Origin of the sequence: Bacillus sp. LB7 (genome assembly GCF_030449715.1) — a bacterium.
In the GTDB taxonomy this organism is placed as follows: Bacteria; Bacillota; Bacilli; order Bacillales; family Bacillaceae; genus Bacillus; species Bacillus paralicheniformis.
Map to the genome: position 1 here is coordinate 1 of NZ_JASGCA010000005.1, position 115,343 is coordinate 115,343.

The 115,343-nt window shown below is 47.7% G+C and carries 108 protein-coding genes and 3 pseudogenes (1 of these 111 running past the window's edge); 35 read left to right on the top strand and 76 right to left on the bottom strand.

Annotated features, from left to right (window positions below; translation table 11 throughout):
- Window positions 1-240 precede the first annotated feature (240 nt).
- Complete coding sequence (locus tag QMZ64_RS08360; protein WP_243943902.1) at window positions 241-1,125, bottom strand: nucleotidyltransferase-like protein; 885 nt, start codon at window positions 1,123-1,125, stop codon at window positions 241-243.
- 218 nt (window positions 1,126-1,343) lie between these two features.
- On the opposite strand from QMZ64_RS08360, the gene QMZ64_RS08365 reads away from it, so the two are divergent.
- Window positions 1,344-1,691, top strand: coding sequence for a YgzB family protein (locus QMZ64_RS08365; RefSeq protein WP_020450640.1), 348 nt, complete (start codon window positions 1,344-1,346; stop codon window positions 1,689-1,691).
- Between the two features lie 48 nt (window positions 1,692-1,739).
- On the opposite strand, the gene perR is transcribed toward QMZ64_RS08365, so the two are convergent.
- Both perR and bcp read right to left on the bottom strand, forming a co-directional pair.
- The gene (perR, locus tag QMZ64_RS08370) at window positions 1,740-2,177 is read right to left on the bottom strand and encodes a peroxide-responsive transcriptional repressor PerR (RefSeq protein ID WP_003179961.1); all 438 of its coding nucleotides are present in this window, start codon (window positions 2,175-2,177) and stop codon (window positions 1,740-1,742) included.
- A gap of 211 nt (window positions 2,178-2,388) precedes the next feature.
- Entirely contained in the window at window positions 2,389-2,862 is a 474-nt protein-coding gene (gene bcp / locus QMZ64_RS08375; RefSeq protein ID WP_023855987.1) for a thioredoxin-dependent thiol peroxidase, read from the bottom strand.
- A gap of 155 nt (window positions 2,863-3,017) precedes the next feature.
- On the opposite strand from bcp, the gene QMZ64_RS08380 reads away from it, so the two are divergent.
- Window positions 3,018-4,316 (top strand): glutamate-1-semialdehyde 2,1-aminomutase, encoded by a 1,299-nt coding sequence (locus QMZ64_RS08380; RefSeq protein ID WP_265627527.1) that lies wholly within the window; start codon window positions 3,018-3,020, stop codon window positions 4,314-4,316.
- A gap of 252 nt (window positions 4,317-4,568) precedes the next feature.
- A complete protein-coding gene (locus QMZ64_RS08385) occupies window positions 4,569-5,639 on the top strand; it encodes an FUSC family protein (protein WP_020450637.1) in 1,071 nt (356 codons plus the stop codon).
- 31 nt (window positions 5,640-5,670) lie between these two features.
- Here the strand turns inward: QMZ64_RS08385 and QMZ64_RS08390 are convergent, their stop codons facing one another.
- The 10 genes and pseudogenes from QMZ64_RS08390 to fabL all read right to left on the bottom strand — a co-directional run bounded on the left by QMZ64_RS08390 (window position 5,671) and on the right by fabL (window position 15,166).
- Complete coding sequence (locus QMZ64_RS08390) at window positions 5,671-6,561, bottom strand: ABC transporter permease (protein ID WP_195259089.1); 891 nt, start codon at window positions 6,559-6,561, stop codon at window positions 5,671-5,673.
- 12 nt (window positions 6,562-6,573) lie between these two features.
- Window positions 6,574-7,575, bottom strand: a complete 1,002-nt coding sequence (locus QMZ64_RS08395; RefSeq protein ID WP_065644627.1) for an ABC transporter permease — start codon at window positions 7,573-7,575, stop codon at window positions 6,574-6,576.
- A gap of 13 nt (window positions 7,576-7,588) precedes the next feature.
- Window positions 7,589-9,187, bottom strand: a complete 1,599-nt coding sequence (locus tag QMZ64_RS08400; protein ID WP_265627528.1) for an ABC transporter substrate-binding protein — start codon at window positions 9,185-9,187, stop codon at window positions 7,589-7,591.
- Window positions 9,184-10,140: an ABC transporter ATP-binding protein gene (locus tag QMZ64_RS08405; RefSeq protein ID WP_265627529.1), complete on the bottom strand. Its 957-nt coding sequence runs from the start codon at window positions 10,138-10,140 to the stop codon at window positions 9,184-9,186. The genes QMZ64_RS08400 and QMZ64_RS08405 overlap by 4 nt, the downstream gene beginning before the upstream one ends.
- Window positions 10,137-11,117, bottom strand: a complete 981-nt coding sequence (locus tag QMZ64_RS08410) for an ABC transporter ATP-binding protein (protein WP_243943911.1) — start codon at window positions 11,115-11,117, stop codon at window positions 10,137-10,139. Before QMZ64_RS08410 ends, QMZ64_RS08405 begins: the two co-directional genes overlap by 4 nt.
- 129 nt (window positions 11,118-11,246) lie before the next feature.
- A complete protein-coding gene (locus QMZ64_RS08415) occupies window positions 11,247-12,989 on the bottom strand; it encodes an ABC transporter ATP-binding protein (RefSeq protein ID WP_265627530.1) in 1,743 nt (580 codons plus the stop codon).
- 76 nt (window positions 12,990-13,065) lie between these two features.
- Window positions 13,066-13,596, bottom strand: a complete 531-nt coding sequence (ntdP, locus tag QMZ64_RS08420; RefSeq protein ID WP_003179942.1) for a nucleoside tri-diphosphate phosphatase — start codon at window positions 13,594-13,596, stop codon at window positions 13,066-13,068.
- A 164-nt stretch (window positions 13,597-13,760) separates the two neighbouring features.
- Window positions 13,761-14,006: a YgaB family protein gene (locus QMZ64_RS08425; RefSeq protein ID WP_003179940.1), complete on the bottom strand. Its 246-nt coding sequence runs from the start codon at window positions 14,004-14,006 to the stop codon at window positions 13,761-13,763.
- A gap of 174 nt (window positions 14,007-14,180) precedes the next feature.
- A pseudogene (locus QMZ64_RS08430) lies at window positions 14,181-14,330 on the bottom strand (gamma-type small acid-soluble spore protein); the annotation flags it as partial.
- An 83-nt stretch (window positions 14,331-14,413) separates the two neighbouring features.
- Window positions 14,414-15,166: an enoyl-[acyl-carrier-protein] reductase FabL gene (gene fabL, locus QMZ64_RS08435; RefSeq protein WP_020450629.1), complete on the bottom strand. Its 753-nt coding sequence runs from the start codon at window positions 15,164-15,166 to the stop codon at window positions 14,414-14,416.
- An 83-nt stretch (window positions 15,167-15,249) separates the two neighbouring features.
- On the opposite strand from fabL, the gene QMZ64_RS08440 reads away from it, so the two are divergent.
- Window positions 15,250-15,474 (top strand): hypothetical protein, encoded by a 225-nt coding sequence (locus QMZ64_RS08440; protein ID WP_020450628.1) that lies wholly within the window; start codon window positions 15,250-15,252, stop codon window positions 15,472-15,474.
- A 25-nt stretch (window positions 15,475-15,499) separates the two neighbouring features.
- On the opposite strand, the gene mutY is transcribed toward QMZ64_RS08440, so the two are convergent.
- Window positions 15,500-16,585, bottom strand: coding sequence for an A/G-specific adenine glycosylase (gene mutY / locus QMZ64_RS08445; protein ID WP_243943919.1), 1,086 nt, complete (start codon window positions 16,583-16,585; stop codon window positions 15,500-15,502).
- Between the two features lie 207 nt (window positions 16,586-16,792).
- Between mutY and QMZ64_RS08450 the strand changes: the two genes are divergently transcribed.
- Window positions 16,793-17,776, top strand: a complete 984-nt coding sequence (locus tag QMZ64_RS08450; RefSeq protein WP_265627531.1) for a metal-dependent hydrolase — start codon at window positions 16,793-16,795, stop codon at window positions 17,774-17,776.
- Between the two features lie 203 nt (window positions 17,777-17,979).
- Here QMZ64_RS08450 and QMZ64_RS08455 read toward each other — a convergent pair whose 3' ends face one another.
- From QMZ64_RS08455 to QMZ64_RS08470, 4 genes are all read right to left on the bottom strand, one after another.
- Complete coding sequence (locus tag QMZ64_RS08455) at window positions 17,980-20,565, bottom strand: YfhO family protein (RefSeq protein WP_265627532.1); 2,586 nt, start codon at window positions 20,563-20,565, stop codon at window positions 17,980-17,982.
- Window positions 20,562-20,963: a GtrA family protein gene (locus tag QMZ64_RS08460; protein ID WP_065644619.1), complete on the bottom strand. Its 402-nt coding sequence runs from the start codon at window positions 20,961-20,963 to the stop codon at window positions 20,562-20,564. The genes QMZ64_RS08455 and QMZ64_RS08460 overlap by 4 nt, the downstream gene beginning before the upstream one ends.
- Window positions 20,938-21,891: a glycosyltransferase family 2 protein gene (locus QMZ64_RS08465; RefSeq protein WP_103750479.1), complete on the bottom strand. Its 954-nt coding sequence runs from the start codon at window positions 21,889-21,891 to the stop codon at window positions 20,938-20,940. The genes QMZ64_RS08460 and QMZ64_RS08465 overlap by 26 nt, the downstream gene beginning before the upstream one ends.
- A 763-nt stretch (window positions 21,892-22,654) precedes the next feature.
- On the bottom strand, window positions 22,655-22,924 hold the full coding sequence (locus QMZ64_RS08470) for a YfhJ family protein (RefSeq protein ID WP_265627533.1): 270 nt from the start codon (window positions 22,922-22,924) through the stop codon (window positions 22,655-22,657).
- Window positions 22,925-23,054: 130 nt separating this feature from the next.
- On the opposite strand from QMZ64_RS08470, the gene QMZ64_RS08475 reads away from it, so the two are divergent.
- Both QMZ64_RS08475 and QMZ64_RS08480 read left to right on the top strand, forming a co-directional pair.
- The gene (locus tag QMZ64_RS08475) at window positions 23,055-23,204 is read left to right on the top strand and encodes a small, acid-soluble spore protein K (RefSeq protein ID WP_003179924.1); all 150 of its coding nucleotides are present in this window, start codon (window positions 23,055-23,057) and stop codon (window positions 23,202-23,204) included.
- A gap of 26 nt (window positions 23,205-23,230) precedes the next feature.
- Entirely contained in the window at window positions 23,231-23,401 is a 171-nt protein-coding gene (locus tag QMZ64_RS08480) for a YpzG family protein (RefSeq protein WP_003179922.1), read from the top strand.
- 29 nt (window positions 23,402-23,430) lie between these two features.
- Here the strand turns inward: QMZ64_RS08480 and QMZ64_RS08485 are convergent, their stop codons facing one another.
- Together QMZ64_RS08485 and recX are read right to left on the bottom strand one after the other, a co-directional pair.
- A complete protein-coding gene (locus QMZ64_RS08485) occupies window positions 23,431-23,745 on the bottom strand; it encodes a YfhH family protein (RefSeq protein WP_003179919.1) in 315 nt (104 codons plus the stop codon).
- A gap of 4 nt (window positions 23,746-23,749) precedes the next feature.
- Window positions 23,750-24,541: a recombination regulator RecX gene (gene recX, locus QMZ64_RS08490; protein ID WP_243943925.1), complete on the bottom strand. Its 792-nt coding sequence runs from the start codon at window positions 24,539-24,541 to the stop codon at window positions 23,750-23,752.
- A 68-nt stretch (window positions 24,542-24,609) separates the two neighbouring features.
- On the opposite strand from recX, the gene QMZ64_RS08495 reads away from it, so the two are divergent.
- From QMZ64_RS08495 to QMZ64_RS08510, 4 genes are all read left to right on the top strand, one after another.
- Window positions 24,610-25,509 (top strand): TIGR01777 family oxidoreductase, encoded by a 900-nt coding sequence (locus tag QMZ64_RS08495; RefSeq protein WP_265627534.1) that lies wholly within the window; start codon window positions 24,610-24,612, stop codon window positions 25,507-25,509.
- 267 nt (window positions 25,510-25,776) lie between these two features.
- Window positions 25,777-26,307: a GNAT family N-acetyltransferase gene (locus QMZ64_RS08500; RefSeq protein ID WP_165426369.1), complete on the top strand. Its 531-nt coding sequence runs from the start codon at window positions 25,777-25,779 to the stop codon at window positions 26,305-26,307.
- 67 nt (window positions 26,308-26,374) lie between these two features.
- Window positions 26,375-26,488 (top strand): YfhE family protein, encoded by a 114-nt coding sequence (locus QMZ64_RS08505; protein WP_023856002.1) that lies wholly within the window; start codon window positions 26,375-26,377, stop codon window positions 26,486-26,488.
- 68 nt (window positions 26,489-26,556) lie between these two features.
- Window positions 26,557-26,751 carry a YfhD family protein gene (locus QMZ64_RS08510; RefSeq protein WP_020450618.1) on the top strand — a complete coding sequence of 65 codons (195 nt, stop codon included), beginning with the start codon at window positions 26,557-26,559 and terminating at the stop codon, window positions 26,749-26,751.
- 33 nt (window positions 26,752-26,784) lie between these two features.
- Here the strand turns inward: QMZ64_RS08510 and QMZ64_RS08515 are convergent, their stop codons facing one another.
- The 8 genes from QMZ64_RS08515 to QMZ64_RS08550 form a co-directional block, all read right to left on the bottom strand.
- A complete protein-coding gene (locus QMZ64_RS08515; protein ID WP_065644615.1) occupies window positions 26,785-27,363 on the bottom strand; it encodes a nitroreductase family protein in 579 nt (192 codons plus the stop codon).
- Window positions 27,364-27,464: 101 nt separating this feature from the next.
- Window positions 27,465-28,361, bottom strand: coding sequence for a PhzF family phenazine biosynthesis isomerase (locus QMZ64_RS08520; RefSeq protein ID WP_265627535.1), 897 nt, complete (start codon window positions 28,359-28,361; stop codon window positions 27,465-27,467).
- Between the two features lie 111 nt (window positions 28,362-28,472).
- Window positions 28,473-31,025 (bottom strand): bifunctional lysylphosphatidylglycerol flippase/synthetase MprF, encoded by a 2,553-nt coding sequence (mprF, locus tag QMZ64_RS08525; protein WP_301441234.1) that lies wholly within the window; start codon window positions 31,023-31,025, stop codon window positions 28,473-28,475.
- Between the two features lie 380 nt (window positions 31,026-31,405).
- Entirely contained in the window at window positions 31,406-31,936 is a 531-nt protein-coding gene (locus tag QMZ64_RS08530) for a YfiT family bacillithiol transferase (RefSeq protein ID WP_301441235.1), read from the bottom strand.
- 14 nt (window positions 31,937-31,950) lie between these two features.
- The gene (locus tag QMZ64_RS08535) at window positions 31,951-32,562 is read right to left on the bottom strand and encodes an NUDIX hydrolase (RefSeq protein WP_065644613.1); all 612 of its coding nucleotides are present in this window, start codon (window positions 32,560-32,562) and stop codon (window positions 31,951-31,953) included.
- Entirely contained in the window at window positions 32,559-33,152 is a 594-nt protein-coding gene (locus QMZ64_RS08540) for an NAD(P)H-dependent oxidoreductase (RefSeq protein ID WP_301441236.1), read from the bottom strand. The genes QMZ64_RS08535 and QMZ64_RS08540 overlap by 4 nt, the downstream gene beginning before the upstream one ends.
- Window positions 33,153-33,481: 329 nt before the next feature.
- On the bottom strand, window positions 33,482-34,342 hold the full coding sequence (locus tag QMZ64_RS08545) for a VOC family protein (protein ID WP_075755169.1): 861 nt from the start codon (window positions 34,340-34,342) through the stop codon (window positions 33,482-33,484).
- Window positions 34,314-34,757: a DoxX family protein gene (locus QMZ64_RS08550; protein WP_265627539.1), complete on the bottom strand. Its 444-nt coding sequence runs from the start codon at window positions 34,755-34,757 to the stop codon at window positions 34,314-34,316. Before QMZ64_RS08550 ends, QMZ64_RS08545 begins: the two co-directional genes overlap by 29 nt.
- A gap of 230 nt (window positions 34,758-34,987) precedes the next feature.
- Between QMZ64_RS08550 and QMZ64_RS08555 the strand changes: the two genes are divergently transcribed.
- From QMZ64_RS08555 to QMZ64_RS08565, 3 genes are all read left to right on the top strand, one after another.
- On the top strand, window positions 34,988-35,326 hold the full coding sequence (locus QMZ64_RS08555) for a winged helix-turn-helix transcriptional regulator (protein ID WP_145652948.1): 339 nt from the start codon (window positions 34,988-34,990) through the stop codon (window positions 35,324-35,326).
- A gap of 152 nt (window positions 35,327-35,478) precedes the next feature.
- Window positions 35,479-36,456 carry a glycosyltransferase family protein gene (locus QMZ64_RS08560; RefSeq protein ID WP_301441237.1) on the top strand — a complete coding sequence of 326 codons (978 nt, stop codon included), beginning with the start codon at window positions 35,479-35,481 and terminating at the stop codon, window positions 36,454-36,456.
- A 106-nt stretch (window positions 36,457-36,562) separates the two neighbouring features.
- The gene (locus tag QMZ64_RS08565) at window positions 36,563-37,141 is read left to right on the top strand and encodes a class I SAM-dependent methyltransferase (protein ID WP_026580631.1); all 579 of its coding nucleotides are present in this window, start codon (window positions 36,563-36,565) and stop codon (window positions 37,139-37,141) included.
- Window positions 37,142-37,290: 149 nt separating this feature from the next.
- Here QMZ64_RS08565 and QMZ64_RS08570 read toward each other — a convergent pair whose 3' ends face one another.
- From QMZ64_RS08570 to glvA, 3 genes are all read right to left on the bottom strand, one after another.
- Complete coding sequence (locus QMZ64_RS08570; protein ID WP_265627541.1) at window positions 37,291-38,883, bottom strand: alpha-glucoside-specific PTS transporter subunit IIBC; 1,593 nt, start codon at window positions 38,881-38,883, stop codon at window positions 37,291-37,293.
- 15 nt (window positions 38,884-38,898) lie between these two features.
- Window positions 38,899-39,669: a MurR/RpiR family transcriptional regulator gene (locus tag QMZ64_RS08575; RefSeq protein ID WP_265627542.1), complete on the bottom strand. Its 771-nt coding sequence runs from the start codon at window positions 39,667-39,669 to the stop codon at window positions 38,899-38,901.
- A gap of 107 nt (window positions 39,670-39,776) precedes the next feature.
- Complete coding sequence (gene glvA, locus QMZ64_RS08580; protein WP_265627543.1) at window positions 39,777-41,126, bottom strand: maltose-6'-phosphate glucosidase; 1,350 nt, start codon at window positions 41,124-41,126, stop codon at window positions 39,777-39,779.
- A gap of 182 nt (window positions 41,127-41,308) precedes the next feature.
- Here glvA and QMZ64_RS08585 point away from each other — a divergent pair.
- Window positions 41,309-41,637 (top strand): annotated as a pseudogene (locus QMZ64_RS08585) (YnfA family protein).
- Here the strand turns inward: QMZ64_RS08585 and QMZ64_RS08590 are convergent.
- From QMZ64_RS08590 to QMZ64_RS08610, 5 genes are all read right to left on the bottom strand, one after another.
- Window positions 41,634-43,469: a sigma-54-dependent Fis family transcriptional regulator gene (locus tag QMZ64_RS08590; protein ID WP_301441238.1), complete on the bottom strand. Its 1,836-nt coding sequence runs from the start codon at window positions 43,467-43,469 to the stop codon at window positions 41,634-41,636. The pseudogene QMZ64_RS08585 and the gene QMZ64_RS08590 overlap by 4 nt on opposite strands.
- 101 nt (window positions 43,470-43,570) lie before the next feature.
- Window positions 43,571-44,947 carry a dihydrolipoyl dehydrogenase gene (gene lpdA, locus QMZ64_RS08595; protein ID WP_301441239.1) on the bottom strand — a complete coding sequence of 459 codons (1,377 nt, stop codon included), beginning with the start codon at window positions 44,945-44,947 and terminating at the stop codon, window positions 43,571-43,573.
- A gap of 18 nt (window positions 44,948-44,965) precedes the next feature.
- The gene (locus QMZ64_RS08600) at window positions 44,966-46,126 is read right to left on the bottom strand and encodes a dihydrolipoamide acetyltransferase family protein (RefSeq protein ID WP_301441283.1); all 1,161 of its coding nucleotides are present in this window, start codon (window positions 46,124-46,126) and stop codon (window positions 44,966-44,968) included.
- On the bottom strand, window positions 46,116-47,150 hold the full coding sequence (locus QMZ64_RS08605) for an alpha-ketoacid dehydrogenase subunit beta (RefSeq protein WP_265627547.1): 1,035 nt from the start codon (window positions 47,148-47,150) through the stop codon (window positions 46,116-46,118). The genes QMZ64_RS08600 and QMZ64_RS08605 overlap by 11 nt, the downstream gene beginning before the upstream one ends.
- A 21-nt stretch (window positions 47,151-47,171) precedes the next feature.
- Window positions 47,172-48,146 (bottom strand): thiamine pyrophosphate-dependent dehydrogenase E1 component subunit alpha, encoded by a 975-nt coding sequence (locus QMZ64_RS08610; protein WP_301441240.1) that lies wholly within the window; start codon window positions 48,144-48,146, stop codon window positions 47,172-47,174.
- 211 nt (window positions 48,147-48,357) lie between these two features.
- On the opposite strand from QMZ64_RS08610, the gene QMZ64_RS08615 reads away from it, so the two are divergent.
- From QMZ64_RS08615 to QMZ64_RS08635, 5 genes are all read left to right on the top strand, one after another.
- Window positions 48,358-48,909, top strand: a complete 552-nt coding sequence (locus QMZ64_RS08615) for a DJ-1 family glyoxalase III (RefSeq protein ID WP_265627548.1) — start codon at window positions 48,358-48,360, stop codon at window positions 48,907-48,909.
- A gap of 270 nt (window positions 48,910-49,179) precedes the next feature.
- On the top strand, window positions 49,180-49,554 hold the full coding sequence (locus QMZ64_RS08620) for a Na-translocating system protein MpsC family protein (RefSeq protein ID WP_016886253.1): 375 nt from the start codon (window positions 49,180-49,182) through the stop codon (window positions 49,552-49,554).
- A gap of 173 nt (window positions 49,555-49,727) precedes the next feature.
- Window positions 49,728-51,260 (top strand): NADH dehydrogenase subunit 5, encoded by a 1,533-nt coding sequence (locus QMZ64_RS08625; RefSeq protein ID WP_265627549.1) that lies wholly within the window; start codon window positions 49,728-49,730, stop codon window positions 51,258-51,260.
- On the top strand, window positions 51,257-53,878 hold the full coding sequence (locus QMZ64_RS08630) for a DUF2309 domain-containing protein (protein ID WP_301441241.1): 2,622 nt from the start codon (window positions 51,257-51,259) through the stop codon (window positions 53,876-53,878). The genes QMZ64_RS08625 and QMZ64_RS08630 overlap by 4 nt, the downstream gene beginning before the upstream one ends.
- Window positions 53,879-53,889: 11 nt before the next feature.
- Window positions 53,890-54,396, top strand: coding sequence for a carbonic anhydrase (locus tag QMZ64_RS08635; RefSeq protein ID WP_243943960.1), 507 nt, complete (start codon window positions 53,890-53,892; stop codon window positions 54,394-54,396).
- Between the two features lie 32 nt (window positions 54,397-54,428).
- Here QMZ64_RS08635 and QMZ64_RS08640 read toward each other — a convergent pair whose 3' ends face one another.
- The 21 genes from QMZ64_RS08640 to QMZ64_RS08740 all read right to left on the bottom strand — a co-directional run bounded on the left by QMZ64_RS08640 (window position 54,429) and on the right by QMZ64_RS08740 (window position 75,365).
- Entirely contained in the window at window positions 54,429-55,271 is an 843-nt protein-coding gene (locus QMZ64_RS08640; protein WP_065644602.1) for a PRD domain-containing protein, read from the bottom strand.
- A 42-nt stretch (window positions 55,272-55,313) separates the two neighbouring features.
- Window positions 55,314-56,690, bottom strand: a complete 1,377-nt coding sequence (locus QMZ64_RS08645) for a sucrose-specific PTS transporter subunit IIBC (RefSeq protein ID WP_301441242.1) — start codon at window positions 56,688-56,690, stop codon at window positions 55,314-55,316.
- A gap of 317 nt (window positions 56,691-57,007) precedes the next feature.
- Window positions 57,008-57,748 (bottom strand): YfjL-like protein, encoded by a 741-nt coding sequence (locus QMZ64_RS08650; protein ID WP_265627552.1) that lies wholly within the window; start codon window positions 57,746-57,748, stop codon window positions 57,008-57,010.
- The gene (locus QMZ64_RS08655; protein WP_243943964.1) at window positions 57,741-58,946 is read right to left on the bottom strand and encodes an MFS transporter; all 1,206 of its coding nucleotides are present in this window, start codon (window positions 58,944-58,946) and stop codon (window positions 57,741-57,743) included. The genes QMZ64_RS08650 and QMZ64_RS08655 overlap by 8 nt, the downstream gene beginning before the upstream one ends.
- 103 nt (window positions 58,947-59,049) lie before the next feature.
- The gene (locus tag QMZ64_RS08660; protein WP_301441243.1) at window positions 59,050-59,373 is read right to left on the bottom strand and encodes a YckD family protein; all 324 of its coding nucleotides are present in this window, start codon (window positions 59,371-59,373) and stop codon (window positions 59,050-59,052) included.
- Between the two features lie 365 nt (window positions 59,374-59,738).
- On the bottom strand, window positions 59,739-60,377 hold the full coding sequence (locus QMZ64_RS08665; protein WP_243943449.1) for a GDSL-type esterase/lipase family protein: 639 nt from the start codon (window positions 60,375-60,377) through the stop codon (window positions 59,739-59,741).
- A gap of 88 nt (window positions 60,378-60,465) precedes the next feature.
- On the bottom strand, window positions 60,466-61,215 hold the full coding sequence (locus QMZ64_RS08670; protein ID WP_265624820.1) for an IclR family transcriptional regulator: 750 nt from the start codon (window positions 61,213-61,215) through the stop codon (window positions 60,466-60,468).
- A gap of 31 nt (window positions 61,216-61,246) precedes the next feature.
- Window positions 61,247-62,260: a 5-oxoprolinase subunit C family protein gene (locus tag QMZ64_RS08675; RefSeq protein WP_301441244.1), complete on the bottom strand. Its 1,014-nt coding sequence runs from the start codon at window positions 62,258-62,260 to the stop codon at window positions 61,247-61,249.
- Entirely contained in the window at window positions 62,257-62,967 is a 711-nt protein-coding gene (pxpB, locus tag QMZ64_RS08680; protein WP_265627859.1) for a 5-oxoprolinase subunit PxpB, read from the bottom strand. Before pxpB ends, QMZ64_RS08675 begins: the two co-directional genes overlap by 4 nt.
- Before the next feature lie 101 nt (window positions 62,968-63,068).
- Entirely contained in the window at window positions 63,069-63,869 is an 801-nt protein-coding gene (locus QMZ64_RS08685) for a putative hydro-lyase (protein ID WP_301441245.1), read from the bottom strand.
- Window positions 63,866-65,077 carry an NRAMP family divalent metal transporter gene (locus QMZ64_RS08690; protein WP_265624821.1) on the bottom strand — a complete coding sequence of 404 codons (1,212 nt, stop codon included), beginning with the start codon at window positions 65,075-65,077 and terminating at the stop codon, window positions 63,866-63,868. The genes QMZ64_RS08685 and QMZ64_RS08690 overlap by 4 nt, the downstream gene beginning before the upstream one ends.
- Window positions 65,078-65,101: 24 nt before the next feature.
- The gene (gene pxpA / locus QMZ64_RS08695; protein WP_265624822.1) at window positions 65,102-65,863 is read right to left on the bottom strand and encodes a 5-oxoprolinase subunit PxpA; all 762 of its coding nucleotides are present in this window, start codon (window positions 65,861-65,863) and stop codon (window positions 65,102-65,104) included.
- Window positions 65,864-66,151: 288 nt separating this feature from the next.
- Entirely contained in the window at window positions 66,152-66,907 is a 756-nt protein-coding gene (locus tag QMZ64_RS08700) for a Cof-type HAD-IIB family hydrolase (protein WP_020450202.1), read from the bottom strand.
- Window positions 66,908-66,980: 73 nt separating this feature from the next.
- On the bottom strand, window positions 66,981-67,934 hold the full coding sequence (locus QMZ64_RS08705; RefSeq protein WP_265624823.1) for a transketolase family protein: 954 nt from the start codon (window positions 67,932-67,934) through the stop codon (window positions 66,981-66,983).
- The gene (locus tag QMZ64_RS08710) at window positions 67,931-68,773 is read right to left on the bottom strand and encodes a transketolase (RefSeq protein ID WP_265624824.1); all 843 of its coding nucleotides are present in this window, start codon (window positions 68,771-68,773) and stop codon (window positions 67,931-67,933) included. The genes QMZ64_RS08705 and QMZ64_RS08710 overlap by 4 nt, the downstream gene beginning before the upstream one ends.
- A gap of 14 nt (window positions 68,774-68,787) precedes the next feature.
- The gene (locus QMZ64_RS08715) at window positions 68,788-70,161 is read right to left on the bottom strand and encodes a PTS ascorbate transporter subunit IIC (RefSeq protein WP_145608015.1); all 1,374 of its coding nucleotides are present in this window, start codon (window positions 70,159-70,161) and stop codon (window positions 68,788-68,790) included.
- A gap of 23 nt (window positions 70,162-70,184) precedes the next feature.
- Window positions 70,185-70,466 carry a PTS sugar transporter subunit IIB gene (locus tag QMZ64_RS08720; RefSeq protein ID WP_265624825.1) on the bottom strand — a complete coding sequence of 94 codons (282 nt, stop codon included), beginning with the start codon at window positions 70,464-70,466 and terminating at the stop codon, window positions 70,185-70,187.
- Window positions 70,467-70,482: 16 nt separating this feature from the next.
- Window positions 70,483-72,534: a BglG family transcription antiterminator gene (locus tag QMZ64_RS08725; RefSeq protein ID WP_265624826.1), complete on the bottom strand. Its 2,052-nt coding sequence runs from the start codon at window positions 72,532-72,534 to the stop codon at window positions 70,483-70,485.
- Window positions 72,535-72,704: 170 nt separating this feature from the next.
- Entirely contained in the window at window positions 72,705-73,169 is a 465-nt protein-coding gene (gene tsaA / locus QMZ64_RS08730) for a tRNA (N6-threonylcarbamoyladenosine(37)-N6)-methyltransferase TrmO (RefSeq protein ID WP_243943464.1), read from the bottom strand.
- Window positions 73,170-73,184: 15 nt separating this feature from the next.
- Window positions 73,185-73,580 (bottom strand): 3-hydroxyacyl-ACP dehydratase FabZ family protein, encoded by a 396-nt coding sequence (locus tag QMZ64_RS08735; protein WP_145652356.1) that lies wholly within the window; start codon window positions 73,578-73,580, stop codon window positions 73,185-73,187.
- Between the two features lie 144 nt (window positions 73,581-73,724).
- Window positions 73,725-75,365, bottom strand: a complete 1,641-nt coding sequence (locus QMZ64_RS08740) for an SLC13 family permease (protein ID WP_243943466.1) — start codon at window positions 75,363-75,365, stop codon at window positions 73,725-73,727.
- 227 nt (window positions 75,366-75,592) lie between these two features.
- Between QMZ64_RS08740 and QMZ64_RS08745 the strand changes: the two genes are divergently transcribed.
- The gene (locus QMZ64_RS08745) at window positions 75,593-76,273 is read left to right on the top strand and encodes a GntR family transcriptional regulator (protein WP_265624827.1); all 681 of its coding nucleotides are present in this window, start codon (window positions 75,593-75,595) and stop codon (window positions 76,271-76,273) included.
- A 25-nt stretch (window positions 76,274-76,298) separates the two neighbouring features.
- Here QMZ64_RS08745 and cobA read toward each other — a convergent pair whose 3' ends face one another.
- The 5 genes from cobA to nirB (QMZ64_RS08770) form a co-directional block, all read right to left on the bottom strand.
- Window positions 76,299-77,759: a uroporphyrinogen-III C-methyltransferase gene (cobA, locus tag QMZ64_RS08750; protein WP_265624828.1), complete on the bottom strand. Its 1,461-nt coding sequence runs from the start codon at window positions 77,757-77,759 to the stop codon at window positions 76,299-76,301.
- Window positions 77,760-77,882: 123 nt separating this feature from the next.
- On the bottom strand, window positions 77,883-78,203 hold the full coding sequence (gene nirD, locus QMZ64_RS08755) for a nitrite reductase small subunit NirD (protein ID WP_059231878.1): 321 nt from the start codon (window positions 78,201-78,203) through the stop codon (window positions 77,883-77,885).
- A 30-nt stretch (window positions 78,204-78,233) separates the two neighbouring features.
- The gene (gene nirB, locus QMZ64_RS08760) at window positions 78,234-80,654 is read right to left on the bottom strand and encodes a nitrite reductase large subunit NirB (protein ID WP_265624829.1); all 2,421 of its coding nucleotides are present in this window, start codon (window positions 80,652-80,654) and stop codon (window positions 78,234-78,236) included.
- 143 nt (window positions 80,655-80,797) lie between these two features.
- The gene (gene nasC, locus QMZ64_RS08765; protein ID WP_301441247.1) at window positions 80,798-82,927 is read right to left on the bottom strand and encodes an assimilatory nitrate reductase catalytic subunit NasC; all 2,130 of its coding nucleotides are present in this window, start codon (window positions 82,925-82,927) and stop codon (window positions 80,798-80,800) included.
- Window positions 82,928-82,933: 6 nt separating this feature from the next.
- Window positions 82,934-85,222, bottom strand: a complete 2,289-nt coding sequence (gene nirB / locus QMZ64_RS08770; protein ID WP_301441248.1) for a nitrite reductase large subunit NirB — start codon at window positions 85,220-85,222, stop codon at window positions 82,934-82,936.
- A 261-nt stretch (window positions 85,223-85,483) separates the two neighbouring features.
- Between nirB (QMZ64_RS08770) and QMZ64_RS08775 the strand changes: the two genes are divergently transcribed.
- The 3 genes from QMZ64_RS08775 to QMZ64_RS08785 are packed head-to-tail and all read left to right on the top strand — an operon-like array spanning window position 85,484 to window position 88,366.
- Window positions 85,484-86,056, top strand: coding sequence for a DeoR family transcriptional regulator (locus QMZ64_RS08775; RefSeq protein WP_265624832.1), 573 nt, complete (start codon window positions 85,484-85,486; stop codon window positions 86,054-86,056).
- A gap of 19 nt (window positions 86,057-86,075) precedes the next feature.
- On the top strand, window positions 86,076-87,719 hold the full coding sequence (locus QMZ64_RS08780; RefSeq protein ID WP_301441249.1) for a copper resistance protein CopC: 1,644 nt from the start codon (window positions 86,076-86,078) through the stop codon (window positions 87,717-87,719).
- A 2-nt stretch (window positions 87,720-87,721) separates the two neighbouring features.
- Window positions 87,722-88,366 (top strand): YcnI family copper-binding membrane protein, encoded by a 645-nt coding sequence (locus QMZ64_RS08785; RefSeq protein ID WP_265624834.1) that lies wholly within the window; start codon window positions 87,722-87,724, stop codon window positions 88,364-88,366.
- 47 nt (window positions 88,367-88,413) lie between these two features.
- Here QMZ64_RS08785 and QMZ64_RS08790 read toward each other — a convergent pair whose 3' ends face one another.
- Window positions 88,414-88,905 carry a putative periplasmic lipoprotein gene (locus QMZ64_RS08790; RefSeq protein WP_265624835.1) on the bottom strand — a complete coding sequence of 164 codons (492 nt, stop codon included), beginning with the start codon at window positions 88,903-88,905 and terminating at the stop codon, window positions 88,414-88,416.
- Between the two features lie 162 nt (window positions 88,906-89,067).
- On the opposite strand from QMZ64_RS08790, the gene QMZ64_RS08795 reads away from it, so the two are divergent.
- The gene (locus tag QMZ64_RS08795; protein ID WP_301441250.1) at window positions 89,068-89,952 is read left to right on the top strand and encodes an EamA family transporter; all 885 of its coding nucleotides are present in this window, start codon (window positions 89,068-89,070) and stop codon (window positions 89,950-89,952) included.
- A 41-nt stretch (window positions 89,953-89,993) separates the two neighbouring features.
- Here QMZ64_RS08795 and gabD read toward each other — a convergent pair whose 3' ends face one another.
- From gabD to gabT, 3 genes are read right to left on the bottom strand one after another with little or no spacing between them, the layout of a single operon-like run.
- Entirely contained in the window at window positions 89,994-91,391 is a 1,398-nt protein-coding gene (gene gabD / locus QMZ64_RS08800; protein ID WP_301441251.1) for a succinate-semialdehyde dehydrogenase, read from the bottom strand.
- Complete coding sequence (locus QMZ64_RS08805) at window positions 91,366-92,757, bottom strand: APC family permease (RefSeq protein ID WP_020450182.1); 1,392 nt, start codon at window positions 92,755-92,757, stop codon at window positions 91,366-91,368. Before QMZ64_RS08805 ends, gabD begins: the two co-directional genes overlap by 26 nt.
- 33 nt (window positions 92,758-92,790) lie before the next feature.
- Window positions 92,791-94,104 (bottom strand): 4-aminobutyrate--2-oxoglutarate transaminase, encoded by a 1,314-nt coding sequence (gene gabT / locus QMZ64_RS08810; RefSeq protein ID WP_301441252.1) that lies wholly within the window; start codon window positions 94,102-94,104, stop codon window positions 92,791-92,793.
- Between the two features lie 102 nt (window positions 94,105-94,206).
- On the opposite strand from gabT, the gene gabR reads away from it, so the two are divergent.
- Entirely contained in the window at window positions 94,207-95,637 is a 1,431-nt protein-coding gene (gabR, locus tag QMZ64_RS08815) for a MocR-like transcriptional regulator GabR (RefSeq protein ID WP_301441253.1), read from the top strand.
- A 64-nt stretch (window positions 95,638-95,701) separates the two neighbouring features.
- Here gabR and QMZ64_RS08820 read toward each other — a convergent pair whose 3' ends face one another.
- Window positions 95,702-95,998 carry an ArsR/SmtB family transcription factor gene (locus tag QMZ64_RS08820; RefSeq protein ID WP_243943492.1) on the bottom strand — a complete coding sequence of 99 codons (297 nt, stop codon included), beginning with the start codon at window positions 95,996-95,998 and terminating at the stop codon, window positions 95,702-95,704.
- A 177-nt stretch (window positions 95,999-96,175) separates the two neighbouring features.
- On the opposite strand from QMZ64_RS08820, the gene QMZ64_RS08825 reads away from it, so the two are divergent.
- The 5 genes and pseudogenes from QMZ64_RS08825 (at window position 96,176) to QMZ64_RS08855 (ending at window position 100,568) form a co-directional block, all read left to right on the top strand.
- Complete coding sequence (locus QMZ64_RS08825; RefSeq protein WP_243943494.1) at window positions 96,176-96,463, top strand: putative quinol monooxygenase; 288 nt, start codon at window positions 96,176-96,178, stop codon at window positions 96,461-96,463.
- 18 nt (window positions 96,464-96,481) lie between these two features.
- Entirely contained in the window at window positions 96,482-97,219 is a 738-nt protein-coding gene (nfsA, locus tag QMZ64_RS08830) for an oxygen-insensitive NADPH nitroreductase (protein ID WP_301441254.1), read from the top strand.
- Window positions 97,220-97,328: 109 nt separating this feature from the next.
- Window positions 97,329-98,153, top strand: a pseudogene (locus tag QMZ64_RS23175) (isocitrate lyase/PEP mutase family protein).
- Window positions 98,154-98,247: 94 nt separating this feature from the next.
- Window positions 98,248-99,135 carry a TetR/AcrR family transcriptional regulator gene (locus QMZ64_RS08850; RefSeq protein ID WP_301441256.1) on the top strand — a complete coding sequence of 296 codons (888 nt, stop codon included), beginning with the start codon at window positions 98,248-98,250 and terminating at the stop codon, window positions 99,133-99,135.
- Between the two features lie 11 nt (window positions 99,136-99,146).
- The gene (locus QMZ64_RS08855) at window positions 99,147-100,568 is read left to right on the top strand and encodes an MDR family MFS transporter (protein WP_265624840.1); all 1,422 of its coding nucleotides are present in this window, start codon (window positions 99,147-99,149) and stop codon (window positions 100,566-100,568) included.
- Between the two features lie 170 nt (window positions 100,569-100,738).
- Here the strand turns inward: QMZ64_RS08855 and QMZ64_RS08860 are convergent, their stop codons facing one another.
- Genes QMZ64_RS08860 through QMZ64_RS08875 form a run of 4 tightly spaced genes read right to left on the bottom strand, consistent with a single transcriptional unit; the run spans window position 100,739 to window position 104,346 of the window.
- Window positions 100,739-101,686 (bottom strand): siderophore ABC transporter substrate-binding protein, encoded by a 948-nt coding sequence (locus tag QMZ64_RS08860; RefSeq protein ID WP_265624841.1) that lies wholly within the window; start codon window positions 101,684-101,686, stop codon window positions 100,739-100,741.
- A gap of 14 nt (window positions 101,687-101,700) precedes the next feature.
- Window positions 101,701-102,459 carry an iron ABC transporter ATP-binding protein gene (locus QMZ64_RS08865; protein WP_243943503.1) on the bottom strand — a complete coding sequence of 253 codons (759 nt, stop codon included), beginning with the start codon at window positions 102,457-102,459 and terminating at the stop codon, window positions 101,701-101,703.
- Window positions 102,459-103,403, bottom strand: coding sequence for an iron chelate uptake ABC transporter family permease subunit (locus tag QMZ64_RS08870; protein WP_265624842.1), 945 nt, complete (start codon window positions 103,401-103,403; stop codon window positions 102,459-102,461). The genes QMZ64_RS08865 and QMZ64_RS08870 overlap by 1 nt, the downstream gene beginning before the upstream one ends.
- The gene (locus QMZ64_RS08875) at window positions 103,393-104,346 is read right to left on the bottom strand and encodes an ABC transporter permease (protein ID WP_265624843.1); all 954 of its coding nucleotides are present in this window, start codon (window positions 104,344-104,346) and stop codon (window positions 103,393-103,395) included. Before QMZ64_RS08875 ends, QMZ64_RS08870 begins: the two co-directional genes overlap by 11 nt.
- Before the next feature lie 277 nt (window positions 104,347-104,623).
- Between QMZ64_RS08875 and QMZ64_RS08880 the strand changes: the two genes are divergently transcribed.
- Together QMZ64_RS08880 and QMZ64_RS08885 are read left to right on the top strand one after the other, a co-directional pair.
- Window positions 104,624-105,985: an aspartate kinase gene (locus QMZ64_RS08880; protein WP_265624844.1), complete on the top strand. Its 1,362-nt coding sequence runs from the start codon at window positions 104,624-104,626 to the stop codon at window positions 105,983-105,985.
- Window positions 105,986-106,120: 135 nt separating this feature from the next.
- The gene (locus QMZ64_RS08885) at window positions 106,121-107,839 is read left to right on the top strand and encodes a methyl-accepting chemotaxis protein (protein ID WP_265624845.1); all 1,719 of its coding nucleotides are present in this window, start codon (window positions 106,121-106,123) and stop codon (window positions 107,837-107,839) included.
- 32 nt (window positions 107,840-107,871) lie between these two features.
- On the opposite strand, the gene QMZ64_RS08890 is transcribed toward QMZ64_RS08885, so the two are convergent.
- Both QMZ64_RS08890 and QMZ64_RS08895 read right to left on the bottom strand, forming a co-directional pair.
- The gene (locus QMZ64_RS08890) at window positions 107,872-109,299 is read right to left on the bottom strand and encodes a sensor histidine kinase (RefSeq protein ID WP_265624846.1); all 1,428 of its coding nucleotides are present in this window, start codon (window positions 109,297-109,299) and stop codon (window positions 107,872-107,874) included.
- Entirely contained in the window at window positions 109,289-109,975 is a 687-nt protein-coding gene (locus QMZ64_RS08895) for a response regulator transcription factor (protein ID WP_243943514.1), read from the bottom strand. Before QMZ64_RS08895 ends, QMZ64_RS08890 begins: the two co-directional genes overlap by 11 nt.
- Before the next feature lie 217 nt (window positions 109,976-110,192).
- Here QMZ64_RS08895 and QMZ64_RS08900 point away from each other — a divergent pair, with 217 nt between their 5' ends.
- Entirely contained in the window at window positions 110,193-111,632 is a 1,440-nt protein-coding gene (locus QMZ64_RS08900) for an ABC transporter permease (protein WP_301441257.1), read from the top strand.
- A 15-nt stretch (window positions 111,633-111,647) separates the two neighbouring features.
- Window positions 111,648-112,331 carry an ABC transporter ATP-binding protein gene (locus QMZ64_RS08905; protein WP_243943518.1) on the top strand — a complete coding sequence of 228 codons (684 nt, stop codon included), beginning with the start codon at window positions 111,648-111,650 and terminating at the stop codon, window positions 112,329-112,331.
- Between the two features lie 32 nt (window positions 112,332-112,363).
- Here the strand turns inward: QMZ64_RS08905 and QMZ64_RS08910 are convergent, their stop codons facing one another.
- The 3 genes in view from QMZ64_RS08910 to QMZ64_RS08920 are tightly spaced (at most 55 nt apart) and all read right to left on the bottom strand, a layout consistent with a single transcriptional unit that may run on beyond the window.
- Window positions 112,364-113,092, bottom strand: coding sequence for a MerR family transcriptional regulator (locus tag QMZ64_RS08910; RefSeq protein ID WP_165426038.1), 729 nt, complete (start codon window positions 113,090-113,092; stop codon window positions 112,364-112,366).
- Window positions 113,093-113,147: 55 nt separating this feature from the next.
- The gene (locus QMZ64_RS08915; RefSeq protein WP_301441258.1) at window positions 113,148-114,254 is read right to left on the bottom strand and encodes a GerAB/ArcD/ProY family transporter; all 1,107 of its coding nucleotides are present in this window, start codon (window positions 114,252-114,254) and stop codon (window positions 113,148-113,150) included.
- A gap of 24 nt (window positions 114,255-114,278) precedes the next feature.
- A protein-coding gene (locus QMZ64_RS08920) for a Ger(x)C family spore germination protein (RefSeq protein ID WP_301441259.1) crosses the window boundary here: on the bottom strand, window positions 114,279-115,343 show its 3' portion. It continues 159 nt past the right edge of the window; the window shows 1,065 of its 1,224 coding nt (coding positions 160-1,224); its start codon lies off the right edge, out of view; the stop codon is at window positions 114,279-114,281.

Below are 115,343 nucleotides of genomic sequence, written 5' to 3' on the forward strand. Positions count from 1 at the left end.
CATGACCTGCATCGTGCAGGCCCCTGACTACGCACATTCGCATGTGCGATTTATTTAATGAATTAACAGGTACGTTTGTCTTGTTTAGTTTTCAAAGATCATTTCCGCTCCTGTCCGAAGGGACTTTATTATTATAACATTTTCAACAAGGTGTGTCAAATGTTTTTTTGTTTTTTCGTCGCTGCTGCTTTCAGTTCAAAAACCGTTCCGCTAACAGCGACGCTTAATAATATATCACCGTTATGAATTAGTGTCAACACTTTTTTTAATAAAATATCCTCGATGGAAAATCTTTTGGCCTTTTGTCTCCATCGGCTTGACTCCGACTAAGTCCTTTTCAGCCAAGAACTCCAGTATGACTCCCAGGTCTGCCGTGAAATACTTGAGATCCGGATGCTTGAGAAGATCGGCAAATTGCCAAACCGCTTTTTCATCCATGACATTGAGAATATGTGCGGCCCCGATTTCGGCCTTTGAATGAATGAGAAAATCGCTTGCGAGGAATAATAACTCCAGCCGTTTTTGCAAGCTTTCATTGCTCTCAATTAATTCCTTATACAATTTATAAACCTGAGGCTCCATGTGGCGGACTTGGTTCCATACCGTAACTTCAGGGTGAAAACCTTTATCGATCACTTCGATTCTGGCCAAATGATGGAGGGCGTGTACGATAGAATTGTAGGCGTCCAAAAATTGACCATCTTCAAAAAACGATTTTCCTTCTATATATCTTCTGATTAATTTTCCGTATTCAAGTCCGATTTTTAGTTTTCTTTCTGAAAACGGAAACGTATTGAGCTGCTCAATCAGCTTGGCGATAAATTCGTTTCGGTCGAAAAGCACCTTTCCATTGAGGACCCAGTCTATGATTCTTCTATTTGTTCCGAGCAAAATCCATTCCTGAAGCTGTTCAACAGAAATAATATGAAGAGAAGCCGTTTTTCCGTCGAACTCATAATGCTTCACGAATACAGGGTCTTCAGCCTTATTAACGATAATCAACAATGCCGCATCAAAATTATCTGTTGCAGATGAGGTTTGATTTCTCCTCTCAATCAACATGACAGCGAGTGTGTCAGGGCGGCTTGCTCTTTCTTGGTAAATCGGACGGAGAAGATTTTCCATCACCATTCCTCCAATACGATGTAAATGCGTTGCTCTAAATGCTTCTCTCTTGTTTCTACCTATTTCTACGAGCCAATAAAAACTCCTTTATTTTGAAAACACATTGAATTATTATAATCAATTTCCCCAAAACTCTCTATAGAAATTTTCCAATTGATTCGTTTTAATTAAAGAATAACACATCTTCGATATGCTATATTAGAGACAGGGGGATGGATATGGCAAAATACTCTAGCAAAATCAACAAAATCAGAACGTTTGCGTTAAGCCTTGTATTTATAGGCTTCATTATTATGTATGTCGGGATCTTTTTTAGGTCCTCGATCCTCTTGATGTCGGTGTTTATGATCTTGGGGGTATTGTCTATCTTGTTGAGCACAGCGGTTTATTTTTGGATCGGCATGCTTTCAACGAAAGCGGTTCAAGTCGTCTGTCCAAACTGTGAAAAACCGACCAAGATTTTAGGCCGGGTCGATATGTGCATGCATTGCAGGGAGCCTCTGACACTGGATAAAAACCTCGAAGGAAAAGAGTTTAACGAATCGTATAATCGAAAGTCTCAGTAAATGCTGCAACAAAAATAAGCTGACCGTTAAAAAAGCGGCCAGCTCTTTTTAATGGCTTTCTTTTTTGTCGCATTCCTGACATAAACCGTATATCTCCAGTCTATGGTGACTGACTTTGAATCCTGTCACATGTGAAGCCAGCTGCTCCACTTCGTCGAGGCCGGGATAATGAAAGTCGACGATTTTCCCGCAGCGTTCGCAAATTGCGTGATAATGCTCGGATGTCACGAAGTCAAACCGGCTGGATGAATCTCCGTACGTTAATTCCTTAACGAGCCCTGATTCCTTAAAAACCCGCAAATTGTTGTAAACCGTTGCTACGCTCATGTTTGGAAATTTCCCTTCCAGAGCTTTATATATATCATCTGCAGTTGGATGAGACATAGAATTCACGAGAAATTCCAGAATGGCATGACGTTGAGGAGTAATTCGAACCCCGGTTTCCTTCAACGCTTCCAACGCTTCTTTCAGGTTATGTTCAGCCATCGTCATGCACCTCTCTTCTAAAAAAAATTCTTACATTATAACGTTTATAATTAGTGTAACTCCTGATCAGAATCTTTGTCAATTCCAATCCCTGCGAAAAAGCTCTTTTTAAGGCGAAAAAGGCCGATATGATCAGCATGTCCGGTCAGACAGACGAATATGAGCGTAAAAAGAGACCAAACTTAAATACAGTCCGGCCTCCCCCAGAGCTTTACGCTTCGGCGATTTCTTTTACTGCTTGAAGCGCTTCTGCGACATGGTCTTTTACCTTTACTTTCCGCCACTCTTTCACAAGGCGGCCTTCTTTATCAATCAGGAATGTCGACCGTTCGACACCCATGTATTCCTTGCCGAAATTCTTCTTCAGCTTCCATACGTCAAAGCTTTCAGCGAGCTTGTGTTCATCATCGACGAGCAGCAGAAACGGCAGATCGTGTTTCTGCTTGAATTTTTCATGTCTTGTCTGGTCGTCAGGGCTGACTCCGATGATGACGGCATCAAGTTCAGCAAAGCTTTCATGTCGGTCTCTGAAATCGCACGCTTCCGTTGTGCATCCCGGCGTCATATCTTTCGGGTAAAAATAGAGCACGACATACTTTCCTTCAAAATCCGACAGCTTTACTTTTTCTCCGTGATCACCCAGCAGTTCAATATCAGGCACCTTTTGTCCAATTTCAACAGTCATTGTTTTGCCTCCTGTTATGTTTAATCGCTTGCTTTCCCCCATTATAAAAAACAGCGCCCGCTTGTTCAAATGTTCGGCGGCTTCTTTTTTGCGCTCTGTCCGCCTCGTGTTACAATATAGAAATAGATAAAAGGTGCAGAAATGAGGAGGATATTATGCAGCATACTCAATCTGAAAAGCTTCATGAAAAAGCTCTTCAACATATAGTCGGAGGCGTCAACAGCCCCTCTAGGTCTTATAAAGCGGTCGGCGGAGGTTCTCCCGTCGCGATGGAGAGGGGAAGCGGCGCTTATTTTTGGGATGTGGACGGCAACAAATACATAGACTATCTTGCCGCCTACGGACCGATTATTACGGGTCACGCTCACCCGCATATCACAAAAGCGATTCAAACAGCTGCTGAGAACGGGGTGCTTTACGGCACGCCGACAAAGCATGAAGTGACATTTGCCAAGATGCTTAAAGAAGCGATTCCTGCCTTGGATAAAGTAAGATTCGTCAATTCGGGAACGGAAGCTGTGATGACGACGATTCGCGTCGCCCGGGCCTATACAGGCAGGACGAAAATCATCAAGTTCGCCGGCTGCTATCACGGCCATTCCGATCTTGTGCTGGTGGCGGCCGGTTCAGGTCCGTCAACGCTCGGCACGCCTGATTCAGCGGGGGTTCCAAAAAGCATCGCAAACGAGGTGATTACCGTTCCTTTCAATGATATCGACAGCTATAAGGAAGCGCTCGATAAATGGGGGAACGATATTGCGGCAGTTCTCGTTGAACCGATTGTCGGAAACTTCGGGATCGTCGAACCGAAGAGCGGATTCCTCGAACAGGTCAATGAACTGACGCATAACGCAGGGGCGCTCGTCATCTATGATGAAGTTATCACCGCTTTCCGCTTTATGTACGGCGGCGCCCAGGATCTGCTTGGCGTCAAACCTGATTTGACGGCGCTTGGCAAAATCATCGGCGGCGGCCTGCCAATCGGCGCATACGGAGGCAAAAAAGAGATTATGGAACAAGTCGCACCGCTTGGACCTGCTTATCAAGCGGGCACGATGGCGGGGAATCCGGCTTCGATCCTCTCAGGTATCGCCTGCCTTGAAGTGCTGAAAGAAAAAGGCACATACGAAAAACTTGACCGCCTCGGCGCTATGCTTGAAGAAGGTATCCTGGGACATGCCGAGACTCATGGCATCAATATCACTGTCAATCGTCTAAAAGGCGCGCTCACCGTATACTTCACGAACGAAAAAGTCGAAAACTATGAGCAAGCTGAAAATACGGACGGAGAAATGTTCGCTGCCTTTTTCAAACTGATGCTTGAGCGCGGTGTTAATCTTGCGCCTTCAAAATATGAAGCATGGTTTATCACCACCGCGCACACGGAAGAGGACATTAAAGCGACGCTTAAAGCCGTGGATGACTCATTTAAACAATTGAAACAACACATGTAAAAAGAGAGCGGGTCCGCTCTCTTTTTTATCAAATGCGGAGCACTTTGTGAACGCGGTGAACAGGCACTTTTCACCAGCTTGTTTTTCTTTTTTGTCAATGATTTGTTTTTTCTTAAAAATGGGTTGAATATTTCGGAAGATCGCTGTATATTACTTTATTGTTTGGCAAATTAACAGAGAGGGAATGTTCAATACAATTCATTTTCTGTAAAGAACGAATTTTATTATAGAAAGGGATGCAAGTACAGCCTAATGAAACTTGGTGCCCGTATTTTCAAAACAGGCATTGCCATTACGCTTGCGCTTTACCTCGCGTCTTGGCTCGGCCTTCCGACTCCTGTCTTCGCGGGAATCGCGGCTATCTTCGCGATACAGCCTTCGATCTATCGTTCATTTTTGACGATTGTCGATCAAGTGCAGGCGAACATAATCGGAGCTGCCACAGCCATTATTTTTGGACTTATTTTTGAACCCAGTCCGATCATCATCGGATTGACGGCGGTAATCGTCATTACGATCAACCTGAAGCTGAAGATCGAGAATACAATTTCGATCGCTCTCGTCACCGTTATTGCCATATTGGAGAGCTCCGGCGACAACTTTTTATGGTTTGCCTTGGTGAGAACCGGAACGGTTATATTGGGCGTATTGTCTGCGTTCCTGGTCAACCTGATTTTTCTGCCGCCTAAATATGAAACGAAGCTCGTCAGCCATGTTGTTGAAAATACAGATGAAGTCATTAAATGGATCAGATTGTTGACGCGGAAGACAACGGAACACTCCATGCTGAAAGAAGACATTGAAAAGCTGAAAGAAAAAATGATGAAGGTCGATCACCTTTACTTGCTTTACAAAGAAGAAAGAAGCTATTTAAAACGTTCCACATATGTAAAACAGCGAAAGCTCGTGCTGTTCAGACAGGCGATCATTGCATCGAACCGAGCGCTTGATGCTCTGAAAAAACTGCACCGGCTTGAAAACGAGTTTTGTCATATGCCTGAAGAATTTCAAGAAACGCTGGTCGAAGAGCTTGATTATCTTCTCCATTGGCACGAGCGAATTTTAATGAGATTCGTCGGCAGGATTAAAACGCAGGATCACGTCGACCTTCACGAAGAAGGAGACGTGTACAAACAGCATTTGACCGAATCATTCCTGAAAAACCAGGACAAATTGAAAGAAGAACTGTTGGACTACAATATGCTGACCATTATGGCGAGCACCGTAGAATACCGAGAACAGCTTGAGCATTTGGAAACCTTGCTCACAAGCTTTCAGACGTACCACAAAAAAGACAGCGAGCTTGAAGTTGAGGAAGAGTAAACCGGTTAACGAATACGTTAACCGGTTTTTTTTATTTTCCTTCCTTCATTTTCGGATCAAGGGTGTCGCGCAGGCCGTCTCCCATCAGATTAAAGCCGAGCACGGTCAGCATGATCGCAAATCCCGGAAAAAATAATGTCCACGGGGCCTGCGCCAAATAAGGCCTGGCATCCGCAAGCATTTTTCCCCACTCGGGGTTCGGCGCCTGCGCCCCCAACCCTAAAAATCCGAGCGCCGCCGCTTCTATAATCGCCGTTCCAATATTCAGTGTCGCTTGAACGATAACCGGGGCCATGCTGTTGGGAAGAATGTGTTTAAACATCATCCTTATATTGGACATCCCGACAGCACGCGCTGATAAGACATATTCCTCCTGCCTGATGCTGAGCACTTTTGAACGAACGAGCCTGCCAAACGTCGGAACGTTGATGATGGCGATGGCAATCAGGGCATTTTCAAGGGAAGGCCCGAGAATCGCCACAATGGCGATCGCCAGCAGAATGCTGGGAAACGCGAGCATGATATCAAACAACCGAGAAATCAACGCATCAGCCCATCTGCCGTAAAAGCCGGCGATCAGCCCTAACAGCGTCCCCGCCAAGGCTGATGCCAGACAGGAGAAAAAGCCGACCCATAAAGACAGCCTCGCGCCGTACAGCACCCTTGAAAAAATATCCCTGCCAAAATCGTCCGTGCCAAAAAGGTGTTCAGCAGACGGAGCGGCGAGCCTGTCTGACAGTGACTGGTCGTTTATTCCGTAGGGTGCGATGAGCGGCGCGAAGATGGCCAGCAGGATAAACAGCGCGACTAAAATCGTGCCGGCGGCAGCCAGTTTATGCTCAAAGAACCGCCGAATATGTTCCGCCAAAGGCGAACGCACCTTCACGTCCTCCCTCTGCTGTTCATTTTGAAGCACAACCACATTTCCCGCCTCCTAATATTTAATTCTCGGATCGATGACGGCGTACAGCAGATCAACAATGAAGTTAATCATGACGAAGATGAAGGCGATCACGAGAATGCCCGATTGGATAACCGGGTAGTCGCGGTAGCTGATCGCATCATAAATGTACCGGCCGATGCCGGGCCAGGCAAAAATCGTCTCCGTTAAAATCGCGCCGCCCAGTAAAAGTCCGGTTTGCAGGCCGATGACGGTCAGCACCGGAATGAATGCATTTTTTAAACCGTGCTTATAGATAACGAAAAACATATGCACGCCTTTTGCTTTTGCCGTGCGGATATAATCGGACTGCAGCACCTCTATCATGCTGGCCCTCGTAATTCTCGCAATGATCGCGGCGGGAATGGTCGCAAGAGCGGTTCCCGGCAAAATTAAATGGCGGATGGTTTCTGCAAACTGATCAAACCTTCCGTGCAAAAGGGTGTCCAGTGTATGAATGTAGGTAAAGGCTTCGACCGGATTTCTGACATTCTCCCTTCCCGTTGTCGGCAGCCAGCCGAGCTCGATCGAAAAGAACCACTGGCCCATCAGACCGAGCCAAAAAATCGGCATCGACACGCCGATTAAAGCAACCAGCATCGCAATATAGTCGAATACCGAATTCTTAAACCACGCGCTGATGATTCCGGCATTCACGCCGACAAACACCGCGATCAGCATCGCGAAAAAAGCAAGCTCGAGAGTGGCGAACAAATACGGCTTTATTTCTTGCGTAATCGCCGCTCCCGTGCGGATTGATGTCCCGAGATCCCCTTTCAGCAAATCCCCGATATATCTGGCGTATTGCACATACCACGGCTGATCAAGGCCGAGCTGGACGGTCAGCTGCTGCACCGCTTCCTTTGTCGCCCTCTGACCGAGAATAACCTGGGCGGGGTTGCCGGGAATAAAGCGGATGATCGAAAAAACGACCAGTGTCATGCCGATGAGAACGGGGATCAGCATAGCCGTCCGTTTAAAACAGTAAGCAAGCAATGGCTGTCACCACCTATTTAAACTCTACGCCGGACAATACTTCACTCCCTGTCGGATGCGGAGCATATCCTTCGATATCTTTTGAACCGGCCAAAATCGGCGTGGAATGGACAAGCGGAACCCAAGGCGATTCTTCATGGAGGAGCTCCTGCGCATCTTGATACAGTTTATTTCTCTTCTTTTGGTCAGGATCTGACTGCGCTTCGATTAAGATGTCATGAAGCTCGTCATTGCTGAAGTACGTATAGTTGTTACCGCCGATATTATCTTTATCAAGCAGCGTATAAATGAAGTTGTCCGGATCTCCATTGTCTCCGGTCCAGCCCATCAAAAACGCATCGGCTTCCCCTTTACTCACTTTATCCAAATACGTCGCCCAGTCGTAAGTGACGATTTCCGCTTTGACGCCGATTTTTTCGAAGCTTGATTGAATCACTTCGGCTATTTTCATACCGTCCGGCATATACGGCCGCGGGACAGGCATTGCCCAAAGCTTCATTTTAAACCCGTCCGGGAATCCGGCTTCTTTTAACAGTTCTTTTGCCTTTTTTAAATCATACGGATATTCCTTTATCTGATCGTTGTACCCTTCAAGCGAAGGAGGGAGCGGGTTTTTGGCAGATTCGGCGAGGCCTCCGTAGAAGGAATCGATAATCGCCTGTTTATCAACAGAATGGTTCAGCGCCTGGCGGACCAGCTTATTGTCAAAAGGCTTTCTTGTCGTCGTCATTCCGAGATACCCGACGTTCATTGAAGGCCTTTCAAATATTTTCAGATTGGCGTCTGCTTTGATGCTTTCGATATCAGACGGATTGACGCCGTCCATTAGGTCGATTTCGCCCGTCTTCAATGCATTTAAGCGGGCTGAGTTTTCAGGAATGGCTCTGAAAATGATCTTCTGCAATTTCGGCTTGCTTTGATCCCAATAGTCTTCATTTTTTTCAAGGACGATCCGGTCGTTCGGCTTCCATTCGACAAATTTGTAAGGGCCCGTGCCGACGGGGTGCTCCCTGAATTTTTCACCGTATTTTTCGATCGCGGCAGGACTTGCAATCCCGAATGAAGTCATGGCAAGGTTCTTTAAAAACGGCGCTTGCGGGCGTTTTAAAATGAACTGAATCTTATGGTCGCCGAGCACTTTTATATCTTTGATGACATGCCCATCATCTTTCTTATAGCCTCCGAACATGCCGTAGTAAGGAAATTTTTCTTCATCCCCGTTCATCCACCGCTCAAAATTGTATTTGACGGCTTCTGCATTAAAATCCGTTCCGTCATGGAATTTCACGCCTTGCCTCAGCTCCAGTGTGTAGGTCAAACCGTCATCTGAAGCGTCCCATTTCACCGCGAGGCCTTCCTTCAGCGTAGTGTCTTGTTCTCCGTAATTCAGCAAGGTTTCAAACATATTGATCGTCACTTTAAATGCTTCGCCTTCTGTCGTTGTGATCGGATCAAGCGATGTTGAATCACCGCCTCTGCCGATGATCAGCGTATCTTTTCCGCCGTTCGTCCCTCCGTCGTTTTTTCCGCTTTCGTTACCGGAGCATCCCATTAAAAAAGCGGAAATAGACAGAATCATTCCCAAACAGATCAGCCAGCTTTTCTTTTTCATCTTACAGCCTCCTTATTGGTAAAATGACATGCGGCATAATGCCCGTCCGCAGTCTCTTCAAGCGGCGGCTCCGCTTCCAGACAAACCGCTGCCCGCTTCATGCATCTGCTGTAAAAAGGGCAGCCCTTTTCACTCATGCGGGGCGCGGCAATATCCGGTGCCGTATGAACCGCTTCGCCTTTGCCGATGACCGGTACTGCCGCTAACAGCGTTTCTGTATACGGGTGTTTCGGTTCTCTAAATAACGATTCGGCGTCCGCCATCTCGACGATCTTTCCGAAATACATCACGGCCACCCTGTCGCTGATATAGCGAACGACTGCGAGATCGTGAGAAATAAACAGAAACGTTAAATTAAATGCCTCCTGCAGATCATTCAGCAGATTTAAGATCTGCGCCTGAACGGATACATCAAGCGCGGAAACAGGTTCATCGGCAATGATCAGTTTTGGCTTTGTGATCAGCGCTTTTGCAATGCCGATCCTTTGCCTCTGACCGCCGCTGAATTGGTGTGCGTAGCGGTCGCCGTATGAAGCATCAAGGCCGACAATTTCAAGCATCGAGCACACGACTTCTCTCCTTTCCGCCTTCGTTCCGAGTTGATGAACGATCAGCGGTTCTTCCAAAATATCCTTTATTTTCATGCGCGGATTTAACGAAGCGTACGGATCTTGAAAAATCATTTGTATATGCCTTCTCATGTTGCGAAGATCTTTTGCATTAAGGCCTGTCATCTCTTGCCCGAGAAATGTCACCTTTCCCGCAGTCGGCTCTGTCAGCCGCAATATCGATTTTCCCAAGGTTGATTTTCCGCAGCCTGATTCACCGACGATCCCTAAGATTTCGCCTTTTTTAACTGACAGAGTAACATCATCGACCGCTTTCACGATTTTCTTACGGGACACGCGGTAATACGTTTTCAGCTCTTGGACGCTCAGCAGTTCGTGATTCATGTGAAAGCACCTTCCTCTTCGTAGAGAAAGCAGCTTACGGCATGATCATCCGCCAGCCTATTCAATCCGGGCGCCTCTTCAATGCAGCGTTCGTGTTTATGGGGGCATCGCGGCGCAAACATACAGCCTTTTTTAATCGATCCCGGCTTCGGCACCTGCCCCTCAATCGAAGACAGCCGCTCAGATTTGCCTGTGAATGCCGGAATAGAGGCGAACAAGCCTTTTGTATAAGGGTGTTTCGGGCTGTCAAAAACAGCGGTGACACCGCCCTCTTCAACGATCCGGCCGGCATACATGATCATTACGCGTTCACATGTATTGTGAACGACGCCAAGGTCGTGGGTAATGAGGAGAATGGCTGTGTTAAATTCGGCATTGAGCTTTTTCAGCAGGGACAAAATCTGGGCCTGGATGGTGACGTCGAGAGCTGTTGTCGGTTCATCGGCGATCAGCAGCTTCGGTTCGCAAATTAATGCCATTGCGATCATGACCCGCTGCCTCATGCCTCCCGACAGTTCGTGGGGATACTGCTTTATCAGCTGGTCCGCCCTCGGCAGGCCGACGGTATCCAGCATTTGAACGGCTTTTCTTCTTGCTTCTTTTTTATGAATATTGGTATGGCTGGAGAGTGCCTCTGTTAGCTGAGCGCCAATTGTGAAAAGGGGGTTGAGGGAGGTCATCGGCTCTTGAAAAACCATTGCGATGTCATTGCCGCGCATCTGTCTCCATTCTTTCTCAGACTGCATGAGAAGATCTTTGTTTTGAAACTTGATCCGGCCCGTTGTCCGGGTGTTTGCGTTCAGCCCCATTAAAGCCAAAGAGGTGACGCTCTTGCCGCAGCCGGACTCTCCGACGACTCCCATGATTTCTCCGGGATGGAGATCGAAAGAAACGCCTTGCACAATCGGGGTTTCAGACTTTTTCTGGTGAAACGAAATCGATAAATCCGATACTTCAAGCAATTTTTCTTTTGTCACTTATACACCTCCGGAGCTTGTATTTTTTAAATTGTATTGAGACGAGATAGGAAATATGTACGAAATTTGCAGGGAAAGAAAAAGCCTGACATCCGTCGGCTTCAAACGAAAGTCAGGCTTTTTGCGGTTTTAGTTTAATTTTTGAATGGTGAATAAATGCTTATAGTGGCCGTCGCGGCTCATTAATTCGTCATGTGTGCCGGCTTCCGCGACACGTCCGTTTTCGATGACGACGATTTTGTCAGCGTGGGTGATCGTCGACAATCTGTGGGCAACGATAAAGGTCGTCCGGTCTTTCGCGAGCTTTTCCATCGCTTCCTGGATATAGTGCTCGCTTTCAAGGTCAAGCGCTGACGTCGCTTCATCCAAAATTAAGAGAGGCGGGTTCTTGAGGAACACCCTGGCGATTGATATCCGCTGTTTTTGGCCTCCGGACAGTTTGACGCCCCTTTCTCCGACCTTTGTATCATAGCCTTGCGGCAGTTCCATAATAAAATCATGGGCATTTGCGGCTTTTGCCGCTTCAATGATGTCTTCCATCGAAGCTTCAGGATTTCCGATCGATATGTTTTCACGTACCGATTCGCTGAATAAAAATGTATCCTGAAGCACCATGCCGATTTGGTTTCTAAGGCTCTGCGCCTGATAATCGCGCACATCGATGCCGTCGATCTCCAGGCTTCCGGCTGAGACATCGTAGAATCTCGGAATGAGGCTGACGAGCGTCGATTTGCCGCCTCCGCTCATTCCGACGAGCGCGACCGTTTCGCCCCGTTCGGCTTTCAAAGAAAGATTCTGCAAAATCATTTCTTCCGATTTTTCGTATTGGAAGGAAACGTTTTTAAATTCAACAATTCCTTTTAACCGCTCAGCTTTTACAGCATTGGGTTTGTCTTTTAATTCATAAGGTTCATCAATAAATTCAAACAGCCTGTCCATCGATGCGATCGACTGCGTCAATGTTGTCGATGAATTGATCAGGCGGCGCAGCGGGTTGTAAAGGCGTTCGATATATCCGAAAAACGCCACCATCGTTCCTACAGTAAGGGACCCGTGAATCACATGGTAACCCGCAACCGTAATGATGATCAGCGGAGCGAGGTCTGTAACCGTATTGACGACAGCAAACGTTTTGGCATTCCAGGCCGTATGGCGGATTGCTTTGCCGAGAAAATTCCCGTTCTCGTGATCAAATTGCTTCTGTTCATAATCCTCGATCGCAAAACTCCTGATGACAGGCATCCCCTGCACCCTTTCATGAAGGTGGCCCTGCACTTCGGCCAGCGCCTGGGAACGTTCTCTCGTCAGCTTTCTAAGCTTGCCATAGAAGAATTTCACAGACAGTCCGTAAAGCGGAAACAGCACGATCGAAATAAGCGTCAGCTTCACGTCCATCGTCAGCATGATAGCGATGGCGATAAAAATCGTCATCACGTCAAGCCATACATTCATCAACCCGATAATGACAAATTCTTTCGTCTGCTCGACATCGTTGATGACCCTTGAAATGATTTCTCCTGCGCGGGTGTTCGCATAATACCTGAGGCTCAGCTTTTGAATGTGTGCAAACAGCTTGTCCCTGATATCATACAGCACCTTGCTTGCCGTCCACTGTGCGAAATACTGCCGATAGTATTCGACAGGCGGCCGAAGCACCAAAAAAATGGCGAACATAACCGCCATTACCATGAATAATGTGGATGTTTTTTCTTCAGCGGTCCCGCTCCCCTGGATGATGTCGTCCACGACGTATTTCAGCAGAAGCGGGATGACCAGCGGAATAGAAAATTTAATAATACCGATTAAAACCGTCAAAACGATTTTCCATTTATACGGCTTCACAAATTCCATGTACCTTCTGATTACCCCCACACGTCTTCCCCCCTCTATATCTTGATGTGTGAGTACACCGCAAAAAACCTGTTGGCCTCAACAGGTTTTTTTAGGATTATTTTGTATAATGCAAATACCGTTCATACCAAATATCAATAAATTCAGATGCAAACGGGCCTTTTCTTTGGTGTATCCAATGCAGCAACGTATTTAAGTGGTACCTTAAAATGCCGTCGATTTCCTTCGGATAATTCATCGCCTTTTTATGATCTGCGTACTCATCTTCATCAAGAATATGATACGTCATATCCGGGAAGACTTTCACGTCTAAATCATAGTCGATGTATTTGATGGCTTCATCGTCCAAAGCAAACGGCGAGCTGATGTTGCAATAGTAATAAATCCCGTCTTCGCGAAGCATGCCGATGACGTTAAACCACTGCTTTGCATGGAAATAACAAATTGCGGGCTCTCGCGTCACCCATGTCCGGCCGTCAGATTCCGTGACCATTGTCCGATCATTGGCGCCGATGATGCACAATTCCGTTGCTTTTAAAATCGTTGTTTCATTCCAAATCCGATGAATCTGTCCATTGTGCTTATAGCTATGAATTTGAATGGTTTCTCCTTCCTTGGGAAAGCCCATGTTTTTCTCCCCTACTTTCTTTGCAAAAGCCTTACAAGTCAGTGTGTCACATCGCCTGTCCGACAGTTCTTTTATTTATTATAACGTTTGAAAATAAAAAATGAAAATAAAACAGCCACTCCCGAACAGGAATGGCTCTTTTCTAAAAAATGATAAAGAGAGGCTCATGCTTCGATTCTTTGATAAGCCTGAATCACCTGCTCCGTCTGCTTTTGGAATAAATCCTGAATTTGAGCAAGATCTTTCCGCTTCTGGGATATATCTTCGCGGATCGATAAAAGCTGGGCTTTCTTTTCAAGGGCAGCCAGTTCTTTTTCAATTTTCTGGCATCTTTCAATCTCCGCTTGCAGATACAGCAGCTTGTCCATAATCTCCATCTGCCCCTGAACCAAGTTTTCAAATTCCGGCATTCGGGATCCTCCATTCTATGCTCTACTCCATTTATTGCCTAACTAACATTTCTCTATACATGCCGGATGTCCTTTGACTGATTCTGGCTAAGATTCGGATGTTTTGTCGGATCAAAAAACGAAAAGAAAAAAGCACCTCATCCGATGGTGAAGTGCTTTTTCCTGTTTCAGTGATTAGCTGTTTTGCTGTTTTTTTTGCTCAGCTTGTTGGTTATTTTGTCTTACTTGCTGCGCGTCAGTTTCGCTGGCAAATTCAGTGCCGAACTGACCACCTTGTGCAGAAGCTTGGTTTTGTTGTCTTACTTTTTGTGCGTTTGTTTTGGATTGTTGGTTAGCCATTGTATATCACCTCCACGACCATTAGATTGTGCAGGAGGATGATATCCTATTCATTGAACGCGAAAAATTTATACGAGCAGTGAACGGCCGCCGTCAATAATGATCGTCTGTCCGCGGATCATGTCCGCTTTCCCTGACGTTAAAAACTCCACCGCATCGACCATGTCGCTAATCTCAACCATGCGGCCGGCAGGCGTATTTTGCCGGGCATCTTCCAGCAGTTCTTCGCGGTTCGGAAAATGCTTCAGGGCGTCTGTATCGATCGCGCCTCCCGAAACCGCATTGACGATGATGTTTTTCGCCGCAAGCTCAACAGCGAGATATCTTGTCAATGATTCAAGCGCAGCTTTTGAAACGCCGACTGTCGTATAGTTTTCCAAATAACGGATCGAACCGAGCGAACTGATGCTGACAATGTGGCCGCCTCCCGTTTTCTCCATCAGCTTCGCCGCTTCCTGCGCGCAGAATAGCAGAGCTTTCGCATTGATGTTCATCGTCCAGTCCCAATGGCTTTCCTCAAGCTCCATGACGGGGCGCAATACGCCTGATGCAGCGTTGTTGACGAACACGTCCAGTCTGCCGAAGGCTTCCTCGATTTGCTGAAACATATCTTTTATTTTCGCCGGCTGCCCGACATTCGCCTTGACGACCAATGCTTTGACACCGAGTTTTTCGATTTCTTCAGCCGTCTCAAGGGCCGCTTTTTTGCTTCTCGCATAGTTGATGACGATATTGTAGCCGTTTTCGGCAAGCCTCAAAGCGGCTGCTTTGCCGACGCCGCGGCTGCTTCCTGTAATAAGGGCACATTTTCTTTGTTCCATCTGTCATTCATCTCCTAGTATAGTGATTGAAAATCTGATAAAAAATAGCTCATAACACGATCAAAAAAGGAGGCATTCGCCTTATGTACGTAGGACGCGATATGAGCGAGCTCGACCACACGCCGAAAAACGAGTGGAAAGATGCGGAGCTTCTCTATTTTCACCGCGCCTTCCAGCAAATCATGCCATTCCTCAATGAAGAAGGGCATGCCGAGTACCTGGAGGTTGTGAAAGAAATCCAAGCAAGAGGCGGACTGCGCCGCCAGGAAGCCGATTATACACACGGCACCACCATCCAGTACGACTAACGGGCAGCATGCACAGTCAAGCTGCCTATTTCATATACATATTCCATATTTTCTGATGCGAAACCGGGAAGGCATATTCAGCGAGCTCTTCTTTCGTGACCTTTTTAAAGTATGAATCATCCGGTTGATCGAGCGTTTTCCCGAAAAAGACAGAAATGTTCCAGACAAGGTGTGTAAACACGTGTTCTACGATTCCTTCAAGCGGACCGATTTCGGCTTCTATTCCGGCTGCTTCTTTCAAAAAAGCCGCAAGCTGCTCGCGCTCGTGCTTCAGCCCTTTCTGCGTTTCTGTGTTCGGGAATTCCCAAAGGTTTGCCAAAAGGCCTGATGCCGGTCTTTTATGGATATAGATGTATCCTTCTTCATCAGTCAGGACAACGGCTGCAAGAGTTTTTACCGAGGGTTTTTTCTTTTTGCTTTTAACCGGAAGCTCTTTTTCACAGCCTTCTGCAAAAGCGGAACAGTGCTCTCGGACGGGACAGAGAAGGCAGGACGGCGATTTCGGCGTACAGATGACAGCGCCAAGCTCCATCAGCCCCTGGTTAAATTCGGACGGTTTTTCTTCGGAAATAAACGCTTCGACAATTTTTTCAAACAGGGTTTTGGTTTTAGGCTTTGCGATATCATCCCATACGGAAAGAATCCGTGACATCACCCGCATGACATTTCCGTCCACCGCGGGGACCGGCTGATTGTAGGCGATGCTCAGCACCGCGCCTCTTGTATAAGGGCCGACACCTTTTAAGCTTCCGAATTCCTCTTTTGAAGGAGGAACCATTCCTCCGTATCGTTCGTGAACTTCCCTGACAGCGCTCTGCAAGTTCCGAACTCTTGAATAGTATCCCAGTCCTTCCCAAGCTTTAAGCACTTTTTCTTCGTCGGCTTCAGCGAGCGCTTCAACGGTCGGGAACTTTTCGATAAAGTTGTTGAAGTAAGGAATCACCGTGTCCACTCTCGTCTGCTGAAGCATCACTTCTGACACCCATACTTTATAAGGGTCGCTGTCTGAGCGCCATGGCAGATCCCGTTTTTCTTGCTCATACCAAGAAATTAAATCTTCTTGAAATTGTTTGATGTTTTTTTGCTCTAATTTCTTTTGCAGATCCATCATGAAACTTCTCCTTGCCTGTGCACGTCACATTTGCATACCGATCTTTTGTTACTTCGGCTTTTTGTTGTAAACTATATGCATATACGATAACATGTTACATTAAAAGTGAAGAAAGCAAAAGCGTTAAATATTTCAGGCAAGGTCCATCGTTCGTTCTGTTTTTGGAAAATAAAAATGATTTTCTAGCACCATTAGGGGAGGTCACCAATGGATACTGGCACACATGTTGTCATGGGCGTTGCACTCGGAGGCATTGCGACGCTTGATCCAGTTGTCGGAATGGACCCATCAATGGCTCAAGCCGTGATGATTGCGACAATCGCCGGATCTCAGGCTCCGGATATCGATACCGTTTTGAAATTGAAAAATAACGCTGTTTATATTAGGCACCACAGGGGATTCACCCATTCCATCCCCGCTGTTCTCGCCTGGTCGCTGATGATTCCGGGCATTCTCATGCTCTTTTATCCAGAAGCCAATCTGCTTCACCTGTGGCTTTGGACCTTTGCCGCGGTCGCGCTTCATGTGTTCGTGGATATTTTTAATGCATACGGAACACAGGCGATCAGACCTTTTTCAAGGAAATGGGTAGCACTCGGCTTGATTAATACATTTGATCCGTTTATTTTCGTCAGCCATCTCATAGCCATCGCCTTTTGGCTGGCAGGCGCGCATCAGGGCTATACATTTTTGGCTCTTTACATCGTCTTGACCGGTTATTATGTGCTGAGGTATTTCATGCAGAGGAACATCAAGCATGAGCTCCGTGAAAAAATCGAAGATATTGAAGAAATCATTATTTCGCCGACGATGAAATTCAGGCAGTGGCGAATCGCCGTCAAAGCAAAATCGGCTTTTTACGTCGGACGAAGCATGGACGGAAACGTCGTCATCGTCGACACCTTCAACAGGGTGCCTGTGCCGGATACGGACGTGATGAAAGCGGCGAAACAGGATAAGAACATTTCGGCGTTTCTTTCGTTCTCACCGGTTTACAAATGGGAGATCGATACGTATAAAGATCACTACGAAGTCCGCTTTATCGATCTGCGATACCGCAGCAAAGGACACTACCCTTTCGTGGCGATCGCGCACATCGACAGGGACACGCTCGAATTAATCACCTCCTATACGGGATGGATTTTCAGCGAGAAAAAACTTCAGAAAAAATTAAAGCTTGGCTCTGTTTAAGAGCCAAGCTTTTAAATTGTTGACAAAATCTTAAAACGGTTTTCAGTTTTAAGATTTTGTCATCCTTTCAGCGTGATTGAAAACCCTTGCAGTCTAGGAAGGCCGAGCATCGGAGCGGAGCGAATGTTGGAATTCGTGAGCACCGACGCGCAGGCCTGACAACGAATGCGAGGGTTTCTCGACACGCTGAAGCTTGGCTCTGTTTAAGAGCCAAGCTTTTTTCTCCTTCTGCCGTACCAGATTCCGATGATGAGGCTGATGACTGTAACGGCCAAGGCAGCTTTGAAGTACGGCGGGTAATAAACGAGCCGGATGTCGTTTTTCCCTTTTTCAATTGAAAATCCGATAAACGCGTAATTTGCCTTATGGACGGTTTGCGGTTTTCCGTTTACAGTGACTTCCCAGCCTTTTTCGTACGGAACCGGCAGGACCATGTAGCGGTCTCCATTTTGATTGTCAAAGCTGATGGACACTTGATTGTTCCGCCAGTCCAAGTCGGCGGACGGCGCTTTTTGGGCGGCCGCTTTTCTCAGCAATTGATAGTCTTCCTGGTGCAGGCTCAAATGGTCCAATTGATATTTCCCTTTTGGCAGCCTGATTGATATTTTATCTGTTTTCGGCACCCTGATTGTTAAATCGTAAACACCTGTTTTGTAAATCGACTCGTTCGACTTTCTTGATGTTACATAATCGTTGACCCGCAAGTTAAAGAATTGGTCTTTTGCAAGGCTTTTCAAATAAAATCCGACATAGTAGTCGCCTTCTTTCGGAAGCCCGCCTTCAGGAATGAGATCGATGCCGCCGTTTTCGGCGGTGACGTCGAGGACGCCGTTATGATAGCTTGCCCCTTCGGTTTTCAGCTTCGTCTGCTTCATCAAATCAGAAACGTCCGGCGGCTGCACTTTTCCTTCATCGCCATTCTCAAGCACGATTCCTTCAAGCATTGCATGCTCGCGCGCCAAAACAGGCGCATCTGCTAAATCTTTTTCCGTAAACGCCGTTCGCGCGGTCCGGATAAACGGCATGGTGTATTTGTTTTTATAGACCGCGTAGTGCTCTGATTCATCCGTTTTGATAAACCCGTACGGAACATTGGCGGCATTCTCTTTTTCCGTCATGTAATACTTGCCGTACAGCAGGCTGTACAAGTTGGCCCGGTCGCCCATCGATGCGTAGCGGCTGACGCTTTCCCTTCCCATATCAATTTGCAGGTCTTCCCAATAAAACAGAAGAAGATCGCGATTGAGAATGCTTGAGTAGGCGCTGAAGCCGTTAAAATCCTGCATCAGCGGAGTATTGTTGCGCACGCCGTTCATCCAGTCGATTCTTGTATACGGGTCACCGTCATCGTCTTTTCGAATGTTGTTCAAGAGGCGGCGCTGTTCTTCGCCATTGTACTCATTGCTGGTCAAATAGCTTTTTGTGACGTTTTTAATGCCGCTGGACTCAGACAGAACATATTTTTGATACGTGTTCGCCACGAGAACGGACGATAATAAAATGCAGGCGTGCAAAAAAAGCTGCGATTTCTTATATTGAAACCCCGCCGCCGTAAAGATGGCGATTGTCAGGAACAGAAGCACAATCATGCTCCAATTTTGCATCAGTGATAAATCCACGTCTTTCCGCCAAATGACCGCGATATAAACCAGAAGGGCGAGCAGGATGGACCATATCATCTCTTTCCGCCTGATGTTTTTCAGTTCGGTCATTCCTGCGGCCGCCGCTCCCCCGATCGTAAAAGCGAGCAGATATTCAAAGCGGTTCTGCGGAGCGGAGAAACCGTTGAACGCGCTTGCCGCAAGCGGGCTGTAATGCAGAAGCACAAGCAGCACACTGATTGAGGCAAACAGCCTGAACGTTTTATTTTTATAGAACGAAAACGCGAACAAGAACAGCATAAAGACAGCCGGCAGCAAAACAATGCGGCTGGAAAACAGAATGTTGTCCGTCAGATCGTATACAGCGACAGCCTGTTCATACGGCGGCCGTAAATTGTTTAAAAATCCGTAAACCGCAGGCACAAAGGAAACCGCGCTGATTCCGAAAGAAATCAAGCATGAAGCGGCGAACATCCTGAATTGTTTCCACCTCGGCGCTTCCTTTTCCGGGTCAAGCCGGATCAGCCAGCGGAAGATGATGTAGATCGCAATGAAAATCAAGTTGATATAAGCAAAATAAAAGTTATTGATCAGCGTTAAAGAACAAGCCGTAATAAACAGTCCTGTCCGCTTTTCCCTGATGACTTTCTCGGCTCCGGCAACAAGCAGCGGCAGCCACAGCATGGCGTCACTGAAAAATTCCCAGAACACCGTGTGCCTGAAATAGATGACCGACGTGCCGTACAAGACCGCACCCGTAAAAGCGGCAAGTTTGTTTTTCACCATACCGTTTAACGCATATGCTCCCGCTAAAATGATCAGGCTGAGCTTGATGACACTGATGAATACGGAGGCCTGGGCCCAAAACAAAGGGTCCGCATCCCCGGCCAAATGCAAAAGCTGCATCAGAAAAACGGCCGCGGATGAAGCGATGAAGACAAAAGAAGTCGTGAAATAATAGCCAAGCTGGCTGTAGATCCCGCCTCCGAGACCGAAAGAATACGAATAAAAAAAGTTCCCTTGTTTGTATTGTTCAAAAAGAAACGACTTAAAAATGATCATTTGTGCAAGTCCGTCGCCGTTCCCCGTCATATAGCGGTCATGCGCCCATTCATACAGAAAAAAAGAATGGGCGGCCAAGGAAACTGCAACGCTTGCGATCACAAATAAAAAAACTGTTTTCTTCATACTCTTCCCCTGTCTTTTTTCAAAATCTTCCCTGTCACTAAAAATGTCAGAGGAACGGTTAAAAACATGGAGACAAGCGGAGCTGCCTCACTGTTCATCTTGAAAAAATTCACAAACGTGTAGACGAACAAAGAAGATACCGTCAAATTAAACAGCTGTGTCAGCGGAAATTGCAAAAACTTTGCCAGCGTCGGCTTGATTTTAAATGTAAAGTAGCAATTCAAGAAAAAAGAAATCACAAGACTGACGAAAAAAGCAGCAATATGTGAAACCATATAATTCAACTGAAGCAAAACATGCAGCAGCAAATACACCGCATAGTAATTCAAAGTATTCACTGCGCCGACGACGGCAAAGCGAATAAATTCAGGATTAACGATTTTCATGAGTTTCTCCATGAGCGATGTTTGCCTCCTGTATTAAGTAATGAGGCCGCTTTTTCGTCTCATAATAAATGCGCCCGATGTATTCGCCGATGATTCCGAGGCTGAGAAGCTGGATGCCGCCGAGAAACAGGACGGCGGAAATAATCGTAAAATAGCCGGGAACGATCACACCGTATTTTAAGATTCTGATGAATGTCGCCGCGATATAAATAAGCGATAGAAAAAGGATAAAAATACCGGCGTAAAAACAAATTCTCAGCGGTCTGTTGTTGAACGACACAACCCCGTCGATACCATAGTTCAGCAAGTGGCGGAACGACCACTTGGATTTTCCGTTTTTCCTTTCGACGTTCTCGTAATAAACAATCTTTTGGTCAAAACCGATCCAGCAAAACAGCCCTTTTGAGAACCTGTTGCCTTCGCTCAGCTTCAACATCGCATTGACGGCTTTTCTGCTTAAAAGACGAAAATCGCCAACGCCGTCCCTTAAATCGACTTCCACCGCATTATTGATAAAGCGGTAATAAAGGGACGACAAGTAGGAGCGCACAGGGTTGTCTCCCTTTCTGTTGCGCTGGGCGACCACTTGATCATAGCCTTCCTCATATCCTTTAATAAAATCGTGCAGGAGGTATGTCGGGTGCTGCAAATCCGCATCCATCACCACAACGGCATCGCCGCGGGCATGCTGAAAACCGGCAAGGATGGCTGCCTCCTTGCCGAAATTCCGTGAAAACGAAATATATTTCACACGCTCGCTTTTTTCGGCTAGTTTTTTAATTTCCTCCAATGTTTGATCAGTGCTTCCATCATTTATGTAATAAATTTCATAATCATAATCAATGGATTGAAATTCGTTCCTTAACGATTCATAAATCAATTTAATATTGCTTGCTTCATTGTATGAAGGAATAATGATTGAAACGAATCCTCTCTTCACTTAAAGGCACCTCTTTTGGACATAATAAAATTGCATCCGGCATCCGTTTGGCAGGATACTTACATCTAGCCGCTTCCCACACAACAAAAGGAAAACTGTGGGCATGCTGTACTATTTTCTACAAGATTATTTTGTCATTATATCAGACATCTATGAACAAGTGGTAAAAAAATGATATTCCTTTAGCATCAAACACGATAGCCTAATGGGTTTCCCATTTTATGACATTTTTCGTGCGGATCATATTTTTCCAAATTCAACCCATTGCTCTTCACCAAAAGCCAATGAAGCCGCAGGGAAAACCTCGTAAGGACCGATTGTTAAACCGGAGGGTCCACAGCCCGCCGCCGCAATCAAATCCGTTCACTTAATATGTCCTTTTCCACCGGGCGGAAACCGGCTCTGTCTTCTCCGACTGATCCATGATGGAAAAACGGGCGTTGCAGAAAGAGCTTTTTGCATGACTTCAGGCCAAGCCTCCCGCGGTTATTCTGCAGGTGGACCGTGAGTCCGTTCCTCTTCGGCTCCTCTCGACAACCCGGGAATCGGCGAATGACACAATGTAACGGTCATGGATCAGGCAAGCTTTAACACCCGGCGGCACCAGTCTTCGCTTCAACGGACAGACGGCCCCCGCTGGCCTCGCCTTCCTTCACTCCCTTCATACGCCATTCGGGCTCCTTTTGATATGCGGCGCTAACACCGGCAATCCGAAACCAATGACAATCGCTTGCACGCCAATCATTCTTTTCGAAAGAAATGCTTAATGAAGCAGCCGGCGGTCTCCGGAGAACAGATCCTTGTAAGAAGGCTTATCATTTTGAAATAAATGCAACTTGCTGCCATAGTGCTCAATCCACTCTTTGACGACACGCTCTGTCAGCTCTTTTCCTCTGTACGGGTGGCCGGCCTTTGCAAATGTCGCCTCGAAATCCCCCCACAGCAGTTCAACCCATGTTCTGGCTTGTGCGTAACTCAGCATATGATTTTTTTCAAGAAGCGCATTTGTCAGCTTTTCAAAGTACTCTTCCACTTGGCTTTTCCCCCTTTCCCTAAGGAAAAAACTTTCTTTTTGAAAACGTCGTCCTTTTCATATACTAACCTTACGTCTTCCGAACCGAAGACGCAAACATTATGGACTTGATTGGAGGAGCCTAAAAGAGATGCGAAATAAATCAAGAGGCTTTCCGAACATGAACAACAATAAATTTGAAGGCGAGCCCCGGGCCAAAGATGATTTTGCTTCAAAGCGCCCTGACGGAAGCACAAATACTCATCCGCAAGAAAGAATGAGGGCTTCCGGCAAACGCTAAACTTTTCTGGGATGGAGTGATTTCTTTTGTGTGCAAATCGCAAACCGTATACAAACGATTTTAACCAGATGAAAACGCAAAACTATCCGCAGCCATGGGCAAACACAAAGCATGCGCGCGCGCAGGTAAACGGAGAAACGCAGCAGACCCAGGACCTCATCATTCTCCAGCGCAACACGCGCATCCGGACAAGATAACATTTGCGAAAAGGGTTTAAGCTTTTGGCTTAGCCCTTTTCTTTTAATAAAGAAATCGGCAGAGCCTCTTCATGATCAGGTGACGAAAGACGGTATCCCCAGGCGAAGACGCCGTTTAAATAGCGGATATGAAAATCATCGCCCCCATCTTCGATTTCGTATACGTTGCCGGCTTTAAAATCTGCCGGATCAAGAAGGTAAGCTTTCGCCATCGCGATTTTTCGTTCGTGAACGGCCAGTTCATTCACAATCCCCATTTGTTCCGCTTTTCTTGCCTTTTCGGTCAGACCCGCGATTTCCTGGTGCAGTTCGTGTGCAGTCATTTCACTGTATCTTTTCTCCATATTCTCATCCCTTTTCATCTAAAAATTGATCAATCATGTCGATTGAAAAGCCTTTTCTGAACAGATGCTGTTTGACCTTCATTTTCGTTTCGTACGATCCGTCATAACCGCACCTCTTCATCGCTTTTTCCCCTTGCTTCTCAAGCGCTTCCCTTTCAGCGCTGTCGTTGTTTTCGTAATCCGTTTCCTGAAGCGCGGCCGAGATGACATCGAAGGAGAATCCCTTTCTGACAAGGTGCTGTTCGATGGCCTGTTTCGTCTCTTTGGAGGACAGCTTTTTTTCTTTTTTGAGCACTTTTTCCGCATGCTTGAGCGCGGCCTCGACCTGGTCGGAAAACGAAAACGAACTGAGCGCTTCCTGAATCAGTTCATCATCGATCCCTTTCAGTTTAAGCTCTCTGAATAAGACATCGGGGCCTTTGCCGCTCGTTTTTCTGTGGGTGCTGACATATGCAGCTGCAAATTCACGGTCGTCCAAATATTTATAACCTTTAAGCATATGCAGGATTTCTGTGATCGCAGAATCTGCGACCCCTTTTTTCTTGAGATGGTCTTTGACTTCCTTTGTCGAGCGCATCCGGTATGACAAATAATCGAGCGCCTTTTTGAACCCTTTTTTTACGTCGTCTCCGTACTGAATCTCAATGATATCAAGCTCATCAAGTTCTTTGCCTTTTCGCAGGTCAAACTTGACGAGCACGTCCAGATCGACGCTGAACGCATACTTTTCATCCAGAAAAATATTGACCCGCTCTTCATTGTTTTTCTGGGCAGAAATCTTTGTAATATATGGCATAAATAACTCCCTTCTTTTGTTTTCTTCTTTTACAATAAGGTTAATGATCATGAAAGGGAGGAATCATGATGAAGATTGCGATTGCCGGCGGGACAGGTTTTATCGGCAGGCATTTGACAAACGCCTTAACCGCCCGGGGACATCACGTCTATATTTTAACAAGAAAACCGGCGGAAACCGAACAAAAAAACACTTCTTACGTTCTCTGGCAAAAAAACGGCGCCCGCCCTGAAACAGAGCTGACCGATATCGATGTTTGGATCAATTTAGCTGGAAAATCGCTTTTCGGCCGTTGGAATGAAAAAACGAAGGCGGAGATCGCGGCAAGCCGCCTCTGCTCCGTGCAGGAGTCGGCCCGCATCATACAAAGTCTTCGGAAGAAGCCGAACACCCTCATTCAGGCGAGCGCAGTCGGCATTTACGGAACGAGTCTTGAACAGACATTCACAGAGGAATCCCCCGTCTCAGCTGAAGATTTTTTAAGCCGAACGACAGCTTCGTGGGAGAAGGCAGCCGAACCAATCGAAGCGCTGGGCATCCGCACCGTCTGGATGCGTTTTGGCATGGTGCTTGGAAAAGACGGAGGGGCTCTCCCAAAAATGGCGCTCCCTTATCAATTGTTTGCAGGAGGACGCATCGGCTCAGGACGGCAATGGGTTCCGTGGATTCATATCGAAGACGCCGTCGGCATGATTTTATCAGCGATTGAGCAGCCGCGGCTGTCCGGCCCTGTCAATGTTACGGCACCGAATCCCGTTCAGATGGAAACATTCGGACAAACCGTCGCAAAAGTAGAAAAGCGCCCTCACTGGCTCCCGGTTCCCGAATTTGTAATAAAAGGCGTCCTCGGAGAAATGAGCATGCTCGTGCTGAAAGGGCAGCGAGTCCTCCCGAAAAAAGCGCTTCAGAACGGCTATCGTTTCATATATCCCGAACTGGAAGATGCCCTGCAACACCTTTTGACATAAAAGGCGTTTTCCAGCGAAAGCCTTGTAGCTTTTCCTTTCCCAGCTGCGTAAAATGTAAGTATCTTTTTAGCAGCATACACGTACAGGGAAGGCAAATGGTGCGCCACCAGGTCTCTGGTTTTAGTGGGTTCGATTCCCACCCCGAATTTTTTAATGGATGTGCAAGATACGCGGACAACGGTTTCCGCAAATTAAAAAATTCCGAGGGTGGATTCACGCGTCCCGTTCTTGCTGGAAAAGCCGCCCTCAAACTAAGGAGGGGCTGCCATGCTGAAGAAACGGGAACTGACCGACTGCTATGCACTTTTTGAGCTGATGATTCATCCGGATGTCTTCCCTTTTGTCAGAAATAAAGCGGAGACGATTGAAGAGTATATGTTTCATGTCAAAAACATGATCGAAGAGGAAGAACAGGGAAAGCTGATATCGCGAACGATACTTGATGAATGGGAAAACCCGGTCGGCTGCATCAGCTTGTATGAAATCGAAGATCAAAAAGGCTTCCTTGGCACATGGCTCGGCAAACCTTATCATGGAAAAGGCTTGAATCAACGGGCGAAAGACGCGTTTTTTTGCGAACTTTTTTATGAAAAGCAAATCGAAGCCGTTTTTATGAAAATCAGAAAAACAAATATGCGCTCCCTCAAAGCGGCGGAAAAGCTCCCATATGCCGTCAAGGCTGATCTTGACTGGGCCGGCAGCGATACATTTCACCTGTATGAAATTCCGAAAGATATGTACACGCTGTACAGCATGAGAACATTCGAAGAGGAAAACCGCCGGTTAAAAGAAGCTTAAAACTTGTATAAATGCCGTTGAAACGGACAGCCTGTGAATAACTGAGGTTTTGAGGAGGCTTGAAAAGATGGCTGACAAGAAAAAACGGGAGCATTTTAAATCCTCTCTGAACAAGACGCAGGAAGTCAGATATTCGCGCGAATTTAAAAGGGCTGAGCGCGCCGCAAGGGAAAAATCGTAATGCATAGCGGGAGCCTGATCAGCGAACAATAAAGCTTGACCGGCCGATTATTGATGAGGAGTGATCATATGGGCAGAAATGCAATCCACAAAAACCGTGACAAAAACAAGCAAAAGCTCCCTCAAGTTCCTGATCAGTATAAAAGAGAAGCTGACGGAGTGTACGAAGAATATTCTGCAGAACTCGCCGATCAGGATGACCGCGAAGCACAAGCCCGCATGCAGGCAGCTGATAAGCGCGCGGAAAAGCGGCAGTCAAAATAATAATCGAGGCCCGGGATTCCCGGGCCTCATTCTTTAAGTTAATTCAGTAAAAAGCTGTGCGGCCGGGGTCCTGTGCTTCGCTTCAGGAATTTCCGCAGGATATCCGAGCTGCAAGAGAGCCGCTACCCGCTCATCGCGCTCCAGTCCCATTAACCTGTGCAATGTTTCATGAGAGAGAACTTCCCCGCTTTTCCATACCATGCCGATGCCTTTTTCCCAAGCGAGAAGCTGAAGATTCTGGATCAAACAGCTGACGGCTGCAAAGTCATCCCGTCTGACCCGTTCATTTTCGTCTTCTTTCATAATTACGAAGAGAAAAGCCGGAACGCTGAGAATATGCTCTCTGAACTTATTGATTTGTTCTTCCTGCATATTCGGCTTGAGCTCTTTAAACGCCGCTTTTAAATTGTCGGCATGCTTCTTTTTCCCGCTTTCCGTCCCGATATAAATGAACCGCCACGGTTCTGTCAGCTTGTGGTTCGGCGCATAAACGGCATCTTCCAAAAGTTCCAGCACCACTTCTTTCGGCACCGGATCCTGTTTAAACTTTCGAATCGTTCTTCTATTTCTGACGCAATCGCGAATACTTTGAATTTCCAGCGTGTCTTTCATGTGGCCGCCCCCTTAAATGAAAATGATTATCATTGTTGATTATAATGTTTACCGCTGGCGTTTGCAATGATCATCACTCGTTAAAAAAGGCGGTGTCTGTTTTACACCTCAAAGCTCTGCTTTTCAGCAAATACAGCGGTTCCTGTCATACGCACTTTCATGATGCCGTTTTGTTCCGCAACTTCGATTTTCACTTTTCCGTCTTTCCCGATTTCCTGGCCCTGTTCGATCAGAAAATCAGTCCGGCTCTCTTCACAGAATTCCTTTCCGTACGTTTTCATATAAGCGCCCATCACTCCTGATGCCGTTCCTGTGACAGGATCTTCACTCGTTCCGGAATAAGGCGATGAAAAATGCCTGCCGTGAAGCTGGCAATCCCGATGGATCGTCTCCAGGCAAAACGGGTGGACAGACGCCCGCGGCATCTCGGTTAAAATGTTGGGGAATTCAGCTTGAACGGGCTTCATCCTGCGGATTGCGGCCAAATCTCTCACCGGCACAAGCAATGTCCATATCCCTGTGCTGCCGTAAACAACGGGCAATGCTTCATGAAAGTCCGCTTCGCTGATCCCCAGCACTTCCGCCAGTTGGCTTCTGCTTCCTGTGAAAGACTGAAAACACGGAGGCGCCTGCTCCAACGTCACAAAAAACCGCTGATTGCCGTCAGAGGCGGTATACACGGAAAGAACGCCCGCTTTTGTTTCGACCTTCAGCTGCGCCCCGGCTTCGATCGCGCCTTTTTCCAGAAGCGCATAAAGAGAAGCAACAGTCGCATGTCCGCATAGATTCATTTCATGGCCCGGCGTAAAGTAGCGGATCCTTATGTCGGCCGACTCGCTCGGCAGCAGGAAAGACGTTTCGTTATAGCCTGCCTGTTCAGCGATCTTCTGCATTTCGCGATCGGTCAATCCGTCTGCTTCAAGCACGATGCCCGCCGGGTTTCCCTGACCCGCTGTCTTTGAAAATGCGTCATATCTTAATACTTCAATTTGCTTCATTGTGATCCCCCATTTGTCGATTCGATCCTTCCCTTCCAATCATTTGCAGTATACCGCCTTTCAGTACTCCTTACAATGGCAATCTAAAAAAGACCGTTTTAAAAAACGGCCTCACTTCGTTCTCCTTCCGATCAGCCTCGTCACAAGAATCATCGTCACCGGGAGAGATCGATTTTTCCGATAGGCTAAATATTTTCCCCGCCAAACCGGTTTATATTTTTCTTTAAAAGACCGCAGTCCGCTGAAACTGTACATGTAGCTGACATTGTTGAAAATCACGGCGGCTAATCGCTCCGTCCAGAACGACTGAAACGATGTCCCTACATTCGATAAAGGGGCCATTCCCATATTGAAGGCCGTGTAGCCCTGTTCTTTTCCCCATTGAAATAAATAGATGAACAGCGCATCCATGATTCCTTTCGGCGCTTTCTTCGAATAGCGCATCAGATCGATGGATATTTCCCCTTCGCGGTACATCGGCATGATATTCATAAACGCAACGATCTCGTCTTCTTCGCTTTTTAAAACGGCAATCGGCGCTTTCTGCAAATAACCTTCATGAAAAAACCCGAGTGAAAAGCCTTTTTCTTTTTTTCGGCCGAGCCATTCATCAGATACCTGCCTCAACTCGTTGAGGAATTCTGCCGAAAACGGAGGCTGTTCGACATGAAATGTATATCCTTCCCGTTCAAAACGGTTGTGAATCGCCCTTAATCCGGCCCGCTTTTTTCCGCTGATTGTAAAGGTGTCAAGGTCGACAATCGCCTCTTCTCCAAGCTTAAAAAAACGGTATCCGAAATCATGATAGAGCCCCATGTCTTCTCGTTCGATCTGATAGAAAATGACAAGATACCCTTTTTGGTCAGCCGTATGAAGAAATTCTTTGATTACGAGCGGAAACGAGCCTTCCAGGCCGGACGGGTCGCCAAGCACAACGAGACGCTGGCCGACTTTGGCGAATTGAATCAGCGCATTCCCGTCGCTTGAATAAAAAAACCGCTTGTCACCTAAAAAGCCCAAATGGCTCAAAGCGTTTCCGCCTTTTTCTTTTAAGAATGCCTCCAGTTTCTCCGAGTCAGGAGCTTCACCGACCTCTTTCGTTTTCCTGTTAAACGTCCAGATGAAAACAACGAAATACAGGGGAACGAAAAATAACGCAAAAAACGTCGCGAAATCGACATGGCGTTCACTGTGAATGAAATAATCTTTTACAAGGATATGGCCGAGCGCCTCCCAAATGTTTGAAGCGATAATATTGTAATTCAGCAAAGTAAAGAGAAAGATAAAAGCTCCCCATGCGATTTGCCCGAATGTGTAGACAGCCCGCTCCCTTGTAAACTGCCCCCTCAACAGGACAAACAGGGCAAACACCACAGGAATCATGAAGACCGCGCTAATATTAAAACCTTTAAAAAGCGTGAACAGAAAGGCAAGCGCTAAAGCGGTCAGCGTCATATAATAAGATCTCTTTGTCCTCCGATAAAGTTCCAGCGGCAAGATCAGCAAAATCAAGCCGAAACTGAGGGACAAGCCGTTAAAAAACACGAGCATGTACTTCGGAATATTCGGTATCAATGTAATTCTGTCAATCGGCAGCGCCACAGATGCGATCACAATCGCTCCGCTGCAAAACGCGATGACTGAAAGCGAACCGTTCAGCAGTCTGAATAACAGCGCTCTGTGTAAAATCAACAGAATATTGGTCGTTTCTATTGCCGGGGCAATAATCGGCTTTTCTTCGAGCTTCTTCATCGTATTCCCAGTCAAATCGGCTGCTGCAAAAATAAGGCCGAACACAAAAGGGATAAACGAATAAGCGATCCTGTAAAGCACAATCGCCGTCAGAGTGATTTCCTGATCAACCCCAAGCTTGCTCATCCCCACCAAAAAAAGCAGGTCGAACGAACCGAATCCGCCGGGAACGAGACTGATCATTCCGGCTACAGATGCAATTGTAAAAACGCCGAGAACGGTTTTCGCGTCTAATTCGACACCCATCGTTACAAGGGAATAATACATGACCGCTGCAGCGGCAAACCACTCGATCACAGATGCACCCAAATAAGACAAGAAGACCGAAAGCCGCATGCCTTTTTCGGCTCCTGCGCTTCTCTTCTTTTTGATCATTAAAATGACGGCCGCACCGGGAGCGATTATCGCCGTACCGGTAACAGCCAGCAGCACCCACGTTTTTTCTGTAAACAGATCCCCGGCAGGCAGAATCCCGGCAAGGACGAGAAGGCTGAGGACAGACAGTCCGAGAAGAATCGAAGACGCAAGCCAAGCAATCCCCCTGATCAGCTTCTTCACATCATCAACATGCTCTTTGTAAAGGATCGTTCTCAATCCTGCACCGGACAATCCGCCGAATCCGAGAACATTGTTAAGCGAGTTGGCGATCCAGGACACCTTGATCGTCTTCCATTTCGAAACCTTCATTCCGAGGGAGCGAACCAGAACAAAATCGTATAATGTCATCGCCAAAATGGCGGCAAGTCCGAGAAAAACAAGGATAAACAGGTCAATCCGATTAATTTGATCGATAATCAAAAATGTTGCTTTAAAAGACAGTCCGGCCAGTTCTTTTTTCGCTTGAAAAAAGACAAACAAAAGAACAGCCGCCGGAATTACAATCCTTAAAATCGCCAGCGCATTTTTTTTCATAAAAACCACTTCTCTCTAATCACAGGATAAATCCATCACATTTTGATAACTCATATATCTTACCTTAATTTACCGGCTAGAAAAAGCAAAAACCAACGATTCTGCTGTTATGTTAGTGTTAACCATCCCCTCTGAAAACAAACGGTAAACAAAAAACGCGCAAAGGCGCGTTTTTTTCAGATTGTTGACAAAATCGCAAAACAGCTATTTGTTTTGGGATTTTGTCATCCCTTCAGCGTAGTTGAAAACCCTTGCAGTCTAGGAAGGCCGAGCATCGGAGCGCAGCGAATGTTGGAATTCGTGAGCACCGACGCGCAGGCCTGACAACGAATGCGAGGGTTTGGCGACACGCTGAAAAAACGCGCAGCGGCGCGTTTTTTTCAGTTCCAACCCATTCTTTTTCGAAGCTCTGTAATATGGGCAATATGATGATGTGAGTGCCACACATAGAGAGCGAGCGCTTGATACAGCTTCATTTTCTCTCCTGTGTCCGGATAAACGTACGCTTTTTCAAAATCCTCCTCTGTTAAAGATTCAAAAAAAGCGGTCCAGCGCAGATGCAGCGTGTTCAAAAGCGCGAGCGACAAATCCGGATCGATCGTTCTGGCATCGGTAAGTCCAGCCCAATTCTGTTCGTCAAACGTGCGGATCAAAGGCGACTCCTCTGTCATCGCCAATTTGCTTCGAATATAGCCGTTCATATGGCTGTCGGCGAGATGGTGAACGACTTGCCGGACAGTCCAGCCTCCGGTTCGGTACGGCGTATCAAGCTGTTCTTCATTTAGTCCCGCCACCGCGCTTCTCAGGAGATGCGGCGCTTGCTTCAGATCCCCGATCCATTTCTCCCGTTCCCTTTCGTCCGCTTCAAGCGGTTTGGAAAAGGCGCCGATCGGATATTTCGACTGATCCATTGTCTGTTCCTCCCTTAGTCGCAATACACTTCCTCATGCTTTCCAAAAAGGTATTCGATCTGTTCATACGTATTCCTTGCTTCCGATAATTCAGGCAGATTCTCCAATGGGAAAAACCCAAGGTTTTGCGTTTCCATCCCCGCTTCCGCCTTGCCTCCGACAATCTGACAGGCGATAAACAGCTTATAGATGTGGAAGGCGGAAGGAGGGTGGTTGTGGCGCATTTTATCCATGACCGCCAAAAGTTTGTGCGCCTTGACTTTCAAACCTGTCTCTTCAAGCGTTTCTTTAACCGCGATTTCTTTCGGCGTAAAGCCGATGTCTGCCCATCCGCCTGGCAGCGCCCATTTACCGTCTGCTTTTTCCTGGACAAGAAGGAGCTTATGATCTTTAAAAATCACGGCTCTTACATCGACTTTAGGCGTTTGATAGCCCGATTCTCCGGCAAAAAGCTCTTTCACTTTTGAGAAATCGGCTTCCGCATAATCGGCGATGATTTCGCAGCTCAGCTCGCGAAGCCGCTCAAAACGTTCACGATCAAAGTCATCTTTTGTATAGGCCAGCCCCGCCTGGGCGATGGCTTGAATTTCCTTTGCCCAATCCAGCCATTTCAGATCCTTTGTCATTCGCTGATCCCCCGATCTGCAGGAGCTATAGACCGGTAGACACGGTCAAGCCATTGCGTTCGTTTTTCTTCAGAGCTGTCTTTTACACCGGCAAACAGCAGGCGCTTTACCCGCCGTACGCCGCAAAACTTCAACATCACATCTTTAACCGTCACCCAGTCGGCATCGCGCCGCCAAAACCGCAAATACCACGACGGAGCGTCAGCCGTGTAGTAAACCGTTGCCGTGCGCGCCTTCAGCAGGCCTTTTGGCAGCTTTCCTTGATATGTATAAGCTTCTCCGGCGGCAAAAACGCGGTCAATAAATCCTTTCATGATCGCCGGCATCCCGCCCCACCAAAGCGGATAAATGAAAATCAGATGGTCGGCGTTTTTGACAATTCTTCGATATTCGGCGGTTTCCGGGTCGCGCTTCATATCAGAACGCCTTTTCTTTTCATCAAATAAAAGAACGGGATCAAACCGGTCTTTGTACAAATCGATGACATCATAAGAATGCTTACCGTCCTCAAGCGCCTTTATGACTTGATTTAAAATGGCCCCGTTGAAACTGTTTGGATTTGGGTGTGCATATATAACGGCAGTCTGCATATCGCTTCCTCCTTTTCGTCCTTTGATGGAATTATATTGTTTATTTTGCAGAATTTAAAGAAAATGAACTTGGAGCACATATGATAGAAAAACCCTTTCCTTTTGTAAAAAAACGGAGACAGGCGGATGTTTCGCCTTGCCAGTCAGGCTTTTTGCCATCGCCTTCACCCCTGTTTCGTTTCCAATTTTTCGAATTCATGTTAGCACAGCTGCCGCCACTGAATCTTTGTTATTGATGTCTGTTTATTCTCATTCTTTGCTATTGTTGTCCTTTGATTGAATAGCATAAAAAAAAGGCGAAACTAAAGTTTCACCTTAGTTTCGCCTTTTCAAGCAGTCAACCTTATATCAATGCCTGAAGCCGGATCTTGAACAAACCATGCGTTTTCTTGATGCTCAACGGCATAACCTGAGCTTTTCAGTTTTTTTACGATTCGGTCCAGTTCCGCCTGACTCGGGAGAAGAACCGTGTAATACGCCATGCCTGCCGCATCACGTGGAGCAAATGGCGCATGTTGTCCGGCCCAGATGTTTAAACCGATATGATGATGGTAGCCTCCGGCAGAGACGAAAAGCGCTGACATGTGCTGATAATCTCCTGTGATATCAAATCCCAGCACAGCGTGGTAAAATTCTTTCGCCTGCTTCAAATCTCTGACGTGAAAATGGACGTGTCCGATTTTTGTTTCAGGGGGAAGACCTTGCCATTCGTGGCCATCGGCTTCTTCAAGAAGACCTTGGACATCAACCGGTTCCGTGCCCATCACGTAGTTCCCCTGTTCATCACGCTTCCATCCCTCGCGCGGGCGGTCCCGGTAGATTTCAATTCCGTTTTGATCAGGATCTGACAAGTAAAGCGCCTCGCTGACAAGGTGATCTCCCTGGCCGAGTTCAATACCGGAGCGGAGCAAATGCTTCACAGCCATGCCGAGCTGCTTTCGATTTGGAAGCAAAATGGCAAAATGATAAAGGCCTGCTGCCGATCTTTCAGGCAGCACAACAGCATTTGGAATCTCTTCAATGATCAGAAGCGGATTTTTCCCGTCAACTGTGAACTCCGCCGTTTTGCCGTCCCGTTTTAATACTTGAAAACCGATCACATCCCTGTAAAAAGAAACCGATCTTTCAAGACGGCTCACCTTCAGCTTGACATATCCGAGCTCAGTGCCCGGGTGAATTTGCTGCGTCATCTGTTTTTCCTTCTTTCCTTGATTTCAGGATCATTTCCCCAAGGGACAGCATGCTGCTTCCACTCAAGGCCAAGTATAAAGACATGGCAAGAAGCGTTACATCAAATTCATAGCCTGTGCCTCCATCCGTTCCCATGAAACCGGCGGAGAGCTTAACAGTGAAAATGGCCCCCAGCATGACAATCGCAAATAAAAGGCCAATCACACGCGTACCGAGCCCGAGAATCATTAAAGCCCCTCCGGCCAATTCGATAATCGCTACGATATAGGCGAGAAAGCCCGGAATTCCGACACTGCTGAAAAATCCTACAGTATTTTCAATCCCGCCTTGAAATTTTGAAAGCCCGTGAAGCAAAAATGTAAGACCGGTAACCAAACGTAAAATAAATGCACCTAATTCGTATTTGTTGTTCATTATTTTCTCCTCTTGTTTATTTTTTATTTAAGAGACCAATGACGTACGCCAACTTTACCCATCTATCAACATATCATCCGCATCAGAAGTCTGCAGTGTCCTCCTTTTTTCGTTCGTTACTTACTTTGTGTAAGTTAGTATATATAAATAACGAACTTACGTCAAGACATTTTATGAGCTTTGCTCATTCATTGATATACCGTTATAATAGACCTAGAGAGGTGAGGAATATGAGCCTATCATCTTTATGTCCGAAATTCGAAAAAGGAATGAAAATGATAAGTCAGCGCTGGAACGGATTTATCATTCACCAGCTTCTTAACGGCCCGCAGCGGTTTTGCCATATAGAATCTTCCCTTCCCATCAGCGGAAGGCTGTTATCCGAAAGATTAAAAGAACTCGAACACGAGGGCATCATCCACCGGCACGTGTATCCGGAAACTCCGGTGCGGATCGAATACTCCCTGACTGAAAAAGGACAGGCGCTCGAATCGGTCCTTAAAGGAATGGAAAAATGGTCGCAGGAATGGATCGATCTGGACGACGCCAATGAACGGGAAAATCATTAAAAAGGCGTGCATCTCAGGTGCATCGCCTTTTTGTTTTGCCGTTTTATTCCGCATATTTTTCAGTTCCCCGCCTTTTTAATGCTTGCCTGAACATCAATTTTTAATCCTCATATATTAAATAGGGAAAGATTACATCCTGAGAGGAGAAAGAAATGCGGAGATGCTTGAAAATATTAGTTCTGATTAAAACGTTTTGGAAGACCATGCCCAAACATGAAGTAAAGTATAAAATGATGAAATCGATGGAGGAGTTTGCCGAAGTCATGTACTGGCATACAGACGGCTATCTTCCGGATATATTGGACAAAATCCAATTTCGCCCTGATTTCATTTTCCACTACGACATTGCCTACGGCTTCTCACTATCCCCAAACATAAGGGGGCTCAAGGATACAAACATCCCCACCGGCGCGTTTGTGATCGATTCTCATTTTAATAAACATATCAGAAGCAGCTATTTCGAAGAAAACAAAATTGATTTAATTTTTTCAGTGACAAAAGAGCATTTTTTAAATGAATATCCCCAGTACGAAGAAAAATTCAGATGGGTCCCGTGGGCAGTTGATCCAGAAATATTCAAGGACTGGAAGTTGAAAAAAACGATAGACTATTTGCTCATGGGGCTCGTGCATGAAGGAAACAAAAGATACCCTCCAAAAGGAAAGTACCATTTTAGGGAAGCTGTACTGCAGACCATGAAGCATGAAGAAGGGTTTGTTCACCACCCCCATCCCGGCAATGTCATAACTGATGAAGAAGAAATCAAGCAGGCTTTTTTGAATGAAAAGTATGCCCAGGAACTGAACAGGGCCAAGATATTTTTCACGTGCGGAAGCACCCTTCGCTACCCGTTGTTAAAATTTTTTGAAGCTCCTGCCTGCAGAACGCTGTTGCTGGCGGAACCAAATCAAGATATTTACGATCTTGGTTTTAAAGATGGCACCCATTTCATTGCTTGTGAAGTTGAAGACTTTTATGACAAAGCAAAATACTATCTTCAAAACGAAAAAGAAAGGCAGCGTATCACAGACAACGGCTACCGTCTCGTTCATTCGCGGCATACCTATCGTGCGCGCGCACAAGAAATAGCAGACGCGATAATAGATTTTTTAGAGCAGCGGAAACGGTGATGAATGGATCCATTTTTCTTATCCGGCGGGATTGTTCCCGCACGCATTTTCTTTCCGGACATATATTTCTATTACTGATGATTTAAAAGATCTCGAGGTGAAAAATATGGGAACGGAAATGCCCGCTGAGTTTTATGATCAATTTATTGACCGACATCTGATTCCGCTTGAAAAAAGCCCTTGGAAAAAGGTGTATGAGGAAGCTGCACGTCTATTGCCGGAGTCCAAAGATGAAACAATTGTTGATATTGGCTGCGGCACAGGGAGATTCGCAAAGCTTTTATATGACAAAGGATACAGAAAATATTTAGGCATCGATTTTTCCAAAGGAATGCTTGAAGAAGCCAAAAGATATAATCCCTCGTTTACTTTCATCGAAGGGAATGTATATGACGAGGCGATCGTCCGGATGCTGCAAAAATACAATGTTTTTGTTTTGCTGGAAGTGTTAGAGCATATCGAGAAAGACAAAGCGTTTTTATCAAGTCTTCCTCAAGGGAGCGATATGGTGATTTCTGTGCCTAACTATGATTCACGCGCCCATGTCCGCCACTTTAAACATATTGACGAAGTCATCGAAAGATACGACGGCATATTGGATTTTCAGGGCAGCGAAAAAGTCGTCATTAAAACATCTGAACAGCTGAAGAATGAAATTTACGTGCTGAACTGCAAAAAAAGATAATAAACGGGAATTGGCATGCAGCGAGCTAATGCGGATAACCTGTGAAGCGTTAGCTTGTCTCTGCATCAAAAGAGCATCCCCCAATCGTACATGCAAGTCTCCGCAACTTGCATTTGTCGTTTCAGGAGATGCTATTTTCCCCGGCACAATTATGATTGATCCAGCAGCTTCTCAACCCTTTCACGAACTTGCGGAACAGAAAGACCGATGATAATTTGCAAGGCTTTTCCGTTTCTGACGACACCGTGAACGCCAAAGGACTTAAACGTACTGTCCGGCTCCACTTTCGATTCGTCATACACGCTGACTCTCAGTCTTGTCGCACAATTCGTCACTTCAGCTATGTTTTCTTTTCCGCCGAGCGCTTTGATGCAAAGAACCGCCTGATCGGTTTCATCCATTTCTTGCGCCGCAGAAACCTCTTTTTCGGACTCTTTTTTCGCCTTGTAATCTTTTTTCGAATAAAATTTGGTCTCCTGCTGCTGGTCTTTTTCACGCCCCGGTGTGGCAATATCCAATTTTACAATCAAGAACCTGAATACGAAGAAGTAAATGGCGGTGAAAGACAAGCCGATCAAAATTTGAAAAACATAAGTGCTGCCATGCTGATGAAACAGAGGGATCCAGTTGAGCGTTAAAATCTCGATTAAACCGCCGCCCATATTTCCGACCACTCCTGCAGCATACATCAAGGTTGCCATCGTCGCGGCCAAGAGACTGTGTACGAAAAACAGCAGCGGCGAAATGAACAAAAACGTAAATTCGATCGGTTCCGTGATCCCCGCAATCACCGCTGTCAGCGTGATCGGAATCAGCAGACCGGCAACGATTTTCTTCTTTTCTTTTTTGGCTGTTACATAGATTGCGAGCGCGATCCCCAGAATTCCGAAAATTTTAGAGTTTCCGTGGAGCGCGAATCCGCCTTGAGGAAAGAGCTCTTTCAACGGCTCAGAGCTTGCCGAAAACTCGCTGAGATGCTGCGCCCAATAGGTGACAATTCCGCCTTCAACTACGGCCGGACCGAAAACAAATGGCGTGTAGATGAAGTGATGCAGGCCTGTAGGGATCAAAATTCTTTCCAAAAATGTGTAAACCCATACACCGAAGGCTCCTGAGGCGACAAGGAAGCTTTGCAGCGACGCAATGCCGCCCTGCACCATCGGCCAAATCCACGCGGTCGCAAGCGCTACCGGAAGCATGATCGCGAATGAAATGATAACGACGAATGAAGAGCCTTGAAATATTCCTAAAAAATCGGGCAGCTTCTTATCAAAGTAGCGGTTGTGGATATACACGACAATCGATGAAATCAGAATCGCCCCGATAATGTTCGTATCAAGGGTTTTGATGCCGGCGATTTCCGCAAGCCCGCTTGTTCCTCCGGCTTCCTGTGTCATATCAACACCGAAAACATCTCCCCATACAGTCAAAATGGCGCTGACAAAATAATTGAAGGTCAGATAGGTAGTAAGCGCTTCCAAACATGCCCGCGCCTGCGCTTTTTTCGCCAGTGCGATCGGAATTCCGACCGCAAACAATAGCGGCATTTGCCTGAAGACAGTCCAGCCGCCTTCCTCAAGGATATACCAGAATTGATACCAAAAGGTGTCCTGACGGGCGAGCGATCCCATCAGCTGCTCATTTTTAAATAATGTGCTGAGGCCCACGACGATCCCGGCAAAGGCAAATAGCAAAACCGGCACAAACATAGCGCTTCCGAATCGCTGTACTTTTTGCATCAATGCGAATCCCCCCTGTTATTCCTGATTTTTCTTTTCTTCAGCATAGTCGACATAGCTGCGAAACAGCGCTTCCCCAACGAGAAAAAAGGGCGCAAAAGCAGTCAGCTCCGTTTTTGGATAAACCGTCACCGTCTGGCTCGGCGCATAGAGATTGTAAGGAGTGAGCTGGGCGAGCAGATTATTTTTCAAATTCGTCAAAGAGATAAAAGGAATGCCTTTTGCCGACAGAGACTGTGCCTGCGGAATCAGCGACGGGGTTTCTCCTGACAGCGAAATGATGATGATCAGATCGGCCGGGCTAAAATCAGGAAACATGATGTCGAAATCGATTTGATCTTTGATCACCGTCAAATAACGGTGCTGAGAAACAAACATTCGCTGCAGTTCATAAGCGCACGTCGTCTGAGCCGTACCTGAACCATAGACAAAAATGCGGTCTGCTTCATCAATGAGCTGACACATCTTGCGCAAATCCGTATTTTTCAAATACTTCATGCTTGCTTCCATATCCCTCATGAGGCTTTCAAAGGAACGGCAATCTTCCCGCTCTTCTTCCCGTTTCTCAGCCTCCCATTTCAGAAACACCCTGAACTCGCTGTACCCGCTGAAATCCAATTTTTGAGAAAGTCTTAAAATCGATGTGCGGGACACGTTGCATTTCTTTGCTAATTCGTTGATGCCCAGCTTGTAGCAAGTGTCTTGATGGTTCAAAATATATTTCAAAACATGAAAGTCATTTTCGTTCAATTTTTTATAATGCTTGTTCATTAATTCTTCCAACTGCATCGTTTTCACCCCATTTATTCTCTGTCTCTATTATATAAAATACGAGAATAAATGGGAGATATGCCTGGGCTGGCCGGTATGGCTCAGGAGCCCAGGCGCTTTCATTCTTAAAGCGACGGCTGAAGATGTTCCGCGGAGAGCTCCGGCCAATATGCTTTGTTCGCTTCAATCAGATCATCGAGAATCAGTTTGGCTGTTCTTGCATTCGGCACGGTCCGCGACAAAATCAGTGCCTGCCAAAGCTTTTGATACGATTTTTCAATCCAGGCTTCAACGACAAGCTTTTCAACAGACACCTGCTGTTCCATCAGCCCTTTTTGGAACTGCGGTATCTTGCCGATTGTGATCGGCTCCGGTCCGTTTTTGCCGACAATGCAAGGCACCTCAACCATCGCCGATGAATCGAAGTTGTGGATCGCTCCGTTATTTTCAACAATTAAAAGCATCCGTTCACCGGTATTAAAAGCAAGGGCGCGCGCAAGGTCGACAATATATGAAGCATGGTCATCAATTTTGATTTTGCTGCCGGCGCTGGATTGGGCTTTTGCGATTTTTTCACACTCGCCGAAAATGAATTTTTCCCGCCCTTCCATTACTTCGTTCGCCCGCGTGAATTCAGGGTTTGATTTTTTCACCATGTCATCGGGATAAAAATAATATTGCAAATACGTATTTGGAAGCGTCTCAGGATCGAGTTCATATACTTCCCGCGCTTTTTTGAACGTGTCGTTCCAGCTGGCCTCAGCCTTTTCATGTTCATGTTCAGGAATATAGCCGAACTTCCCGACGTGCTCCTTGATCGCCTGCATCAGATCATTGCCGTTTTTATCACAAATTGACGTCCACCAGCCAAAATGATTAAGACCGTAATAACGGACGACCATCTCTTTCCGTGATGACAGCCCGAGAATTTGTGCCATCCTGTCTTCGATACCGATCGGCATATCGCAAATGTTCAGCACTTTTGATGTCGGCCGCAGCCTTCTCGTCGCTTCGGCAACGATTGCAGCCGGGTTTGAATAGTTCAGCATCCACGCATCAGGTGAATAAGTTTCCATATAATCAATGAGCTCAAGGACGCCGCCAATCGACCTCATTCCGTACGCAATCCCTCCGGGTCCGCACGTCTCCTGGCCGACGACTCCGTATTTCAGAGGGATCTTTTCATCGAGCTCGCGCATTGCATATTTGCCGACTCTGATATGAGCCATGACAAAATCAACATCGGAAAACGCCTCTTCCGGATCGGTTGTCGCTAAAAATTGAATGTGTGGAGCCCTTTCTCGAACCAACACTTCACAGGCGCCGGCTATCTTGTCTTGCCGCTCCCCATCATTGTCATACAATTTCAGCTGTCGGATCGGGAAATCATCCAAATTGTCCAAGAGCATCAATACAATCCCCGGGGTAAATGTGCTTCCTCCGCCTGCAATGACAATCGAATACGTTTTATCCATTTTTAAAGCCCCCTTATAAGCGTTTACAATTTACTTATATCATGCTGAAGGAGCGGTTCCAACTGGTTCGGCAAAGACAGTTCCTATACTCGCGTTCTGTTTATTTTCCCGAAAAACGGGAACTTTCCCGGCCGTTTCATGTCGTGTAGAATAAAGGCAATTAACTGAATTGGAGTGTGTTGTTGATGCTGATCGCAATCGGTTTATTTTTGCTGGCGGGCTTGGCTGAAATCGGCGGGGCTATCTCGTATGGCTGTGGCTGAGGGAAGCCAAACCGCTGTGGTACGGGATAGCCTGAGGGCTGACTTTAATCATTTACGGCGTAATCCCGGCTTTTCAGGCGTTTCCATCGTTCGGGCGCGTCTATGCCGCATACGGGGGCGTATTTATTATTCTGGCTGTGCTTTGGGGTTGGCTGGTGGACAAAAAAACCCCCGACCTCTATGATTGGGCCGGGGCTGTGATCTGTTTAGCCGGAGTCAGCGTCATGCTTTGGGCGCCGAGAGGTTAAAGGTTATACTTTCGAAGCCGCTTGTAAAATGTGCTTCTTGGAATTCCGGCCACCTTGGCCGCTTCGGACACATTTCCTTTCGTTTTTTGCAAAGCTTCCATCATCGTTTGTTTTTGAACACGTTCTCTGAATGTGAGCCGGTCTTCTTCAGAAGGTGCGCCGCTTTTCCAATGGAGTCCGTCCAGCACCGCGCTGTATTGGGACGGATCGATCAGCCCGCCGTCCGGAAATAAAACCCTGAGCCTTTCAAACGTATTAAAGAGCTCACGGATGTTACCAGGCCAGTGATATTCTTGAAGCCGCTTGAAAAAAACCGGCGGAAACTCGGCCTTCCATCCGTGTTGCTGTTGATAGTGGCGGAACAAATCAGGTATGTCCTCTTTGCGCTCTCTGAGCGGAGGTATTTTTACCGGATAAACATGAAGGCGGTAATACAGATCTTCACGTATCATTCCTTTTTGGAGAAGATCTTTCAGATCACGGTGTGTTGCTGTGATGATTCTGATGTCGAGGGGAACTTCACGGGTTCCGCCGATCGGAGTGACCTTCCGCTCTTCGATGATCCTTAAAAGCGCCACTTGCATCTGATAAGGGATCTCACCGATTTCATCGAGAAAAATCGTACCGCGGTGAGCCTGTTCAAACTTCCCTTTTGAACCGCGGCGCTTTGCTCCTGTAAATGCGCCTTCGGCATATCCGAACAATTCGCTCTCCATCAAGCTTTCAGGAATGGCGCCGCAGTTGACGGCGATAAAAGGCCCGTTTCTCCGGGCGCTTGCCTGATGAATGGCCCGTGCGGCAAGTTCCTTTCCGGAGCCCGTCTCCCCCCATATGTATACATTCGCATCCGTCTGAGCCGCAAGCCTCATGTCGTTAAGCGCCTGCTGAAACGCCCGGCTTGTTCCTGTTTCTCCCGGATAGATGAAACGGGATACGAGTGATGGAGCTGTTTTTTTGCGGGACACTTCAGCCAGTGCCATCGACTTTCCGAGGGGCCTCCTGTCTTTGGCGGAGAAAATCGGCTGCTTGTGCACGCCCGTAAACCCGCGCTCATACAGATCATTGACATCCATTCTCCTCCAGTCGGAAAAACGTTCCCGCACCGGTCTGCTCGCAGCTACGATTTTGTCTTTTTCATTGCAGACGATAAACGGCTGATCCGAATCGATTTTTTCAAGGCAATGGCTGATGAGCTCGGCTTCGTTTTTTTTCGTGTGTACGCTGACCTCGCGCTCGATGGCGTGTGCGGCAGTAGCAGCCATCCCAAGCATAAAGGGATGCCTTCTATCCGTGAGACAGGAAATATCGATCAAACCCATAACAGTGCCGTCTTCATCGCGAATCGGTGCAGCAGAACAACTCCAATGATGGGATGCCACCGAAAAATGCTCGGTCCCGTGAATGGTGACAGCTTCGCCGATTTCAAGTGCGGTTCCGATGGCGTTCGTGCCGACTTCTGTTTCCGTCCAGCGCACCCCCTCAACAAAATTGATTTTTTTCGCCTCTTCAAGCGTCCTCAGGCATCCGGCCAAGCTCAATACGTACCCGTCGGCATCGATCAGGAGCGCCATCATTTCCGACTCTTTTAATTCACGGCTGATATTGTGTAAATAAGGCAGGGCGATATCGAGGAATAACGAGTGTTTCTTTTTTTGAGCGTTGAATAAATCCTTTTTTAAAATTGACTGTCCTTTATCTAAATACGGATTTACATTTCGGCTTTTGCAGCGGTACCATGATTCCATGACTCTTTTGTTCAAGCGGGCCTGGTCAAGGAGCCCCTCCTGAACAAAGCGTTTCCACGTATTTAAATAGCAGGGCGTCGGATTCATTCCATCCTCTCCTAATGCTTTTTCCTCATTATATTATAAAAGCGCTTTCAATATCGATAAAAAAACTCCGCACTTACCTGCTGTGCGAAGTTTTCCATTATTCAGCAGTGAACCGCCTGACCTGTGGCTTGCAGCAAAGCTTCGTGAATCGTTTCCGAAAGAGTCGGATGAGCCGCGATGAAGTGCTCCATTGTGTCTGCCGTCAGCTCAGCGTGCATCATCACGGCTGCCTGGCCGATCAGTTCGGTTGCTCCCGGACCTACGATCGAAACCCCGACAATTTCCTGATACTCCGGCTCTATTATGATCTTGACCTTACCGGCAGCCTCATTTAAAATAAGCGCTTTTCCGTTTGAAGAAAACGGAAATTCACCGATACGAACATCCCCGTAGCGCTCCCTCGCCTTTTTTTCATTTAAGCCGACGCTTGCGATCTCAGGCGAGGTATAGATGCAGCGCGGAATGATTTCACTGTTGACCTGCATGTCTTTGCCTGAAGCATGGGATGCGGCGACGATTCCTTCGTGAAAAGCGGCATGCGCCAGCTGGATCCCGCCTGTGATATCCCCGCACGCATAAATATGCGGAATGTTTGTCTGCATATGCTGGTTGACTTGAATCCCTTTCCTGTCATATTGGACTCCGATATGCTCAAGCATCAGATCAGCCGTTCTCGGTTTTCGGCCGACGGCGACCAGACATCGATCCGCTTGAATATTAAAGCTGTCATCGCCATTTTTCAGAAAGACGCGCTGCCGGGCAGGATCAAGACGCTCCACTTGTACAGATGTGAAAACACGAACGCCGGACTCTTCGAGTCTTGTGTGGAGAAAAGCGGCAATATTCGGATCTTCTTCAGGCAAAATCTGTTCCGCTTGCTCGGCTATAATTACGTTCGCCCCCAGCCTGCTGTAAATACTTGCAAATTCACAACCGATGATTCCTCCGCCGATAATAAAAATCGTTTCAGGGATGGACGGCAATGACATGGCATCTCCGCTGTGGATGATCCAGTTCCCGTCAAAAGACGCAAAAGGCAGTGCGGCAGGTTCCGCTCCTGCCGCTATAATCACATGCCCGGCATTGATGACCTCCTGTTTTCCGTCCTTTTCAACAAGTATGTCGTGTTCCGACAAGAACGATGCTTTTCCTTGCAGCACCTTGATTTTATTTTTATTCATCAAATATTTAATACCCCCGGCAAGCCGCTGAATGATCTCTCTTTTACGGCTTTGGACGGCCTCCCACTGAACCGTCGGGCTTTCGCCTGACAGCCCGATGCCGAATGCGCCTGCGGACTTTACTTTCTCGAACATAGCGGCGCTCTCAAGAAGCGCTTTTGTCGGTATGCACCCTTCATTTAAACATGTCCCTCCAAGGGGGCCATCTTCAATCAGGATGACTTCTCTGCTATTCTTGGCGGCTGTAATCGCGGCCACGTAACCCGCAGGTCCCCCTCCTATAATCGCGAGTGTCACAGTCTATCCACCTTCTCTCTATAAAAGAATCGATGCAGGATCTTCCAAATATTTTTTTACATCTGAAAGGAATGCTGCAGCAGGCGCACCATCAAGCGCGCGGTGATCAAAAGTCAGACTGAGCGGCAGAATGGCGCCCTTTGTCAGTTCTCCGTCTTGATAGACGGGGGCCGAATACATTTGGCCGATTCCGAGTATCCCGGTTTCCGGCGGATTTAAGATCGGCGTAAAGTGCTCGACACCATATGCGCCGAGATTTGTAATCGTAAATGTCGATCCTTCTATTTCGTCGTGCAGAAGCCGGCCTTCCCGCGCTTTTTTGGCGTACCATTTGATTTTTTTGGCCAGATCGATCAGCGGGAGCCGCTCGGCATGGCGGATTACGGGAACGGCCAGGCCTTCGTCCAAAGCGGCCGCCATTCCTAAATGAACATGCTCAAAGGTCGCAAGCCTTCCGTCTTGATAAACGCTGTTCATGGCCGGATGATCCAAAAGCGAAAAAACAGCTGCCCTTGCGGCAAAATCAGTGATCGTCAGCTTTGTATCATACCTGGATTGGGCTGTTTCATTAAGCTGTTTTTGCAGGGCTGTTAATTTCGTGATGTCCGCCTTCATCGTAATCGTCAGCTGGGCGCTGTTTTGCAGGCTTTCCGTCATTCTTGCGGCAATCGTTTTCCTCATCGGGCTTGCCGGGGGACGATCTTCCGCCTGATCCGCCTGCTTGTTCGGCCTGTCGGGAAGCGCCTGCAGCACATCCGCTTTCGTAATTCTCCCCCCGGGCCCTGTGCCTTTCAGCGTTTTGACGTCTATATTTGCGCTTTCCGCGATTTTGCGTGCAGCCGGAGAAATTTTAATCCGTTCTTTCGGGGGATCCGGCTGTTTTGTTTGACTTTCCGGCGTTTGTTCGTTTTCATTCCCGATCTGGCAGATGACCGTTCCCGGCGGCACTCCCTCTCCTTCGGACACTTTGATGTCCAACACGGTTCCGTTTGCCGGAGATTCGATTTCCATTTCGATTTTTTCGGAATTGATGCTGGCAATGCTTTCTCCTTTTTCAACGGCTTCACCGACTTTTTTATTCCAGACGGAAACCGTACCTTCTTTCATCGACATTCCCAATTTCGGCATGACAACCTCGACAGCCATGTTCTCCTCTCCTTTCCAATCTTTACACTGTATGTGCTGAGGTTTCTCCTAGCATCTCAAGCACGGTGTTCACCACTTTTTCCGGTGTCGGCAAATACAGGTCTTCAAGAGGCGGTGAAAATGGCACCGGCGTATGTGGAGCCGTCACCTTTTTAACCGGTGCGTCAAGCGAATCAAATCCTTTATCTGCCGCCAATGATGCGATATCCGCGGCGATACTGCATCTCGGATTGGCTTCATCAACGATCACAAGCCTGTTTGTTTTTTCTACAGATGAAAGGACAGCCTCTTCATCAAGCGGCGAAAGACTCCTCGGATCAAGGACTTCGGCTTCAATTCCCCGCGCTGAGAGCTGTTCCGCCGCTTGAAGCGCCGTATGAACCTGTTTGCCGACTGCGACAATCGTTACATCAGCGCCTTTCCGCTTGATATCGGCTTTTCCGATCGGCAGCGTGTAATATTCTTCCGGCACATCGCCTGTCATGTTGTACAGCGTTTTGTCTTCAAAAAAGATAACCGGGTCCTGATCCTCAATCGCAGCAAGCAATAAGCCTTTCGCATCGTACGGGGTCGACGGCACAATCACTTTCAGGCCGGGAATGCTTGTAAATAGGGCATACAAGCTTTGCGAATGCTGGGCGGCTGCCCTAAAGCCGGCGCCGTGGGTCGTCCGGATCGTAATCGGAACTTCCGCTTTGCCGCCAAACATGTAGCGGAACTTCGCTCCCTGGTTCAGCACCTGGTCCAAACATGTTCCGATAAAATCGTTAAACATCAATTCCGCGATCGGCCTTAAACCTGTTGAAGCCGCCGCCATGGCTGCGCCGATGTACCCCGCTTCACTGATCGGCGTATCAAGGACGCGCTCCCGTCCAAATTCCTGAACAATCCCTTTCGTGACGCCGAGCACACCGCCCCATGCTTCATCATCCTGCAGATGATCGACATTCGCTCCTCCTGCGACATCTTCCCCCATTAAAATGACGTGATCGTCCTTTCTCATCGCAAGTTTGATCGCTTCATTCAATGCGGCTGACATGCTGATTTCCCTCGTCATGTTTCCTTCCCCCTTCATGAATTAATAGGATACATATACATCTGTCAGCAGTTCGTTTTCTTCCGGATAAGCGCTTTTTTCGCTGAATGCAACCGCTTCCTTGACCGCTTCTTCAACTTCTTTTTCAATCCGCGACTGCTCTTCTTCACTCATCAGCCCTTTTGCCAGCAATTCGCTTTTGAACGCGGCAATGGCATCTTTTTCTTCCTGATGCACCGCCTTTTCTTCATTTGTTTTGTAGCGCTGGGCATCTCCTTCAAAATGACCGTAGTTCCGGTATGTCATACACTCAATGAGCGTCGGTCCTTCTCCGTTTTTGGCACGCTCTATCGCCCGGCCCGCAGCCTGGAAAACCGCGGCCGCATCTTTTCCATCCACGCGAATGCCAGGAATCCCATAGGCGGCCGCACGATCTGCGATCGATTCGCAGCTTGACGCATAGGAAAACGGCGTCGCTTCGCCATACCCGTTGTTTTCGGCGACAAATATGACAGGCAGCTTCCAAATGGCGGCAAGATTGATCCCTTCGTGAAACGTCCCTTGGTTGTTGGCGCCGTCACCAAAAAAGCAAACGCTTACATTTTTAGTCTTTTTATACTTTGCAGTGAGGGCAGCTCCGCAGGCCAAGGGAAATCCCCCGCCGACGATTCCATTTGCGCCTAGCATCCCTTTGTCAAAGTCTGCGATATGCATTGATCCGCCTTTTCCTTTGCAAAGTCCTGCAGATTTTCCGTATATCTCGGCCATCATCCCTTTCAAGTCGCACCCTTTTGCAATGCAGTGCCCATGGCCGCGGTGTGTGCTCGTGATGGTGTCTTCATCATTCAGATGAGCGCAGACGCCCGCAGCAACCGCTTCTTCTCCGGCGTAAAGATGGACAAAACCCGGCAGTATTCCTTTAGCAAACAGCTGATGAACCCGATCTTCGAAATGGCGGATTTCCAGCATTTTTTGATACATCCACACCGCCTTTTCCTTTGTCAGTGCCTCTTCCATATGAAAAAACCTCCTGTCTTTTTTTACTCACACGTTATGATGCAAAAATCGTGCCAACTCTCCGACGCAAACATGAAGCTCTTTTCAAGCGGACATCCTTCCAAAATAAGAGACAAAACGAGACAGGTGTCTCAATTTGTCTACTTCATCAGTTGCGGAAATGTCTTTGCCGCAGTTAGAATGAACGGTAGAGACGAAGGAGGTTATTCTCATGAAGAAAGCGTATGTTTTTTTAATCGGCGGATTTGAAGAAATCGAAGCGATAGCAACGATTGATATTTTACGGAGGGCTGAAGTCGAGACCGTCACCGTCTCGCTTGATCCATCCCGCAGCGTGAAAGGCGGGCATGACATTGTCGTCGAGGCAGACGTCATGTTTGAGGATGCTGATTTTCAAAAAGCGGATATGCTGATTCTTCCGGGCGGAAATGTAGGCAGCAAAAAAATGCTGGAACACCAAGCTTTGCACAAGACGCTGACAGAAGCGGCGGATGCAGGAAAATATGTCGCCGCCATCTGCGCCGCAACGATGACGCTCGGAAAAACGGGGCTTGTCAGCGGAAAAAAAGCGACCTGCTATCCCGGAGTTGAAGAATATTTGACAGGAGCGGAGGTCACTGCAAATGAAAATGTCGTCGTGGATGGAAACATCATTACGTCCAGAGGCCCGGCGACCACGATTCCATTTGCCCTCAAGCTTGCCGAATTGCTGAACGGCAAAGAAAAAGCCGATGCAGTTGCCAAGGGAATGCTAGTCTGCTAAGACGGCATTCCTCTTTTTTATCCAATAAAAGAACGGTATTGACATCATAAATCTTAAAAGATATGATATTTAAAAAGTAATTCCGTAAAATCAATAATTGTAATCTCATGCAAAAGAGCTTTAGCATTCGGCTATAATCCCATTATGGTCGCGTGAAAAAGCAACCTTACCATGCATGACATTAACATTTTGATAGGACGGTATATTTCATTTTCCCTACCTGCCGTGTATAAGGAAAAGAAATATACCGTTTTTCAGGAGGATATAACATTGAAAAAACAGAAAGTGACGAAGGGGTCTTTGGAGGCGGAGATCAGCAAAACCTTAACCCAATGGGAAAAAGACTATTTGGGCCGCGGGTCCGTGTCTGTTAAAACAGATATTCTCAGAAACATGGTCATCATTTCCCTGAACGGTATTTTGACACCCGCCGAATACGAACTTTGCAGTACAAAAGAAGGCCTGCTGTCAATTAAAAGAACCCGCTCCGGTTTGGTGGAATCGGGTATAGAACAACTGAGCCGCATAATGAAGGAGCTGACCGGTGAAGAGACGATCAGCTTTCACACGGATATCAGCACCCGCACTGGCGAACGGATCATGGTATTTAAATTGGCAAACGACCTGCAAAAAAAATTGGCATAGCAAAACGGAAGATCTTTAAAGCATGAACATGAGTTAAAGATAAGCCGGTATCATTCAGAAAGATTGGCTAAATGGGCCGATCCTGAATATACCGGCTTTTTTACGTTTTCAGAAAGGAAGGCAAGACATGAAACAGTATGTTCTTTTCCATCATCCCGACGGAGGGATGCCGGATGTTTGATCTGCTAGATTCTTTATTTTGGCTGAAAATATTTTTCGCGTCGCTTGCGCTTTGTTTGTTCAGCGCACTGCTCGTCCTGAATCGAAAGGTTCCATTGGCATATGTACGGATTCACGCTAAGATCATCGCCCTGCCGCCGCTTGCCGCGCTGACAGCATTGATAACGGTGAATCCCGGGCAAGCTGGAGCTCCGTGGCGCTTGGATTCGCTTGCTTGGTTAATCGCCTTTTTTGTCTTGACCATCGGCTTCATCGTCCAGCGCTACTCTGTCCGGTATTTGTTCGGTGACCGCTCCTACCGTAAATTTTTTGTGCTGCTGACGCTTACGACAGGAGGCGCTTCATGCGCCTGGCTGAACGATGATCTTCGCTGGCTCCTCTTATGCTGGGGTATCACGCTTTTCGGCTTGACCGCGCTAATCGGCTTAAACAGAGCGTGGCAAGCGGCCAAAAATGCCGCTTTATATGCGGGCCGGATCTTTGCGCTCAGCTGGCTGGCGATAGCAGCCGCCGCTCTTTGGCTGTCTCTCGCGACAGGTCACTGGCAGCTTTCCTCCGCCATAGCGGAGGAAAGCCTAGCACAGCTCAGCTCATGGGAGAAAACCGGGATCGGCCTCCTTATCATTTTAACGGTGATGATTCCTGCGGCACAGTGGCCGTTTCATCGCTGGCTGCTCGATTCTGCAATCGCCCCGACTCCCGTTTCCGCGGTCATGCACGCCGGACTCGTAAATGTAGGCGGCGTCATGCTGACCCGTTTCGCACCGATGTTCAATGGTGATGGGCTGCAGCTTATTCTGCTTGTTCCCGCCGTTTTTTCCGTCTTGCTCGGAACGGGCATGATGATCGTCCAGACGGACTACAAGCGGCAGCTCGCAGCTTCAACGGTCGCGCAGATGGGTTTTATGCTCGTCCAATGCGCATTAGGGGCCTATATTGCGGCTGTTATTCACCTCATGTTACACGGCCTGTTCAAAGCCGCCCTTTTCCTCCAAGCCGGATCAGCGGTGCGCCGTTATGAATCGTTCACATCTAAACGGGGCAGACCGGCTCTTTTCTGGAACATGATAGGCGGCGTCTTTGCTCTTACTGTCGTCATCGGAATCTGGGTTTCAGCTGCTGACGATGGCTATCAATTGATCAGCGCCCTTGTTTTAGGCTGGGCACTGTTCATTGCTTGGAGACAGCTTGTCACAGCCAATTACGGACGCGTCACACGAATAGCCGGGCTTTTCATTTTAACGGGGGCTTCACTCGCGTTTGCCATCATTCATTCCGGTTTACACGGGCTCCTGAAGGAAGCTGTTGTACAAGGGGCGCAGCCGCCTGCAATGGCGGCCGTTTTAACGGCAGTCGTTTTGTTAGCCGGCAGTGCGGCCGGCGCCTTGATCGTTCGGCAGCGCTTTGCATGGTCCGGCGCACTCTATCTGCGTCTTGTAAAAACGGGTGAGCCGCATTTTGAATCGGTCGAAGAACGGCCGAATTATCTTGACCAATATCTTACTCAAGGAGGTCGTCAATCATGAAAGCAGCACCGACATTGTCTAAACAATTGATCTTCAAATATGAACATCAGACAGCGGACTTTAATATTGATGAATCGGTTCAATCAGCAGCACGGGTCATTGCGCCGCTTTGGCCGATTGAAACTTTTGCCGCGCGCCATCCGTGGATGGGTCTTGAAGAACAGACATTTGAACAGACGGCCCGGCAGCTTAAACAGCAGCTTCATGTTGATATATACCCAAAGTCCTCCATTTTCCGCTCCGCAAAACAACGGGGAGAAATCGATGAGGCCATTCTTGAAAAAAAGCTGACGCATTGGCTCGATTCACATCAGCCCGGCATGCAGAGGGAAACAGCGGAAGCGTTTTGCAAAGCCGCGCTCAAGCTGGACGAAATCCCTGAACAGCTCTTGAGATCCCGGCAAGTCGAAAAGCTTGCCAAACAAGTGGCGCGCGGGACAATCGATGATCAAAAAACACGCTTGATCAAACCGCTCAGCGTTTTTGCCGGACAGAAAACCGCTCACCTTCTTGATCATCATGTGATTAAATGGTGCAAGCTGTTTCTCGATGAATCACAATCGGCATGGCGGCTTCCGCATCGCGAGAAAGGGTTTTACAGCGCTTGGCGGCAGCTGATTGAACATGATCCCGCCCTGGCGCGAGCGGAACGCCAACGACTGAAAGGGTGGCCGGAAGAGCCGCGGGACGCGATGGAAAGAGCACTCCGAGCGCTTGATATTTCTGATGGAGACGTTCAGGCATATCTTGAAGCTCATTTGCTCTCTCTTCCGGGATGGGCCGGGATGATGCTTTGGCGTTCCCAGCAATCGCAGGACGAACAAGGGCTGTTGCTCGAGTATTTGGCCATCCGGCTTTCAATGGAATGGATGCTTATTGAACCTTATTTGCCGCTGTCTAAGCCAAAACCTGAAAAAGAGATGCTGGTCGTTCCTTTGATTGCGGCCTGGCTGCATTGGGGCGGCCTGACGCCTGACGAATGGCTCAAACTTTCAGCAGCAGAGCAAAAAGCGAGATTAACACTCGCCCGCCGCTTTGATGATCTAACGCGCAGGCGCATCTGGCTGGAAGCGTGGGAACACTCATACGCCGCTGAGGTAAGGAATCTCATCACGGCAAACAAACCTGCCGCTGCCGCCAAAAGTGAAGCGGCGCTGGCCCAGCTTGCATTTTGTATTGATGTCCGTTCAGAGCCGTTCCGACGGGCATTGGAAAAGTCAGGCCCTTTTGAAACGTATGGAACAGCGGGCTTTTTCAATCTGGCAATCGAAACGTGCGAGCTTGGCACTAAGCACACTCACAGCTCTCTGCCTGTCATCCTTAAACCTCAGCATCGAGTAAATGAAACGGCCGACGAATCAAGTTTCAAATCGTATCAAGAACATAAAAAAGCAGCATCCTCGCTGAGCTCCGCCTTTAAAACGATGAAACAGAATCTATTGGCGGGTATGCTGCTTCCCGAAGTGAGCGGGCCGTGGCTGAGCGTGCAAATGGCCGCGCGCAGCCTGGTCCCCCGCGCAGCCGGGCAAGCTTTCCGGAATGCGCGGAAAACATGGCTGAAGAAGCCTCAGGCAAAGCTCTCGCTTGATCGCATGGAAACATCTGAAACCGGCATTCCGGTCGGATTTACAGAAGAAGAAAAAGCCGCCTATGCCAGACAGGCATTAAAGATGATGGGGATCACTGACCGGTTCGCTCCGCTGGTTGTCATTTGCGGGCACGGCAGCAGAAGCACGAATAACCCTTATGCATCGGCACTGGACTGCGGCGCCTGCGGAGGCGCATCAGGCGCTTTCAACGCACGCGTCCTAGCCGCTTTATGCAACCTTCCGAGCGTCAGACAGAGACTCCGCTCCGACGGCATTTTTATTCCGGATGATACGGTATTCGCCGCCGCAGAGCATATTACAACATTGGATGAACTGCAATGGCTCTATGTACCTGAGCTTCCGTCTAAAGCTCAACAAGCGTTCGACCGCATCAACTCGGTACTTCCCGATGTGAGCCGTACCGTCGGAGCCGAACGCTTAGAAGAGCTGCCGCAGCTCGGCTACCAAAATCCGCGGAATGAAGTTGAGCGCTTCGCCGAAGATTGGAGCGAAGTCCGCCCCGAATGGGGGCTGGCCCGAAATGCTTCCTTCATCATCGGCACACGCCGGCTTACACGCGGAGCCGATCTTGAAGGAAGGGCTTTTCTGCACAGCTATGACTGGCGGAATGATGAAGACGGCTCCATCCTCAGCGGCATCATTTCAGGGCCTGGAACAGTAGCCCAATGGATCAATCTGCAATATTACGCGTCTACCGTTGCACCGCATTATTATGGAAGCGGAAATAAAGCAACTCAAACCGTCACTTCAGGCCTCGGCGTCATGCAAGGAAATGCAAGCGATCTTTTGGCCGGCCTCCCGTGGCAGTCCGTCATGCGGTCGGATGACGAAATATATCATGCGCCTCTCAGGCTTCTGATCGTGATCGAAGCGCCGGATGATGCTATCGAACGTCTTCTTGACCGCGATCACAGCTTCCGGCAAAAAGCCGAGAACGGATGGATCCACCTGGCATCTATTAACCCGGAGGGAAAATGGAAGAACTGGACAAACACGATAAATAAATGAGGTGAAATGTCATGGAAGAAAACAAAAAAATACTGATGATTATCGGAATGGAGAAACAGCTTGAACAGACCATCTGCCGGGCAGCGAATATTCAGCCTGAAAACGCCCTCGTTTTAAAAAGCGTCTTCCCTGATATTTCACAGCCCTATGGTGATTTGATGAGGGATATCATCACCCTTGTCCACCGGAACAAAACGGAAGAAATCTGGATTGTCCGCGATAAGCACGAGCAAACGGCAGATGAAGATATTTCTGACCTTTTAAATAGAAACAAAGATTTAAGTGATAGAATGCAAACTTTAGAGTACCTTTTCCAAAACTGCAGTCCGGAGTTTACGCAGGGCAGCATCGATGAATGGCTGTCACCGAGCGGAACCGTGGCTGAAGGCGTCCAAAAAAGCGTCGCCGCCATCCGCCGGCACCCGCTAATCCCTTTGCACGTCAAAGTGAAAGGATTTCTAATCGAAAATTCGGTTTTAACGGAAATTGAAGCCTTAAACAAAAACGGAGCCCGATAACAGGGCTCCGTTTTCTTAAACACAGGCATTCTTTACACGACAGCAGACCGTTGATAAAATCTCTGAATATGCATGGTAATGTAGCACAGCTCTTTTTCCGGAAATTCAAAGCCATACTCCCGCTTCACAAATGCCCCGATTTCTTCTGCGCACATAAACGCTTGTCCAAACTTCTTTTTAATGAGGCTGATCATTTCACCATCCATTTCGTAAAATGTCTCTCCCGATTCGATATGCTGAATGGCGAAACGGAGATGGTTGACAAGCCGCTCATACGAAATCGTCTCATCCTTTATTTTAATGTTGAGTTTGTTTTCGATGATCTCGATAATATCTTTGATCATCGTTGTGAGATCGAGCGTTTTTGTCATATCTCCCGCGTTTGTTTTGGCTGTATGAATATGAAGCGCAATATTGGCGACTTCATCCTCCGGAATATCGATCTTCAGCTTTTCTTTAATGAGGGCCTTTGCCCAGCGGCCGATTTGAAATTCTTTCGTGTAGAGGACTTTGACTTCTTGAAGCAGCGGATTTTTAATGACCATTCCCTTGCTTAACCGTTCTATCGCGAATGATAAATGATCTGAAAAAGCGACATGGATTCGCTCATTGATTTTGATCCCGAGCTCTTTTTCCGCATGAGAAATAATATCCTCCGCCACCTGAATATGATCTTCAGGCAACGTTTTTAAGATCTCCTCGAATTGGCGGTATTCTGATGAATCTTTCATTACGAATATTTTTTCAATTTTAGATCTATCGACAATATCATTCTTCTTTTTTTGAAATGCGATTCCGGAACCTAATACGATCTTTTCCTCGCCGCGATCCTTAACGACGAGCGCATTGTTATTTAAGATTTTTTTTACTTTCATAGCTGCCTTCCTTTCATCCTGTTTTAATGAATGAAAACGGAATTATTCTTTTTCATCTTTAAAGCCAAGACACAAAGTCGCAATGAATGCTGAAATCACCGCAATCGCAAAAGCGATTAAATAATGAATGAGATTGGCGGTGCCGAGAGGAAGAATGATTGAAATCATCGGGATGCCGGACAATCCGTAAGAATTTGCCGCAACGTGTGTGAAGACGGCGTATGCACCTCCGATGGCGCCTCCGATCGATGCGCCGATAAACGGCCTGACGAGCTTCAGGTTGACGCCAAACATGACAGGTTCAACGATTCCCAAAAAAGCGGTGAGAGAAGCCGGAATCGCAATCTTTCTGATGCCGGCATTCTTTGTTTTCAAAAATACGGCGAGTCCCGCTCCTCCCTGTGCGACATTGGCCATCGACCATATTGGAAGCAGAAAATTGACCCCGTATGCGGGATCTGCTAGCAGCGACGCTTCAATCACATAAAAACTGTGGTGCAGGCCGCTCAAAACGAGTAAGGAGTAAAGCCCGCCAAATAAAAATCCGGCGCAAGCCCCCGCAAAATGATAGACAAACCCGAGACAGCCGCTTACGAAATGGGCGATGATCAGTGAAAGCGGCCCCATGATAAACAGCGCGGCAAATCCGGAAGCCATGATTGTAATAAACGGTGTGACAAGCAAATCTAAAGAACGGGGGATGATTCTTTTTAAGAATTTTTCGATTTTGCTCATTATGTAGACGGATAAGAGAATCGGAATGACTGTCCCCTGGTATCCGATCAAAGGGACTTCAAGGCCGAATACTTCGACGGATTCCGGCTTTTGGCTGCCGAGCAATGAAGGATCAAGCAAATCGGGATGGGTCAGAATTCCGCCGATAACAGCGCCTAAAAACGGATTCGCTCCAAACTGTTTAGCCGCACTGAACCCGATCAGCACAGGCAAAATGACAAACGCTGAGCTTGAAAAAATGTCGAGCATTTTCATCATCGGGCCGCCATAAGCGCCGAGGCTGAATTCTTTAAGCACACTGATGAGACCCATGAGCAATCCGCTCGCAACGATTGCAGGAATGATCGGCACAAAGATGTCTGACAGCGTTTTGGCAAATCGCGTCAATACGTTCATGTTTGGCCGCGCCTCCCGCCGGGCTTCTTCAAAAGGAGCCGGATCGCTGTATTGGATCATTTCTTTATAAATCTTATTGACCACACCTGTACCGAAAATGATCTGGAACAAACCGTATCTGAAAAAAGTCCCCTGCACAGACTCCATCTTTTCAATAGCAGCTATATCGATTTTTTCTTCATCTCTGACATTGAAGCGCAGCCTTGTCGTACAATGACTGATGCTGATGATATTCTCCGCGCCTCCAATGAGGGGCAAGAGTTCTCTTGCAATCTCTTTTTGCAGCACCCGGATCTACCTCCTCCAATTTTTCTATCCTATCAAATCAACAGAAGACGATCAAAATGAAAAATGTGCCATCACATCTAAAGACCCCGGCGAAAGGAACAAAAAAAGACCTAAAACATGCGAAAGCATCAGCCGATAGGCGCAAAAAAGCACACTAAGGTCTGCGGTTCCTTTAGCACATTTTAGGTCTTGCCTGCCTTACCAGTAACAATCCCGACGATATTCATTTGTTCTTAATATGATTCTATTCGCTACGGGCATGGACATCAATAGTGCAAATCGCCTATATATCCCGCATATAAAAAAAAGAGAAGGCGTTACAGCGCCTTCTCTACATCTTCAATGGCTATCGCGCGGTCCTTTAAAACATGCACAATGTACTTCACATAGCCGGGCCGGTCTTCCCCGTCTAAGCCCATACTGTCAATCTCAATGTTTTCATAATGGTAGCCGCTCAATAACTTTTTCACCGCTTTTGCCTGGTCATAGACCTGTCTCTGGCCGTCACGGCCTGAATTCAAGGTAACTGTAACAGCGATCGGTTCTGTTTGCTTCAGTTTTTTCCAATCTGTATTGACATCATAGCTTCCAGATAGAGAAACTTGGACGTCGATTACGTTTTTCAGCTTTTTTTCAAGCTCTGCCTTGATCTCATTTGAGGCTTCTTTGCTTATTCTGGCTCTCGTCTTTTCCTGTCTGACTTCTTTGATGCCATCGTTTGTGACAGCCGGCTGCAAGCCGCCTTTCACACTGAAAATGTACTCATCATTCCGCTCATCTGACACGCGAAAAAGGTATTCAGCAAACTTGAAATTATAGGAGCTTCCTTTCATATATAAGGTTTCGCCGGCGTGGGCTTCCTGCAAGTATGCCGATAGCTTTTGTTCAGCCAGCGCGCGGCTGACCGGATTTCCGTAAAAGGCGTTATACACATAACAGCCTGTCACAAGAATCAACAATGAGAGACCTGTAATGATGGCTTTCTTTTTCAATTCAATCAACTCTTTCCAAATTCTCGCGTCCCGTCCATTATGAAGGAGAATTCGGACATTAGGCAAGCTCTTTCTGCTTCGTCTCCGTTCCCAAAAAGAAGATGGCCGCGACGGCCGCAACAACGGCGACGCAGAAGATCAAAAAGATCATGGAAATCTCTGTTCCCCGGGCGACGAGATAGCCGACAAGAAGCGGGCCGAGAATGCCGCCGATTCGGCCAAAGCCGGCTGCCATTCCTGCGCCGGTCCCCCTGATTGACGTCGGGTATTGTTCAGGCGTATAAGCGTAAAGCGCGCCCCATGCACCAAGGTTGAAAAACGATAAAAACATGCCTGACGCAAGCAGAAGCGCCAGCGAATCAGCCGAACCGAAGAAGTAGGCGCTGACAGCCGTCCCTAACAAGTAGACGGTAAGCACCATTTTCCGGCCGGCTTTTTCAATCAGCCATGCCGCGGAGAAATAGCCGGGCAGCTGAGCCAGCGTCATAATCAGGACGTACTCAAAGCTCTTGATCATGCTGAATCCTTTCATCACCATGACGCTCGGCAGCCAAAGAAACATGCCGTAGTAGGAAAAGACGACGCAAAACCAGACGATCCACAGCATAGCCGTAGGCCGGGCATAGTTGCGGGACCAGACGCTCTTCACATTTTCCATGACGGTCGGCTTCCTTTCCTGCGCAAGCTTCTCATATTTCGGAGAATCCGGCAGGGCGATCCGCAAATATAAGGCGTAAATAGCCGGTATCGCGGTTATTAATAAAGCAATCTGCCAGCCGTAGGCCGGAATAATAAAATACGAAATGAGCGCTGCGGCCAGCCAGCCGAATGCCCAGAAACTTTCGAGCAGGACGACGACTCTTCCCCTCCGCTCAGGCGCAACCGTTTCGGATACGAGCGTAGATGCGACTGGAAGCTCTCCCCCAAGCCCCATACCGACGAAAAAGCGCAGCACTAAAAATGCCCACAATGTCGTCGTCAAAGCGGACAACCCGCTGCCGATTGAGAAAAACAGCAGCGTAATCATAAAAACGTATTTTCTTCCGACACGGTCAGCCAAAAGGCCAAAGACAAACGCCCCGACTGCCATGCCGATTGAGTTGACGCTGCCGATCCAGCTCATCTCCTGCGGCGTCAACTTCCATTCCGCGTGCAAAGCGGCGATAATAAACGATAATATGCCAACGTCCATGGCATCAAAAAGCCAGCCGAGCCCGGCGATGCCAAGCAGTCTGCGCTCTGAAACAGGACGATTCTTCTTCATACTCACAACACCTCTTTACTCTCTTAGCAGTTTACATGAGTATTAGTTTACACCTGTCTTTACACTTTTGTCACGAAGAAAATGAGACGCCGTCTTTTTCAGTTTAATGAATATGATGCTTGTGAAACTTTTCTTTTTGGTGTTTAAATTTTGGCAGAAACCCGTTTTCCCGCTCTTTTTCATAGCGCTTTTCAATATGAGATTTGATTTCTTTTCCCCTTTCCTGATCAAGAATTCCGTACTCCACATACTTATTGATCAGCTGTTTTTTCTTTTCCATAATGTCCTTTTGCAAAGAAGCCAGTTCATTTTTTTGCTTGTCCGTCAACTCTTGATAAACATGTGTTTCTCCGTAGGCAGAAGACATGACAGCCGTACATGACAGCGGAATGACGAGAAGCAGGCAAACGCACAGTTTGCGCATCATGCAACATCCTTTCTGATCTATGATTTATTCTATTTTTTTCTTTTTTGCGGAGTTTATGCATAAAAAAAGCCGCTTGGTAAAGCGGCTTCCAGATTGTTGACAAAATCCCAAAACGGCTTTTGTTTTGGGGTTTTGTCATCCTTTCAGCGTGACCCGCAACCCTTGCAGTCTAGGAAGGCCGAGCATCGGAAGCTGACTTTCACAGGATGTGATGACGGCGGCGTTCAGGCAGGACGCCTGGGCGGTTAGCCGCCGATCCTTCTCCTATTCGTGAGCACCGACGCGCAGGCCTGACAACGAATGCGAGGGTTTGTCGACACGCTGAAAAGACCATTCCTGATTGGAATGGTCTTTCTTCATCAAATTCAGCTTTTCAGCGGCCCGTAGCCCGCCGCTCTCAGCTTTTCCGCCATCGCTTCATACCCTCTGCTGTTTGGATGCACGCGGTCAATTGACAAATATTCTTTTTCGCGTCCTTTAAAGACAGCATAAGTATCGATCACCTTGATTTGCGGAGCGGATTCGAGCTGCTTTAAATGCCTGTTAAAGCCGGAGATCCATCTGTCCGCTAATTCGATCGACGGAAAAGGGTTGTATAGATTGAGAAGACGGACGAGGTAACGCGTATCTTTATCTCCCTTTATGTCTCCGATTTTCTCAAGCATGCCTGAGTAGTTTTTCTGACAGTGTGAGGAAGCTTCCAAAAAGACGTGTTCATCCTTTTCTTTTTCATATATCTCCAGCGATTGCAAAAGGTCATTGCCGCAGCCCGTTATCGTGATGACGTCCGCTTTTTTGACCTGCTCCATGATGAACGGCTCGTTCAGCATCGCCAGAATATCCGACGTCTCAAGACCCGATTTCGCAAATACAAGCAAAGAAACGTCTTCGTTCAAATCCTCTTCCATTTTCCTTTTATAGCGCTGGACAAACCCCGGCTCAAACAAACCTGCACCGACCCCGACGGTTAGAGAATCGCCGAGAGCCGTATATTGAAGCGTCATATCCTTTCCCCCTCCGGTATGCCGTTTTTTCGCGGCAGCTACCATATATGTACTCCGGAGAGGCTCGAAAGGATACTTTTCTTTTTTCCTAAAAACCTAACTTTCTCGAAATGTCAAGCGCTGCCTTTTTCACTCTTTCGGTCAAGTAAGGAAGACGGTCTTTCTGAAAGCGGGCTTCAAACCCGGCGATGCTGATCCCCGCCACGACTTCGCGCTTATGATTAAAAATCGGCGCGGCGATCGCGGAGGTGTAGTCTTCGAGCTCCGAATGACTGACCGTGCATCCGCTCCGGTACGACTCATTCAAAATGCGGATCAGCTCGGTCTTATCCCGGATCGTACCGGAAGCGATCGGCACCAGCTCTGTCTTCTTGATATAGGCATCCCGCTCCTCTTCAGGCAAAAACGTCAGAATGCTTCTTGCGCAGGCTCCGGCATATAAAGGGGACCGCCTCCCGATCGCTGTATAGAGGCGAACGGTCTGCGTGCCCTCAATTTTTTCGATATACATCGCTTCATTTCCCTGCCTCACGATCAAATGGACGGCTTCATCCACGTCATCGCGGAGTTCTTCCATGATAGGCAGAGCGATTTTTCGAATATCAAGCCTTTCTGAAACAAGGTGGCCGTATTGCAAAAACAGCAGTCCTAAAGCATACATCCCGTTCTCGTCACGGTCGAGAAAACCCATTTCTTCGAGAGAACAAACCATGCGGTAGACAGATGTTTTCGGCATGCCTGTCAACTCAATCATATCGCCCAGTGAAAGCCTTTCTCTCGTCAGGAACAGATTGAGCAGGGTCATAGCTTTGACAACTGTTTTGTTTTTATGTTCCATGCCTTCCCCCTCCTGATACACATCACACCTATCATAACATGTATTCAAGCTTCAACCGGGCGGAAAGTTCGCTGATTTTTGTCTCCCGTTCGATGTACATGCGCTCTGCTTCCTGAAGGCTGACAAGCTGAAACTGCACCTGCTCGCCCGGCATCATCTGCGTCACCTGCGAAAAATCGGCGGATACGATATGGGCGATTCTCGGATATCCGCCCGCTGTCTGTCTGTCTGCGAGAAGAACGATCGGATTGCCGTCAGGCGGCACCTGAATCGTTCCGAACGATACAGCTTCAGAGATCATTTCCAGCGGCTGAGTGAGTTCGAGCGCTTCTCCTTGAAGTCGGTACCCCATCCGGTCGGATTTGGCCGTCACCCGGAATGTGTCCGCGAAAAAGCGTTCTTGCGATGATGAGGTGAAGCAAGCGAACTGATCGCCTTTAATGACACGAATGACCGGGTTCTTTTTTAACGGGAGAAAATATTTGCGGTCGACAGCCCACTTCGGAGCCGCAAAGCCCAAGCCATTGCCATGGTCTGCAAGCTTTTTGCACATCGCTTCCGACAACGGCGCCGGGCTGCCTGGCGATAACACGTCTCCCTTTTGAAGCGCCCTTCCTTGAAAGCCACCGAGCCCTGCTCTGACATATGTGCTTTTGCTTTCCATCACAGGCGGCACATCAATCCCCCCGGCTACCGCCATATATGCACGGCTGCCGCGCTTGCACATGCCGAATGTCAACACGCTGCCTTCTTTGATGTAAACCGGACGCCAAAGCGGGACTTCTTCATCATTTACCATCAGTGAAAAGTCAGCGCCCGTCACCGCTATAAGAGCCGGTTTTTGAAAGCGGAGAGACGGCCCCGGTCCCATTAGCGTCACTTCAAGCGCAGCTTCGTTCTGGCTGTTTCCCGCGAGGAGATTGGCAATCCGTAAAGAATCGGCATCCATGGCCCCGCTGACAAGCACGCCGTATTTTTGAAAACCTGCACGGCCCAAGTCTTGAACCGTCGTCATCAGACCCGGCTTTAACACTTCTATGCTCAAGATTTTCCCTCCTTCAGCGCGTGATACTCCTCTTCTGTCACGCTGACAAATTTCACGATATCCCCTGCTCTCAGAAGGCTCGGAGGCTGTTCATAAGGCTTGAATAATTCAAGCGGCGTATTGCCGATCAGCTGCCAGCCGCCCGGCGTTGAAAGGGGATAGACGCCTGTTTGCATGCCGGCGATTCCCACTGAGCCGGCGGGAATCGAAGTCCGCGGAGAGGACCGCCGCGGCGCGGCTATCTTTTCAGACATTCCGCCTAAGTAAGGGAAGCCCGGCGCAAAGCCGATCATATAAACGAGGTACTCACCCGAGGTGTGAATATCGATGACTTCCTGAGCAGTCAGTCCGTTGATGTCGGCCACTTCCTCCAAATCAGGGCCGAAACGGCCGCCGTAACAAACCGGAATTTCCACCGTACGCTGATTTGTTTCTTCTTCCATTGTGAGCTCTTTGAGATGATGTTCGATGAGGGCTTTTACCTTTTCATACGGAGAATCAACAGCCTTGCCGCTCTCCATCTTGCGGTATACTTCAAATGGGTGATAGAAAACGGTCACACTCGTGAAAGCCGGCACACACTCAATAAAACCGGGAAACGGATCGTTTTCAATCCGCTTTGTCAGCGCGCTGACGACACGATGCGTCTGTTCGCTTATCCCCTCTCCGAGCTGAATGATAACCGCGGAGTCGCCGAGCGGAGACATTGTCACATTCGATAGATTTTTCAATTCTGTTTCACCTTGCCTTTCATCCCCTTAAATCAAAAATCAATACAGATAAACCGCTCTGTATTGATTTTGTGATCCTATAACACGCCAAATTGTTCGTCCCGAACATCGGTAACCAGCATATGGCCGGGCGAATGCGTAATCATCAGCTCCGGCTTTACGTGCATTGCGACAGCCTGAGGGGTGACGCCGCAAGCCCAAAATACCGGAACTTCCCCTTTTTTTATCGTGACCGCATCACCGAAATCGGGTTTTGCGATGTCTGTTATACCGATGGCTTCAGGACTGCCGATATGGACAGGCCCTCCGTGAACGGCGGGAAACCTTGATGTAACCTGAACGGCACGCACCGCCTGCTCTTCCGGAACCGGCCTCATACTGACGACCATCGGCCCTTGAAAACGGCCTGCCGGGACACAAGGAATATTCGTTTGATACATCGGAACATTTCGCTTTTCTTCAATGTGTCTGACAGGGATTCCGTTATTGATTAACGCTTGTTCAAACGTAAAGCTGCAGCCGATTAAAAAACCGACCATGTCGTTTTCCCATAAAGAATGGATATCGGTCACTTCATCCGTCAATTCGCCACGCCTGTATATACGGTATTTCGGAAAATCGGTGCGGATATCGGCGTCCGGCGCCGTGATGGACGGGACCGGAGATCCGGGATCTGTGACATCGAGAATCGGACACGGCTTTTCATTGCGCTGGCAAAACAGCAAAAACTCAAAAGCGAGCTCTTTTTTCAAAATCACCAGGTTTGCCTGGGTAAAACCTCCGGCCATGCCGGCTGTCGGACCCGTTATTTCCCCTTTTCGAATCAGGGCCCTGACTTCGTCAGGGCGCATTTCATTTACATGACGCAACGATATCATCCCCATAACTTAGGAATTTCATTGATTAACGTATAGCCTCCCATGACCGCCATGACAATAACGACCAGAATACCGGGAATTGTAAGCCAGATCGGGTGCCTGTAGTCGCCGACGACATTCTTCTTGTACGCGCCGATCAAAAGGGAGCCGAGTGCGATCGGCAAGATTAAGCCGTTTAATGCGCCGGCAAGAACGAGAAGGTTGACCGGCTTTCCAATTGTTACAAAGCAAATCGTTGATACGATAATAAAGACAATAATAATGCCGCGCGAATTCTTTTCAATTTTCGGAGAAAACGTTTTAAAGAAAGATACGGACGTATAAGCAGCACCGATTACAGATGTAACGGCAGCTCCCCACATGACGAGGCCGAAGATTTTGTAGCCGATATTTCCCGCAGCAAGCTGGAAGACAGAAGCCGGCGGGTTATCCGGATTAATGTGCAGGCCTTTTGAGACGACTCCAAGTACGGCAAGGAAAAGCGCAATTCTCATGACAGATGTGATCAAAATGCCGGAAACAGAGCTTTTCGTTACTTCAGGTATCGCAGCCCTTCCTTTAACACCCGCATCAAGCAAACGGTGTCCACCGGCAAATGTAATGTATCCGCCGACCGTACCGCCGACAAGCGTCACAATCGCAAGAATGTCGATATTATCAGGCATGATCGTCTTTGTTACCGCTTCTCCAACAGGAGGCCCGGTAGTAATCGCAACGTACACCACCAACAAAATCATGACAAAGCCCGCGATCAGCGTAAACCGGTCCATCGCTTTTCCCGCTTCTTTAATGACAAAGATCAAAACCGCAATCACGGCGCTGATGATCGCACCCGTCTGCGGTGTAATGCCGAATAAAACCTGGAGGCCGAGACCGGCGCCTCCGATATTGCCGATGTTGAAAGCAAGCCCGCCCAGAACGACGAGAAAGGCGATGACATAGCCGAGTCCCGGAAAGACGAGGTTGGCGATTTCCTGCCCTCTTTTTTCAGAAACCGCAATGATTCTCCATACATTGGTTTGGACGAAGATATCTAAAATGATGGAAACGAGGATGACAAAGCCGAAGCTTGCAGCCAAGCTCTGTGTAAATACTGTGGTTTGTGTTAAAAATCCCGGCCCGATTGAGGATGTGGCCATTAAAAAAGCGGCGCCCAAAAGCAATGTCCAGTTGCTTGATGACGCTTTTGTTTTCTTATTTTGTTTCAAATGGTATTCCTCCTTTTGTCAACATCATGTAGTAAAAGCTTTTATTTTAATATCTGCTGCCCTGAGTTCACGGCGGATTTTTTTCGCAAACTGAAGCGCGTGTGCACCATCTCCGTGAATGCACACCGTATCTGCTTTAAGGCTGACATCCGTTCCTTGCAAACTGCGGACTTTGCCTTCTTTGACCATGCGGATCACCTGACCGACGGCTTCATCATCATCATGAATCAGCGCATCATTCTGGCGGCGGGAAGTCAGCGTTCCGTCTTCCTGATATGTACGGTCGGCGAACACTTCGTGAGCCGTTTTCAAACCGGCTCTTTCACCGGCAAGCACAAGTTCGCTTCCCGCCAAACCGAATAAAATCAGTTCCGGGTCTGTTTGATAAACTGCACGCGCGATCGCATCCGACAGTTCCCGGCTTTGCGCCGCCATATTATACAGTGCGCCATGGGGTTTCACATGCTGCATGGTCACACCTTCGGCCTTTAAAAATCCTGAAAGCGCACCGATTTGATACACGACAAGATCGTATGCTTCTTCAGGCGTAATCGCCATATTGCGGCGCCCGAATCCCGCTAAATCGGGAAGTCCCGGATGCGCGCCGATTTTCACGCCTTTTTCCGCCGCCATTTTGACGGTTTTCCGCATGACGCCAGGGTCTCCGGCATGAAATCCGCAAGCGATGTTGGCTGATGTAACAAATTCGAGAATCTCCTCATCGAGCCCGATTTTATAAGCGCCGAAGCTTTCTCCAAGATCGCAGTTTAAATCAACTTGATTCATCAAATCCCCCCTATATATTGATGCACATTCGGTCGAATTTTAGTATATCCCTCGTTTTGTTCCGATTTTCGGAACCTTAATTCCGAATAATCAAACTTGAATAGATTATATCAAGGATTTGCCCGCTTGGCATCATATTGTTAGAAAACCTCACATAAAATAAATCATTTTTCCTAAAAAGTTTTAGCTGAAAAACCTGATTTCACAAGGTTTTTTCAACTTGCTTCAGTCCATGAATATTTTTTATTTTGCACAAAAAAAAGAGCCGCAAATCGGCTCTTTTTTCGGCTAGGACAATACCCAATGCCTGATCGCTTTTGCGACTCCGTGTTCGATATTGGAATCCGTGATCCAGTCGGCGGTTTCTTTGACGATTTCCTGGGCGTTCCCCATGGCAACGCCTAAACCCGCTTCTTTGATCATAGCGATATCATTTAAACTGTCTCCGACCGCCATCACATGTTCCATCGTAAAGCCGAGGCGCTCGCATACTTTTGCCAAAGCGGCCGCTTTATTGATCCCGATGGCGTTGACTTCAATATTGGTCGGGCTTGAATTGCTGACTTCCAATTCTTTGTTCTTTTTCAGCTCTTCCAGGACCCGGTTTCTGACGTCGTCATCCGGAATATCAAAGCCGAATTTCAGCCATTCATACGCCTGAATATCCTCAGGAAACTCGCCTCTCCACACTTTATCGACGCTGGCGGCCCAGAAATCGGTGTTGTGCAGATTGCGCAAATCCCACATCATTTGGACATGATCGGGATGAAGCAGCTGGCGCTCGACCAGGTTGAAAGACGAATCCCAGATTTCACTGCCGTTTGCCGTGATCAAAAAAGAAGACAGTTCGAGCGACTCCGCCAACTCCCGGCACGTCATTAGCGTCCGGCCGGTGCTGAGCACGACATAAATCCCTTTTTCCTCGGCTTCTTTAATCGCATTTCTGTTTTCATCAGAAATGGTCTGTTCATCATTTAAAAGTGTTCCATCCATATCCAGAGCTACTAGCTTCACATCGATTCGATCTCTTTGACTGACTGACACGATATTTAAGATACCTCACTTTTTTTAGGCTTTTATCTATTCTAATATAAAAATCGGCCAAGACAAAGAAATCTTAAACGAGCTGTTCCGCCGCCCGTGCGATATGTTCTGCGGTCAAACGGTAATATTTTTTCAAATAATCGATCGTCCCGACTTGTCCGAAGGCTTCATGAACCCCGATTCTCTTGAGCGGCGCGGGATGTTGTTCACTCAGCACTTCCGCGACTGCGCTTCCCAATCCGCCTATGACATTATGGTTTTCTGCCGTGACAATCGCATTTGTTTTTTGTGCGTAACGAATCACGGTTTCTTGATCGATCGGCTTGATGCAATACATATCGATGACCGCTGCATCGATCCCTTTTTCTTTTAGTAGTTCTGCCGCCCGCAAAGCTTCTGCGACCATGATGCCGCTGGCAAACAGCGCCGCATCGCTGCCGTCTTTGAGAACTTTTGCTTTTCCGTCTGCAAATGTTTCATGTTCATCATAAAGTCTGACCGCCTTTTTTCTGATCGTCCTGATATAGTGAATGCCGTACTCCGCCGCAGCCTTTTTGATCAAAAATTGGAGCATTGCCGCATCGCTCGCTTCATAAACAAAGGCATTCGGGAATAGCCGGGCGAGCCCCAAATCTTCAAAAGCCATATGGGTTCCGCCGTTATGTTCAGCCGTAATTCCCGAATCTGAACCGAGAATCTTGATGTTTGTTTTGGCATAGGCACCTGAAACAAACAGCTGATCAAAGCAGCGTCTTGTCGCAAACTGGGCGAACGTGTGAACAAACGGGATTCTTCCGGTTAACGAAAGCCCGGCCGCAATCCCTATCATATTGGCTTCCATGACCCCGCAATTGATCACTCGCTCGGGAATGCGCCGTTTAATTTTGTCCATGGAAATCGAGCTCATCAAATCCGCTTCCAACGCCACGATGTCCGCGTTTTCCTGAGCCAGTTCATAAACGGCCGAGCTGTATGCCTGCCTCATTTCGACAGCATCCAGCTTTACATTTGCTGCCGCCTCATTCATGCCCTCACTTCCTTTTCTTCAAGCGTCATGATGATCTTTTCGATGATGCGGGTTTGTTCATCATTCGCTCTAATGTGGTGGCTGTTCTCCATATTTTCAAAATAAGGGATGCCCTTTCCCTTCACCGTATCAAGGATGACGGCAACCGGCCTTTCCCGCTGGGCTTCTCCTCTTTTGACCGCTTGATAAATCGCATCAGGTTCATGTCCGTTTACCCTTTCGGAATAAAACCCGAAGGCTGAAAATTTGCTGACAAAATCCAGCGGATCGATAATGTCTTTAGTCGGACCGTCCAGCTGTTGTTTATTATCATCCACAAACACATAAAGATTGTGGAGCTTATGGTGTGCCGCGAATTGGATCGCTTCCCAGCATTGACCTTCATTCAGCTCCCCGTCGCCGACAATGACAAAGGTCCGGTTAGTGCGTCCTGAAAGCTTGTGCGACAGGGCGACTCCTGCCGCAGCCGAGATCCCCTGGCCCAGCGACCCGGTCGTCATATCGACTCCCGGGGTTAAATTCCGGTCAGGATGCGACGGAAGAGCCGTGCCGTTTCGGTTTAGCGTATAGAGCACATCTTCTTCAAAATAGCCGGTAAGATGAAGCGCTGCATACAAGGCGGGGCCGCCGTGCCCTTTTGAAAGGATCAAGAAGTCCCGATTTTCCCACGACGGATTGGCGGGATCTATTTTCATCACCTTTCCATACAAAACGGCCAACACATCGGCGATTGACAAGCTGCCTCCATAATGCCCAAAACCGAGGTGATGAAGCTGTTTCAATATCAGCAGCCTGATTTGATCACGAAAACGTTCCATATCGATTTCCCTCACTGACATCATTGCCCACTCCTTTACGCTTCAGCTTTATGATCGGACTTCTCCGCCTTTCCGCGTTTAAAGCCCAGTAAGACCGCACCAGCCAATACCGCTGCGATTCCAATTACAACTCCTCCGGCCCCCAGCAGTTTCAACGCATGGCCAAGCACGATTCCTGTCGCGGCAAAGTCGGTATCGGAAAATGTCGTATTGGCAAAGCCTAAATCACCCATGACCGGCAGCAGAAACACAGGGAAAAACGTAATGATCAGACCGTTGACAAAAGATCCCAAGACCGCTCCCCGTATCCCCCCTGCAGCGTTTCCGAAGACGCCGGCCGAGGCTCCTGTGAAAAAGTGGGGAACCACTCCGGGAAGAACGATGACGGCTCCGGCTGCTCCGAGAATCAACATGCCGGTGATGCCGCCAATGAAGCTGCAAAAAAAGCCGATTAATACGGCGTTTGGCGCGTACGGAAAAATGATCGGACAATCCAGTGCCGGCTTGGAATCCGGCACAAGCTTGTCAGATATGCCTTTAAAAGCCGGAACGATCTCTGCGAGCACGAGTCTGACTCCCGAAAGAATAATAAACACCCCTGCCGCAAATGTGACCGCTTGAATAACGGAGAAGACAAGGTAATGTGTACCGCCGCTCAACTCGCGCTCCACATAGCCCGCCCCTGCAAATAAGGCTATCAAAACGTACAAGATGGTCATGGTGAGCGCAATGCTGACAGAACTGTCCCTTAAAAATCCGAGGCCCTTCGGAAACCGGATTTTTTCAGTCGAGCGCGAGCCCTTGCCTGCTGCTTTGCCGATTAACCCGGACACAGCGTAACCGATTGAAGAAAAGTGGCCGAACGCGACCTTATCATTGCCGGTTATCTTTTTCATAAAAGGCTGAACCATCGCCGGAAACACACTCATTGTCAAGCCGAGCGAAACCGCTCCGACGCCGATCAAAAACGGACCCTTCAAACCCGCCACCGCCAGTATGACGGCGATTAAACAAGCCATATACAATGTGTGATGGCCCGTCAAAAAAATGTATTTTAATCTGGTAAAACGGGCGATTAAGATGTTGGACAGCATCCCGAAAAACATAATCAGCGCTGTCGCCGTCCCGTATTCGTTGAGCGCCATCGCGACAATCGCTTCATTGTTCGGAACGACGCCGTTCACATGAAAGGCCGCTTGAAACATCTTTCCGAACGGCTCAAGCGAACCAACAAGAATACCCGCCCCTGCTGAAATCACGATAAAACCTAAAAACGATTTCGTCGTCCCTTTCACGATTTCATTGGCTGGCTTTTTTTGAAGCAGAAGACCGATAAGAGAAATGGCTGCAATTAATACAGCTGGCTGGCTTAACACATCCATCATCAGCTTTAGCGCTCTTTCACCCATTTGCAGTTCCTCCTTTTCTGTGATTAAAGCACTCCTTTTTCCTGCAATGTTTTAACCAGTTTCGTTTTCAGTTCATCCATGTCTATAATGCTTTCAAGCACGACGATATCCCGCAGGTGGGCTGCTCCTTCCGCAATATCTTTGGCAACGACAAACAAATCCGCTTGATCAGGAGACGCTGAGCTCAAATCCGAATGATCCACCTCGATCTCCATTAACCCCAATTCCTGCAAAATATCTTTAATATTCATTTCCAGCATAAAGCTGCTTCCGAGTCCTGATCCGCAAACTGCCAATATCTTCATGTTATCCCTCCCGTTTTTAATTGGATGAATAGGCTTCGATTAAACGTTTGATATGCTCCAACGACTCGGTTTCCTTTAAGGAGTCCTGATTTTCCTTATTGCTGAGAAGCCGGGTCAGTTGGGAAAGTGCTTTCAGATGTGTCGTATGGTCAACCGCCGCAATGCAAAACAAAAGCCTGACCGGATACTGTTCATCATCCAAAAAATAGACCGGTTCCTTCAGTTTCAGGAGACTCATTCCCACCTTTCGGACGCCCTTTTCAGGTCTTGCATGAGGGACGGCAATCTCGGGGCCGATGATCATATAAGGTCCCATCGTTTTGACATTATCGATCATCGCATCTGTGTATTCCTTCAAGATCACCTCCTTATCAAGCAAAGGCTTTGCCGCTGTTTGAATCGCTTCTTCCCAGCTTTTGATTTGGTCAGCCATTTGAATGGTTTCGTCTGTCAGCAGATCTTTCAGCACTGGTCGTTTCCCCCTTGTTTCCGTCACTTTTTGAATAAATACAATATTTTTCAATGATTCTCTTAGTCCTTTTTCGTCTATGATTTTGGCGTGCTTCTTGAGGATGTGAAGAAATTCGTCTGTCAAAAGCTCCTTTTGCTTCACGCCGAACAGTTCATGATACACTTCATTGACAAGCCTGCTTTTTTCAGCGGGCGTCATCAGCGGTCCGACCATGTAGTATCGCTTTTTAGTTTTAAGCTCAACGGTGGAAAACACGGCATCATAACGGTCAAAGACGTCATACGTGAATTCCTGCAAAGACATCGCCTTCTCAACGACAATCTCTGAAAATAGCGATTCAAGCTGGCGCCTGACCATCAAGGATGAGCTGACGCCGCTCGGGCAAATGACGACAGCCGTCTTTTTCGATGATCCGGATTTTACCGGCTGCTCAAGCATTGCACCAAAGTGAATCGTGATAAAGCCGATTTCTTCTTCTGGAACCGGTTTGTTCAGCAGCGCTTCAAGGTGCCGCATCAGCTTTTGAATGATGGTAAATAGTTCTTTGTGCTCTTTCTTAATTTTGCTGAGCAGGGGATTGTGAATCGGGATGCGGTATTTCATTCTGAAATATGCCGGCTTCAAGTGACGGTAAAGAGATTCCGCCACCTCGCGCCTCCTTGGAAATGTGATGCAAGCTCTTGATTCAAATTCAAACACAAGCTTTTCACACAGCTGATAAAGAGGATCATGCGCCGGCTGTTGTCCGAATGAAAGCCCGAGCAGCTGGATCAAAATGTAGCAAAGTTCGGTTTCATGGACGGGAATCCGAAGTTCATTCACAAGCATTGCGGCTGCGTTTTTCAGCGGACTTTGCTTTAAAAGCTCCCCCTCCTCCTGGTGAAAACGGACAATTTTTCCTTCGGCCACTCTGATCGAATACATCATCAGAAAGTAAACAAATTCATTGAGCCTTTCTTCAACGAGTTGAATCCTGTATTCTTTCGAGACAAGTTCAACCGCTCTTTTCGTTTCTTGTTGTGTGTGACCGCACGAGCCGGAAACTGTTAAAATATAATGAAGGATTTCTTTGCCGTAAGGCTTTTGTAAAAAGTAAGAAAGGTGGTGCATGACCGGAACTCTTTTATCAAACTCGCTTCCTATTAAATGATAGCCGCGCTGTCTTGTATATCTGATCGCCACCAAAAACGGAGTCAACGCTTCATTCGCTTTTTTCACATCATTCATGACCGTATTTTTGCTGACCTGCAATAACTGTGTCAGATGAGCGGATGAAATCGGCTCCCTGCGGACAAACAGGAACATGTACAAGGCTTTGATCCGCTCTTCCTGTGTAAAAATAAACGAGCGGCCGATGTCTGAACAGGCTTCGGAGAACCGCAATTCAAGCAATTTTTCCGGAACGGCCAGCCGGTTCTTTCTTTTATATTCGATTTCAGGCAGCTGCTTGCCGGTCAGCCAATGATTGATTTTGTCCAGGTCATAGCAGATTTGCCGTTTTGATAATTGAAAATGCTCAAGCAGCTGATGCATTGTCGCTTCTCTGACACGCAGCAAATATTGGAGCAATTGAGCCGGACGTTTCTCGTTGATCATTTTTGCGCCCCCCTTATTGTCATCATATAATAAAGCGTTTTCATTTTGTTTACCGATTGGGTACAATTCATGGGACTTCCGATCTTCAAGATTGGTCTTATATCCTTCTTTTTTATCGTACAAGCATGAAAAAACCTCTCAAAAGATGTTGAGAGGTTTTTTTCTATCAATCAGCTGTCATGCCAATATGCTTTCATCAAATCTTCCGACCACTTCGGCTGTATGATTTGCCCTTTCGGAAGAAACTCTTTCATCACCGGTTTGATATCGATTACAGGTGTTCCGTCAATCGCATCCAACCCTTTCACTACAAGCTTGCTCTCCGATTTTTCAAGAAGGGTGACAACAGTCGCGCCGAGCCTGTTCGGCCTGTTTTTTCCGCGCTGGGCGAAAATGCCTGTCTCAGGATAGTTTTGATTGTTTCTCGGGCGCCTCGCCTGATATTGTATTTGATCCTCTTTTACTTGATGAAAGTAAAAGATAATGTCCAAATGGGAAAATGCTTCGATCCCTTTTAAAGCGTCCGGATGGATATCTTCAGCCAATTCAATTTCAGAAATCACATCGCCCCAATGATCATCCTTCGGCACAGTCCGCAAGTTTTTCACAAACGCGACAGGCTTTATTTCTATCAAGTTTATCCCCCGCTTTCACTTCGCTTCCATAAAAATCCCGATCTCCGCTTTCGCTGCCGGTTTTCCGTTTACTGAGGCAGTTCCGTTGCCGAATAAAAACCCCCTTTTAAAGCGGGAAACTTCAAAATAAAGATCAAGTTTGTCTCCCACAAAGACCTTGCCGGTGTATTCAGCTTTTTTCACCGAAGACAGAAAGCCGATCTCAGCCGTGTCTTTAAGCGCAGTAAATGCAGCGGTCTGAGCCAGCGCTTCAATGATAATGGAAAATGGCATTTCCTTTTGGTTTTCCGTGATAAACCAGTCGTTTTCCGTTATGAATTTATAACCTTTCACCCATTTTCCCGGCTCGCTCTCGACAACACGGTCAATGAATAGAAACGGGTATCGATGCGGCAGTACAGAATTGTTCACGCTGATCATCCTTTTTTACATGATTATACCGCAGTTTCATTTTTTTCTCTTTTATTTAACGCGATGACACAGAATGAATCTGCTGATCGCTCAAACATTCCACCATGACAAAAAGCCGGGGTCTAAGCCCCCGGCTTTGCTTCATCAATTCGATTTCAGATTGTCCGGGAAGACGGTTAGATCCACTCCCCATAAATTCGGCAGAATGTAGAACACAGCTCCGACGATTAAAATCAGTGTGAAAATATTAATAACAAAGCCGGTTCGAACCATCTCGCTGATCTTCAATTTGCCCGAGGCGAAAATAATTGCATTCGGCGGCGTGCCGACCGGCAGCATGAAGGCGCAGTTTGCCGCCATTGCAGCAGGCACCATTAATGCGTACGGGTGGACATTCAGCGCTAACGCGAGCGAGGCCAGTACAGGCAGAATCATAGTCGCCGTAGCCGTATTCGACGTAATCTCTGTCAAAAACAGCACCAATGCCGCTGAGATAACGACAATGACCACAAAGTTAAATCCATCCAATACCGTGAGCCTTCCGCCGATCCACTCGGCCAGACCCGTTTCTTTAAAACCGGTCGCGAGCGCCAAGCCTCCTCCGAATAAAAGGAGAATCCCCCACGGCAAGTCCTTCGATACCGACCAGTCCAATACCCTGCCCCCTTTATTAAGCGAAGGGATCAAGAAGAGCAATGAAGCTGCGAATATCGCAATCATTGTATCGTCAATACCGGGTATTATTTCATCCCATAAAAACGTCCTCGTCACCCACATAAACGCGGCAAACCCGAAGACGAGCAGAACCATTGCTTCTTCAAAGCTCATCTTTCCGAGCTTTCTTTTTTCTTCGAGAATCAATTCTTTTCCGCCCGGAAGCTCCTTCATCTTGATCGGATGCGCCACTTTCGTCAAGTACAGCCATACCGCTACAAGCAAAATGACAACGACCGGAACGGCAAATGCCATCCATCCACCGAAAGACACTTCAACTCCGTACAGCTTCTTAATATTGGCCGCCAAAATAATGTTCGGCGGTGTGCCGATCAGCGTACCGAGTCCGCCGATCGTTCCCGCATATCCGATGCTGAAGATCAGCGCTTTTGAAAATTTCGCTTCTTCTCCGGCTAAATCTTTTCTTTCAGATTTCATGACGGCTGATACTTGATGAATAATAGCGGTTCCAATCGGAAGCATCATCATCACCGCAGCCGTATTTGAGACCCACATGGACAAAAACCCTGTGGCCGCCATAAAACCGAGGACGATCCTTGACGTGCTCGTACCCACTACAGAAATGATATTGAGCGCGATCCGTTTATGAAGATTCCAGCGCTCCATCGCAAGTGCAATTAAGAAGCCTCCTAAAAATAAAAAGACGATCGGATCACCGTAGCTTGACGTGACAGCTGCCCCTTCCAGCGCCCCGGTCAGCGGAAGCAGCACGATCGGCAGCAATGATGCAGCCGGAATCGGAACAGCTTCTGTAATCCACCATACCGCAACCCACAACGTGGTCGCCAATACCATTCTTCCTTCATAGCTCAGCCCCTCGGGAAAAAAGAACAAAAGGACGGCGAAAAACAATGCAGGACCAAGCAGCAGCCCGATTTTCTGAGGCGTTTTATAGCTCGGCGGTTTTTCTTCCTTCATGGTTTGCTCAGACTTGATCTTTAAATCGGCATCTTTTCCCGCCCTGACAGGCATGGCGAATAAAAGCAGCCTCTTTGCTTCCCGGTGTGATCTCCAAAGCATATCCCATGCTGATACAACGCTTGATTTCATCAAAAATCCCCCTTCCCCTCTATCGATAAAGCGCTTACAATAGTAAATAAAAAGTAAGCTGCCGACTGTCGACAGTTATAACTTCATTATAACGGACAGCTAATGGCAGTCAACACTTTTTTGTCACAAAATACTCAATATTATGGTAATTTTAGGTTGATGGTATTTCTCTCTTTTTGCTAGACTATTAGTGATTTCCGCAGTGAAAAATAAACGAGGTGAACAGCGTGAAGTTTTCGATCCAACGTGCAGTCTCTTATCATGATCAAGTCCATCATTATTTAAAAGATATGATTATTAAAGGAGGATATCGGCCCGGCGAACGGATCTACGAATCCAAAATCGCCAAGGAGCTGCAAGTGAGCCGCAGCCCCGTCAGGGAGGCGATTCGGACACTTGAACAAGAAGGCCTGTTATTGATAGATGATAAATCAAAAATTACAGTTTATGAACCGACAATTAAAGACCTTGAAGAAATATACCAATGCCGCCAGGCGCTCGAATCCCTGGCCGTTTCATTGGCAACCCGCCTTGCTTCAAATGCAACACTGGAGCACATTTCCGAAACGCTCTCCGAAGCGCGTAAGCACCAAGAAAGCCAAAGTCCGGAGTCTGCCAATGCGCTGCTTCTCCTAAATACGCGATTTCATGATCTCATCATCGAAACGAGCGAAAACGAACGCCTGCAAAAACAGCTGCTTGATTTGCGGTCGCTGACCTTTTTCTACCGGAGCAAAAACCTCGAAAAACCGGTGCGCACCCTTGACATCATCAATCAGCACGAGGAGATTCTGCGTCACATGCAGGACAGAAATGACGCCAAGGCTGCCGAATCAATGTGGAAGCATATAGAGGCAGACCTTTGCTATTTAAAAGAGGTGTTGTTCGGAAGCAGTTCCGCACGCTAAAAAAGCAGGGTTTCCCCTGCTTTTTTCAGCTCTGACAGACAAATTCGGCTGTGCTGTTGATTCCTTTGATGATATCCGAAAGGCGGTCGCGTTCATTCACAACATGAACGTGCTGAAACCCTGCGGCTGCAGCCTTCTTCCCCGCTTCTTCCGTGAGGCAGACCGCCTGCAGGCGGGCAGCCGTTTTTTCCGGATGGAGGCCGATTGTCTCCGCCTCGTTTACGAACAGCTCGACGCATGTTCGATTCGCAAACATCACGATATCAACAGGAAACTCCTCGATCTCCCGTTTAATGATCGATGTAAAGCGGCTGTCGATCATCCTGTCATGTGTAATCAATATCTCACACCCGGAGTGCGGTTGATGTTGCACGCCTTCCCGGCTGCCGATCAGCAAACAGCTGCTCGAAACCGGCATTTCCGCCTGCAGAAAAGCGGAAAATCCCCGTTTTTCAAGAGCTGCTTTTACATGCAGATCTGAAGCGTAGAGCCGGCCGCGCATTTCCCTGACATCGATCTTCAAAGCGGCAAGCCGGCTGAAAAATCTGCGCAGTGACGCACTTGACGTAAACAGCAGGCTGTCAAAAGAAGCAATTCGATCTAAGACTGTATCGTCAGGCACCGTTTCGGCTGATTTCCATTTCGGCCATTCTACAACTTCAGCGCCTTGTTCACGAAGCGTCTCCACCGGGACTCGTTCTTCTTCACAGCTTTTGACCGCCATGATGTTCAGCCCGATCAAAGGCTTTTCTTCAAACCAGCTGTTCTGCCTGAATGATACGATGTCGCCGATGACGATGATCGCGGGATTTTTGATTTGATGCTCGGTTATTTTTTCCCTAATATTCTGCAATGTCCCTTTAACGCTCCGCTGCCGGCCCCATGTGCCCCATTGGATGACTATCGCGGGAACAAGGGGAGACTTGCCGTGTTTCATCAGCTGCTCGCATATATAACCAAGGTTTTTGATCCCCATGTAAAAGACAAGGGTTTGGACGCCTTTGGCCAGCCCTTCCCAATTCATCTCCGGTTTGCCCGATTTATCATGGGCGGTGACAACGGCAAAGGATGAAGCGAAATCGCGGTGGGTCACAGGCAGTCCGGCATAAAGAGGCGCGGCGATTCCCGATGTAATGCCGGGCACCATTTCGTACGGGATGCCGTGTTCGCTGACGGCTGCCGCTTCTTCTCCGACTCTGCCGAACACGCTCGGGTCTCCTCCTTTCAGCCGGACCACTTTGAGGCCTTTCAGCCCCTTTTCAATGAGCAGTGCATTGATTTCACTTTGTTTCATATAATGGCGGTCCGGGAGCTTGCCGCAGTAGACAAATTCACATGATGCTTTTGCATGCTCAAGCAGCCGGGAATTGACGAGCCTGTCATACAATATGACATCCGCCGTCTCGATCAGTGTTCTTCCTTTTAATGTGATCAATCCTGAATCGCCCGGTCCGGCCCCGACAAAATATACTTTCCCATTCCCCATCAACTGTCATCCTTCCATCTGCCGATTCTATGAACGCGTTTGTTTTTTTAAATAAAGAGGGATCACATTGAGCGACCCTGTTGACAAAAATCGCGACACGTTCGATATCGCTTGTTCAGCCGTTTAATAAACGATATACAAATCTTCGCCTTCAACGATCGTTTCGTATGTCTGAACACACCCTGTGTCAGGCTCTTGGACTTTGCCGTCTTCAAGGCTGATCTTCCAGTCGTGCATCGGACAGAAGACGAATTTGCCGCTTACCATTCCTTCGGCAAGCACGCCCCCTTTGTGGGGGCAGCGGTTTTCAATCGCGCGGACATTGCCGTTAGAAAGCTTGAATACCGCGATTTCCTTGTCCTCGATAAGCACTGTCTTCCCAAGCTGATTCGGCAAATCCCCGATCTTCGAAACAAACACCTTTGTTAAGTTCTTGTTCACCATGTGAATTCCTCCTCAAGTTGGTTTCTCATTTTAAGAAGTGACAACATTTTCGAATAGCTGTTTTGTTGTCTTTTCGTCTTCCAAAAAGTCTTTCCACGGGTCTTTATGGACAGACAGCGCTTGATTGATGCGGTCATTCAGCTCTTTGCGTTTTTCTTTATCATTCAATACGGATTGGACGTGGGACAAGCCGACACGTTCAACCCATGCAGATGTCCGCTCTAAATAGTTGGCTGTTTCACGATAGTATTGGAGATACGCGCCTGTAATTTCGATGACTTCTTCAGCCGTTTTGACTTTCATTAACAGATCGCCCGCGCGCAAATGCGTGCCTCCGTTTCCGCCGACGTAAATTTCCCAGCCGCCGTCGATGCCGACGACGCCGATATCTTTAATGCCGGATTCGGCGCAGTTTCTCGGACAAGCGGAAACCGCCATTTTAATTTTGTGAGGCGTGTAGAGCCCTTCAAATTTTTTCTCAAGGTCAATTCCGAGGGCCATTGAGTCTTGCGTGCCGAAGCGGCAGAATTGTTCGCCTACACACGTTTTTACGGTTCTGAGCGTTTTTCCGTAAGCAAATCCTGAAGGCATGTCAAGATCAGCCCATACTTTCGGAAGATCTTCTTTTTTGACGCCGATCAGGTCGATCCGCTGGCCGCCGGTCATTTTCACAAGCGGAATTTCATATTTGTCGACGACATCAGCGATGCGCCGCAAATCATTCGAATTGGTAACCCCGCCGTACATCCGCGGTACGACTGAATATGTGCCGTCTTTTTGAATGTTGGCGTGCATCCGTTCATTGACGAAGCGGGACTCTCTTTCATCTTCATATTCCTTCGGATTGATCATGCCGAGGTAGTAGTTAAGCGCAGGGCGGCATTTGGAACAGCCTTCCGCCGTTTTCCAGCCGAGCACGTTCATGACTTCTTTCGTATGGGTCAGCCCTTTTTCTCTGATTTCGGCCACGATTTCGTCTCTTGAAAGGTCCGTACATCCGCAAATCGCTTCTTTTTGTGCTGAAGCATCGAACTCTGAGCCGAGCGTATGCTGCAGAATCTCAGCGACAAGCGGCTTACATCCTCCGCAAGAGCGTGATGCGCCTGTGCAGGCTTTAATTTCATCCGTCGACGTGCAGCCCTGCTCTTTGATCGCCTGAATGATCATCCCTTTCGAAACGCCGTTGCAGCCGCATACGATCTCATCGTCGCTCATCACAGCGGTCAAGCTCATGCCTTCTTCCTGATTCAAAGGCTGCAAGATTGAAATTTTAGAAGTATCTGAAATATCTGCTCCTTTTTGAATCATGGAAAACAACCTGTTGCCTTCGCTGCTGTCTCCGAACAGTACGGCGCCGATCACCTGATTGCCGCGCAGAACGATTTTCTTGTAGATTCCGTCCTGTTCGTCAAACACTTTGAGCGCTTTTTTGTCTTCTCCTTCATCCTCATTAAAGTCACCGGCGGAAAAGACCTCAACACCGGAAACCTTCAGCTGGGTTGATAAAACAGATCCTTCATACGGAGCCGTTTCAACGCCGCAGATTTTTTTGGCAAGCACTTTTGCCTGTTCATAAAGAGGCGCGACAAGTCCGTAGGCAATGCCTCTATGTTCCGCACATTCTCCGACAGCGTAAATGTTGGGAACTTCGGTTTCCATGTAATCATTGACGACGATTCCTCTGTTTACCGGAAGGCCGCAGTCTTTGCCGAGCTGAACGTTCGGCTTGATTCCGACCGCCATGACGACCAAATCGGCTTCAAGCGTTGAGCCGTCTTTGAATTTTAAGCCTTCGACACGTGTTTCTCCGTAAATTTCTTCTGTCTGCTTTTCAAGCAAGAATTTCATGCCCTGCTTTTCAAGCTCTTTTTGCAAAAGCCGTCCCGCGGTTGCATCAAGCTGACGCTCCATCAAATATGGCGCGAGGTGGATAACGGTAACATCCATGCCAAGGTTAAGAAGTCCGCGCGCTGCTTCCAGTCCCAGCAATCCGCCGCCGATAACGGCTGCTTTTTTGTACGTTTTGGAAGCTTCGAGCATGATATCCGTATCCTTGATATCACGGAATGCTGTGACACCTTCTTTATCCGCTCCGGGCAATGGCAGAATAAAAGGGAGAGAACCTGTCGCCAAAATCAGTTCATCATACGGCTGGACTCTTCCCGCATCCGTGATGACGGTTTTGGACTCCGGATCAACTTTAACGACTTCTTCATCTGTATACAGCTGAATCCCGTTTTCTTCATACCAATCCCAATCATTCAGTGTAATGTCCTTAACATCCGTATCTCCTTGAAGCACTTTGGAAAGAAGAATCCGGTTATAGTTTGGGTGCGGTTCGTTTCCGAAAATCGTGATCTGAAACTCTTCGTTTGAAATTTTAAGAATTTCTTCAACGGCCCTGACCCCGGCCATACCGTTCCCTACAAGGACTAGCTGCTTTTTTTCCACTATGATCCTCCCCTTTTTCAAAACAATTCACTATACGCTCTAAACAAGTATTCTGTTTACATCTTTAAAACTATCACAAATTATAGTTAATTTTGTAAACTTTTTATGACTTTTTATGACAATTCATTCACAAAATTGTCAACCTACGGACGAATTTTCACGGAGCAAACCTTAAATCCCGGCATTCTGCAAGACGGATCGAGCGTTTCCGCTATCAAATCATTCACATTTTGCGAATCTGCCCAATGCATCGGCACAAAAACAGTATCCGGCCTGATGGCTTCCGATAATTTGCTCCTGACAATGATGCTGCCTCTTTTTGACTCCACCCTGACCAGCATCCTGTCGCCAATGTTGTACTTTTCCGCCGTTTTCGGATGGATTTCCATAAATGATTCAAAGTGTCTGGCCTTGAGTGCAGCGCTCCTTCTCGTCTGTACGCCGGTTAAATAGTGAGACATCACCCTTCCGGTCGTCAGATAAAGGGGATACTCTTCAGTCGGTTCATCTTTTTTGATCTTTGGTTCGTTCGGGAAGACGCACATTTTCGCTTTTTTGTCGGGGTGGGCAAAGGATGATTCAAACAGACGCTGTGTCCCGGGGTGCCCCTGTTTGGGACAAGGCCATAAAATGCCGCCTTCCTTTCTCAGACGTTCATAAGTGATCCCCGAATAGTCGGCAATTCCGCCGCGGCTCGCTTTTCTTAATTCATTAAAAACATCCTCTGCCGATCGATATGAGAAATAACGGCCTTTTCCAAGAGCTGCAGCGATATCGCAAATAATTTGCCAGTCATGCCTCGCTTCACCGGGGCACGGCTTTGAGGCTTCCCTTAATGTCACTCTGCCTTCCAGATTGGTCATCGTTCCTTCGTCTTCGAGATAGGATGATGCGGGGAGAATGACGTCCGCGAGTCTTGCCGTTTCAGAAAGAAACAAATCAATGGCGGCAAAAAACTTTAATGTTCCTAAAGCGGATTTGACAAAGCCGGCGTTCGGACTGGATACAACAGGGTTTGAACACATTAAAAACATCCCGGTAATTTCCCCTTCATGAACTTTCTCCATCATTTCATAGGCGGATACACCTTTTCCCGGAAGGTCTTCAGCTTTTATGCCCCAAACATCCGCAATATAGGCGCGGTCGGCTTCGTTTTCAATCGACCGGTACCCGGGCAGCTGATCTGCTTTCTGGCCGTGCTCCCGCGCCCCCTGCCCGTTCCCTTGTCCTGTGACGGCGCCGTAGCCGCAAGCAAATTTGCCGATTTTCCCAGTCGATATTAGAATATTCAGTAAATTTCTGACAGCAGCCGTTCCGTCCGTTTGCTGTTCAACCCCTCTTGCCGTGAATAGCATTCCCGTCTCCTCGCGGGCGAATTTTACTGCAGCTTTTTTGATCTGCTCGATTTGTATCCCGGTTTTGGCTGCAATGTCTTCAAGTGATAAAGACGCCACATGGCGCTTGACCTCTTCAAAACCTTCAGCTCTCTCTCTGAGAAAAGCTCCGTCTGTCAGCTGTTCTTCAATGATGACTTTCAGCATACCGTTTGCGAGCGCGGCGTCTGTCCCAGGCTTGATTTTCAAATGCAGATCGGCGATCTTGGCCGTTGCCGTTTCGCGGGGATCGATGACAATGATGTAGGCCCCGTTTTGCTTTGCTTCTTCAAAATACGGCATGATCGTCGGCTGGCACTCTGCGATATTCGTACCTGCGAGGATGATGACCCTTGCATGGGGGATCTCGGAAAGGGCATTTGTCAGCCCCCGGTCCATTCCAAAGGTTTGATTTGCAGCTGTGGCGGCCGCCGACATGCAAAGCCTGCCGTTGTAGTCAATATGCTTCGTCTTCAAGGCGACGCGGGCGAACTTCCCGAGCAAATACGCTTCTTCATTTGTAATAGACGCGCTGCCATATACGCTCAAAGCATCACGGCCATCTTCATGCTGGATCGCTGTTACTTGCTCTTTGATGTACTGAAGCGCTTCTTCCCATGTCACACGGACGAATTCGCCGTTTTTTTTGATCAGCGGATGGGTGATCCTCTCTGAATGAAACGCGTGCTGGTGGGCGTTCATCCCTTTCATGCACAGCCGTCCTTTTGTCGTCGGATTGTCTTTTCCGACCGCCGTGTATTTTTTTCTTGTCACAATCGTCTGTTCAATGAGCTGCATTTTGCACTGCATGCTGCAAAATGGACATTGGGTGTCATACGTTTTTTCGGATTGCACTTCTTTTTGCTTTGTGCGAAAGTACTTTAGCAATCGTTCTGTCAATTCAAATCAGCCCTTTATCGTTTCTTGCTGAGCCAGCCGCTTCTCTTTTTCAAGCCGTTCGATCAGCTGGCCGCGAAGTCCGTTGTCAAATAAAACTTCCCGGATATGAATGATGCCGGCGCGTTCAATCCAATGCCCGACCTTCTCGAGATAATTTGCTGTTTCGCGGTAATATTGAAGCAGGCCTTTCATGAATTCCCCCGCTTCCTCCGCCGCGTCGGCTACTGAAAGCAGCTCTCCCGGAGAAGCATGCTGTCCTCCTTGGCCGCCCGCATAAATCTCCCAGCCCCCGTTTACTTTGAGAAGTCCGATGTCATGAACTGAAGCGTACACGCAATCGTCCAAACAGCCCGACACCCCGATCGAGACCTTGGCCGGAATGAGGAGGGATTCTGCCGCTTTTTCCAAGTCTGCTGCCAATGTTTGAATCTGCGGTGATCCGCACGTGCACGTTTTAACCGCGGCGATCCGCTGGTGCGGCGGCGGGCAATGCGGCATGCCGAGTTCTTCTTTCACGCGTTCTATATACTCCGGCTTAATACCAGCAAGCTTTAATCTCTGATGGTGTGTCATGTACACCTCTTGAATTTGATATTTTTCAATCACTCCGGCAATGTGCTTCAGCTCTTCGGCATTCGTTCGGCCTCCGTACATTTGCGGAATGATTGTATCCGTCTCCTCTTCGTGCTCCTCATAGATAATGTCCGGACGGATCATTTTTAAATAGTAGCGAATCGCGGGTACGCAAATCCGGCAGCCGCTGCTGTTTTTCCAGCCGAGCGCCGAGATGACTTCGTGAACGGAAGAAAGATTTCTTATCTGTATTTCGTTCACGACTTCATCTTCCGTGAATGAAGTGCAGGCGCACATCGGCTGTTCCGTCGCAGATACGTAATCATCCTGTTCAGCGGTATGGAGCAGCAGTTCTTCAAGCAACGGCCTGCAGCCGCCGCATGATCCGGAAGCATTTGTACAGCCTTTGACCTCCTCAGCCGTCTTTAAACCGTGCGTCTGTATAGCTTCCATGATCGCGCCTTTTGAAACCGCATTGCATTGGCAGATCGTTTCACTAAGCGCCATAGAAGTGACTGCACTGTCTTCTTCCGATTGAAACAACTCTTTTTTGACAACGGTAATATCCCTTTGTTTGATGATGCTTTCCAACAGCCGTTGGCTGCCGCAGGTGTCTCCGTATAAAATCACGCCGGCCATTTTATCCCCTTGAAAGACGGCTTTTTTATAGACTCCTGACGCTTCGTCTAAAAGTTTAATAGCCGTTGTCGAGTCGTCCTCTGTGATTTTCCCTGCCGAAAAGACGTCGATGCCGGAAATTTTTAGAGCTGCGGACGGAACGGAGCCCTGATAACCGGCACATTCGAGCCCGCAAATATGTCTGGCCAGCACTTTCCCCTGTTCATACAATGGCTTGACTAGACCATAGACCGTTCCGTTATGCTCCGCACATTCACCGACGGCGTAGACATTTGGAATATTTGTCTCCATATAGTCGCTGACGATAATCGCCCGGTTTGTTGCAATACCGCTCGCCTTGGCCAATTCGATATTCGGTCTGACACCGGCAGCCATGACGATGAGATCGGCGCTGACCTCCGTCCCGTCTTTAAACCGCACACCCTCGGCGCGGGATCTTCCTAAAATCGCCTCTGTATCTTTATCCAAAAGAAAATGGATCCCTTGACGCTCCAGCTCTTTCTGGAGCATGGCAGATGCCGGCGGATCAAGCTGGTTCTGCATGATGCAGGAAGAGTGGTGAATCACATCAACCTTCATCCCGAGGTTTGCCAATCCTCGCGCCGCCTCAAGGCCCAAAATTCCCGCGCCGATGACGGCCGCTTTTTCAAACCGCTTTGATGCCTTTATCAATGCCCGGCAATCGTCTATTGTTCTAAAACCATATACCCCTTCTTTGTCCGCACCATGAACCGGGAGGATAAACGGGGAAGAGCCCGTCGCAATGATCAGTTTGTCATAAGCGATTTCACGGTTTTGATCTGTCGCCACCGTCTGTTTCTCCGTATCTATTGCGACAGCCGTTTCCCCTGTATAAAGTGTAATCCCGTTATCTTCATACCAGCTCCGGCTTTTTGTCATCACATCGTTCCAATCCGTTTCCCCCTGAAGGACAGAAGACAGCAGAATCCGATTATAGCTGAGGTGTGGTTCGCTGCCGATGATGACGATCTCAAACCGGCTCCCGCCGTGTTGTAAAATTTCTTCCGCCGTGCGAACTCCGGCCATGCCGTTTCCTATTAAAACCAGCCTTTGTTTCCCCATTTTCTCCCCTCCCCTCTGCAGCTTTGCTCTGGATTATTATTTCACATTGCATCGCTAAAGCGTTCAAACCTGTTACATTTCCTGACAAAAAATTTTAGAAACAGGACGGTTTGACCAGTACTCATTGATGACGCTTTAACGGCTTTTGCTGCCGATGTTAAAGTTCAACATTTTATCACATTTTTTATCAGGTTCCGCTTGTTTCTTTTTCTGCAATCTACTAGGCTTATATGTAAAGAACATAAGGAATGGAGGAGGAGAATGCTACCGATTAAAAGAAGACAGCAGATATTGGTGTGGGTCAAAGAAGAAGAATCTCTGCGCATTTCGGACATTTCGAAAAGGCTGAACGTCTCTGAAATGACCATATACCGCGACATTAAACCGCTTGTTGAAAACGGACAGATCATCAAGACGGCCGGCGGAATTACCCTAAACAAGCCGAAGCAGCAGCTTGGGCAGCTTTGCGTCGTTTGCGGAAAAGGGACAGGCTCGAGGCTTTCCGTGCAAATTGTAAAAAACGACAGCCAGATTGAACAATTTTGCTGTGCCCATTGCGCAATGCTCCGCTATGAGAAAGTAAAAGATGACGTGTCACAGATCATCTGCAGGGATTTTTTGCTGGATACGACGATCAGCGCCAAAGCCGCCGTCTTTTTGCTGGATACGGACCTTCATTTGAACTGCTGCGAGCCGCAGGCGATCCCTTTCGCTTCTGAAGCAGATGCGCGGAAATTTAAAAAAGGCTTTGGCGGACAGCTGTTATCGTTTGACGATGCCGCGCTTCTCGTCCAAAAAACGATGAAGAACAGCTGCTGCAGCCTGAAGACGTGAAATTTTGTTAAGAGATTGGATGAATGTGATGAAGAGAGCAACACTCTGGACAGTTCTTGCTGTTCTTTGTATCATTTTGCTGCCAAAAGCCGCTTTTGCTCACGCATATATCGTAAAATCAACTCCAGCTGAAAATCAGGAGCTGAAAAAAGCGCCTGCAGAAATCAAGATTGAATTCAATGAAGCGATTCAGAACGGGTTTCATTCGATAACGGTCAGAAATTCGTCAGGTGAGCGCGTCGATACCGGCAAAACGGAAATCGACCCCCAAAACGCCAAGATTATGACCGTCAAGCTGAAACCAAAGTTAAAGGATGATATCTACTCGGCCGAATGGAGAGCCGTATCCGCAGATGGGCATCCCGTATCAGGCACGATCCCTTTCAGCATCGGAAACATTCAAGGCGGGCTGCCGAAAGATCAGCAAAATCAAGCATCAGGCCTGCCGGCAGCCGATACCGTCATGGAACGCGTCCTTTTGTATACCGGTTTCTCCCTGTTCATGGGGGCCGCTCTCTTTCAGCTCGTATGGCACCGCCCTGAAAACGGCTGGCCGGGTGACAAACGGCGCCGGCTGAAGCGGATCAAGAATGCGGCGCTCATATTGACAGGGGCCGCCATCATCATTCAGCTGCCCCTGCAAACAAAAGCAAACGCGGGCGTTTCCTGGAGCGGGGCTTTCCAGCCTTCGCTTTTGCAAGAAACGCTTCTGAATACGACGGGCGGAATGCTGTGGCTGATCAACATCGCCATCATCGCCGTGCTTGTATTTTGTTCGAACAGAAAAGGTCTGAAGAGCGCGATCTTGAGTCTGTTCCTTTTTGCCGGGCTTTTGTTCGTCAAATCGCTCGACGGCCATGCCGCTTCGACGAGCGCCGGCTATATGACGATCGCGATGAACTTCATCCATCTGAATGCCGCTTCCATTTGGACGGGCGGACTCGCGATGTTTGTGCTGTTTTTCGGAAAAGACTGGCTGAAGCCTGACAAAAGTTTGATATGGGAAACCATTCGGCGCTTCTCGCCATGGGCGCTCGTTTCAGCAGGGCTTCTCATATTTTCGGGCCTTTTCAACAGCTTTTTCATTGTTCATACACTGGATAACCTGTTCGGGACGGCTTACGGGAAAGCGCTCCTTGTGAAATCGGCGCTCGTTCTTCTCATGATCGGACTTGGAGCATTTCACTATTTCCGTTTTAGAAAAGCGAAACAGCAGGGCGGCCGTTCGCTGAAAGCTGAGTGGGCAGTCGGGCTTTTCATTCTGCTGACCACGGCGGTTTTCACCAATCTTCCAAGTCCGCCCGCGCCGCTGCCGCAACCTTTCAGTGAGACGAAGCAGCTGCCGGAAGGAAACACGCTGTCGCTCCGAATCAGCCCGAACATGCCGGGCTCAAATGCGTTTGAAGTCACAGTCAGAAACAGAAAAGGAGACGTCGTCAAAGATATTCAAAAAATCGAATTAACCGTTGAGAAAACCGGGCTTTTCGGGGATGACAAGGAGAGCACGTTCAGCCTCAGCAAAAATAAAGACGGCGTTTTCCAAACGAAAAATTTAAATTTAAGCGAAGACGGCATCTGGAAGATCCGCGTTCACGGATTAACGGCGTCATTTGAGGAAATCAGAACGGTTTTCAATGCAAAAATTAATAAAAAGGAGTTTTGATTATGTTTAAAAAAACATTATGGCTGGGTGCAATCCTAGCATCATTATTGCTTTTCTCTGTTCCAGTCAGCGCACATGTCACGGTAAAACCGGCTGAATCAGCAGCAGGCTCATGGGAAACATACACCGTCAAAGTACCGGTTGAAAAAGACAACGCCACAACCAAGGTCGTTCTCAGCATGCCGGACGGTGTTGAATTTCAGCAGTATGAACCGGTGCCGGGCTGGAAAACGAGCACTAAAACCGGCAAAAACGAAAAAGTGACAAGGGTGACGTGGGAAGCCGAAAACGGCGGCATTCAGCCTGGTGAATTCCAGCAGTTTACCTTCACCGCCAAAAACCCTGACAAAGAACAAAAGGCCGCCTGGAACGCTTACCAATATTATAAAGACGGCACGATTGTCGAGTGGACCGGCGATGAAAACGCCGATACCCCGCATGCGATCACAAGCATTGTCGACGCTGCAAAGCTTGGTCACGAAACGGTTGACGCACACGGCGCTTCAACGAAAGAAAACACTGCCGCAGAAAATGAAGACGGTCAAGCAGGACAAGGGATTCAAACCGCTTCCCTGATCCTGTCGATCCTCGCCGTGCTTCTTGGGGGTGCTGCGCTGCTCTTGACAGTGCGCAAAAAGAAATCGTAAAAATGAAAGGCAGTCGGGAATATCCCGACTGCCTTTTTGTGCCCATTTCAGTCCGAATCCCGCACGATCTGATAATACATGCCCGTTTTTTGATCGACCACCGGCTCTAAATAAAGCCCGTCATCAGTCTCAAATGTTCCATTCAGGCGAGCGGCATCCCCTGTATATAACGTGTACTTGCTTTCCTTAGGCGTTGTGAACGGTGAAGACACTTCCACACTCTCCGTTTCCGGGTGATCAGATTTTACAATGACATAATTCAAGTCGCGGTACCATTGATATTTGCCGTTTTCCCGTTTGATGTGAGCGAGGCAAATTCCCTCCCCCTCCGAATCGCCGAATCGAAAGACGACGACTTGTTCGCCGTTTAAATCGATTTTGTCTATAATATCGTCTTTTGTGATGTTCTCGTAACGAATACCGTCCTCAATCGCTTCCTGTTCGCTGTTCACCCATTTGGTTTGTTCATCATTTTCTTGGGCGCTCGCACAACCCGCAAGCAAGATCGCCAAAAATAATAAAACTGTTCGCTTTTTCATCCGCTTCCTCCGACTTTAATTGTTTTAGGCCATTATATGAATTCGGCCAGCGTTTAAAATATCCTCTTTGCAGGAAAATTTCCGATACAGTGATTCAAAAATTGGCAAACTTATCTTACAATAGAAAAAGTTCTGAATGATTGAGTGGGGAGAGATCGGAGTATGAAAGTATCGGTTCTGTTTGTCTTGCTTGCGGCCATTTTATGGGGAACGACGGGAACAACTCAGGCATTCGCGCCTGAAGAGGCTGCGCCTCTTGTGTTCGGCGCTGTCAGAATGGCGGTCGGCGGCATCACCCTGCTCTTGTTTGCGGCTTTGCGCGGTCAATTAAAACGAAGCGGCTGGCCCATTAAAACGCTGATCATCGCAGCATTGAGCATGGCATTTTATCAGCCTTTCTTTTTTTCAGCCGTCAGCCTGTCAGGGATCGCCGTCGGAACGGTCGTCGCTATCGGCAGCGCTCCGATTATCGCCGGCTGCCTCGAATGGCTCGTGTTCAAAAAGGTGCCGCAGGCGAAATGGTGGATCGCAACAGCTGCTGCGATAGCAGGCGTATCTTTTTTATTCATCCCGTCCGCCTCAGCGGGGGGGAGCTTTCTCGGCATACTGCTCGCACTCGGCGCCGGTCTTTCCTTTGCCGTCTACACGCTGACAAGCAAAAAGCTCCTGCAACAGCAGAAGCCGGAGGCTGTCACAGGCACCGTGTTCTTTTTAAGCGCTGTATTGCTTGCCCCGTTATTGTTTCTGTACGATCTGAGCTGGATTTTATCGGTTCAGGGAATGGCTGTCAGCCTCTATATCGGCGTCATTGCAACAGGGGCCGCGTACCTGTTATTTACGACAGGATTGGCAAAAGTGCCCGCCTCAACGGCGGTGACCCTGTCGCTGGCTGAACCGCTCACAGCGTCGCTTTTGGGAACCGTGCTTGTCAGAGAATCGCTGCCTCTTGTTTCCTGGGCCGGGATCGCACTGCTTCTTCTAGGCATTTTTTATATTTCCTATCAGCCCAAAAAGGATAAAATAAACGCTGAACAGGTGAAAGCGTAAAAAAACCCGCCCGTGGTATGCGGGCGGGTTTTCATGTTGACTTATGATTCATCCAAACCGATGGACAAATATTTCGTTTCCAAATACGGCTCGATGCCTTCCTGTCCGCCTTCGCGTCCGATGCCGCTTTCCTTCATGCCGCCGAAAGGCGCCTGAACGGTTGACGGTCCGCCGTCATTCCAGCCGAGTATGCCGTAATCAAGGGTTTCGGACAAATAGATGCCGCGGCGGTAGTTTTCCGTAAAGAAGTATGCCGCTAAACCGTAAGGCGTATCATTGGCGAGCTTGACTGCTTCGTCCAGCGTTTTAAAAGTCGTAATCGGCGCAACGGGACCGAATGTTTCCTCATGCATGATCGTCATTGAAGGATCAACATCTGTCAGCACTGTCGGGTGGACAAAGTAGCATGATTTCTCATCATCGCTTTCGTATTCGGCGCCGATGAGAACTTTTGCCCCTTTATTCACCGCGTCATTGATTTGGTCGACGATTTTTTGGAAACCGTTTTTATTGATGACCGGTCCGATTGATACACCTTCTTCAAGTCCGTTCCCGACTTTCAGCTTGGCAACTTCGGCGCGGAGTTTTTCTGCAAATTCATCCTTAACCGATTCATGAACGATCAGACGGTTTGCACAGACGCACGTTTGTCCGGCATTCCTGTATTTCGACAGCATCGTCTGTTTAACGGCGAGGTCGATGTTGGCATCTTCATCAACGATCAGCGGGGCATGGCCGCCGAGCTCCATTGACACATGCTTCACCGTCTCGGCGCTGTTTTTCATTAAATGTTTGCCGACAGGCGTAGATCCGGTGAACGTAATTTTTCGGATCAGCGGATGGCTTGTAAAAATAGAACCGATCTCTTGACCGTCGCCGATCACACACTGAAGGACGTCTTTCGGAATGCCCGCTTCGTGGCCGAGGCGGACGAGCTCAAGCGCCGTTAAAGGCGTGTCAGGCGCCGGCTTGATGATAAAGGTACAGCCCGCCGCCAAAGCCGGCGCCGCTTTTCGCGTGATCATCGCCGCCGGAAAGTTCCACGGGGTAATCGCCGCAACAGGACCGACTCCCTGGCGCGTGACGATGATGCGCTTGTTCGTCACAGATGCGGGAACCGTTCTTCCATAGATGCGTTTCGCTTCCTCCGCATACCATTCGATATAGCCGGCGCTATATATGACTTCACCTTGTGCCTCAGCATAAGGCTTGCCGTTTTCAAGCGTAATCAATTTTGCCAGCTCGTCCTTCTGCTCCACAATCAAATCGAACCATTTTTTCAGCAAGCCCGCTCGTTCTGTAGCCGATGTTTTCGACCATTTTTGAAATGCTTCATGCGAGCGTACGACTGCCTCTTCGACTTCTTTTGCGGATTGCTGGGGAACCGATTTGATTTTTTCTCCAGTCGCAGGATTATATACTTCTAGCATGCTGGTCATGTTGAATCTCCTCCCCTTTACGTTTTGAACTGCTGTTGAATAAAAGAAAACCGATCAATGTCCATCCCGCCAAGATCAGCCATTCATACGGCCATGTGAGCGCGGCCGGCATGCCTGGCAAATAAAAGGCGAGAAAGATAACACTTAAGAGAATAGCAGATATACCAGTCGTTTTCCACTTATTGATTTTATACGGTCTGTTTAAATCCGGCTCTGTCTTTCTCAGCTTCATGAATGCAATCGACACGATCAAATATCCGACTATAATACCTGTTCCCCCTGCATTGACGATCCAAACAAGGGCAGGGCGCCCGAGCAGCGGCGCAAAAAACGCCAGCGCTCCCAGAAACAAAATCGCGTTCGTCGGTGTTTTATACTTCGGATGGATGAAACCGAACCATTTCGGCACCATGCCTTTTTCCGACATGGCAAACAGAATGCGGCTCGCGCCGATGATAAATGCATTCCAGCTCGTAATGATGCCGGCGACTCCGCCGAGGACAAGCACCGTGCCGAACAGCTGGTTCCCGAGCAGATTGACCATGGCATCCGCGGTCGCCAAAGAAGTCGTTGCAAGCTCGCTTTCTGACAGCCCCATCGTCACCCCGAATACAATCAGCAAATAAAACAAGACCGCACTGACAATCGAAATAATCAAAATTTTGCCGATGATTTTTTTCGGGGCATTAATTTCAGCCGCAACCTGAGGGATGACGTCAAATCCGACAAACAGAAACGGAATCATGACGAGGACGGACATCATCCCGGAAAATCCGTCTTTAAAAAGGGGCTGCATATGTTCAACATTACCGTTTACCAAGGCGCCGCCCAAAAGGAGAAAGCCCGTGGCGATAATCGCGATTGTAAAAACCGACTGAAAAATCGCGGCCGGCTTGACGCCGAAGTAATTGAGCGCGGTCAGGACGACCGCACCCCCTGAACCGATCAACACCCAAGTGACATACACGTCCCAGCCGCTAAGTGACCAGAGAAACCCCTGATGTTCGACAGGCAGGACGTAATCAATGACGGTCGGCAATGCGACCGCCTCAAATGTAATTACCGAAACATAGCCGAAAAGCACACCCCAAGCCGCGACAAAAGCCGTTTTTCGGCCGAACGCCCTGTAGACGAATATCAAGCCGCCTCCCGTTTCAGGGATGGCAGAAGACAGCTCCGCGTACGTTAACCCGATTAAGATGACGAGAATGCCGCCGATGATAAACGCGACGGTGCTGCCCATAAAGCCGGCTGTCGAAATCCAGTCGCCGGAAAGGACGACCCAGCCCCAGCCGAGCATCGCCCCGATCGCTAAAAATAGCACATCCGTCTGCGACATCGTTTTTTTCATTTGCTGTTTTCCCATCTATATCCGCCCCTTCTTTTAGAAGATGTCAAACTAGAGCTGTTCCAGCGCTTCTTCGATGATGCCGAGTCCTTCCTCAAGCAATTGATCAGTAATGACGAGCGGAGACAGAAAACGGATAATGTTGCCATTGATTCCTGCCGTCAACAAGAGCAGGCCGTGTTCATTGGCGTACTTAGCAATCTTGGCTGCAGCTGCTTTGTCCGGCTCCCGCGTCTTTTCGTCCCGGACAATTTCAAGCGCCGCCATCGCGCCAAGTCTGCGGACTTCCCCAATCTGCGGATATTTCATCTTCCATTCAAGCGCCCGCTCTTCGATGGCTTTACCGATTTCTTCAGAGCGCTTGTTGAGCTGTTCCGATTCGATAATATCGAGCACTGCCAAAGCGGCTGCGCATCCAAGCGGACTTCCGGCATATGTGCCCCCGATTTCCCCCGGGTCCGCCGCATCAAGCATTTCCGCCCGGCCTATGACACCGCTGAGCGGAACGCCGGCAGCCAGCGATTTTGACACCGTCACAAGATCAGGAACGACATCAAAATGCTCAATCGCAAAATATTTGCCCGTTCTGGCAAAGCCTGTTTGGATCTCATCGGCGACAAAAACGATACCGTGTTTTTGACAGAAGGCTGCGACATGCTGCACAAACCGTTTTGAAGGAATAATAAATCCTCCTTCTCCCTGTACAGGCTCCATGACAACGCACGCAACCGTCTCCGGAGCAACAGACGAGACGAAGAAATCGTCAAACGCCTGAATCACCATGTCATCGTAGCTTTCATCAGTCATCCCTTCAGGCTTTCTATAGTAGTAAGGAAACGGCGCCTGATATACTTCAGGTGCAAAAGGACCGAATCCGAATTTGTATGGTTTCACCTTGCTCGTCATGCTCATCGTCATGTTTGTGCGCCCGTGGAATCCGCGGGTAAAAGAAACGACGGCTTGACGCTTCGTATATTTTCTGGATATTTTTACGGCGTTTTCGACAGCTTCCGCCCCCGAGTTCAGGAAAATCGCTTTTTTCTCATGGGCGCCCGGCGCAAGCCGGCATAGCTTTTCCGCCAATTCGATATAGGCCTGATACATCATCACGTTAAAACCCGGATGAATGAGCTGTTCGGCCTGCTGCTTGACAGCTTCTACAACTTTCGGATGTGAATGCCCGACATTTAATGTACCGATCGCCCCGGCAAAATCGATAAAACGGCGCCCGTCAATATCGTATAAAACGGCACCTTCCCCTTTAGCGGCCAGATGACGGTTTCCGTTGGAGACACCCCTTGCCACGAATTGATCCCGTTTGGCCTGCCAATCTTCCGTTGTGAATGCTTTTGTTTTTAGACTCATAAAAAATCTCTCCCCCACTCTTATTTCTTATAATTCTGAATATTTTTTGGTATGATGAAAAGTACCAATCATTAATTTTCGATGGTACCAGAGGGAGGCGCTATGATTACGATACCGATTGACCGCTCCAAGGATGCGGATTATATTTATCACCAAATCTATCAGCGAATTAAAGAAGAAATTTTCAGCCGCAATCTTTTACCGGGAAAAAAACTCCCTTCCAAGCGCGAGCTCGCCGAAGCATTGAACGTCAGCATCAATTCGGTCAACGCCGCCTACCAGCAGCTTCTGGCAGAAGGTTATCTTTATTCACGTGAAAGAAAAGGCTTTTTTGTAGAGCAGATCGAAACGTTCCACGCCAGCCGCCATCCCGGCCCCCTTCAATTGGAAAAAGAACTGGTTGAAAAGCCGGAATGCAAAGACGGCTGGATATCGTTTTCCCATATGAGCGTCGATACGACGCATTTTCCGTTTAAAACATGGCTTCGCTGTGAACAGAAAGCGGTTTCTTCTCATATAAACGAACTCGGAGAAATGACGCATCCGCAAGGTATCTACGAAGTGCGCCAAACGATCGCACGCTTTATCGCTTTAACGAGAGGCGTCAAGTGTCACCCCGAACAAATCGTGATCAGCGCAGGCACGCAGTCCTTAATTAACACGCTTCAAGATCTTCTCCCCGCCTCAGCCGTCTATGCGATGGAGGAGCCGGGATACAGCCGCATTTATCGACTGCTGAAAAATGAAGGGAAAGAAGTGGCCACGATTCAGCTCGACCATAAAGGAATGCGGATCAGCGAGATTCACCGTCTGAATCCGGACGTTTTATTTGTCACGCCTTCACACCAGTTTCCAACAGGAATCATTATGCCGGTATCGAGGAGGATTCAGCTTTTAAACTGGGTTTCCGACGGGGAAAACCGCTATATTGTGGAAGACGATTATGACAGCGAATTTAAATACGGGAGCGATACAATCCCCGCCCTGCAAAGCCTTGACCGTTCTGAAAAAGTCATCTATATCGGCACGTTTTCAAAATCGCTTCTTCCGGGCCTGAGAATCAGCTATATGGTACTGCCGCAAAATCTGCTGAAGCGATACAGAAAAAGGCACCATTTCTCGATTCAATCGAGCAGCGTTTTAACGCAGCTCGCCCTGCAGGAATTGATCGAATCGGGGGAATACCAAAAGCACATCAAGAAAATGAACCAGATTTACGAAGAAAAGCGGACAAGGCTGATCGGAAGCCTTGTCAAAACCTTTAACGGCCGGGTCAAAATTAAAGGCGAAAGCGCAGGCCTTCACTTTGTAGCCGATTTTGAAACAGATAGAAGTGAAGAAGAGGTTTTATCAAGAGCAAAAAAAAGACGGGTCGAGGTTTACGGCATGAACCGGTTTACGTTAAAGAAAGAGCAGACAAAACATGAAGGAACGGTATCGCTCGTGCTTGGATTTGCCAAAATCGCTGCCGATCAGATCGACAAAGGGACTGCCAAGCTTTATGAAGCGGTATGCGGTGATGAGAAGCTTTAAAAAATACCGGCAGGTTCGCTCCTGCCGGTATCTGCTTGGCTTTAGAAAGCCGACGTCTGCCCGTTTACCACCGTTCCTTTTCTACCTGGAGAATCGCCTCGATCAGTCCCGGAAACTGCTCCTCCAATTCCCGTTTGCAGAGGGAATAATAATGATGCTTCCCTTCGATGCGGACTTTGAGCAGCCCCGCTTCTCTCAGCACCTTGAAATGGTGGGACAGCGTAGACTTTGCGATATTGAGATTTGTGCATGTACCGCACGTTTTCTCGGCTGTGTCAGCCAGCGCTTTGACAATCTCAAGCCTGTATGGATCACTCAAGGCCTGGAGAACGGATATTAACTTCATTTCATTTGTTTTCATGGGTTAAATGTATCATAATCCTAACTTCAAGACAATTCGTCAAGGAGGCAAATGAGTTGCCGGCAATGCAAAGACATGTTACGATGCAATTGTTCGATGATTTTCGAACAATAAATTCACTGTGTATACAACGAATACGCAAAGGAATTCTAAATGACATGACGGAGGTTTGAACCGATGATCGTATTGCAAGCCTATATGAAAGTAAAACCAGAAAAACGCGACGCCTTTCTCGAAAGCGTACAACCGCTGCTTAAACATTCAAGAGCTGAAGCCGGCAATGCCCAATACCAGCTGTTTGAAGATACCGAACATGCCAATACATTTGTCATGCTTGAGCAATGGAAAGATCAAAACGCAATTGACGCCCATAATCAGACAGAGCATTTTCAAGCTTTTGTTCAAGCCGCGGGCGACCTTTTATCAGAACCTCTAAATGTGGTTAAAACGCAGACACTTGATTAAAGAAAGGATGATGTTTACATGAATGAAGTATTGAAAACATTGACAGACCATAGATCGATTCGCAGCTATACAGATGAGCCCGTGAACCCTGAACAGCTGGACAAGATCATTCAAGCCGTTCAAGCCGCTCCGACTTCAATCAACGGCCAGCAGGTCACCGTGATTACGGTTCAGGATGAGGAACGGAAAAAGGAAATCGCCGAATTGGCCGGCGGACAGGTCTGGATCGAGCAGGCCCCCGTATTCCTTTTGTTCTGCGCGGACTTCAACCGTGCGAAAATCGCTCTTGAGAAAAACGGCGAAACGCTTGCGATCACAGACGGAATGGAATCTGTGCTTGTCGGAGCTGTCGATGCAGGCATCGCCCTCGGTACGGCCACAGCGGCCGCTGAATCGATGGGGCTTGGCACTGTGCCGATCGGCGCTGTCCGCGGCCGTGCAGAAGAGCTGATCGAACTGCTCAATATTCCTGAATACGTCTTCCCTGTCGCAGGACTCGTCGTCGGCCATCCGGCGGACCGCTCCGCGAAAAAGCCGCGTCTCCCTGAACAAGCGGTAAGGCACAGCGAAACCTATCAACCTGACTTAAAACCGCTGATCGACGCTTACGATGAAGAAATATCCGAATATATGACAAAACGGACAAATGGACAGGAAACAAGAAACTGGTCTCAGGGCATATCTGCTTATTACAGTAAAGTGTATTATCCTCACATCCGTGAAATGCTTGAGAAACAAGGATTTAAACTCGAATAGATACTTATGGCTATCGGCGATCGATAGCCTTTTTTCATGCGTTCCATTCTACATTTCGATGAACATCGAAGGTCTTTACCTTTACACGATGTAAAAAGGAGTGGAACACATGAAACCATTTGCAAAATATAAATTTCTGGACCTCCATTATCAGTCAGGCCCATTCGTTCTGCCGAATGCCTGGGATGCGGCCTGCGCCAATGCGTTTCAAAACTGCGGTATTAAAGCAGTCGGTACAACCAGCGCCGGAGTTGCCATGTCCCTCGGCTATCCCGACGGCGAACATCTCCCTTTTGAAACATTGCTTTCCATACTGAAAACCATCACGGGTGCGGTCGATATTCCCGTCAGCGCAGATCTTGAAGCGGGTTACGGCCAATCACCGGAAACAGTTGCTGAAAACGTGAAAAAGGCCGCAGCGGCCGGCGTTGTTGGTATTAATATTGAAGACGGAACGAAAGACCCCTGCCGGCCGCTTTGTGATGCAACATTAATGGAAGAAAAAATTGCGGCTGTCAAAAAACTGAACTTGATCAATGCCCGTACGGATGTGTACTGGCTCAATGCAGACACTCCCGGCTTCAAACAGCCGTCCGGCGGGCAAATCAGTACAGACAAGCAGGCGCGGACTGCATTTTTATCCCCGGAGCGGGTGATACAGGCACCATTGCCGGGCTGAGAAAAGGTATATCCGGGCCGCTCAGTCGTGCTGGCCTGATCACACACCCCCTCTTTACAGACTCTTTCCGAACTGGGGATCGAAAGAATCAGCTGCGGATCCGCCCCGTTCAGAGCCGCACTGTCGCTGGTGAAAAAGATCGGTGAAGATATCATCGGCCGCGGCTCCTTCAGTCATATGACGGACGGCGTGCTTTCATACGGCGAAGCTGCTGATTGGATCAGCCTTCATCGTGACCCAAAACAAAATCGTTGACCGAAACAGTTCTGTCTGTTAATATTTCATTTATGAAAACTCATGGGTTTTTTCGTAACCCATGAGTTTTATCATTGCGAAAGAAGGAGCCGGAATGAACGAAAAAAGAGCAGCAGTCTTAAGGGCCGCCAAAAAGCTGTTTGCCCAAAAAGGCTATCATAACGTTGCAATGCAAGCGATCGCTGAAGAATGCAGAATGTCAAAAGCATCTATTTATAAACTGTTTCAATCTAAAGAAGATCTTCTGCTGGCATTGATCAAATTCAGAAAGCATGAAATGCTGAACAAAAGCGCCATCATCAATACGGAAACCTCGCTGACGCCAAAAGAAAGACTCGCTAAAAAAATCGCTTTGGAGATTACGGAATTCAGGGAAAACCGCCAATTTATCAATTTCCTCTCCAATGAGGGATCATCTCCGGATACCGCGGTATTTAAAAAGCATCTGAAAGAAACAAAATCGCTGATCATCAGCTGGCATAAAGATTCTATCATTCAAGCGTACGGCGAAGAGGTGGAGCCGTTTATATGGGATATCGTCATCATTTTCCACGGTTTGATGAGAGAATTCCTGTTTTTAGTCGGCACTGGAAAAGCTCAGCCTGACGTTACAACGATTCCGCCATTCATTATGTCGGTTTTGGATCTCTTCATAGAGAAAAAGCTGAACGAAGATCAGAAAAGTTCATTAAATGAAGACATTATTGCCTCCTATACGAATGTCTCATCATGCTGGGCACCGCCCAAAAAAGAGGAATTGCTTGAAGACCTTTTGCAAAAACTGAAAAACAAGATTTCCTCACTGCCACAAGACGACTTTTCCGTGACAGAACTGCTGTCTGCCGCAGATTTGCTGAGCGAGGAGCTTTTCGGCAAAGAGCCGCGCACGTATTTAATTAAGGCTCTCCTTGATTACCTTGGAAAAATCGAGGCGCTCCAATGCGATGTTTCACAAATACAAACAATTAGTATCAAAGAATAAGAGGGATTGATATGAATACAGAAACTGAACAACAGACATACAACAGAAATATCATCGTAGGTTTGCTCATTGCAGGGGCGTTTATCGCGATCTTGAACCAAACGCTCCTGGTTACGGCACTGCCGCATATTATGGCAGACTTGAACATAGACGCTACAAAAGCTCAATGGCTGACAACGGCGTTCATGCTGACAAACGGGATTCTCATTCCGATTACCGCCTTTTTGATCGAAAAATTTTCGAGCCGCGCGCTCGTCATCGCTGCGATGAGCATCTTTGTGGCGGGAACGGTCGTCGGCGCGGTTGCGCCTAACTTCCCGGTTCTCCTGGCGGCGCGAATCATCCAGGCCGCGGGCGCAGGAATTATGATGCCGCTCATGCAGACGATCTTTTTAACGATTTTCCCGGTTGAAAAACGCGGGGCTGCAATGGGTATGGTCGGTTTGGTCATCGCATTTGCACCGGCCATCGGACCGACATTGTCAGGCTGGATCGTCGACAGCTTTACATGGAGATACTTATTTTATATTATTCTGCCAATTGCCCTGATCGATCTTGTGCTTGTCATCTTACTGATGAAAAACGTCACAAAATTGAGAGAAACATCAGTGGACATCATATCTATTATCCTGTCCAGCCTGGGTTTCGGCGGTTTATTGTACGGCTTCAGCAACGCCGGATCAGAAGGCTGGGGAAGCAATACCGTTTTGATTTCCTTTGCAGTCGGTGCGGTCGCTCTGTTCTTCTTTATCTCTAGACAATTAACAATCAAAAGGCCGATACTCGAGTTTCGCGTGTTCCAATCGTGGACTTTTACGATAACAACGCTCCTCGGTATGATCGTTTTTGCATTAATGATCGGTACTGAAACCATTTTGCCGCTGTATACGCAAAACGTCAGAGACGTGACAGCTTTCGATTCCGGGCTGATGCTTCTGCCGGGCGCGATAGCAATGGGGATCATGTCGCCGATCATCGGCCGGATTTTTGACAAGATCGGCGGAAAAGGTCTTGCGATTATCGGGTTTGCCGTCTTGCTGCTGACGTCGATCCCGTTTGCGGATTTGCAAATAGATACTTCGCTGACATTTATTATCGTCATTTATACGCTGCGGATGATGGGAACTTCCATGATTATGATGCCTCTCACAACCGCTGGCATCAATGCACTTCCGGCGCATCTCATCCCGCACGGAACAGCGATGAACAATACGATGCGCCAGATCGGCGGTTCAATCGGCACGGCCGTTTTGATTTCCGTCATGAGCAATTCAGCCAAAAACGCTGCCGCATCTAACCCGTTAAATGCGCTCATTCACGGCATGAATTCCGCCTTTATCGTGGCCGCTGTCTTGGCGCTGATCGGATTTATCCTTTCGTTTACATTGAAAAAGAAGCCGCAGGCCGACAAACAAGGCCAGCCGGCGCGCTGATCATGACACGCCAGTTCAATCGAACCGGCGTGTTTTTTGATGGTTTGATATCTAACTGAGTTTTGGCCCCTTGCGGCTGCATCTCCTTTCATATGATTTGAATATCAATCGGCTTCTTCCCCTTGAACAGACAAAAAGGCTGCCGAATATACATCGGCAGCCTCGCTCTTTTATTTTAATCCATTTTCGACTTCTGTCACCATTTCAGATACGGACTCAAGGCCTCCGCCTGACAGGTACCAGTAGCCTGGATCAAGATATGTGATATGGCTGTTTTTATAAGCTTTTGTTGATTTTACAATTTCATTTTCAATAACTTCTTTTGCTGTTCCTTTTTCGCCGATGGCAGCGCTTCGGTCGATGACAAACAGGTAATCAGGGTTCTTTTCAGAAATATATTCGGAAGAGACGCTTTGACCGTGAAGGGAAGCCTCGATGTTTTTGTCGACAGGTTCAACGCCGAGCACATCGTGGATCAAACCGAATCTTGAGCCGCTTCCATATGCGCTGATTTGTTTATCGCTCGTTAGGACGACCAATCCTTTGCCGCCTTTTTCTTTCGCAAGCTTGTTGGCTTTCTCTACTTTATCATCGATTTTTGCAAGAGCTTCTTTGACGGCATCTTCTTTATCAAAGATTTTCCCGATCTTTTCGGTGTTCTCTTTAAAGCTTTCCATGTAGTTCTTCTGGTCAAGCTGGATGTCGATCGTCGGTGCGATCTTTTTAAACTCGTCATACTGTTCAGACTGTCTGCCTTCGATGATGATCAAATCGGGATCAAGCTCTGCAATTTTTTCAAAATCAGGCTCTTTAAGTCCGCCGACGCTTTCATATTTACTGTCTTTATATTTTTTCAAATAAGACGGAAGGGTTTGTTTCGGAAGGCCGACAACGCGGTCGCTTAAACCCAGCTTATCAAGCGTGTCAAGCATTCCGAAGTTGAAGACAACGACTTTTTTCGGATTTTTCGGTACATCTGTTGTATCGCTGTTATGTTTAATTGTGACGGTTTCTTTTTTAGAGGAAGATTTTGCATCTGTATCAGTAGCTTTGTTTCCGCAAGCGGCTACGACAAGAACGGTTATCAATGCCATAATCAATAAAGATAGTTTTTTCAATTCAAGTCACCTCATCATTTAAAATATACACAGATTTTTTGGTCTCCGATTTGTTGGATCGGAATGTCCATCTCATAGATGTCTTTCAGCACCGGCGTTTGGATAATGTCTTCGGCCGGCCCCTCTTTTACAATGCGCCCGTTTTTCAGGGCTGCGATTCTGTCTGAATAAACCGAGGCAAAATTAATGTCATGAATGACAATGACGATCGTTTTACCGCGATTTTCGACAAGGTCTTTCAAGAGCTTCATAATCTCTACTGAATGTTTCATATCGAGATTATTCAATGGTTCATCAAGCAATATATAGTCGGTATCCTGAGCGATAACCATTGCGATAAAAGCGCGCTGGCACTGGCCGCCGCTCAACTGATCGAGGTGTTTATGCTCAATCTCTCTCAGCTTCATATAATCAATCGCTTCGTCGACATATGCCCAGTCCTCTTTCGAGAGCCTTCCCTGTGAATAAGGAAACCTGCCGAAGCTGACGAGCTCCCTGACAGTCAGCCTGATGTTGATCTGGTTGGACTGCTTTAAAATGCTGATTTTTTTTGCTAAATCATTGCTTTTGTAAGCGCTGATTTCCTTGCCGTCAATCAGTACATTTCCGGCGTCCATGCCGATCAGCCTGCTGATGATGGACAAAAGCGTGCTTTTCCCCGCTCCGTTCGGTCCGATGAAGGACGTGATCATTCCTTTTTGTATCGTTAAAGTCGTGGGATGAACAACGGTCTGCTCTCCGAATTGTTTCATGATATCTCGTACTTCTATCATCATTTACGCTCCTTCAGCAACAGGTAAATAAAATAAATCCCGCCGATAAAATCAATGATCACAACAAGCGTCACCGTTAAACCAAACAGTTTTTCAACGATGAACTGGCCCCCGACAAGCGCAATGATGCTGAACAAAACCGCTCCGGGAATCAGGACGCTGTGCTTATACGTTTTAAATACCTCCCGCGCCACATTGACGACGAGCAGCCCCAAAAATGTGATCGGCCCCACAAGTGCAGTAGACACGGAGACGAGAACGGCGACGACAATCAGCATTTTCTTCACCGTCCGGTCGTGATCGATTCCGAGGTTGACGGCTTGATCCCTGCCGAGCGAGATGACATCAAAGTACGGATTATACCGCCAAGCGTAAACGAGAATCGCCAGAATGACGAGCGAAGCAATCATTAAAATATCCGTGTTCAAATTGTTGAAGCTGGCAAACATCTTGTTTTGAACAACTTGGAACTCGTTCGGATCGATCAGCATCTGCATGAAGGATGACAGGCTTCTGAACAATGTGCCGCATACGATTCCAACTAGCAGCAGCAAGAAGATGTGCCTTCCCCCGCGGCGAAACATCAGAAAAAACAGCACAAATGAAAAACAGACCATCAAACCGGTTGACAATAAAAAATTGCCGTTTTTACCGAGATCGGCAAGTTTGGCTGCACCGAAAAAGTAAATAATCCCGGTTTGCAGCAGAACATAGAGAGAATCGAGTCCGAGGATGCTCGGCGTCAAAATTCTGTTGTTTGTGATCGTTTGGAAAATCATCGACGAATACGCAATCGCTGTCCCGACAACGATGATCGCAAAAACTTTGGCAAACCTCCGCGGAAGCGCATATTCCCATACAGACGGCAAACCGTAGAACAGAAACAAGCCGATGCAGGCTGCCGCTATCACGATGAGTATAAGCATTTTTTGTTTATGACGCATAGGCTTTTCTCCTTAAAAGCAAGTAAAGAAAAACGCCGCTCCCGATGATGCCGACCATCAAACCAACTGAAATTTCGTACGGGTAAATGACGAGACGTCCCGCTATATCGCAAAACAAGACGAAAACGGCTCCGAGAACCGCCGTGTGAGGCAGGCTGTTTTTCAAATGATCTCCCCTGTAGATGGACACGATGTTCGGGATGATCAATCCCAAAAAGGGAAGCGTGCCGACCGTCAGGATGACGACGGACGAAATAATAGATACGATGATCAGTCCGATATTGACCACCCGCTTATAATTCAATCCAAGATTGATAGAAAAAGACTCCCCCATCCCGGCCAACGTAAATTTATTGGCGAACAGATAGGCAATGATAACGAGCGGTATACTCAGAAATAAGAGCTCATACCTCCCCTTCATGACAAGCGAAAAATTCCCTTCAAACCATGCATTGACGTTTTGAATGATATTGTACTGATAAGCCAGGAAAGTAGAGATGGCGCTGACAACACTTCCGAGCATCATACCAACGAGAGGGATGAAGATCGCATCTTTGAACTTGATTCTATCCAAAATTTTGACGAACAAAAAGCTGCCAAACAGTGCAAAAACAAAGGCAAACAGTATTTTTACCACAATTCCTGCAGACGAAAAAAGCACGATCGCAATGATCACGCCGAGCCTCGCCCAATCCATCGTTCCAGCTGTCGTCGGTGAAACAAATTTATTGCGCGTCAGCTGCTGCATGATCAGCCCGCAGATGCTCAAGCTCATTCCCGCAAGCACGATGCTGATCAAGCGCGGGATTCTGCTTATGTAAAGCGTTTGGATTTCGTCCTCGTTCAAGCGGAACAGGTCAAGAGGCGAAAGCTCCTTAACGCCGATGAATATCGAGCTGAACGAAAGAATGATGAGCATTAGCAATAAGTATCGTAATTTCATGCTGCAGTAGCCTCCTTGCACAACAAAGCAAACCCCTCCGCCATCGTTAATGATTATCATTATCAATAAGGGCCTTCATATATCTTACCATTTTTTCTGACATAGTCAATAAGATGAATAGATACAAAGGTTAAAACCATGCGATTTCCCCATTTTCAGTCCTCCTCAAAAATACATTTGTTCACACCTGAAAGAAAAACCTTGATTCTTCTTGTAAAAAGCGCAATAATTAAATTTAAATTTATTTCGAAAATTTAAACTTTAGGAGATGTAACAAATGAAAGTCGTTAAATTTGGGGGCAGCTCGCTCGCGTCAGGGGCTCAGCTAGAGAAAGTATTTCAAATTGTCACTTCTGATCCGGAAAGGAAGGCCGTCGTTGTATCAGCACCCGGAAAACGGCACCCCGAGGATACGAAAGTAACGGACCTGTTAATTGAATGCGCCGAACAGTACTTATTATTAAAAAAAGCGCCCGGCCTGGTTGAGGCGATTGTCGGACGGTATGCCGATATCGCGCTAGAGCTCGGACTTGACGATGGCGTGATCGACCGGATCCGGGCCGACCTGCTTCAGCTGCTCGAAGGTGATAAAACAAATCCGGAACGGTTTATCGATGCGGTCAAAGCAAGCGGCGAAGATAACAATGCCAAATTGGTAGCGGCTTACTTCAGGCACCGGGGAGTTGAAGCGCATTATGTCAGCCCAAAAGACGCCGGGCTGTTTGTGACGAACGAACCGGGCAACGCACAAGTCCTGCCCGAATCGTATGACAATCTGTTTCAACTGAGACAGCAAAAGGGCATCATCATCTTTCCCGGCTTCTTCGGATTCAGCCGGGAAGGCGAAGTCATGACGTTTTCGCGAAGCGGCTCTGACATTACGGGTTCCATTTTAGCAAATGGATTGAAAGCCGAGTTGTATGAAAACTTCACTGACGTTGACGCCGTTTATTCTGTCAACCCGGCGATCGTATCCAACCCGAAAGAAATCCGCGAGCTGACATACCGGGAAATGAGGGAGCTGTCGTATGCCGGCTTTTCCGTCTTTCATGATGAAGCTTTGATCCCTGCTTTCCGGGCGCGCATACCGGTTCAGATCAAAAATACAAACAATCCGGACGCCGAGGGGACAAGAGTTGTCGCCACACGCGACAACACGAACGGACCTGTCGTCGGGATCGCCAGCGACAGCGGATTTTGCAGCATTTACATCAGCAAATATTTAATGAACCGCGAAATCGGCTTCGGACGCCGCGTTCTGCAAATCCTTGAAGATGACGGGCTGACGTATGAACACATTCCGTCCGGCATTGATGATATTACGATCATTTTAAGGCAGGATCAAATGGATCAAGCAGCGGAAAAGCGGATGATCAAACGGATCAAGGAAGAACTCGATGCCGATGAAGTGACGATTGAACACAATATCGCCCTGATTATGGTCGTCGGCGAAGCCATGCGCCATAACGTCGGAACGACGGCAAGAGCGTCAAAAGCATTGTCTGATGCCCGCGTTAATATCGAAATGATCAACCAGGGCTCCTCGGAAGTCAGCATGATGTTCGGCGTTAAAGAAGCTCAGGAAAAACAAGCGGTCCGCGCGTTATACCAGGAATTTTTCGCAAAAGTTCTCGTTTAAAAAACCCCTTTTTTTATGGGGTTTTTTTGTTGTCAGAAAATATCCCCTTCCCTAAAATTGCCTGCCTTACATTCATTCACAAAACCGTTTTGAAAGCCGATATGTAAAGTAAATAAGTTGATGGGAGAACACCATATGAATCTGTTGAGAAATATAAAAATCAGAAGCAAACTATTTGTCATCATTATCATTTCAGCGCTGGCTTTGTCGATTGTCGGCATCCAGGGGATAGACGGGCTGAGCAAGCTTTCCAAAGGTTCAGAGGTCATCTATCAAGATCAATTGGTTCCCAACCAGTTGTTTGCAAAATTAAAAGCGAACAACCTTGATATTGATACGTACAAATTCGAGCTGATGGTAACGAAAGACAACGAACGAAATGAAACATTGCAAAAACACATTAAGGAAAAAAACGAAGAAAACAGCACCTTAATGGAAAAAATCGATCAGCTGAAATTAATGGAAAACGTCTCTAAAAAATATGAGAATTTCAAAACCCAATACAAGAAATTGCAAGATATCAGCAGCGAGATGCTCAGCTTGGCGGTGAAGAACGAAAATGATAAAGCATATGATGTCTATCTAAAAGAGATGGAGCCTCAAAGAGAAACGGTCAACCAGCTCATTGAAGAAATTCAAACCTTAAATGCTGATAACGCCAAAACGATCTATCAGCGGGATTCTAAAGAAGCCGGTTCAATCATCACGCTTCTCATCATTGTCATTGCTGCAGCGCTTGTTTTATCCATCTCGATCGGACTCTTAATGACAAGGCTGATCACAAAGCCGATCAAAGACATTCAGGCGCTGTTCGCAGAAACCGAGCAAGGCGATTTCACTGTCAAAGGAACATATCAATCGAAAGATGAATTGGGATTGCTGACATCATCATTTAACAAAATGGTAGCAGGCGTCCGTTCGATCATTGAAACGGTCGGCGAAACGTCGCACCAAGTTGCTTCTTCATCACAAGAGCTGAGCGCCAGCGCGGATGAAAGCACAAAGGCGAGCGAGTACATCTCATCGACGATCCAGGAGCTTGCAGTAGGCACCGATCAGCAGGTGGAAAGCGTCGAAAACAGCAGAACCGTTATTACGGGAATGACCGAGTTTGCCGGAAGAATTTCTTCAAATGCCGAAAAAGCGGCCGCCACCGCTGACCAGACGGCGATGATGTCGCTTGAAGGCACGAAAGCCATTAATAAAGTGAGCACTCAAATGAAGTCTATTAATGAAACGGTCGTCTCTCTCTCAGAAGCATTTAAACATTTAACAGAGCGTTCCAATGAGATCGGAAATATTACCGAAGTGATTACGAGCATCGCTGAACAAACGAACCTGCTTGCTTTAAACGCGGCCATTGAAGCGGCCCGGGCGGGAGAACAAGGAAAAGGCTTTGCCGTCGTTGCGGATGAAGTCAGGAAATTAGCCGAGCAATCGGCCCGCTCAGCAGAACAGATTACAAGATTGATTACAATCATTCAAAACGATACGAAGCAGACGATGAACTCGGTCATTTCGGCAACCGGCGAAGTCAAAGAAGGACTTGTCGTCGTTCATGAAGCAGGAGGGGCTTTCCAAAAAATCGAAAACTCGATTACGGAGGTCGTCACACAGATCAATGACGTGACAAACTTGGTGAAAAACCTGACAGCCGGCGCAAGCGAAATCGAAACCGCCATTTCCGGCGTCAAAGAAGTTGCCGAAACAGCAGCGGGAAGCACGCAAACAGTTAGTGCGGCAACCCAGGAACAGCTTGCTTCAATGGAAGAAATCGCCGCCGCATCACAGATCCTCGCGCAAAACGCCGAAGAGCTGCAGCACCTGATCCAGAAATTCAAAATTAAAGATTAACAAGAACCCGCCAGACAGCGTCTGGCGGGTTTCTATTCATCATCATCTCTCGCTGTCAGCGGCAGACGGATGATAAATTTTGTTCCTTTGTTTTTCTCGCTTTCAATTTCTACCGTACCGTTGTGTAAGGAGACGAGCTGTCTGACGATCGACAGCCCCAGCCCGTATTCTCCGTAAGGAGTGTTCGTCCGTGATAAATCTGCTTTATAAAAACGGTCCCAAATGTTTTCAATATCCTTTTCATCAATGCCGATTCCGGTATCCTCTATTTCGATCACCGTCTCCTTATAGTCTTCCCGGCCTCTCAGCCAAACGGTTCCGTTCGTTGTGAATTGAATGCTGTTCTTCGTAATATTGACGAGTATCTGGATGAGCCGGTCGTAATCAGCATTGACCATCACATGATCCTCCACATCGAGGATCAGCTGATTATGTTTCTCCTCCGCTTGAAGCCCCAGCTGCTCTTTAATGATTTCAAACACTTCGATCAGCGGATAATGCAGCTTTTGCAGTGTAATCTGATTGGAGCGGATTTTTTCATAATCAAGGTTTTCGTTGACGAGGCGAATCAGCCTTTTTGTCTCCTCCGTAATCAGCTTCATACATTTATCCTGCTGTTCTTCGGGTATCGTCTGGCTGTTCATCCCTTCCACTAAACCGCTGATCGTCGTCAGCGGCGTCTTCAGCTCATGTGAGACGTCAGTGATAAACTGCCTTCTCCGCTTTTCAAGCCGGTCGATTTCTTCGCTTGAGCTTTTTAACTTGCGGGCCATAATGTTAAAATCGTCGCCCAAATCACCGATTTCATCCTTATTGCGGTTTTCGATGTGGATGTCATAATCTCCGGCGGCGACTTTTTTCGTTGCGTCGCGGAGCTTCTGAATGCGGGCGACATGGAATTTGGACGTCAGCCAGCTTAAAAGAATAGCGACTAAGATAACACCCGCCGCCGTAAAGAGCATAAAGCGGTTCATGTCGCTGATCATTTCCTCGGTCCCGCTGATCGGAGCGGTCAGCAGAATGCCTCCCTGAAATTCATTGTTGACGATATTGGGCAGCGCCACAACCGAGACTTCCTCATTAAAACGGTTAAAGTCGGTTTTGACGACAACGGCCTTTCCATCTTTCAGCTCTTTCCATTCTTCATCACTGAGCAGCAGTTTTCGCGGCCGCAAATCGGCCGGCGTCATCAAGACCTCTTTCTTTTCATTAAAAAGAAAGAAGCTGATCTTCCTGCTTCGCAAAATTTCTTCAAACGGCTTCATAATGGCCGGCGCGCCTTTTGGCCGCATCTCCATTTCGCCCATGATGCGGTAGCCGTAAGAAGACAGCTCATCGACTTTGCTCTCGTAAGCAAAGTCTTTGACAAAGTGGGAAAACAGCGCCCCGGTAATGAGAAAAGCCATGATTAATATACTGATGTGACTGGCCAGCAGCTGATAGAGATACTTAATCTTCATCGAACTTGTACCCTACTCCCCATACGGTATAAAGAAACGGCCGCGAGTCGCTGCCAAGCTTTTTTCTCAGCCTTTTAATATGAACATCAACGGTCCGCTCGTCTCCGTAGAATTGATATCCCCAAACCTGCTCAAGCAGCTGCTCCCTTGAGAAAACCTGTTTTGGACTTTGCACCAGGTAATACAATAAATCGAACTCCTTAGGCGTCAAATTTTGAATTTGAACGCCGTCCAAAAACACTTCTCTCGTTTTTTTATTGATTTTAAAATGTTCCGTTTCAAGCGTGTCGCTGTCAGCAGAATCCTGCCGGCCGGCGCTTTGATACCTCCGGCTCACCGCTTTGATTCTCGCCACAAGCGCCAAAGGGCTGAACGGCTTTGTCACATAATCATCAGCCCCAAGCTCAAAACCGAGCACCTGATCTGATTCCGTATCCTTTGCCGTCAGCATAATAATCGGAACCGTGCTCTCTTCTCTGACCTTTTTGCAGATCGTGACTCCGTCCATCGACGGCAGCATGATATCGATGATCAGCAAATCCCAATCATCCGATTTAAAACGGTTATATCCTTCAAGTCCGTCATGGACGAACTCTGTTTCAAATCCTTCTTTTGCAAAAAACATTTCTGTCATTGTACATACGCTTAAATTATCCTCGATCATTAATATTTTCATCGTCAATATGCCTCCGCTAGACAAACGTTAGATTCATTTTACACAGGGCTCAGCCATTTCTCAATTCCATTCTGAACATTTAAAGGACTGGCAACAGTTTGGTCATAATTTATTCATAAGTAGCGGCTAAGATGAAATCAAGCATAAGGCAAAAGTCCTGCTGCCGTTTGACTTCGCAGCCATAATAAATGTAATAGATACGGAGGAATCACGCGTTATGAATTTTTTCAAACGAGCCTTTTGGAGCATGAAAGCGAAAAAAGGAAAAACACTTTTACAATTGTTTGTTTTCACGATGATTTGCGTGCTCGTGCTGACAGGAATTACGATCCAGTCGGCGGCAGTGAAATCGAGCGAACTGGCAAGGGAACAGCTTGGAGGCAGCGTCACGCTCAAAGTTGACAGGGAAAAAATGATGAAAGAACAGCAGGAATCAGGAGAACGGAAAAGATTTGAATCGACCCCCGTTTCTGTCAAATCAGCCGAGAAGCTTGCGAGCCTTGATTATGTCAAAAGCTATAACTACATCTCCTCAACGTCTGCTTTAGCGGACAATTTCGATCCGATCGAAAGCGGTGACGAGAATTCAACGGACTCAAACAGCGAGCAGCCGGCCGGACCGGGCGGCAATGAACAGGGCGGCCGGCAAATGATGCAGGCAGATGTATCAATCGAAGGTGTGACTAGCACAGCCCTTGTCGACGAATTTTCCGACGGGACGTCCAAGATCACGGAAGGCCGCGCTTTAACAAAGGATGATGTGAATAAAAAAGTCGCCGTGATTGAAGAAACGCTTGCCGAAGAAAACGATCTGAAGGTCGGCGATACGATCAAAGTCAAAGCGAGCAGCGATGAAGCTACAACGATCAAATTAAAAATCGTCGGAATCTATCAAACGACTTCATCCGGTGATAATCAAGCGCAAAACTTCGCCTTTTTAAACCCTTATAACAAAATCTACACACCATATACGGCGGCATCGGCCTTAAAAGGCGACGATTATCAAAACGCGATTGATGAAGCGGTCTACAATATAGACGACGCCTCAAACATCGACGCTTTCATTGCGGCTGCCAAGAAAACAGGCATTGATTTGGATACATTCACATTGGATGCCAATGATCAGTTGTACCAGCAGATGGTCGGCCCGATTGAAAATGTCGCATCCTTCTCGAAAAATGTCGTCTATCTCGTCACAATCGCCGGAGCGGTGATCCTCGGACTGATCGTCATGATGTCAATCAGAGAAAGAAAATACGAAATGGGCGTTCTGATGGCGATCGGCGAAAAACGCTGGAAACTCGTCGGACAGTTTTTGACCGAAATCTTAATGATCGCAGTGCTTGCCATCGGCATCTCAGCATTAACCGGCAGCCTGATTGCCGGGCAAATCGGGAACCAGCTCTTGAGCCAGCAAATCGAACAAACGTCAACTAGCCAGTCCGCAGGCGGAATGATAGGGCCAAGCGGCGGAGGCTTCTTCGGGCAAAGGACGGCTCAAGTCTCAGCCATTGATCAGCTCGACATCCAAGTATCCTTCGGGGACTTGATGGCACTCGGCGGCATCGGCCTTTTAATCGCGCTGTTCGCGACGCTCCTTCCGTCAATATCTGTTTTAAGGCTCCATCCGAAAACGATTTTAACAAAACAAGAATAGAAAGAAGTGAAGATCATGGGCACTATTTTAGAATTTCAGAATGTCGGCTATTGGTATAAAAATCAGGATCAGCCTCTTTTTGAAGAGATCAGCATTCAATTCAGCCAAGGGCTCTTGTATACGATTGTCGGGACTTCCGGTTCCGGCAAAACGACCTTTTTATCGCTGGCAGGCGGACTTGATGTACCAAAAGTGGGAGACATCCTGTATAAAGGAGAAAACATTTCAAAAATCGGGCTGACCAGCTTCCGCAATCAATATGTATCGATCGTCTTTCAGTCCTATAACCTGCTGCCGTATATGACGGCTCTCCAAAATATCACATCGGCCATGGAAATTACCGGATCTCAGGTCAAAAACAAAGAACAATACGCTTTGGAGATGCTCGAAAAAGTCGGCATCGGCGAAAAGCAGGCCAGACAGAAAGTACTGACATTAAGCGGCGGGCAGCAGCAGCGTGTCTCCATCATCAGAGCGTTCTGCTGTGACACGGACTTAATCGTCGCCGATGAACCGACCGGCAACTTGGATGAGAATACATCAAAGGACATCGTCCGGCTCTTCCAAAACCTTGCCCACCAAGAAAACAAATGCGTCATCATGGTCACCCATGACGAACAGATCGCAAAGGTATCCGATGTCAACATCCGGCTTTCAAGGGGCGGCTTTACCGTCAAAAACCGCAGATCAGCAGGATAAGAGGAACGGCATGAGCCGTTCCCCTTCTTTTATTATGAAGCAAAAGCTTCTGCAGCAGCCGCCAAATAATACGAGAGGCCGGTTTGCTGATTTTCAAGCATCCCGCGATGAAAATCATCTTCGATAAAGAAGCGTGTCTGCGTCTGAAAATCACCGGGCGTGATCCCCAAAAACTTGAGGTGCCGTTTAATGGCGGTCTTTACTTGTTCATGGTCGTGTTTGACTCCATCTCTGAGCGCTTCGGCCATTCCATCCATAAAACGGGCCGCCTCTTCAGCTTTTTCATTCATTTCTTCCGCGATGACCGGTTCTCCTTTCAGCAAGTCGACGTCATATGCCTCCTTCAAATAGCGGTTCTGTTCGGCGAGTGCATCCTCCCATTCGCTGCTGCTTGAAAACCCTTTAAACATGCTTGATTGATCCATTGCTTCTCCTTTCCCGGCCTGCTGAATCGAGAGAGCGATTGTAGAAATCAGCTGTTTTATCCTGTCCAAACGGGCAGTAAAAAGACGTTTCTGTTCAGATAAAATCGTCAGTCGATCAGCTTCGCCGTCCAGTATTTGTTTAATTTCCTTGAGCGGAAATTCGAGCTCCCGATAAAACAAGATATGCTGCAGCCGTTCCAGCTCTTTTACCCCGTACAGGCGGTAGCCGGCATCCGTCACCTCCGCGGGGCATAAAAGGCCGATTTTATGGTAGTGATATAGCGTTTTGATCGTGATATTCGCCAACCCGGCCACTTCTTTTACCGTATAAAGCATCAAACTTCACCTCGTCTGTCATGTTAAAGGGTGCCCTAAGGGCGGGGTCAATCCATTACACGGCCTTTTTTTTATTTTTTTTCATTTTCACATAAGCGACTAGGCAAATAAAAGCGGGGAGGATCACCTGCATCGGCAAATGGACATATAAAGGAACAAACTCGATTCCTTCTTTGACATGCTCCGAAATGTTACTGGCAATGGAGACAGATAAAATCAAAATGACAATGCCGATGACATGAACAATTTTGGAAGGGTTTTTAAGCTTGAATAAGACGGTCACGCCTTCGGTTACGGCATACATGAAAATGCTCATCTTAAAAAAACCGCCAATCACCAACACGAGCATGAAAAATACATCAAGCCTGTCCAGAAATTCGGCTACTTGAATCGTCTGGATCGTACTCAGCAATGGGAAGCGCGACCTCATATTGAGGTCGACGCCAAGCACGCTGATGTTCAATGCCACATTAAAAGCCAGGATGATGCCACTGATGGCGATTCCCAACAGCCCCGCTTTTTTCGCCTGTTTCTTTTCTTTTAAATACGGCAGGATCAATGTAAAGACGATAATTTCGCCAAACGGAAAATACAGTGTTTGCGTGAACACGGCATGGAGCATCGGACCGGGGCCGTTTCCGAGAATGGGCAAAAGCTCTTTCGGTTTAATCAAGCCTGACGAAACAATTAAGATGAGGCCCGTGACAGCAAGCCAAAACATGATGCCAAACAGCAGCTCGCCTGAACGGGCCAGGACCTCGATTCCTTTCCTCACGGTAAAAATACAAACTGCAATCAACAAGCCATTCGCGAAGATAATCGGCGTGTTCGGATAAGCCGATGTCAGCAGCATTTCGCCAAAATCGCGCAAAACCCTTGCCGCAATATAACAATAATAAACAATGTAGATAAACGTCAGGCACCATCCAACCGGTTTTCCAAAAATATTCATCAGCGTTTCATATGGAGAGGCATCAGGATTCACTTGGTAGAAAAAATGGTGCATCATAAACAAAGCCAGTCCCCCGGCTGTTCCGAACAAGATCGCGATCCAGGCGTCCTGTTCTGCAGATTGTCCCGGAAAAATCAGCAGCGAGCTGCTGAGTTCAAACAAAACAATCAGCACGAACAGCTGTGAAGCACTGATTTTTGCTTTCTCCATTTAAAGCCCTCCTCTCTCTTTCATTCAAGAACGCCCTTCATGATGATTCAAAATGTTCGGGTTGTTCCTTAAGCCTGTTCTCCGTACATATGCGTTAACCGTAATGTCGACATCTGTATCAGGAAAATACCGGTTGCTCCACTCGCCCTCCACCTTTTTCCACACTTTCGGGTGGTTGCGATACACAATATCACCGAATTGCAGAACATCCGTCTTGTTTCGCTTAGCGACATCAATCGTATGCTGCAATTCATTTTTCAGTTCCTTTGCCAGCTTCCTTTCGATGTCGCTCAGCACTTTTGGATCATCGAGGTGAATCGGCACAGTGGTTTCGCCGATGTCCCCTTCCATGTCGACTTCAACCGAAATTGCCGGCTTGCCGTTTTTAAGATGAGATCTGATTTTTGTTTTTTGGCGGATGACGTCAAATGTGACGGCATCTTTCTCGTGATTCAATGTAATGGTCAAATACGTTCTGCTGATTTTATTGCGCAGCCATAAAACGCCTCGCGCGGTTTTGCCTTCAAGCCAGTTGACGAGCTTGCCTTCTTTAATGACTGCCAGCCCGTCCGCTTCGACTATTGCCTCAGGAGATGTAGACTGCACGTTTTCCATCTTTTTACCCTTCTCCTTGTTTCCGGTTACTTTAAAAGAAGAAATAACCGGGTGCTTTGACTTCGATGTCAAGCACTTGACGACATCCTGCACGCTCGTTTTCATATGTTCTCCCAAATGCTCTTCAGTAAATTGCAACGTTTTGTTTACTTTATTTGACGGGATCTTATCGATCGGCGTCAGCGTCTGGATGAATGTTTTCGCTTTTTGGCCGCGGGAAATAATAATCGTCGCCGTTGAACGAAAATCGGTGTCCCGGTCAAGAACATCAAGAATTTTGATCAAGCCTTCTTCCTTGGCGAGTTTTTCATCAACAACCACGAGGTTCGTGTGGGAGTAATAAGTTTCCCTCGACATTTTCGCCGACGCGTGCCTGCTCATTTCCGTCAGATTATTGCCCGTCACAGAATAGCTTGAAACCGGCGGCCTGTCTCCTCCCTGTCCGCCTTGAAGGCCGCCTGTCACATTGATCGG

Excerpts from the sequence above, each read along its gene's own strand:
- QMZ64_RS08365 (WP_020450640.1), top strand. The coding sequence starts at position 1,344 with ATGGCAAAATACTCTAGCAAAATCAACAAAATCAGAACGTTTGCGTTA.
- pxpA (WP_265624822.1), bottom strand. The coding sequence starts at position 65,863 with ATGAATCAAGTTGATTTAAACTGCGATCTTGGAGAAAGCTTCGGCGCT.
- QMZ64_RS08550 (WP_265627539.1), bottom strand. The coding sequence starts at position 34,757 with ATGAACAACAAATACGAATTAGGTGCATTTATTTTACGTTTGGTTACC.
- QMZ64_RS08545 (WP_075755169.1), bottom strand. The coding sequence starts at position 34,342 with ATGACGCAGCAAATTCACCCGGGCACTGAGCTCGGATATGTCAAGCTG.
- QMZ64_RS08460 (WP_065644619.1), bottom strand. The coding sequence starts at position 20,963 with ATGGAGAAACTCATGAAAATCGTTAATCCTGAATTTATTCGCTTTGCC.
- QMZ64_RS08670 (WP_265624820.1), bottom strand. The coding sequence starts at position 61,215 with ATGGAACATAAAAACAAAACAGTTGTCAAAGCTATGACCCTGCTCAAT.
- nirB (WP_301441248.1), bottom strand. The coding sequence starts at position 85,222 with ATGGGGAAACAAAGGCTGGTTTTAATAGGAAACGGCATGGCCGGAGTT.
- perR (WP_003179961.1), bottom strand. The coding sequence starts at position 2,177 with ATGGCTGAACATAACCTGAAAGAAGCGTTGGAAGCGTTGAAGGAAACC.
- QMZ64_RS08400 (WP_265627528.1), bottom strand. The coding sequence starts at position 9,187 with ATGAAAAAGAAAAGCTGGCTGATCTGTTTGGGAATGATTCTGTCTATT.
- QMZ64_RS08910 (WP_165426038.1), bottom strand. The coding sequence starts at position 113,092 with ATGCTTTATACGGTAAAAGAAGTGGCCGGGTTGGCGAATATCACGATC.
- QMZ64_RS08535 (WP_065644613.1), bottom strand. The coding sequence starts at position 32,562 with ATGACAAAGGATCTGAAATGGCTGGATTGGGCAAAGGAAATTCAAGCC.
- QMZ64_RS08405 (WP_265627529.1), bottom strand. The coding sequence starts at position 10,140 with ATGAATCACGAACTGCTGAGCGTCCAAGAGCTGAAAACGTATTACCGC.
- nirD (WP_059231878.1), bottom strand. The coding sequence starts at position 78,203 with ATGGTGAACAAGAACTTAACAAAGGTGTTTGTTTCGAAGATCGGGGAT.
- QMZ64_RS08560 (WP_301441237.1), top strand. The coding sequence starts at position 35,479 with ATGCGGAGATGCTTGAAAATATTAGTTCTGATTAAAACGTTTTGGAAG.
- mutY (WP_243943919.1), bottom strand. The coding sequence starts at position 16,585 with ATGATGGATCTGCAAAAGAAATTAGAGCAAAAAAACATCAAACAATTT.
- gabR (WP_301441253.1), top strand. The coding sequence starts at position 94,207 with ATGATTACGATACCGATTGACCGCTCCAAGGATGCGGATTATATTTAT.
- mprF (WP_301441234.1), bottom strand. The coding sequence starts at position 31,025 with ATGAAAAAAAATGCGCTGGCGATTTTAAGGATTGTAATTCCGGCGGCT.
- cobA (WP_265624828.1), bottom strand. The coding sequence starts at position 77,759 with ATGGGGAATGGGAAAGTATATTTTGTCGGGGCCGGACCGGGCGATTCA.
- QMZ64_RS08870 (WP_265624842.1), bottom strand. The coding sequence starts at position 103,403 with ATGCGTCATAAACAAAAAATGCTTATACTCATCGTGATAGCGGCAGCC.
- QMZ64_RS08900 (WP_301441257.1), top strand. The coding sequence starts at position 110,193 with ATGAATTTTTTCAAACGAGCCTTTTGGAGCATGAAAGCGAAAAAAGGA.
- QMZ64_RS08665 (WP_243943449.1), bottom strand. The coding sequence starts at position 60,377 with ATGACGCTTCAATATACGGCTCTCGGCGATTCTCTAACCGTCGGGGTC.
- QMZ64_RS08360 (WP_243943902.1), bottom strand. The coding sequence starts at position 1,125 with ATGGAAAATCTTCTCCGTCCGATTTACCAAGAAAGAGCAAGCCGCCCT.
- QMZ64_RS08880 (WP_265624844.1), top strand. The coding sequence starts at position 104,624 with ATGAAAGTCGTTAAATTTGGGGGCAGCTCGCTCGCGTCAGGGGCTCAG.
- QMZ64_RS08715 (WP_145608015.1), bottom strand. The coding sequence starts at position 70,161 with ATGGGTGAAAGAGCGCTAAAGCTGATGATGGATGTGTTAAGCCAGCCA.
- QMZ64_RS08485 (WP_003179919.1), bottom strand. The coding sequence starts at position 23,745 with ATGGAGAAAAGATACAGTGAAATGACTGCACACGAACTGCACCAGGAA.
- pxpB (WP_265627859.1), bottom strand. The coding sequence starts at position 62,967 with ATGTCTCCGCTCGGCGACTCCGCGGTTATCATTCAGCTCGGAGAGGGG.
- QMZ64_RS08850 (WP_301441256.1), top strand. The coding sequence starts at position 98,248 with ATGAACGAAAAAAGAGCAGCAGTCTTAAGGGCCGCCAAAAAGCTGTTT.
- QMZ64_RS08785 (WP_265624834.1), top strand. The coding sequence starts at position 87,722 with ATGTTTAAAAAAACATTATGGCTGGGTGCAATCCTAGCATCATTATTG.
- glvA (WP_265627543.1), bottom strand. The coding sequence starts at position 41,126 with ATGGATAAAACGTATTCGATTGTCATTGCAGGCGGAGGAAGCACATTT.
- QMZ64_RS08495 (WP_265627534.1), top strand. The coding sequence starts at position 24,610 with ATGAAGATTGCGATTGCCGGCGGGACAGGTTTTATCGGCAGGCATTTG.
- QMZ64_RS08610 (WP_301441240.1), bottom strand. The coding sequence starts at position 48,146 with ATGGAAGAGGCACTGACAAAGGAAAAGGCGGTGTGGATGTATCAAAAA.
- QMZ64_RS08450 (WP_265627531.1), top strand. The coding sequence starts at position 16,793 with ATGGATACTGGCACACATGTTGTCATGGGCGTTGCACTCGGAGGCATT.
- QMZ64_RS08710 (WP_265624824.1), bottom strand. The coding sequence starts at position 68,773 with ATGTCAGTGAGGGAAATCGATATGGAACGTTTTCGTGATCAAATCAGG.
- QMZ64_RS08885 (WP_265624845.1), top strand. The coding sequence starts at position 106,121 with ATGAATCTGTTGAGAAATATAAAAATCAGAAGCAAACTATTTGTCATC.
- QMZ64_RS08510 (WP_020450618.1), top strand. The coding sequence starts at position 26,557 with ATGGGCAGAAATGCAATCCACAAAAACCGTGACAAAAACAAGCAAAAG.
- QMZ64_RS08635 (WP_243943960.1), top strand. The coding sequence starts at position 53,890 with ATGGAAGAAAACAAAAAAATACTGATGATTATCGGAATGGAGAAACAG.
- QMZ64_RS08565 (WP_026580631.1), top strand. The coding sequence starts at position 36,563 with ATGGGAACGGAAATGCCCGCTGAGTTTTATGATCAATTTATTGACCGA.
- recX (WP_243943925.1), bottom strand. The coding sequence starts at position 24,541 with ATGCCATATATTACAAAGATTTCTGCCCAGAAAAACAATGAAGAGCGG.
- QMZ64_RS08875 (WP_265624843.1), bottom strand. The coding sequence starts at position 104,346 with ATGAAATTACGATACTTATTGCTAATGCTCATCATTCTTTCGTTCAGC.
- QMZ64_RS08440 (WP_020450628.1), top strand. The coding sequence starts at position 15,250 with ATGTACGTAGGACGCGATATGAGCGAGCTCGACCACACGCCGAAAAAC.
- QMZ64_RS08640 (WP_065644602.1), bottom strand. The coding sequence starts at position 55,271 with ATGAAAGTAAAAAAAATCTTAAATAACAATGCGCTCGTCGTTAAGGAT.
- QMZ64_RS08505 (WP_023856002.1), top strand. The coding sequence starts at position 26,375 with ATGGCTGACAAGAAAAAACGGGAGCATTTTAAATCCTCTCTGAACAAG.
- QMZ64_RS08520 (WP_265627535.1), bottom strand. The coding sequence starts at position 28,361 with ATGAAGCAAATTGAAGTATTAAGATATGACGCATTTTCAAAGACAGCG.
- QMZ64_RS08530 (WP_301441235.1), bottom strand. The coding sequence starts at position 31,936 with ATGGATCAGTCGAAATATCCGATCGGCGCCTTTTCCAAACCGCTTGAA.
- QMZ64_RS08905 (WP_243943518.1), top strand. The coding sequence starts at position 111,648 with ATGGGCACTATTTTAGAATTTCAGAATGTCGGCTATTGGTATAAAAAT.
- QMZ64_RS08780 (WP_301441249.1), top strand. The coding sequence starts at position 86,076 with ATGAATGTGATGAAGAGAGCAACACTCTGGACAGTTCTTGCTGTTCTT.
- QMZ64_RS08855 (WP_265624840.1), top strand. The coding sequence starts at position 99,147 with ATGAATACAGAAACTGAACAACAGACATACAACAGAAATATCATCGTA.
- QMZ64_RS08515 (WP_065644615.1), bottom strand. The coding sequence starts at position 27,363 with ATGAAAGACACGCTGGAAATTCAAAGTATTCGCGATTGCGTCAGAAAT.
- gabD (WP_301441251.1), bottom strand. The coding sequence starts at position 91,391 with ATGACCAGCATGCTAGAAGTATATAATCCTGCGACTGGAGAAAAAATC.
- QMZ64_RS08895 (WP_243943514.1), bottom strand. The coding sequence starts at position 109,975 with ATGAAAATATTAATGATCGAGGATAATTTAAGCGTATGTACAATGACA.
- QMZ64_RS08660 (WP_301441243.1), bottom strand. The coding sequence starts at position 59,373 with ATGATGCGCAAACTGTGCGTTTGCCTGCTTCTCGTCATTCCGCTGTCA.
- QMZ64_RS08865 (WP_243943503.1), bottom strand. The coding sequence starts at position 102,459 with ATGATAGAAGTACGAGATATCATGAAACAATTCGGAGAGCAGACCGTT.
- QMZ64_RS08455 (WP_265627532.1), bottom strand. The coding sequence starts at position 20,565 with ATGAAGAAAACAGTTTTTTTATTTGTGATCGCAAGCGTTGCAGTTTCC.
- QMZ64_RS08705 (WP_265624823.1), bottom strand. The coding sequence starts at position 67,934 with ATGAATGAGGCGGCAGCAAATGTAAAGCTGGATGCTGTCGAAATGAGG.
- QMZ64_RS08385 (WP_020450637.1), top strand. The coding sequence starts at position 4,569 with ATGAAACTTGGTGCCCGTATTTTCAAAACAGGCATTGCCATTACGCTT.
- QMZ64_RS08740 (WP_243943466.1), bottom strand. The coding sequence starts at position 75,365 with ATGAAATCAAGCGTTGTATCAGCATGGGATATGCTTTGGAGATCACAC.
- QMZ64_RS08555 (WP_145652948.1), top strand. The coding sequence starts at position 34,988 with ATGAGCCTATCATCTTTATGTCCGAAATTCGAAAAAGGAATGAAAATG.
- fabL (WP_020450629.1), bottom strand. The coding sequence starts at position 15,166 with ATGGAACAAAGAAAATGTGCCCTTATTACAGGAAGCAGCCGCGGCGTC.
- QMZ64_RS08890 (WP_265624846.1), bottom strand. The coding sequence starts at position 109,299 with ATGAAGATTAAGTATCTCTATCAGCTGCTGGCCAGTCACATCAGTATA.
- QMZ64_RS08805 (WP_020450182.1), bottom strand. The coding sequence starts at position 92,757 with ATGGGAAAACAGCAAATGAAAAAAACGATGTCGCAGACGGATGTGCTA.
- QMZ64_RS08790 (WP_265624835.1), bottom strand. The coding sequence starts at position 88,905 with ATGAAAAAGCGAACAGTTTTATTATTTTTGGCGATCTTGCTTGCGGGT.
- QMZ64_RS08615 (WP_265627548.1), top strand. The coding sequence starts at position 48,358 with ATGAAGAAAGCGTATGTTTTTTTAATCGGCGGATTTGAAGAAATCGAA.
- QMZ64_RS08630 (WP_301441241.1), top strand. The coding sequence starts at position 51,257 with ATGAAAGCAGCACCGACATTGTCTAAACAATTGATCTTCAAATATGAA.
- QMZ64_RS08795 (WP_301441250.1), top strand. The coding sequence starts at position 89,068 with ATGAAAGTATCGGTTCTGTTTGTCTTGCTTGCGGCCATTTTATGGGGA.
- QMZ64_RS08425 (WP_003179940.1), bottom strand. The coding sequence starts at position 14,006 with ATGCCGGAATTTGAAAACTTGGTTCAGGGGCAGATGGAGATTATGGAC.
- QMZ64_RS08725 (WP_265624826.1), bottom strand. The coding sequence starts at position 72,534 with ATGATCAACGAGAAACGTCCGGCTCAATTGCTCCAATATTTGCTGCGT.
- QMZ64_RS08820 (WP_243943492.1), bottom strand. The coding sequence starts at position 95,998 with ATGAAAACAAATGAAATGAAGTTAATATCCGTTCTCCAGGCCTTGAGT.
- nfsA (WP_301441254.1), top strand. The coding sequence starts at position 96,482 with ATGAATGAAGTATTGAAAACATTGACAGACCATAGATCGATTCGCAGC.
- QMZ64_RS08655 (WP_243943964.1), bottom strand. The coding sequence starts at position 58,946 with ATGAAGAAGAATCGTCCTGTTTCAGAGCGCAGACTGCTTGGCATCGCC.
- QMZ64_RS08915 (WP_301441258.1), bottom strand. The coding sequence starts at position 114,254 with ATGGAGAAAGCAAAAATCAGTGCTTCACAGCTGTTCGTGCTGATTGTT.
- QMZ64_RS08380 (WP_265627527.1), top strand. The coding sequence starts at position 3,018 with ATGCAGCATACTCAATCTGAAAAGCTTCATGAAAAAGCTCTTCAACAT.
- QMZ64_RS08720 (WP_265624825.1), bottom strand. The coding sequence starts at position 70,466 with ATGAAGATATTGGCAGTTTGCGGATCAGGACTCGGAAGCAGCTTTATG.
- QMZ64_RS08500 (WP_165426369.1), top strand. The coding sequence starts at position 25,777 with ATGCTGAAGAAACGGGAACTGACCGACTGCTATGCACTTTTTGAGCTG.
- QMZ64_RS08775 (WP_265624832.1), top strand. The coding sequence starts at position 85,484 with ATGCTACCGATTAAAAGAAGACAGCAGATATTGGTGTGGGTCAAAGAA.
- bcp (WP_023855987.1), bottom strand. The coding sequence starts at position 2,862 with ATGACTGTTGAAATTGGACAAAAGGTGCCTGATATTGAACTGCTGGGT.
- gabT (WP_301441252.1), bottom strand. The coding sequence starts at position 94,104 with ATGAGTCTAAAAACAAAAGCATTCACAACGGAAGATTGGCAGGCCAAA.
- QMZ64_RS08575 (WP_265627542.1), bottom strand. The coding sequence starts at position 39,669 with ATGCAGTTGGAAGAATTAATGAACAAGCATTATAAAAAATTGAACGAA.
- ntdP (WP_003179942.1), bottom strand. The coding sequence starts at position 13,596 with ATGGGCTTTCCCAAGGAAGGAGAAACCATTCAAATTCATAGCTATAAG.
- QMZ64_RS08625 (WP_265627549.1), top strand. The coding sequence starts at position 49,728 with ATGTTTGATCTGCTAGATTCTTTATTTTGGCTGAAAATATTTTTCGCG.
- QMZ64_RS08540 (WP_301441236.1), bottom strand. The coding sequence starts at position 33,152 with ATGCAGACTGCCGTTATATATGCACACCCAAATCCAAACAGTTTCAAC.
- QMZ64_RS08590 (WP_301441238.1), bottom strand. The coding sequence starts at position 43,469 with ATGAATCCGACGCCCTGCTATTTAAATACGTGGAAACGCTTTGTTCAG.
- QMZ64_RS08825 (WP_243943494.1), top strand. The coding sequence starts at position 96,176 with ATGATCGTATTGCAAGCCTATATGAAAGTAAAACCAGAAAAACGCGAC.
- QMZ64_RS08605 (WP_265627547.1), bottom strand. The coding sequence starts at position 47,150 with ATGACGAGGGAAATCAGCATGTCAGCCGCATTGAATGAAGCGATCAAA.
- QMZ64_RS08475 (WP_003179924.1), top strand. The coding sequence starts at position 23,055 with ATGCGAAATAAATCAAGAGGCTTTCCGAACATGAACAACAATAAATTT.
- QMZ64_RS08685 (WP_301441245.1), bottom strand. The coding sequence starts at position 63,869 with ATGATATCGTTGCGTCATGTAAATGAAATGCGCCCTGACGAAGTCAGG.